The organism is Streptomyces sp. FXJ1.172, from assembly GCF_001636945.3.
Lineage (GTDB): Bacteria > Actinomycetota > Actinomycetes > Streptomycetales > Streptomycetaceae > Streptomyces.
Genome location: NZ_CP119133.2, coordinates 2,575,631 through 2,690,119 on the forward strand (window position 1 = coordinate 2,575,631; position 114,489 = coordinate 2,690,119).

Consider the following 114,489-nt stretch of genomic DNA (forward strand, 5'->3'; position numbering starts at 1 on the left):
TCCGCGACCGTCAGCCGAACGCCCAGGCCGCGGCCGGCATGGCCGTCGGCGGCGCCGGCAGCGTCGGTGCGGCGGGCGGGCGGCCGGGCAGGAAGCCGTGGGAGCGGCGGGCCAGGAACTCGGCCTTGTAGCGGTCGGCGCTGTGGTGCCAGTTCAGGATGCCGGCCAGCCAGTTCTTCAGGTCGAGGACGTAGGCGTCCATGGCGGCGCGGGCTTCGGCCGGCAACTCGAAGTCGTCGTACAGCACCGGCAGTTCGCTTGCGATGATGTGCTCGAACTGCCGCATCCGCTGGGTCGTCAGGTCGTGTACGACGCCGAGCGCGGCCGGGTAGTCCACGCCGAAGAAGTTCTGCACGACCAGGACGGCGTTGTGGATCTCGCCCTGGTACTCGATCTCCTTCTGGTACGAGAAGATGTCGTTGAGGAGGCAGGCGTAGTCCATGGCGGCGTTCTCGAGGGCCCTGACCGGGCCGCTGCGGTACACCTCGGGCGGGACCGCGGGGGCGTGCCTGCCGCGGCACAGGTTCAGGGTGAGGTCGCAGCCGAAGGTGGCGCGCCGCATCTCCAGGTAGTCGACCGGGTCGGGGATGCGGTTCTGGAGCTGGTTGGACAGCTCCCACAGCCAGCTCCCGGTCATCACGTCCACGCTGGCCTTGAGGGTCCGCCGCTGCTCGGCGTCCATCTGCGCGGTGGTGCGCTCCCACAGGTCGCTCAGCCCGCGCTCCATGGCGTTGCCCGGGACGATGGCGGGCTCACCCTCGAGGGGCATGCACTGCGACAGCCGGGCCGTGCTCAGCCGCGCGCCGGCCAGGTCGCGGCGGTGGCCGTGGAGCAGGGGGTAGTAGTCGTCGGCGTACGTCCCCCAGGCGAGCCACTGGGCAGTGCGGTCGAGTTGCCCGGGGGTGGCGTCCGGGGCCAGGCCGGCCGCGCAGAGCGCGAGGTCGCAGGCGGCGAGCCTGTCCTCGTCCCAGACGCCCTCCTCGAGGATGCCCATGCGGTGCGACCAGGCGAGGAGATTGCTCCGGGCGCCGTCCAGACAGGGGTTCAGGCTCAGGTCGTACGGCATGTGGAAGTCGGGCAGCACGGACGGGCCGACCTTCTGGTACGGCACGTGTGTGTAGGCGCGCAGGCGCTCCTGGGCGGCCGAGGCGAGCAGGGCGCCGACATCTGCCGCCGAGGTGCCGGGGCCGCTCGGGAGCTGCCAGGGCGAGCTGCTGCGCGCGCCCTTGTTCATGTAGCGGCTGGAGCGCAGGTGCCATTCATGGCCGCCGGACTGCCAGTCCTGAAGTCCCTTGGTGTAGGCGGCGACCGCGGCCACCTGGTCCGGGGTGAGGCCCCTGTCCAGGGCGAGGGCGGGGACCTCGGTGAGCGCGGTGTGCTCGAACTGGTGCAGGCGTGAGGTGAGGATGTCGTTGACGGTCTCGGCGGCCTGCTGGGTCGTACAGCCGAAGAACGTCTCCAGCACGAGCACGCCGTTGCTGTTCTCACCCTCGTCCTCGACCTCGCGCTGGTACGAGAACAGGTCGTTGCGCAGGTGGACAGCGTCGGCGAAGGTCTCCATGAGGACCCGCAGCGGCCGGGTGCCGGCGACGGCGGCGGGCACCTCGGCGTTCGCGTACTCCACGAGCCCGGCCGACCAGGGGGCACCGCCGACCTTGCGGCGCATCTCGATGTACTCGACGGGGTTGGCGATCCGCCCCTCGTTGATGTTCGACAGCTCCCACATCGACTCGTTGAGCAGGTGCTCGGTGGCGAGGGCGAACCGGCGGCGCCAGTCCACGGACATCGACGGCACCGTGCGCGCCCACAGGTCCTTCAGCCCGGCCTCGACCGGGTTCCGCGGCTCCGGTACCGAGGTGGCAAGGTCGAGCGGCATGAACAGCGGCAGGCGGTCCAGGTGGGCCTTGGCCGCGGCGCGGTCCTGGGTGCGCTTGTACATGTCCAGGAAGTGGTCGTCGAAGAAGAAGACCCACACGTACCAGTCGGTGATCAGTGAGAGCGCGGGGCCGTCGCAGTCGGGGTGGGTGTAGGAGCACAGGAGCCCGTAGTCGTGCGCCTCCAGGTCGGCCCGGTCCCAGATCCCGGAGCCTTCCAGCATGCCCATCTCGCGGGCCCACGCGGCCGAGTGGGCCCGCGCCTCCTCGAGGTGCGGGTTGAGCCGCGCGGGATACGGCATGTAGAAGTGCGGGAGTTCGAACGGCTGCGTCATGGCCGGGGCTCTACCCGGGGCCGCGGGCGCCCATCCGCCGTGCCGCAGATGATCACACCATCGCGTGAACCGCCCCCGAAACCATGATGCGGCGGCACCATCACGTCCCGCCTGTACGCCCCGGTCCGCACCCTTGCCGCGGCCTCGTGCGCGGGTCACGGTAGGCGCATGAGAGTTGGTGTGAGCGTCGGTGATCTGCCGCCGGTGCCCGATGTGTTCGACCCGCGCCGGTACGCCGTCGGGGTGCCCCACGACGACTACCGCGTGCTGCGCGACCACCACCCGGTCGCCTGGCAGGAGGAGCCGGGGGTGCTGGGCTGGCCGGCCGGGCCCGGGTTCTGGGCGGTGACGCGGCACGCGGACGTCGTACGCGTGCTCAAGGACGGGCGGGCGTACTCCTCATGCCTCGGAGCGACCCAGATCCGGGATCCCGATCCGGCGGATCTGCCGTTCATCCGCCGGATGATGCTCAATCAGGATCCGCCGGAACACGGGCGGTTGCGCCGGATCGTGAGCCGCGCGTTCACGCCCGGCCGGATCGAGCGGTTCGCGGCGGTCGCCCGGGAGCGGGCGCGCACGCTGCTCGCCGGGGCACTGCGGACGGCGCGGGAGGGAGACGGCACGGTCGATCTGGTGACCGCCGTGACCGACGAGTACGCGCTGCTGAACCTGGCGGACCTGCTGGGCGTGCCGGAGGGCGACCGCGGCCTGCTGCTGCACTGGACGCAGCGCGTCATCGGCTACCAGGACCCGGACGAGGCCGGTGCCGCGGTGCTGGACGAGGAGGGCAAGCCGGTCGATCCGCGCTCCCCGGCGATGCTGAAGGACATGTTCGACTACGCGCACCGCCTCGCGGCGCACAAACGGCGACACCCGGCCGACGACGTGCTGACCACGCTTGCGTGTGAGGCCGAACTGGCCCCGGGGGAGCTGGAGATGTTCTTCTTCCTGCTCACGATCGCGGGCAACGACACCGTGCGCAGCGCGGCCCCGGGCGGACTGCTGACGCTGGCCGAACACCCGGACGCCTACGAGACGTTGCGCGCGAGGAAGGCCGGACTGGACTTGGCGGTGGAGGAGTTGCTGCGCTGGCATCCGCCCGTGCTGACGTTCCGCCGGACCGCCGCACGGGACACCGAGCTGGCGGGCCGACGCGTCCGGGCCGGCGACAAGGTCGTCGTCTTCCACGCCTCGGCCAACCGGGACGAGCGCGCCTTCCCCGCCCCGGGCCGGCTCGATCTCGCCCGCTCCCCCAACCCGCACGTGTCCTTCGGGGACGGCCCGCACGTCTGCCTGGGCGCGCACTTCGCGCGGCTGCAGCTACGGCTCCTCCACGACGAGGTGCTGCGCACGCTCCCCGTGCTGCGGATCGCCGCGCCACCCGAACGCCTCGTGTCGAACTTCATCAACGGGATCAAGTCACTTCGAGTGCACGTCACTTGAGACCTGGATCAGCGCGTGCGTGCCGCTGGTGCGCCAGCGTTGCCCCTCCGCGGCGACGAGCGCGGACTCGGTCGCCGCGGACAGGCCGGTGACGACGTCGGACTTCAGGGTGCGCAGGGCGGCGACCAGGCCGGGGAAGTACCCGGTGGCCTCCGCGAAGGGGGTGGTCGGCGGCCACAGCCGGTCGCCCACCAGGCGACGGTAGTTGAGGTCTCCCTTGAAGACGGTCAGCGTGGCCTCGGCGAACTCGGCGCGCAGATCCGGCGGCATGTCCGCGTACGGCAGCGGGGCGCACGAGAAGGGGTGGGCGCGCAGGGTGAGGCGGCCGTCGGCCAGGGCCGACCAGAGCACGCGCCCGTACCCGGCGGCCGCGCCGGAGGCGGCGCGCAGCCGGTGCAGCGCGTCGACGACGTCGGCGGTCGTGGCGTCGGAGACGTAGTACGGGTGCGGCTTGACGTGCAGCACCGCCCGCGCGGCCCGGCCCTCGGCGAGGAGGTGGGCGATCAGCAGGAGATCCGGGACGAGTTCGCGGCCCGCGTTGTCGGCGACCAGGACCAGCGTGCCGGTCCCGGCGGTCGGCAGCAGCGACCACAGGGCCTCGCTGTCGTCGGCGACCAGCGCGGGGGCCGGGTCGCGCGGTTCGGCCCCTTCGGCGGAGAGCTGGAAGCCCAGGTCGGCTCGGTTGCCCCACAGCGAGCCGTGCAACAGGGCGCGTGCCCGTTCGTGCTCGGGCAGGTCGCGCAGTTCGTCCAGCGCGGCCAGTTCCTCGCCGGTCTGCGGGGCGTCCAGTTCGGCGCGCTTGAACGGGCGGAAGGGGTCGATGCCCTGCCAGGCGCCGGGGCCGAACCAGCCGACGGCATCGAGCAGTCGGCGGTAGAACCAGCTCTCGGACCACAGCCAGGGCACGTCGTACCAGGACCGCCCGGCATAGGCGGTCATCCCCCAGGCCTGCCACAGGTCCCGGTCCGGGGCGTCGGCGGGAAGCGGCTCGAGCGTCCCCTCGGTGCAGTTCTTCAGCAGCTCGTCCAGGGCCCGGTGCTGCTCGGGGCCGTACGGGAGGGCGCCTTGCACCTGGCGGACGATCGCGGGGTGCCGTTCGGCGAGCACGCTGTGCGGGAACGAGCCGGGTTCGTTGCCGAGGATCACGGGTGCGAACGGGGTGTCGGGCATGTCCGTCACGGTACCGCGCGGGTCAGGCGGTTCTGATCTCCCGCTCCAGCTGCGTGGCGAGGGTGACGTAGCGGGGGCGGCGGTGCACCGGGACCACGCCCCGGATCATCAGGTGCCACATCTCGGCGACCCGGCGCGGCAGCCGGGCCACCGGTTCGAGCGAGCGGCCGGCGACTCTGATGCCGACGTAGAAGGAGACGAGGGAGTGCGCTACGACGCCGACGTCGAGTTCGCTGTGCACATCGGCCTCCCTGACGGCCCCGTGGAACTTCCGGGTCGCGAATTCCAGCCACTCGGTGAACGGGTGCCTCAGCGGTGCCCGGACGGAGACGTCGGCGGTGGCCAGGCGGAGCGCGGCGCGCGGCACCGGGTCCTGCACGGCGAGCCGGGCGATCCCGAACGTGGTGCGCATCAGCGCCTCCAGCGACGAGTAGCCGCGGCACTCGACGTCGGCGACGAGCTTCTGCGCGGCCCTGGCGTTGAGTTCCAGGATGGCCTGGGCCAGGTCCTCCTTGGCGGCGAAGTGGAAGTACAGCGCACCTTTGGTGACCTTCGCATGTGCGACGATGTCGCTCAGGCTGGTGGACTCGTAGCCATGCCGGTCGAACAGGTCGGCGGCGGCCGTGATGATCGTCGCCCGGGTCTGCTCGGCGCGTAACTGCCTCGCCATGGTGGAAACTCTCCTCGCACTTAACGAACGGGACATGCGGTTTGTTTCTAACACCCTGCACACGATAACTCACCGAACGGCATCGAGAGCCGGGCGTGCAGGCCTGACGCGACGACACGTGTCACCCACGGCTCCGGCACCGGACAACCCTGCATTGACCCGTGATCAGGCGAGATCAGGGCAGATCCCCCCTTCCTGGCCCGAGCGCCGCCGGCAGCCGCGGGGCGACGGACGCCGCACCCATGATCGCCACGATACGAGGCCGACGACCGGCTCCTCAACGGGGGCTCGTAGCAGGCGCGAAACAGCCGATCCGGTCTGTGCTTTGCGCCCCCGATCACGAGTGCGCCGGTCAGGCCGGACGCACGGGGGGTGTCCGTCGCACCGCACACCGCAGACCCCGTACCCGCGTCCCGCGCTTCGGACGCCCCGGGCGGCAGGGACGACCTGTCGATGGCAGGGGTGAACGCGGACAGCGGCACCGAGGGTCCGAGCCGCTCGTGCTCGGACCCCTCGGTGCCGCTGATGACGGGCGGCGCCACCACGGTGCTGGTGCTCACCGGGGGGGCGCCGCCTCGCGCCACGTCTAGCGCAGCGCCGAACTCACTTGGTCATCCGCTCAGTTGACGTAGACCTGGGCGCCGCCGTCCGTCACGGGTGCGTACTTGGCCGTGAAGTACCCGTTGGCGAAGCACAGCGACGAACCGGAGGACTTGGTGAACTGCTGGCTGGTGAAGCTGATGCTGCCGTCGCTGTTGTCGGTCTTCCCGGTCAGGCTGGACGCCTGGTAGACGCAGGTGATGCTGCCCAGCAGGGTCTTCAGCTTGACCGTGGTCTGGATGGTGGAGCCGCTCGCCGGGGTGACGGTGAGGGTGCCGTCGGAGGCGACCGACGCCGTGTAGGGCAGGTTGTCGACGGTGATGCTGCTGACACCGGTGACACCCACGACGTTGCTGCTGCACGAGCTGGGATTGAAGGTCTGGCCGGTGACGGACTCGGTGGCCGTGCCGGGCGCGGAGGGGTTGGCCGTCACGCTCGCGGTGAACTGGGAGGACGTGCACGTGACGCCGCTGGTGCCGGTCGCGCTGGAGTAGAGCGTGGCAGAGGTGCCGGAGGCGAGCGGCGCGGTGAGGGTGTCACCGACGGCCACGGCGGTGCCGCCGGCGCCGCCGGTGGTCAGGACGGAGCCGTCGGCGGAGGCGGGGGTCGCCACCGCGAGGGCGAGGGCGAGCGAGGTGGCGGTACCTGCGAGGGCGAGGACGGATCGCGTACGCATGCGGGTGCCTCTTTCCTGAGTGGGGATCGGTCGAGGTGAGGTGGGGGGTGACGGGCTGGGCGGGTGATGCGTCACGCGGGTGGCGCGGGGCGCCGGTGGCGGCGACGCGAAGGGTGCGTGACGCGGGTGGTGCGCGGTGCCGCCGACGCGGTCCGTCGCGCCTTCTCCCTGCGCGACGGACCGGCGACGGCGGCGGACCGGACACCGGCCGGAGGCCTCGGGGGTGGGCCTCCGGCCGGGCCGGACGGGGCGGCCGGGCACACGGCCTGGGGGGAAGGGACCGTGCGCCGCGCCGGTGTGAGCGGTTGCCGTGAGCCGGCATGAGCGGCCGCCGGGAAAGGCCGGGAAACACGGCCGGTGCCACTCGGCGGATCCGGCGCCACGGATCCGTGAAGCAGGCCAAGTTGTAGACCTGATCAACCGTCAACGTCAAGGCGTTCCAAGGCAGTTGTAGACGGTGATCAAGGTGCGGACAGATCCGTCACCGTTTTTTCACATCTCCCTTGACCCTTCAAAGTAACCGGCAGTAACTTCCTCGGAGGCTACTGCCGCGTAACGAGAAAGCCCTTGCTCCGCCGGGAGCGCGAGGAGGCGTGCGCGGCGGTCGCTGTCCGCGCCAGGACACCGCGCCACCTGAAGCCCGACCCGCGTTGATCCATGCCCATGGGAGCAGACATGGCCACGTCCCCGGACATTCCGTCCGACGGCATCACCCCCGAGAACCCGGGAAGCGGTTCACCGTCCGGCACACCACAGGCAGCCGGGACCGCCGGCGGCGGCGAGAGACGAGGGCGGGTCCGTGCACGCCGGGCCGCGGTGATGGCGGTACCCGCCACCCTCGTCGCCGCCGGTCTCGCCGTCCTCACCGCGCAGGGCGCGCTCGGTGTGCAGTTCGCCATCTCCGGCATGCCGTTCACGGTCACCGCGACCAACCTCGACGGCACCGGATTCGAGCAGTTCGGCGGGCTCGACAACATGGCGGACGGCAGTCCGAACGCCGGCGACTCCGGCGGACAGGTGCTCGTCGTCACCTCCGCGATCAAGAACGCCACGCTCACCAAGCTGTGCCAGAGCGTGGACCTCGGCGGCACCAACCTGCTCATCACGGCGGGCGGTGGCGACACCCCGGTGACCGCGAGCGACCTGACCACCGACTCGACCCAGCTGTCGGGCGACGCGGCGTTCAACAACATCGAGATCGGCAACGACGCGAGCACACTGTCCAAGGCGAACGCCAAGGGCCCGAAGGGCGTCTTCAGCCAGCAGGCCGACACCGTGCACATCGGCCACCTGCGGCAGACCAACTACGCCACCACAGCGGGTGTGTTCAAGCTGCCGGGCCTCAAGCTCCGCTTCAGCGGCTCGGGTTGCTGATCGCCGTGCCGGAGCGTCCGCATCAGGGGCCGAGGGCGACATTCCGCGGCTGGCGTGCCCGCCGGCCGTTCTGGGGCGGGCTGCTGCTCGCCCTGGGCGGCGGCGAGATCCTGTTCACCGAGAAGGCCTCGCTGAAGGTCGTGATGCACATCGGCATGCAGGGCCTGGCCGGCTATCTGCTGCCGACGCTGATGGCGATCCTGGGCCTGCTGATCCTCTTCAACCCCTCCCAGCGGCTCTTCTACTCCATCACCGGCATCCTGCTGTCCCTGGGCACCTGGCTCACCTCCAACCTGGGCGGCTTCTTCATCGGTCTCCTCCTCGGCGCCACGGGCAGCTGCCTCGCCTTCGGCTGGCTGCCCGACCAGGAGCCGCGCGTCAGCCGCCGCAAGCGCCGCAAGCAGGCCCGGGCCGCGGCACACGCGCTTCCGGAAGGCGCGCAGGGGACGACGGCCTGACGGCCCCGGGGCCGGCCGGACACGGCCGGCCCTCCGGCGCGCGCGCACTTCTCCTTCGGCCCCCGTACGGGGAATCAGTTCAGCTCCGGCGGAACTTCCCGGCCGTCCCATGAGTTTCTACGGTGTTGTAGAAGTTGCCGCCGGTGTGCCGTGGGAGCGCCCGGCCGTTGACATGAGGAGTGCGCATGGCCCTGTGGGACCGCGTCAAGGAGTCGGCGTCGCAGATGCAGACCCAGCTGGTGGCGAAGAAGAACGACCTGAAGAGCGGGGCGTTCAGGGACGCGAGCATGGCCATGTGCGCGCTCGTGGCCGCCGCCGACGGGAGCGTCGACCCGTCGGAGCGGCAGCGGGTGGCCCAGCTCATCGCGACGAACGAGGTGTTGCAGAACTTCCCGGCGGACGACCTCAGGCGCCGCTTCGAGGAGAACCTGAACAAGCTGACGGCCGACTTCGCCTTCGGCAAGGTGAGCGTGCTTCAGGAGATCGCCAAGGCCAAGAAGAAGCCGGCCGAGGCGCGGGCCGTCATCCAGATCGGCATCGTGATCGGCGGCGCGGACGGCGACTTCGACAAGACCGAGCAGGCCGTGGTGCGCGAGGCGTGCTTCACGCTGGACCTGCCGCCGCACGAGTTCGACCTCTGAGCCTCGGCGTCCGTACCGGCCGGCCCGGCCCGGGGCAGGGCGGGGCGGACGGACCGGGGCACCCGCGTGCAGGGCGGGGGTGCCCCCGTGTCAGGGGGGCACCCGCGTGTCGCGGCACGGCAGGCGTCAGCCGAGGCCGGCCGACTTCAGCCAGGCCTTGGCGACGTCCAGCGGGTCCTTGCCCTGGACCTGCACCTGGGTGTCCAGATCCAGCAGGGTCGCGGTGTCGAGCTTGGCCGAGACCGCGTTGAGCGCGTCGGCGCCCTTTTGCGGCAGGGCCTTCTTCTGCACGAGCGGCTGGACGTTCTCGAAGCCGAACAGGTTCTGCGGGTCCTGCAGGACGACGAACTTCTCCTTGGAGATGGTCGCGTCCGTGGTGAAGATGTCCGCGACCTGCACCGCGTTCTTCTGCAGTGCCGCCTGGGTGAGCGGGCCGCCGGCGTCCAGCGCCCGGAAGGACTTGAACTGGAGGCCGTAGACGTCCTTGAGGCCCACCAGGCCCTGCTGCCGGGTCTGGAACTCCGGCGAGGCGCCCATGACCAGGTCCTTGTCGATGCCCTTCAGGTCGGCGATGGTGGACTTCGAGGTCAGGTGGTACTTCTGCGCGGTGGCCGCGTTGAGCGTGACCGAGTCCTTGGACTGCGCCGCGGCCGGCTGCAGCAGGGTCAGCTTGGAGTCCAGCTTGGCCTCGATGGCGGCCGTGGTGGCCTCGACCGTCTTGGGCTTCGCCTTCGGGTCGAGGTAGGCCAGCAGCGCGCCGTTGTACTCGGGCAGCACCTTGAGGGAGCCGTTCTTGAGCAGACCGTAAGTGGTCTCGCGGCTGCCGATGTTCGGCTTGTACGAGACCTTGATGCCCTTGGCCTTGAGCGCCTCGCCGTAGATGTCGGCGAGCAGGGTGCTCTCGGGGAAGTTGTTGGATCCGACGACGATGCCGTCGCCGCTCGACTTGCTGTCCGTCAGGGGATTGCCCGACTTGTCATCGCTGGAGGAACAGCCCGCCAGCAGAGCCGTCGCCGCCACGAGGGCGACGGCCGCCGCGCCTCGGTTCCTCCGGATGGACCTGCTGATGCGGTTGGTGGAAGTCACCCACCGATCCAATCCAGCCGGTTCTCGTTGAGTCAAGGGCAGCAGATCACCGATTGGCCTCGATCTGCGGTCAGTTGCGCATGCGGACCCCTGCGGCACGCCGCCCTCAGTGGCCGCGCCGCACCCCCGCCGACACCGTGATCCGGGACAGCGCCCAGAACACCACGAGGGTGGTGAGGGCGAGCCCGGCGACCAGGGTGGCGCCGCCGACGACCTTCTCGTAGTCCTTCTGGTAGAGGCCGTCGATGATGTAGCGGCCGAGACCGCCGAGGCTGACGTAGGCGGCGATGGTGGCGGTGGAGACGATCTGGATGGCCGCCGTGCGCAGGCCGCTCAGGATCAGCGGGAGCGCGACCGGCAACTCCACCTGGAACAGCACCCGTGCCTCGGGCATGCCCATGCCCCGGGCGGCGTCCACGGGCGAGGGGTCCACGGAGCGGATCGCCTCGTAGGTGGTGACCAGGATCGGCGGTACGGCGAGCACGACCAGCGGGATCATCACCGGCAGCAGTCCGAACCCGATCCAGATGAACATCAGCACCAGCAGACCGAAGCTGGGCAGGGCCCGGCCGGCGGTGGCGATCAGCGCGAGGGCGTTGCCGCCGCGGCCGTAGTGGCCGGTGACCAGGCCGACGGGCAGCCCGATGACGGCGGCGTACAGCAGTGCTTCCAGGGAGTACTTGACGTGTTCGGCGAGCCGGGTGGGGATGCCGTCGTAGCCGTGCCAGTGCGCGCCGTCGCTGAAGAAGGCGTGCGCGAAGTTCAGGACGTTCACCGGGCGGCACCCTTCGTCGGCATCCAGGGAGTCAGCAGGCGGCGGACGAGCACCAGCAGCGCGTCGGCGAGGACGCCCAGCACCGCCGTCGTCAGCACCGAGTTCACGGCGAGGGCGGGGCGGTGGTAGGTGGTGGCGGCGTAGAGCATGTTGCCGAGGGCTCCCTGGTTGCCGATGAGCATGCCGACGCTGACCAGGGAGAGACTGGAGACGGTCGCCACGCGCAGGCCCGCGATGATCGCCGGTACGGCGATGGGCAGTTGGACCTGGACGTAGCGGCGCACCGGGCCGAGGCCCATGGCCTGGGCCGCCGCGAGGGTCTCCGGCGGCACCGAGCGGACACCGTCCACGATCGCCGGGACGAGCACCACCAGACTGTAGATCGCGAGCGGGATCATCACCGTGGTCTCGCTCTGGCCGAAGTAGTCGATGAGGACGACGAAGAAGGCCAGCGACGGGATGGAGTAGAGCACGGTGGTGATGCCGAGGACGGGCGGATAGGCCCAGCGGAAACGGATGCACAGCTGGGCCACCGGCAGCGCGAGGAGCAGCCCGGCCAGCACCGGCAGCAGCCCCTCGCGCACATGCAGGCCGACGAGGCCGAGGTAGCTGTGCTCGAGGTCGCTCGGGAGGTCGAAGAAGCCGGTCATCGCGCGGCCTTGGCGTCGGCAGCGCCGGGCGCGTCCGCCGCGCCGGTCGCCTCCGCCGCGCCGTCGGCGGCCCGGCGGTGGGCGGCGCGGATGGCCTCGCCGATGACCTGCTGGGAGACCACGCCGACGGCGCGTCCCTCGCCGTCCACCGCGACGGCCCGGCCGGTGGGCGAGAGCACGGCGCCGTCGAGCGCGGTGCGCAGCGAGTCGGTGCCGGGCACGAACGGGCGCCCGCAGTCGAGGAGTCGGGCGGTGTCGAGCGCCCCGGGCGTGAGCCGGTCCGGCTCGCTCCAGCCGAGCGGCCTGCCGTCGGCGTCCGTGACGAGGAGGTAGGGGGCGTCGGCCCGGGCGGCGAGCTGCTCCGCGGCGGCGTCGACGCCCACGATCGGCGCGGGGTCCAGCTCCAGCTCCGTGGACGGGAAGAAGGACAGCCGGCGGATGCCGCGGTCGGCGCCGAGGAAGTCCTCGACGAAGGAGTCGGCGGGCGCGCTCAGCAGCTCGGCGGGCGGGGCGAACTGCGCGAGCCGGCCGCCGGTGCGCAGCACGGCGACCATCGTGCCCAGTTTGATCGCCTCGTCGATGTCGTGCGTGACGAAGACGATGGTCTTGCCCAGTTCGTCCTGGATGCGCAGCAGTTCGTCCTGGAGTCCCTTGCGCACCACCGGGTCCACGGCGGAGAACGGCTCGTCCATCAGCAGCACCGGCGGATCGGCGGCGAGCGCCCGGGCCACACCGACGCGCTGCTGCTGGCCGCCGGAGAGCTGGTACGGATACCGCTTGGCCAGCGCGGCGTCGAGGCCCACCCGTTCCATCAGCTCGGCGGCCCGGACCCGGGCCTGCTGCTTGGGCGTGCCGAGCAGGCGGGGCACGGTGGCGATGTTGTCGAGGATGGTGCGGTGCGGGAAGAGTCCGGCGTTCTGGATGACGTAACCCATCGAGCGGCGCAGGGTGTTGACCGGCTGTTGCCGGATGTCCGTGCCGTCGAGGAGGATGCTGCCCTCGGTGGGCTCCACCATCCGGTTGATCATCCGCAGGGTCGTCGTCTTGCCGCAGCCGGAGGGCCCGACGAGGACGGTGATCGCGCGGTTGGGTATCTCCAGTGACAGCCGGTCGACCGCGACCGTGCCGTCCGGGTACCGCTTCGTGACTGACTCTATCTGTATCAAAACGCCGAATGCCCTTCGGGTTTGGCAGATTTCCGCCCGCTTTCGGCCAAGGTCGTCGGTGCGCAGGCCGTTGCGGGGAGAGTCTAGACCGCGAGTGTTTCGGCGTTCCGGCAGGCGAATGGCTAGGTCGTGGCGAACCCCGGCGTACGGACGACGTTGCGGTCGGCGTCGACCGCGAACACCTCGCAGCCGGGGCGGGCGGCGGCCCAGGCCGGGCCGTCGGCGCCCAGCGCGAAGGCGGCCGTGGCGGTCGCGTCCGCCTCGGTCAGCGTCGGGGCCAGCACGGTGAGGCTGAGCAACCCGGTCGCCGGGCGTCCGGTGCGGCCGTCGAGGATGTGGTCGCCGCGCTCGTACCGCCCGGAGGTCGCCATCGCCGCGTCGGTGACCTCGAGGACGGCACAGACCTGGCCGGCCGCCTCCGGATGCCGTACCCCGACCCGCCACGGCCCGCCGGAGACGACCACGTCACCGCCGGCGTTGAGGCAGAACCGCCGCGCGCCGGCCGCCGTCAGCAGCCCGGCCGCCCGCTGCGCCGACCAGCCCTTGACCACCGCGCAGGGGTCGAACCCCCGGCCGGGCAGCCGTACGTCGAAGGCGCCGCCGGTCGCGACCCGGTACTCCTCGCACAGGCCGAGGACCTCCGTCAGGTCCACGCTCACCTCGCCGTCCGCCAACTCCCCGCGCCCGTAACGGGACACCTCGCTCGCCGGCACGAACGGGCTGAACCGGGCGTCGGCTTCGCGCAGCCAGGCGAACACGGCGTCCGCCGCCGCGGAGAAGTCGCCCTCGTCGTCGATGCGCAGCGAGACGGGAAAGCCCATGACGTGTTCGACACGCCGCACGTCAGGAGGCCTTGGCGTCGATCGCGGCCTGAAGGGACGCCTTGTATCCCTGGCTCGTGATCGTGGCCCCGGACACCGAGTCGATGTGGGCGCTCTGCGCCTTCAGCGTCTCCGTGATCAGCACCGGTACGGCCCACTTGGTCTGCGGGTGGTGCGGCGCCTTCAGCATCCGTACGGCGGCGATCCGGTCGCCCCGGAAGGTCACCTCCACCTGGAAGACACCCTTCACGGTGTCCACGGGGACGCCCGGGACGACCTTCGAGGGCGAAGAGGGCGAAGAGGACGACGACGAAGACGACGAGGACGACGAGGACGACGTGGAGGAGGACGGCACGGAAGCCGGCGTCGTCGCGGGCTGGGCGATGTCGCCGGTCCCGGTCGACGGCTGGTAGCGCCAGACCGGGATCAGACCCGCGACGGTCAGGAGGCAGACGGGAATGGCTCGCTTCACGGTGGGACGCCTCTCTCAGCCCGCGAGGCTGAAGCGCTCGAAGTGGATCTGCCGTTTGGGCACGCCCAGGGCGCCCAGGCTGCGCAGCACGGCGGTCATCATCCCGGGCGGCCCGCACAGGAAGACGTCCCGGTCGCCGATGTCCGGGACCAGCCGGGCCAGTTCGCGCGGGGCGAGCCGGTCGGGTACGACGGGCCCGGTCACCAGGTGCAGTTCGGCGCCCTTGGCGAGGGCGAGGTCGCGCAGCTCGTCGTAGAGGACGGCGTCCCGGTCGGCGGTCACCCGGTAGATGACCACCGCGTGCCCCGCGAGGTCCTCCAGCAGCGCCCGGATCGGCGTGACGCCGACGCCGCCGGCGATCAGCACGGACTCCGGGCGGGTGCGGTGCAGCGTGGTGAAGGCACCGTAGGGGCCCTCGGCGAAGACGCGGGTGCCCGGCTTGATGTGCCGCAGGCCGGCGCTGCCTGTGCCTGCCGCCTTGGCGGTCAGGCGCAGGCAGCGGCCGTCGGGGGCGGCCGACAGGGAGAACGGGTTGGCCTGCCACCAGCGGTCCTTGGTGAGGAACCGCCACAGGAAGAACTGACCGGCCTGGGCGGGCAGCCGGTCCAGGCCGCGGCCGGTGACGTAGACGGAGACGACGTCGTCGGACTCGGGGACGACCGCCGACACACGCAACCGGTGTCGCAGGTTGCGCCACAGCGGCAGCACCATCCGGCCCAGCACCACCGCGCCGAGGGCCGCGCCCCACACCGTGTACCAGTACGTCGTCGCGGCCGGCGACGAGGTGAAGGTCGTACCGGCCGCGACCTGGTGGGTGAAGGCGAGGACCACGGCGACGTAGGTGTACAGGTGGATGAAGTGCCAGGTCTCGTAGGCGAGTCGGCGCCGGGCCCAGCGGGCCGAGACGGCGCCGACCACGGCGATCAGCGTGAGCGCGACGATGGCGCGCAGCACGCCCTCGGTGGTCTCGGCGAGGTTCACGAGCTGGTTCACCGGGTCCATCGAGGACGCCTGGGCGTAGCCGAAGGTGATGAACACGGCGTGTGTGAGCAGGGTCCACAGCACGCCGAAGCCGGTCCAGCGGTGCCAGGAGGTCAGCCGGTCCATGCCGATCCGGCGGTCCAGCCAGGGCAGCCGGGCCACCAGCAGCAGCTGGAACGCCATGAGCAGGGCGCCGTACAGGCCGCAGAGCCGGCCCAGCACGATCAACGGGTTCGAGGCGAAGCCGGCCTGGACGAAGAACCGGGCGACCACCGCCGCGTTGGCGGCCAGCAGGGTGTACAGGCCGGCACGGGCCACGACCCGGGGGCGGATCGCCGTGGCGGGTGCGGGACGGGTCTGGAGGGTCGTCACGGGCGGCAGCTCCTTGATCGGGTCCTGGGCGATGAGCTTCGCCCGCGGATGCTGTCGATCTCCTGTCGGACGACTGTCACTTGAGTATCGATAGGGCCGGCGGGGCGGGCAGCCCGGACGGGGCCGAACGGGTGGCGCGGGATGGGCGGGCGGAGAAAGTACGCCTGCTGGTCGTGGACGCCGACCCGCCGATCGCCGGCCTCGTGGCCACGGTCACCCGGTACGAGGGCTGGGAGGCGGACACAAGCCCCTATGGCGAGCCGGCGTGCCGGCTGTACGGCCGCGCAGCCAGCGCGGCGACGTCGTCCTCCGCATGCCGTGCGTCCAGCCGCTCGAGGATGGTGTCCAGGACCTCGTCCAGCCCGTCCCCCGCGGGGAAGCGGACGGCGGACAGCCGGGCCAGGGAGGCGTCGATGTCCTCGCCACGGCGCTCCACCAGCCCGTCGGTGAACAGCACGAGGGTCTGCCCGGGCGCCAGTTTGTGCGTGGCCGACTCGTAGCCGCCGAGCCCGGTGCCCAGCGGCGGCCCCACGGGAACGGACAGCAGCGTGGCCTCGCCGTCGTCGGCGATGAGCACCGGCGGCAGATGGCCGGCGCTGGCCAGCGTCACCTGGCCCCGGCCGGGGTCGACGCCGGCCAGCAGGCAGGTCGCGGGCCGGCGGTCGGCCTCCCGGGAGGAGATCTCGTCCATCTGCCGCAGCACCCGGTGCGGGGGCAGGTCGGCGGAGGCGATGTAGCGCAGCGAGGAGCGGTAGGCGTTCATGTCGACGGCGGCCTCGAGGCCGTGCCCCATGACGTCGCCGACGACCAGCAGGGTGCGCCCGAAATGCAGCCGTACGGTCTCGCACCAGTCGCCGCCGACCAGGACACCGCCGCCGGACGGAAGGTAGCGGATGGCGATGTCGAGGTTGGGGTGCGGGCGGCCGGGCTCGGACAGCAGGGCACGCTGCAGATCGCCGGCGGTGCGGTTGACGCTTTCGTAGGCGCGGGCGTGCCGGATGTGGGAGGCGGCCCGCTCGGCGAGCAGGCTGAGCAATTCGGCCTCCCCGGGATGCAGCGGCTCACCGGAGCGCGCCCACACCAGGACGCCGTAGGTGTCGTCCCCGCTCTTCAGCGGCGCGCACAGCGCGGCCCGGGTGCGGGGGGCGCCCGCGTACTCCAGCCAGCGCTCGGGCGGTTCACCGAGCGCCGGTGCACCCCCCGCGCGGGCCACCGCGGTGGCCCAGCGCGCGTCGGGCAGCAGATCGGCGTCCCCGGTGATCTGCTCGTAGCCGGAGATGGTCTGCTCGGTCCGGCGCAGCACGGCGGCGGTTCCGCCGGCCAGTCCTACGGCGGCCCCGGTCAGCTCGGCACAGGTCGTGGACTCCTCGAGGGTGGTGCCGATCCTGGCCAGCGCCTCGCGCAGCGCGGCGAACCGCGCACCGGCCGTCAGGGCTTCGGCCTTCGCCGCCGCCGCGGCTCCCTGGGTCTTCGTGGACGTCAGGGCCTCCTCGTCTCCGCTGCCGGTGCGGCGATGGCCCCCGCCGGCAGGCAGCGACCTGCGACGAGACCGGATCCAGCGCGCCACACCCAACACCCTCACAGAATCTCAAACCGGGGCGAATAGGGCATTAACCCCATCCGCCACACCCGCCCCGTCGGACTCGCCGGCCCCGGCAGCCTCCCGCACGGGCCGTTCGCCCCGCGTCTTGGCCCAGGCGCCGCAGGTCCGGGCCGCCGGCCGGCATGGTGCGGTCGAGCAGGTCGCCGCTCGCCAGGGTGCCGAGGACAAGGACCGGTCCGCGCGCGGGGCTCGACAGCGGGAGGAGCGCGGCGGCGACCCGTCCGCCCCGTCCCGCGCCCGCCCCGAGGCGTGAGCGGGCGTCGTCCCTCCCGCTCCTACTCCCGCTCTCGTGTCCGGCATTGCTCATCTTCGACCGACCGAAGCCTTTCGGACACGCCTTTTGCAAGATTCGGCATGTTCGTTGATCCGCTTCATGCCATGGCTCCACGGGAACGCCGTGCACCGGGCGCCACCGTCGCCGGGGCGCCCGGGGGGAGCCCCGCGCTCTCAGTCCTCGGCGGGCGCCAGGCGCAGCGAGATGGAGTTGATGCAGTACCGCTGGTCGGTCGGGGTCGGGTAGCCCTCGCCCGCGAAGACGTGCCCGAGGTGCGAGCCGCACCGGGCGCAGCGCACCTCGGTGCGGACCATGCCGTGGGACCGGTCCTCGATCAACTCCACCGCGTCGGTGTCCTTCGGGTCGAAGAAGGACGGCCAGCCGCAGTGCGACTCGAACTTGGTGTCCGAGGTGAACAGGTCCGCGCCGCAGGCCCGGCAGGAGTAGACGCCCTTGGTCTTGGTGTCCGTGTACTCACCGGTGAAGGCCGGCTCGGTGGCGGCCTGGCGCAGCACGGCGTACTCGGCCGGCGTCAGCTCCTCGCGCCACTGCTCGTCCGGCTTCTCGACGTCGTACGACATGAGCCTCAGCCCCTTTACTGCTGCGACAGGCGGTCCAGGATCAGCGGGCCCAGGTCCGTCACGTCGCCCGCGCCCATGGTGAGAACCAGATCACCGGGCTTCGCCATTCCCGCGATCACGGACGGGATCCCGGCCTTGTCGTGCACGGCGGTGACGTCGGCGCCCGCGGCCCGCGCGGCCTCGATGATCAGCTCGCTGGTCACGCCCGGGACCGGGTCCTCGCGGGCCGGGTAGATGTCGAGGACCACGGAGGCGTCGGCGAGGGCGAGCGCCTGGCCCATCTCCTTGCCCAGCTCCTGGGTGCGCGAGAACAGGTGCGGCTGGAAGACGACGAGGATGCGGGAGTCGCCGGCGGCGGCGCGCATGGCCTCCAGGTCGGCGGTCATCTCGGTCGGGTGGTGGGCGTAGGAGTCGATCACCTGCACGCCGGCTGCCTCGCCCTTGAGCTGCAGGCGCCGCTTGACCCCGGTGTAGGCGGCGAGCGCGGGCGCCAGCTCCGCGGCCGGGATGCCGAGCGCGGCACCGGCGGTGAGCGCGGCGACGGCGTTGAGGGCGTAGTGCCGGCCGGGGACGGAGACGGCGAAGGTCAGCTCCTGCCCGTCGAGCAGGACGGTGACCCGGCTCTTCAGGCCCTGCGGTACGACGGCCGTCACCCGCACGTCGGCGTCCTCGGCCTCGCCGTACGTCACGGTCCTCACCGAGCCCGCGAGCCGCCGGGTCAGCTCGCGCGCGCCGTCCTGGTCGGCGGAGATCACCAGCGTCCCGCCGGGCACGATCCTCCCGGCGAAGGTCTCGAAGGACTCGTAGATCTCGTCCATCGAGGCGTAGTTGGCGTGGTGGTCCAGCTCGACGTTGAGGACGATGGCGACCTCGGGCGCGTACTTGTGGAAGCTGCGGTCCGACTCGTCCGCCTCGGCGACGAAGACGTCGCCCGTGCCGTGCAGCGCGTTGGAGCCGGGGGCGTCCAGGTCGCCGCCGATGGCGTACGACGGCTTCAGGCCCAGTTCGGTGAGCGAGACGGCCAGCATCGAGGTGGTCGTGGTCTTGCCGTGGGTACCGGCCACGGCGATCGGGCGCAGCCCCTCCATGAGCGCGGCGAGCGCGTCGGAGCGGTGCACCACCGGGATGCCCAGCTCGGCCGCGCGGGCCAGCTCGGGGTTGTCCTTGCGGATCGCCGAGGACACGACGACACAGCTCGCGTCGTCGGCGAGGTGCTCCGCAGCGTGCCCGATGTGCACGGTGGCACCGAGCGCCCTGAGCGCCTCGGCGGTCGCCGACTCCTTGGCGTCACTGCCGGCCACCGCGGCCCCGCGCTGGGCGAGGATCTTGGCGATCCCCGACATCCCGGCGCCGCCGATGCCGATGAAGTGCGGTCGGTCCATGGCGGTAGGAAGGCCGGGTGCCATGCGTTCTTCTCCCAAGTACGGTGCGGGCTGGAGCAGGCCTAGCCTATGCCGACCCGAAGGGGCGCGGGGAACGGCTCGAGCGGCAACCGCGACGCGCACCCGCCGGCGCCCGTCCACCCCCGCGGCGATCAGGTCTTGCTGTGCGAGAACAGCTTCAGCACAGGCACACCCACCTTGTGCCGGGCCCGGGACGCCCAGTCCCGGTGGAAGAACTCCTCCACGTAGTGCGGATCCGTCAGCACGATGACCTCGTCGGCGGACACCTCCGCGACAAGGGACTTCAGCGCGTCCAGCGGATGGTCCTCGACCATCCGGCCCTCGGCCGGGCTGCCGGCGGCCCGCAGCGCCTGCAACGAGACGTCCAGCGCCTGCTGCCCGATCCCCCGCGCCTCCTCGCCCTCCGGGGTCTCGTGCTCGCGCACCGCCTCGTCGAGTTCGCCGAGCGCGATGTCGTCGATGGCCCGCAGCAGGCGGTCCGCCTGGTCGCCGCGCGGCTGGAGGAGCACGTGAAAGGTGACCGGCTCGTCCCCGTGCAAGGTGGTGACGAACTCCACGTCGGCGGACGTCAAGGCCTTCTCGATCATCAGAACGCTTGTGAACACCGAACGCCTCTTCTCCTCCGGGGCCCTCACCAGACCGCTGCGGAAACCATCCTGCCCCGCGAACGCACGGGTTCTGCCGGACTAAGTCTGCCCTCCGGAAGCCAAGCGGAACGACACATTCCGATCTTTCCGCTCTTTCCGCTCTTCTCAGGATCGACGGTAACGACCGAACAGAAAACCGGCCTCCTCAAGGAGGGACACGAGTTCGAACCGGCGCGGCACGGTGACCTGCGGGCCCCCGGCGATGCGCTGCGCGCCCCCCGCGGTGAGCATCGGCGAGAGGGTCAGGCACAGCTCGTCCAGCACCTCGGCGGCGATCAGCTGACCGAGCAGCCGGGGCCCGCCCTCGGTGAGCAACCGGGTGTGGCCGAGGCCGGCGAGGGCGTGCACCGCGCGCGCGGGGTCGATGCCCATGCCCTCACCGGCGACCACCACGGTGGCGCCGGCCTTCTCGGCGGCGGCGACACGGTCCGGGGCGGCCGCGGCGCCGGTCAGGATCAGCGTGGGCACCAGGGGCGAGGTGAACAGCGGGAGCGAGAAGTCCAGGTCCAGGCTCGCGGTGACGACCGCGACCGCCGGTGCCGGACCCTGCCCGGCCGCCGCACGCGCGGCGGCGAACTCGGCACGCGCGCGTGCCGGGCGGTAGCCCTCCTGCCGTACCGTTTCCGCACCCACCACGACGACGTCCGCGAGCGCCCGCAGGGTGCCGAAGATGCGCATGTCGGCGGCGCAGGAGATGGGCTGCGAGCGACCGCCGTGCTGGGCGGCGCCGTCCAGGGTGGAGACCATGTTGCCGCGCAGCCACGGCTGCGGCTCCCCCGGGCCGGGCTCGGGGTAGGCGTAGGCGGCGGCCAGCTCGGCGAGACTCCACTCGCGGTCGGCGAACGCACCGGCTCCGGTCCCGCCGGCTCCGGCAGCTCCCGCGGCCCCGGCTCCGGCAGCTCCCGCGGCCCCGGCGGCAGCAGGAGCACCGCCCGCCCCGGCGTCGCCCCCACCCCCCGTGCCTCCGTCGCGGGCCCCGGAGGCCTGGGCTGCTGTTTCGTCGGTCACAGGGAACAGGCGTCGCATGTCGTGCAGTGTGACACGGCGCTTAGCATGGATAACCGTGTCGTCCTCCACCACAGCCCCCGGTTCCAGCCCCCTGACCCACGCGGGCCCCCTCTCCCTGTGCGCCCGTGAGCCGCACGTCCCCGCGGACCGGCTGGTCGCCGAGATGGTGCCGCCGCCACGTTTCGACTCGGTCCGCTTCTCGACGTACATACCGGACCCGAACCAGCCCAGCCAGACCGAGGCGGTGAAGGTGCTGGAGGGCTTCGCGGCCGGACTCGGCGGGGCGCACGCCTCCGGCGCCGGCAAGCGCGGCTTCTTCGGCTTCGGCAGGGCCAGGGCGCCCAAGACCCCGGCCGGCCCGCGCGGGGTCTACCTGGACGGCGGCTACGGCGTCGGCAAGACCCACCTGCTCGCCTCCCTGTGGCACGCCACGCCAGCCGAGCCCGCCCGCAAGGCGTTCGGCACCTTCGTGGAGCTGACGAACCTGGTCGGCGCCCTCGGCTTCCAGCAGACGGTGCGCACCCTCTCCGGCCACAGCCTGCTGTGCATCGACGAGTTCGAGCTGGACGACCCGGGCGACACGGTCCTGGTGTCGACCCTGCTCGGCAAGCTGGTCGAGGCGGGCGTCGCGCTCGCCGCCACCTCCAACACACTGCCGGGCAAGCTGGGCGAGGGCCGGTTCGCCGCCGCCGACTTCCTGCGTGAGATACAGGGCCTGTCGGCCCACTTCCGCACCCTGCGCATCGACGGCGAGGACTACCGGCACCGCGGCCTGCCCGAGGCACCGGCGCCGTTCACCGACGAACAGGTGACGAAGGCGGCGTACGCCACCGGGGGCGCCTCGCTGGACGACTTCCCGCATCTGCTGGAGCACCTGGCCAAGGTCCACCCGAGCCGGTACGGCGCACTGACCGACGGGCTCGGGGCCGTGTGCCTGACCGGCGTGGAGCCGGTGCCCGACCAGTCGACCGCGCTCAGGCTCGTGGTGCTCGCGGACCGGCTCTACGACCGCGAGGTCCCCGTGCTGGCCTCGGGGCTTCCCTTCGACAAGCTGTTCAGCGAGGAGATGCTGAACGGCGGCTACCGCAAGAAGTACTTCCGCGCGATCTCCCGGCTCACCGCCCTGGCCCGCGACGCCAAGGGGCTCGTCGGCTCGTAGTCAAGAGCCAGATCACGCCACGCCACCGACGCTTTTCACGCTCTCTTGCGCTCGTAACGCGCAGTTAACCCTGCAAAGGACTTTGCAGGGTTAATCTGTTTCTTGACCATCCATTGACCCATGTTTGGTGTGCGCAAGAGACGCGAAGCGGCGGAAGGAGGCACATGTTCCGAGGTACGACGGCCCGGAGCGTGCTCACCGCCTTTGCCGCCGCTCTGCTGGCCCTGCTCTTCTTCGCACCCTCGGGAACCTTCACACCCGCGCACACTCTCAGCGAAGCAACGGCCAAAGCCGAGACCGGAACCGCATCTTCCGAACAGCCGGTCAGCGACGAGGCGGGCATGACCCGCGCCTCCGGCTCGCGCTGCGCGCAGGAGCACCCGCTCATAGCCGGCCGGGCCACCGGTGCCGGCACGCCGGGCACCCCCGCCGCCGTCGACCGGCGCGCCCCGAGACCCTGCAGAGCCCACACCCCGGCGGCGCTACAGGTCTTCCGCTGCTGACAGCCCGTCAGAACCGGCCCGGTCACCGGGACTTCGTCCCTCACCATCCCCCCTCCCCCCATTCCCCATCCCCCACACCGTCGTTCAAGTCCGACGCGCCCGTGCAGGCGCGCCAGGAGGAACCCACACACATGCAGCCCCTCATCGACAACGCCCGTACCTTCGGACAGCGCCCTGAGGAGTTCGCCAAGCTCGCCGAAGGCCAGTCCCCGCAGGTGCTCTTCATCACCTGCTCCGATTCCCGGGTCGTGCCCGCCCTGATCACGGGCGCCCGCCCCGGCGAGCTGTTCGAGCTGCGCACCGCGGGCAACATCGTCCCGCCGCACACCTCGCAGCAGCCGACCAGCGAGGCCGCCACCATCGAGTACGCCGTGGAGGTGCTCGGTGTGCGCGACATCGTCGTCTGCGGCCACTCGCACTGCGGCGCCGTCGGCGCGCTCGTGCGCGGCGACGACCTGACCGCCGTACCGGCCGTGCGCGACTGGCTCGCACACGCCACCCCGCGCCCGGCCGGCGCGGCCGAGGACCCGGAGGTCGCCCAGGGCGTGCAGGCCCATGTCCTCACCCAGCTGCTGCGGCTGCGCTCGTACCCGTGCGTCGAGCGGAAGCTGGCGGAGGGCCGGCTGGGCCTGCACGCCTGGTACTACGAGGTGCACACCGGCGCCGTTCGGGCGCACCGCCCGCACACCGACACCTTCGAGTCCCTGTGAGCACGCCCATGACCGGCAAGAACACCCTCATATCCCGATTCCCGTACGTGCGGCAGGACTTCGCCGCCTCCCTCGTCGTCTTCCTGGTCGCGCTGCCGCTGTGCGTCGGCGTGGCCGTCGCCTCCGGCGTCCCGGCCGAACTCGGCCTGGTCACCGGCATCGTGGGCGGTCTCGTCACCGGGCTGATGCGCGGCAGCAGCCTGCAGGTGTCGGGGCCGGCCGCCGGCATGACCGTGCTCGTCTTCGAGGCGGTCAAGGAGTTCGGCCTGCCGGTGCTCGGCGTGATCGTGCTCGCCGCCGGAGCGATCCAGGTGGGCATGGGCCTGCTGAAGCTGGGGCGCTACTTCCGCGCCATCTCGGTCTCCGTGGTCGAGGGCATGCTGGCCGGAATCGGTCTGGTCCTCATCGCCGGGCAGCTGTATCCGGCGCTGGCGGCCAAGGCCCCCGACTCCGGCCTGGGCAAAGTGGCCGGGCTGCCGGGGGCCTTCCGGGACGCCCTCGGCGAGGGCCCGGCCCTGTCCTCGCTCGCCGTGGCCGTGGGCACGATCGCGGTGCTCCTCCTGTGGAAGCACGCTCCGGCGAAGGTGCGCACGCTGCCCGGCCCGCTGGCCGCGGTCGCACTGGCCACGCTCGCGGCGTTCGCGCTGGACCTGCCGGTGGCCACGGTCGAGGTGCAGGGCCTGCTGGGCTCGATCCAGCCGCCGCCGCCGAGCGCCTTCGGCGAGCTGGCGGGCGTCGGGGTGCTCGGCACGGTCGTCGCCTTCACCCTGATCGCGTCCGCCGAGTCGCTGTTCAGCGCGGCGGCCGTGGACCGGCTGCACTCGGGGCCGCGCACCGCGTACGACAAGGAGCTGATCGCCCAGGGCACCGGCAACGCGGTGTGCGGGCTGCTCGGCGCGCTGCCGATGACCGCGGTGATCGTGCGCAGCGCGGCCAACGTCCAGGCGGGCGCCCGCACGAAGGCCTCCCGGGTCCTGCACGGCATATGGCTGCTCCTGTTCGCGGCGCTGCTGCCCGACGTGCTCGCCCACATCCCGGTCCCGGCGCTCGCGGGCATCCTGATCCACTCCGGCGCCAAGCTGGTGCCGGTCCGGGCGCTGGCGGCGCTGTGGCGCGAGCAGCGCGGCGAGGCACTGATCCTGGCCGTGACGGCGGTCTCGATCGTGGCGGTCAGCATGTTCGAGGGCGTACTGACAGGCCTGGCGCTGGCGGTGGTCAAGACCGCCTGGGAGGCCTCGCACGTCAAGCTGGAGGTCATCGACAAGGGTGCGGGCCCGGTGGACGCGTATCTGTCGGGCAACGCGACCTTCCTGCGGCTGCCGAAGATCCTCGACAGCCTGGAGTCCCTCCCCCAGGACCGCCCGGTCCGCCTCGACCTGTCCGGCCTCCACCACCTGGACCACGCCTGCCGCACGGCCCTGGAGAACTGGGCCGCACGCCACAGCGCGGCCGGCACGGAACCGGTGGAGGTCACGGCGGCGCAGGCCGCCTGACGCCGCCGCACACGCCGTCCGACGGCCACGGTCCCCGGGCCGGGGTGCCGACGCCCCTCGGCATCCCGGCCCGGTCCGCCGGGACCCCTCGGCAGACCGGCCCAATCGGCATATGGTTACAGCAGCGGACAAAAGCGGACCTCTCCGTGAGGAGGTCACCATGCTCCAGGAGCTGCTGGGCGCCATCGCGGCGGCGGGTTCCGCCGGTGTGATCTATCTGGCGATGGCCGCACGAGTGGTCAAGCAGTACGAACGCGGCGTGCTCTTCCGGCTCGGCCGGGTCGCCGGGAGCGAACGCACACCCGGCCTGACCCTGGTGATCCCGTTCGTGGACCGGCTGCACAAGGTCAACATGCAGATCGTCACGATGCCGATCCCGGCCCAGGAGGGCATCACCCGCGACAACGTCACCGTCCGGGTCGACGCGGTCGTCTACTTCCGGGTGGTCGACGCGGCGAGCGCCCTGGTGAAGGTCGAGGACTACAAGTTCGCGGTGTCGCAGATGGCCCAGACGTCCCTCAGGTCGATCATCGGCAAGAGCGACCTGGACGACCTGCTGTCCAACCGCGAGAAACTCAATCAGGGCCTGGAGCTGATGATCGACAGCCCGGCCGTCGGCTGGGGCATCCAGGTCGACCGCGTCGAGATCAAGGACGTCTCGCTGCCGGACACGATGAAGCGGTCCATGGCCCGCCAGGCCGAGGCCGACCGGGAGCGCCGGGCCCGGATCATCAACGCCGACGCCGAACTGCAGGCCTCCAAGAAGCTCGCCGAGGCCGCCCAGCAGATGGCCGACACGCCGGCCGCCCTCCAGCTGCGGCTGCTGCAGACGGTGATGGCGGTGTCGGCCGAGAAGAACTCCACGCTGGTCCTGCCCATCCCGGTGGAGCTGCTGCACTTCCTGGAACGGGGTGCTCAGCAGCCCGCGCCGGACGGTGACGGAGAGGCACGTTCCGGCTAGCGTGCCGGCATGCGTAAGAGCGTGGCGGCCCTGGTGGCCGCGCTGGCCTGCGTATCCGGATGCGCAGGCGGAGGGGGCGAGGGCGACAGTGCCCCCTCCCCCACGACCGCGGCGCGTATGACGGTCACGAGCACCGCGTACGCCGGGGGAGGCACGATCCCGCGCCGCTTCACCTGCGACGGCGAGAACGTCTCACCCCCGCTCGCCTTCTCCGGCGTACCCGCGCACACCGCCTCCCTGGCCCTGCTCCTCCAGGACACCGACGCCCCGCACGGCGCGTTCACGCACTGGCTGGCATGGGACGTCGACGCACACACCGCACACCTCTCGGCGGGCGAACACCCGCACGGCGCGACGGAAGGCACCGACGACTTCGGGAAGCCGGGCTACAGCGGCCCCTGCCCACCCCGCGGGGACCGTCCGCATCACTACGTCCTCACGGTGTACGCCGCGGACGGCCGCCTCTCGCTCCCGGCGCACGCGAGCCCGGGCGACCTGCTTCGGGCCTTGTCGGGGCACACTCTGGCCACGGGAACGCTGACCGGCCGATACGGCCGCTAGCCGGGTGACCACGCCGTCGCGCTGTGCCGTATACCGGCATACAAACCAACAAGCAGCCTTACGTTCGTCCGGTGATCCCACCAGCACGCCGTATCACCGCCATCTGTGTCCTGGGCGTGGCGCTCGCCGCCTGCGGAAGTGCGGACGGTGCCCGGCAGGTCCGGGCCGAGGCCACCGCCGTTTCCGTCCTGCCGCCCGCCCCGCGCCCGCCCGTGCTCGCGCCGGGTCCAGGCGGTCTGACCCCGGTCTTCGAGCACGGCCCGCGCACCCTGGGCAAGAGCGTCGCGCTGACCTTCGACGCCGACATGACCGCCGACGAGGGCCCCCGCGCGGCGGCCGGCGAGCACTTCGACAACCCGGACCTCATCGCCACCCTGCGCGCGCTGAAGGTGCCGGCGACGGTCTTCATGACGGGCCGCTGGGCGGACGAGTACCCGACCGAGGCCCAAAGCCTCGGCCGCGACCCGCAGTTCGAGGTCGCCAACCACTCCTACAGCCACCACGCGTTCACCGACGACTGCCACGGTCTGCCGGCCGTGCCCGCCGCCGAGATGCGCTCGGAGGTGACACGGGCGTACGCCTCCCTGCGCAGGGCGGGAGTGCCGCACCCGATGCCGTACTTCCGTTTCCCCGGCGGCTGTTACGACCGGCAGGCGCTGCGCGCGCTGAACGGGGTCGGGGTCACCGCGGTGCAGTGGGACGTGGTGGGCGGCGACGCGTTCGCCACGGACGCCGGCGCGGTCACCCGGCAGGTGCTGACGCGGGTGCGGCCCGGCTCGGTGGTCGTCATGCACTGCAGCCGCAGCGCCGCCCCGGGCACCGAGCGGGTCGTCCAAAGCCTCGTACCGCAACTGCGCGGGCGCGGCTACCGGTTCGTCAAGGTCTCCGAGCTGATCGGGCAGAGCGGCGGGCGACGCTGAGCGTCCTCGTCCCCTCAGGGTGACCGGCGGGCGGCGAGGCCGCCCGCCGCGGCGAAGGCGGCGGCCGTGAGCAGGGCCGCCCCGGCCAGCGGCAGCAGCGGCACCGGCACCCGGCCGGTCTGCGAACCGGAGACCAGTCCGCTGACCGCGGCCTGCGCCGGGGAGCCCGTGAGCACCACCGCGAGCAGCGCGCCCAGCAGCATCGCGGGCACCGCCCGGCCGGTGGAGCGCAGCACCGGCCGGTTGGTGAGCGCTCCGACGGCCGCGCCGAGCAGCGCGCAGGCGAGCGTGGCGGGCAGCCCGGCCGCGCCGGCCTTCAGCGTGGGTACGTGGATCTGGTGGTCGTCGCTCGCGGGGGCGCTGATCAGCGCCACCACCGCGGTCGCGACCACTCCGAGGGCCACCGCCGCGGACAGCGCGGTCAGCAGGCAGGCGAGGTGTGCCCGGGCGGGGCCGCGCGCGGCGGCGACACAGGCGCGGGCCGCGTCCGGCTCACCGGTGACGCAGATCCGCACCAGCCAGGCGGCCACCGGGAGGAGTCCTGCGGCCGTGTAGCCGAGCGAGTTGAGAACGGGCTGGCCGCTCTGCACGCCGATCACCAGGAACGCGGCGTACAGGATCACCGGCGGCAGCCAGCGCTGGGAACGCACCAGCAGGTCGGCCTGGTAGCGCAGGAGTGCGGTCATGGGCGGCTTCCGGGGTCGGGAGACGGCGGGTCGTCGTCGGGGGGCGGGGTGACGCTCACGACGTGCCAGGGCGGGCGGGCCGTGAGCAGGGCGCGCAGCAGGACGTCCGAGTGGGAGGCGGGGACGGCGAGGCGGTAGCTGCCGGGGGCCCTCTCGTCGGCGGTGGTGACGGTACGGGCCGCGTCGGGCGGCAGGATCCCGCCGGCCGGACCCTGTGCGGTGACCAGGGCGAGCGGCCCGGCCGGTGAACTCCCGCCACCGGTACGGCGTTCGAGCCCGCCGTCGCGCACGGTGTACGTCGTGTCCGGCGCTCCGGCCAGCCGGCGCGGGTCGTGGTCGACGAACACCACGGCGCCCCCGGCGGCGGTCCGCTCGGCCACCGCGCGTTCCAGCTCGGCCCGTGCGGCCGCGTCCAGGCCGGTCCAGGCCTCGTCCAGCACCAGCAGCTCCGGCTCGCCGAGCAGGGCCTGGGCGACGGCGACCTTCTGGCTGCTGCCCTTGGACAGCCGCGCCATCGGGGTGCCCGCGTGGGCACTCGCGCCGAACCGCTCCAGCCAGGTGCCGGCGGCGCGCTGCGCGGTCCCGCGGCTCAGGCCGTGCACCGCGGCGAGGCGGGTGAGGTAGCCGAGGGCGGTGAAGGGCAGCGCCGAGGGGAAGCGTTCGGGGACGTATGCCGTGCGGGGGCGGCCGGTGACACGGCCCTCCGTCGGCGCGTCCAGGCGCGCGAGGAGACGGAGCAGGGTGGACTTTCCGGTGCCGTTCGCTCCTTCTATGCGGGTGAGGGTTGCGGGTGCGACGGTGAGGTCGATGCCTCGTAACACCCAGGGGCCGCGGATGCCGTAGCGGCGGCCTACGCCGATCAGTCGTAGGTCACGTTGCATGAGGTGATTTTGTCCGATCCCGCCGCGGCGGCCGGTCAAGGGTCCGGTCCACGAGACGTCTTCGGCCGGTCGGGCACTTCGCCGCGCCCCTTAGGGTTGGCTGACGTGAGCCCTGATTCCATGCCCCCGAGCGACCGCCGGGACGAAGCACCCCAGTTCGTCCTCCCCCTCGTCGTGCGGATCGAGCGCACCGCCCCGCCGGCCCGTACCGACGCGCTGGAGACGGCCGCCCGGGCCGTGCTCGTACTGCTCGGGGACGCGCGCGCGAACGGTGACGGCGAGTGGGCCGATGCGGTGCGGAACTGGGAGGACGCACGGATCCGCAAGGTTGTGCGGCGAGCCCGGGGCGCCGAGTGGCGGCGGGCCGAGACGCTGCCCGGGATCACGGTGACCGGCAAGGCCGCGCAGGTACGGGTCTTCCCGCCGATCCCGCTGGACGGCTGGCCCAAGGACCTGGCGAAGCTCCAGGTGTCCGGCACCGAGCTGGACGACCCGGAGCCGCCCGTCGCGGCGGATCCGGCGCAGCCGGTGCTGTGGCTGAATCCGGAGCTGGAGATGTCGGCCGGGAAGGCCATGGCCCAGGCGGGGCACGGCGCCCAGCTGGCCTGGTGGGCGCTGTCCGCGGCGGAGCGCACGGCCTGGCGGGACACGGGCTTCGCGCTCTGCGTCCGCACGGCCGACCCCGCCGACTGGGCCCGGCTGACCGGCAGCGGGCTGCCGCTCGTCCGGGATGCCGGTTTCACGGAGATCGCACCGGGCAGCTGCACGGTCGTCGCCGACCACCCGGCGCTGCGCTAGATGCTCCGGCCCGCTCAAGGCTGGGCTGAACCTCAAATGTTGCTCTGAACGCGACAAGAAGGGGATTCGGGTCCGCCCGCCGGGGCCATACCTCCGTCATTCGTACGAGGGGAGGGGCCATGCGGCGACTGGGCACGGGGATCGGGTGGCGGCCGGAGATCGCGGACGCCGTGGAACGCATGCCGGGGATCGGCTGGGTGGAGGTCGTGGCGGAGAACGTCTGCCCGGGTCACCTCCCGGAGTCGCTGCTGCGGCTGCGTGAGCGCGGCGTGACCGTGATCCCGCACGGGGTCTCCCTCGGCCTCGGCGGCGCCGACCGCCCGGACGAGGGCCGCCTGACGGCGCTGGCGGAGCGCGCGGAGGCCCTCGGTTCGCCCCTGGTCACCGAGCACATCGCGTTCGTCCGCGCGGGCGGCGCGCTCACCGTCTCCCCGCCGCTGGAGGCCGGGCACCTGCTGCCGGTGCCGCGCACCCGGGACGCCCTGGACGTGCTCTGCGAGAACGTCCGCATCGCCCAGGACGCCCTGCCCGTGCCGCTGGCCCTGGAGAACATCGCCGCGCTGCTCTCCTGGCCGGGCGAGGAGCTGACCGAGGGGCAGTTCCTGTCCGAGCTGGTCGAACGCACCGGCGTACGGCTGCTGATCGACGTGGCCAACCTGCACACCAACCACGTCAACCGGGGCGAGGACCCCGCCGAGGCACTGGCCGCGCTGCCGCTGGAGGCGATCGCCTACGTCCATGTGGCGGGCGGCTTCGAACGGGACGGCGTCTGGCACGACAGCCACGCCCACCCCGTACCGCGCCCCGTCCTCGACATCCTGACCGACCTCGCCTCCCGGACCGCCCCGCCCGGTGTCCTGCTGGAACGGGACGACAACTTCCCCGAACCGGCCGAACTGGAACGGGAGTTGACCCTGATCCGAGAGGCGGCGACACCCTGCGGCACCGGCTCGGCGGGCGGGGGTGCCGGCTCGGCGGTCGGGAGGGCCCGCTCGGTCGGCGGCGGTGTCGGTCTGCTCGCTCGGCCGGTGGCCGGCGCGCGGGAGCGGGTCGGTGTCGCCCAGGCCGCCGTGCTGTCCTCGCTGGTGGCCGGGACGCCGGTGCCCGAGGGATTCGACCGGGCGCGGATGCGGGTGCAGGCGCGGGCGCTCGCGGCGAAGCGGGCGGACGTGGTGGCGAAGGTGGCACCGGAGCTGCCGGTGATCCTCGGCACCGGGTACCGGGCGCTGTTCCTCGAGTACGCACGGGAGCGGCCGATGAGCGGGGGGTACCGGCGGGACGCGCTGGATTTCGCCGGGCATCTGCTGCGCGCCGGGCGGCCCGAGGAGGCGGGGGCCCGGCGGGAGCTGCGGGAGTGGTGGCTGGACCGGGCAGGAGCGGCACCGAGGCCGTCCGGCGGGCGGCTGGCCCGTACGGCCCGGAGGGTACTGCTGCGGCACCGGGGCTGAACCGGGCAAGGGGCCACGCACCGGCGCCGCCGGGTGCAAGCGCCCCGGAGGGTGCGGGGCCGTATCGGCATGCGGCTCCGCCGCCGCCGTGGGCGCTGCCAGGCACGATGCCCGGCCGCCGGCGCCGACGCACCGCATCGGGACGGCGGCCCTCGGCCCCTCGCCCCGCCCGCGGGCGGTCGCGGCGCCAGTAATATGCCAAGTCGCACGCACCCCCATGCACACTCGCGTGCGGTGCGCTACAGGAGGCGCCATGCGACCCCGCCCCCCGATCAAGGGCCGAGGCATATTCAACGGCACCGGACTCGTCATCGCGGCCCTCGCGACGACCGCGGCGGCACTGCTGTACCCGCTGTGGTCGTACGCCGACCGGCAGGAGACGGCCGGGGCCGGCGCCGACGTGCTGAGCGCACGGACCGTCACGACGCCCTACGGTCCGCTGTCGGCGCAGGACCAGGACTTCATCACCAAGGTCCGGCTCGCGGGGCTCTGGGAGCTGCCCGCCGGCCAGCTGGCGGAGCGCAAGGGGACCACGGCCGCCGTACGCACCGCGGGCCAGCACCTCGTCGACGGGCACACCTCGCTGGACGCGCACGTGCGCACCGTCGCCACCCAGCTCGGCGTACCGCTGCCCAACGAGCCGAACACCCAGCAGAAGCAGTGGCTCACCACCCTTGAGGCGGCACAGGGAGAGGACTTCGACCGCAAGTTCGCCGCCATCCTGCGCCTCGCGCACGGCCGGGTGTTCACGCTGGTCGCCCAGGTCCGGTCCGACACCCAGAACTCCCTCGTCCGCGACCTCGCCGACGACGCCAACGCGACCGTCCTGGATCACATCAAGGTCATGGAGGCGACGGGGTACGTGGACTTCACCGCGCTCGCGAAGGAACTGGCCGCCTCGCCCACCCCCGTGCCGACCCCGCCGGCCGTCGCCCCGAGCGCGGTCGTCCCGGTGACACCGTCGCCCGGCGAGTCGTACTCCCTGCCGCCCGCCGCCGCGAGCCCGCAGCCGAGCAGCCCCTGACGCCGGCGGACTCGGCGGACTCAGCGATCAGATCAGGAAACGGAACGTCACATACCGGCCACACTCCGTCCGAATGCTGAAAAGACATGGCGTCCACCCGGGCCTCTGGCATAGAAACGCGTCATGTTCTGGGTCCTCCTCCTGCTCCTGGCCTGGGCTTTCGCCGGTACGGCGTGCACCCGGCTGTGCCTGGCCGCCGTCCGCGCGGCAGCGTCGGACACGGATGACACGGCTGTGACGGCCGAGGCGGCTGTTCCGGCGGCGGACCGGGAGCACCGTCTGACGCTGTACGAGGCGGCCTTCCTCTCCGGCGGCCCCTCCCGGGTCGCCGATGTGACGATGGTCTCGATGGCCCGCCAGCGCCGCCTGCTGCTCGCACACACCGGCTGGGCCACGGTGGTGGACCCGCGGGGACGCGACGAGATGGAGCAGTCCGTCATAAGGGCCATAGGGCCACAGGGCCAGTCGCGGATCCAGCCCGTGCGGGCCCGTGCGGCCGGGACCGAAGCCGTACGGCGGCTCGCCGACCGGCTGGAGCGCGCCGGCCTCGCCGTCCCCGACGGTGCCGGTACGACCGTGGCGGCGGCCGTCCGCCAGGTACGTGCCGCCGCACTGGCCGTGGCCGCGCTCGGGGCGACCGCGCTGCTGCTGCCCCTCCAGACCGGCACCCCCCGGCTGCTGATCGGCCTGTGGTTCGCCCTGCCCCTCACGCTGTCCCTGAGCTGCCTGGTCATCGCCCGGTTCGAGGTGCATCCGTACTCCCGGTGGGCCTCCCCGGCCGGGCTGCGGCTGCTCGGCACACTCACCCGCAGGCCGGCCGGGGACGAGCGGTCGTTCCTCACCTCCGTCGCCGTCCGCGGGATCCGCGCGATCGGCGAGCCGGAGCTGCGCGCGGCGTTCACGCACCGCGACCAGCCCTGGCGGGAGTGAGGGTGGCCCGAGGCGCGCATCAGGGGCATTGCCGCCGACACCGGCCGGATGGTGCTTGCCTTCCCTGACCGCTGAACGAAATATCCCTTTTGTTGCCGCCGGGGCATGGCAGCCGTGCCAGCGCCGCCGCCGCACCGAAGGGATACGCGATGAGAGCTGCCGCCCTGTACTCGGCCGCCGGGTCCTTGCTCCTGACCACCCTGGCCGCCGCCCCGGCAGGAAGCGCCGGCGCCGCGCCCGCTGTGCCCGGTGCGCCGGGCTTCGCCGAGCTGCGCGGCACCGCGGTGGCCGCGGCCCGGGCCCGGGCGGCCGGCATCGGCTTCGGCGCGTGCTCCCCCGCCGACGTCCCGCGGGCGCCGAGCAGCCTGCGGTGCGGCACGGTGAGCGTCCCGCTGGACTACGCCCACCCGAACGGCACGCAGATCAAGCTGACCGTGAGCCGGACCCGGGCGACCCGGAAGGATCCGCGGGGCGGCAAGCAGCGGGTGCCCCGGCAGGGCGCCCTCGTCTACAACCCGGGCGGCCCCGGCGGCTCCGGCATGGCCTTCCCCCTCATCGGCAAGGTCCCGCAGTGGAAGCGGATCGCCGCCGCCTACGACCTCGTCGGCTACGCCCCGCGCGGGGTGGGCCGCTCGGCGCCGCTGTCCTGCGAGGACCCGAAGCGCTTCGGCACGGGGCCCACCGCGGCACCGGAGCACCCGTCGGAGGCGTACAAGCGGCAGCGGATCGCGCAGGCGAAGGCGTACGCGCGCGGCTGCGCCCAGCGCTCCGGGAGCAGGCTGCGGTTCTACACCTCCCTGAACAACGCCCGTGACCTGGACGTCCTGCGGGCCGCGCTGGGCGAGAACCGGCTGACGTTCGTGGGCGCGTCCTACGGCACCTACTTCGGGGCGCTGTACGCCTCGATGTTCCCCACGCACGTACGGCGCATGGTGCTGGACTCGGCGGTGAACCCGGCCCCGGAGAAGATCTGGTACCGGTCCAATCTGGAGCAGTCGGCCGCGTTCGAGGAGCGCTGGGCGGACTTCAAGGACTGGATCGCCCGCCACGACGACGTCTACAAGCTCGGGAACACCCCCGCGAAGGTGCAGCGCAGCTACGACACCGCGCGCAAGCGGCTGGCCGGGAAGGCGGCCGGCGGGAAGATCGGCCCCGGCCAGCTGCAGAACGCGTTCCTGACGGCCGGGTACTACGACGACTTCTGGCCGGGCCGGGCCGCCGCGCTCTCGGCCTATCTGAAGGGCGATCCGAAACCGCTGGTCCGGCTGGCCTCGCCGGTCACGGGCACGGCCGCGCAGGCGGAGAACGGCGATGCGGTGTACACGGCCGTGGAGTGCAACGACGCGCCCTGGCCGACGGACTGGAAGACCTGGGACCGGGACAACACCCGGCTCGCCCGGAGCGCGCCCTTCGAGACCTGGGACAACGCGTGGATGAACCTGCCGTGCGCCTACTGGCCGGCACCCCGGCAGCAGCCGCTGGACGTGCGGACCGGTCCGGGTGAGCTGCCGCCGGTGCTGATCCTGGCGGCAGAGCGGGACGCGGCGGCGCCGTACGCGGGCGCGCTGGAGATGAACCGGCGGCTGGCCGGCTCGGCGCTCGTGACCGAGCGGGACGCGGGCACGCACGGCATCGGGGGCGGCCCGAACAACTGCGTCAACGGCCACCTCGACGCGTACCTGCTGGAGGGCCGGGTGCCTGGGCGGCGCGCGTCGTGCGCGCCGCACCCGTTGCCCGCGGCGGCCCCGCCGGTCAAGAAGTCGCAGCGGGGCTCGGTCAAGGGCAGGGCCGAGGGCCGGTGAGCGCTGCGCCACGGGGCGCCGCTTTCCGCCTTCGGGCCGCTGCCCCCCGGGCCCACTGTCAGGCCAGGCCCGCCACCAGGTCCGCGATGTCCTTCCTGCGGCCCGTGTAGAACGGGATCTCCTCGCGGACGTGCCGGCGGGCCTCGGAGCCGCGCAGGTGGCGCATGAGGTCGACGATGCGGTGCAGCTCGTCGGCCTCGAAGGCGAGGACCCACTCGTAGTCGCCGAGGGAGAACGAGGCGACCGTGTTGGCGCGCACGTCGGGGTAGCCGCGGGCCATCTTGCCGTGGTCGGCGAGCATGCGGCGGCGGTCCTCGTCGGGCAGCAGGTACCAGTCGTAGGAGCGCACGAAGGGGTAGACGCTCACGTAGTTGCGGGGCGTCTCGTCGGCGAGGAACGCCGGGATGTGCGAGCGGTTGAACTCCGCCGGGCGGTGCAGCGCCATGTTGGACCACACGGGCTCCAGCGCGCGGCCGAGCTTCGTGCGCCGGAAGAGGTTGTACGCCTCCTGGAGCTGGTCGCTGGTCTCGGCGTGCCACCAGATCATGAGGTCGGCGTCGGCGCGCAGGCCGGAGACGTCGTACGTGCCGCGGATCGTCACGTCCTTGGCGGCGAGCTGGTCGAACAGCTCCTGGACCTCGTCGGCGTAACCCGCGCGGTCCTCGGGCAGCACGTCCTTCAGCTTGAAGACCGACCACAGGGTGTAACGGATGACCTCGTTGAGGTCCTTGGCCAGCTTGCCCTTGTTCGGGATCCTGCCGGGCTCGGTGGTGGGGGCGTCGTCGCTCATGGTTCCTATTCTCCCGCTCCGCCGTGGAGGCTTTGCACCGGGTTGGCCGTCAGCTCCCGGATTCCGCTCAGGTCGCCGTCGAGCTGGTCGGCGGCCGCGTAGGCGCTCGCGATGCACGCCGGGATGCCGACGCCGTCGTACTGGGCCCCGCACACCGCGAGGCCCGGCAGCTTGGCGACGTGCTCGCGGATGCGGGCCACGCGCGCGTGGTGCCCGACCGGGTACTGCGGCAGGCCGTCGGTCCAGCGGGTGACCCGCGTCCGCAGGGGGGCGGCGTCCAGGCCGGTGGCCTCGCGCAGGTCGTGCCGGGAGACCTCGACCAGGGCGGCGTCGTCGCGCTGGAGGATCTCCGTCTCGCCGTGCCGGCCGACGGAGGTGCGCAGCACGACCACGTCCGGGTCCTCCTCGGCGATCCAGCCCCACTTGCGGGAGGCGAACGTGGACGCCTTGATCGTGCGGCCGTCGACCGGCGGGACCAGGAAGCCGCTGCCCTCGGGCAGCGCCGCGTCCGCGCGGCGGTAGGCGAGGGTGACCAGGGCCATCGAGGCGTACTCGACCGCCCGCAGTTCGGCGGCGGCCTCCGGGGCCTCGGCGCGCAGCAGCCCGGCTGCGGCCGGGGCCGGTACGGCGACGATCACCGCGTCGGCGCCGAGCACCCGCTCCCCGGCGACCACCCGCCAGCCGCCGTCGGCCTCGCGCCGCAGCTCGCTCACGGGCGCCTCGGTGAGGATCTCGCCGCCCCGCGCGCGGATGGAATCGGCGACCGCGAGCGGCAGTGTGCCCACGCCGCCCTCGATGCCCATGAAGACCGGGCCGGTCTGCCCGCCGGCCGCCGCCCTGGCCTGGATCTCGCGGACGCCCTCGGTGAGGGAGGCGTGGGTGCGGGCGGCCCGGAAGAGCTGGGGGACGGCCGAGCGCATCGAGATGCGGTACGCGTCGCCCGCGTAGACCCCGCCGAGCAGGGGCTCGACCAGGCGGTCGACGACCTCGCGGCCGAGCCGGGCGGCCACGTACTCCCCCACGGCCACGTCGTCGCCGACCTCGGTTCGGGGCAGGCCGGCGTCGCGCTCGATGCGGGCGAGGCCCTCGTCGGACAGGACGCCCGAGAGCGCGGCGGCGGTGCCGGGCACGCCCATCACATGGCCCTTGGGCATGGGCCGCAGGGCGCCGCGGGTCCAGATCGAGGCGGTCGCGGTGGCCGGCGGCTGCAGCCGTCCGCCGAGGCCGGCCTCGCGCGCGAGGGCCACCGCTTCGGGGCGGCGGGCGAGCATCGACTCGGCGCCCAGGTCGACGCGCACGCCCGCGATCTCGCCGGGCAGCAGCTTGCCGCCGACCCGGTCCGCGGCCTCCAGCACGGTCACGCGCGCGCCACGCCCGAGCAGCCGGTGGGCGGCGGCCAGCCCGGCGATCCCGGCTCCGATGACGACGACATGCCCCGTACGCGTAACCGTTGCGCTCATGTCCTCCACTCTCTCAGACCCCACTGACACTCCCGCCGCGGCCCGGTGCTCGCGACGAGTCCGGACCGTGACCGCACCGGGAGCCCGCGCCCGCGATGAGCGCGCTGGGGCCGCTGCCGTCGGCGCGTCCGGCGCCGGACCCGGACGCGCCCGAGTCCGGCCGGGTCTGAAATGCCGTGGCCCCGTAGCGTGTTCCCATGACCATGAGCGGTGGGCGCGGCGGAACGGAACGGCTGGTCGTGATCGGCGGTGACGCCGCGGGCATGTCCGCGGCGTCGCAGGCACGCCGGATGAAGGGCCCGGGGGACCTGGAGATCGTCGCGTTCGAGCGGGGCCGCTTCACCTCGTTCTCGGCGTGCGGCATCCCGTACTGGGTGGGCGGCGACGTCCCCGGACGGGACGACCTGATCGCCCGCACGCCCGAGGAGCACCGCGCGCGGAACATCGATCTCAGGCTGCGCACGGAGGTCACCGGGATCGACGTGGCCGGACAGCGGGTACGCGCGCGTGACGTCGATTCCGGTGCCGAGTCCTGGACGTCGTACGACAAGCTCGTCATCGCCACCGGAGCCCGCCCGGTCCGCCCGGACCTGGCCGGTGCCGACGCCCCCGGGGTACACGGGGTGCAGACCCTGGAGGACGGTCAGGCACTGCTGGAAACACTGGCACGCGCGCGTGGCCGCCGGGCCGTGGTCGTGGGCGCCGGCTACATCGGCGTGGAGATGGCCGAGGCGCTGATCAACCGCGGCTTCGAGGTGACGGTCGTCAACCGCGGCAAGGAGCCCATGTCGACGCTCGATCCGGACATGGGCCGGCTGGTGCACCGGGCCATGGAGGGCCTCGGCATCACCATGGTGAACGACGCCGAGGTCACCAAGATCCTCACCGCGGCCGACGGCACGGTCCGCGCGGTGGCCACGGCGGACGCCGAGTACCCCGCGGACGTGGTGGTCCTCGGCATCGGCGTCCGCCCGCAGACCGCTCTGGCCCGGGCCGCGGGCCTCCCGCTGGGCGGCCACGGCGGCCTGCTCACCGACCTCGCGATGCGGGTGCGCGGCCACGAGAACATCTGGGCGGGCGGCGACTGCGTGGAGGTGCTGAACCTGGTCTCCGGTCAGGAGCAGTACGTGCCGCTCGGCACCCACGCCAACAAGCAGGGCCAGGTCATCGGCACCAACGCCGGCGGCGGCTACGCCACCTTCCCGGGTGTGGTCGGCACGGCGGTCAGCAAGGTCTGCGACCTGGAGATCGCCCGCACCGGACTGCGCGAGAAGGACGCGCGCCGGGTCGGGCTGCGCTACGAGACGGTCACGATCGAGTCCACCAGCCGGGCCGGCTACTACCCCGGCGCCTCCCCCATGACGGTCAAGATGCTCGCCGAACGCCGCACGGGCCGGCTGCTGGGCGTACAGATCGTCGGCAGGGAGGGCGCGGCGAAGCGCGTGGACGTCGCGGCGGTGGCGCTGACCGCGCGGATGACGGTGGAGGAGATGACGGCCCTGGACCTGGGCTACGCCCCGCCCTTCTCCCCGGTGTGGGACCCGGTGCTGGTGGCGGCGAGAAAGGCGACGGCGAAGCTGCGGGCCTCCTGACCGGCCTAGGCCGACCCGCTGATGGCGGTTCCGCTGATCCGCGGCAGTGAGGCCACGGACGCGCTGGACGACACCGCGGCCGGCTGCTCGCCCGCGGGCCTCGCGTGGGTGGCCGCGGGCCGGGCGGACCGCAGGCGGTGGCTGACCGCCTCGTCCAGCGTCACCGGCCGCCCCGTCTGCGCGGCCAGCCGTCCCGCCTCCTGGCCGAGCCGCGCCACGTCCTCCCAGGGCAGCCGCACCACCAGGGAGAGCTCCGCCTCACCGTCGGGCAGAGCATGCATCGGAGGAGAAACTCGTTCGCTCATCGCCTGTCCTCACGTCGGTTGAGGAGAGATACGCACACCCGCCCGCCACCGTTCACCGGTTCACCCGCCCCGTCCCGGGCAGTACTCCTGTGTGGTCATACCCGTCCATGACGTGAACCCGGTGCGCCGCACCCCATGGGTGACGTACGCGCTCATCGCGGCCAACGTCCTCGTGTTCCTCTCCACGCCCGGCATAGCGGGTTCCGTGGCCGGCGGCAGCGATCTTGCGCAACTGTGCCATCTCCAGGCCTTCATGGACCACTACGCGGCGGTGCCCAGAGAGCTGATCCACCATCGGATGCCCCGGGTGGTGCCGACCGGCGAGGTGGGCGTGGGCCCGCAGGGGCCGGGCTGTGTCGTGGGACCGCCGTCCTACGACAAGTCGCCGCCCCTGTCGGTCTTCACGGCGATGTTCCTGCACGGCAGCTGGCTGCACCTGCTGGGGAACATGCTCTTCCTGCTGATCTTCGGCAACAACGTCGAGGACCGGATGGGCCACGTCCGGTACTTCTTCTTCTACGTCGTCTGCGGTTACGCGGCGGGATACGGCTTCGCGCTGCTCAACACCGCCTCGGGTGAACCGCTGATCGGCGCCTCCGGAGCGATCGCCGGGGTCCTCGGCGCCTACATCGTGCTGTGGCCGGCCGCGCGGGTGTGGGTCCTCGTGCCGTTCCTGGTCTTCCTGCCGCTCAGGCTGCCGGCCTGGCTGGTGCTGGGCTTCTGGTTCGTGCTGCAGGCGGTGTACTCGTCCGGGCACGGTGTCTCCGGCGCCGGCACGGTGGCCTACGCGGCACACGTGGTCGGATTCGTGGCGGGCATGCTGCTCGCCTGGCCGCTCAAGCCCGGCACTCCGCCCCCGCCGGAGCCGCGCGGCCTGCTGTTCGGCAGACGTGCGCGGCCCCGCCACACCTGGTGAGTCAGCGCGCGGTGCGCGTGTGGACGTACTCCACGAGCCGGGTCAGCGCGTCCGGGTCGGTGTTCGGCATGACGCCGTGGCCGAGGTTGAAGACGTGCCCCTCCAGGCCGGCGGCGGCGTCGAGCACCTCCTGGGCCTTGGCCTCGACGGTGTTCTTGTCCGTGAACAGGACGGTCGGGTCGAGGTTGCCCTGCAGCGCCTTGCCGGGGCCGACGCGGCGGGCGGCCTCGTCCAGCGGGACGCGCCAGTCGACGCCCACGACGTCCGCACCGGCCTCGCCCATCAGCTTCAGCAGTTCGCCGGTGCCGACGCCGAAGTGGATGCGCGGGACGCCGTACCCGGCGACGGCGTCGAAGATCTTCGCCGAGGCGGGCATGGCCGAGCCCCGGTAGTCGGCGGGGGCGAGCGCGCCGGCCCAGGAGTCGAAGAGCTGGACCGCGCTCGCGCCGGCCTCGATCTGGACCTTCAGGAAGGTGGTCGTGATGTCGGCGAGCCGGTCGAGCAGATCGGCCCACAGCTCGGGGTCGCCGTACATCATCGCCTTGGCGTTCTCGAACGTGCGCGAGGGGCCGCCCTCGACCAGGTAGCTCGCGAGGGTGAAGGGCGCGCCCGCGAAACCGATCAGCGGGGTGGCGCCCAGCTCGCGGGTGAGCATGCCGACCGCCTCGGTGACATAGGGGACGTCCTCGGGCGTGAGGTCGCGCAGCCGGGCGAGATCGGCGCGGGTGCGGATCGGCTGCTCGACGACCGGGCCGACGCCGGGCTTGATGTCGAGGTCGAGACCGATGGCCTTGAGCGGGACGACGATGTCGCTGAAGTAGATCGCCGCGTCGACGTCGTGCCGGCGCACCGGCTGGAGCGTGATCTCGGTGACCAGCTCGGGCCGCGTGCAGGACTCGAGGATCGAAACGCCCTCGCGCACCTTGTGGTACTCGGGCAGGGAGCGGCCGGCCTGGCGCATGAACCACACAGGGGTGTGCGGCACGGGTTCGCGCCTGCACGCCTTGAGGAAGGCGCTGTCGTACGTCGCTGTCGGCTGCATGCTGTCGTTGGCGGTCACGGGGCAAGTTTCGCATGCCGTCGGATCGGGACTTGAGCGGAGGCCGCCTGCGGCTCCGTACTGTGTCTTGCCCTGCACAAGACCGCGCTTCCCCTTACTCTTCCCCGCATGGCTGCGGCTCACGGACAAATGTCGGACAGCGCTGACGGAATGGACGACGTGAAGGACACCGAGGGGGCGGACCGGCATTCCGGTACCGCGGGTCCGCCGGCCTTCCAGGCCGCGGTCGACGCTCTGCGCGCCAGCCGGCTGCGCCCGCAGGTCGAGGTGGAGCCGACGCCCGCGCCGCAGCGGCTCGCGCCGTACGCGTACGCGCTGGAGGCCGTGGTGGTCGACGGCGAGCAGGAACTGGCCGACGGGCGGCTGGTGCTGCTGCACGACCCGGCCGGGCACGAGGCCTGGCGCGGTACGTTCCGGCTGGTGACGCTCGTGCGCGCGGAGCTGGAGCCGGAGATGGCGGCCGATCCGCTGCTGCCGGAGGTGTGCTGGTCGTGGCTGACCGGGGCGCTGCAGGCGCGCGGGCTGGGTTACGGCGAGCCGAGCGGCACGATCACGCGCGCCAGCTCGCACTACTTCGGGGGGCTGGCGGAGCGGCCGGCCGCCTCGCAGATCGAGATCCGGGCCTCCTGGACGCCGCGCGAGGGCCTGGGCGGGGTCCCGGACACGGCCTCCCACCTGACCTCCTGGTGCGATCTGCTGGCCCAGGTCGCGGGGCTGCCGCCGGCCGGTCCGGGCGACGCCTCGGTGGTCACGCTGCCACAGCGCAGGGGTCCGCAGTCCCGGTGAGATGATCGCAAGGTTCCCGGGGGTCCCTCTCTTGGCCGCCTCATTGACCATCTCTTTGTCGATACGGCCACTTTCGGACCTCGAATCGCATCCGCTTGAACCGACTCGATCTTCGGATGATCGATCGCGTGTCCGAATTGCACAGATTGTTACTCACTAGATCGTGATCATTCTCTAAAGGCGGACGAGTTTGCTGCCGAAGACGACTGTGACCTTGAAAGCACAGTTCGTCCCGGCTAAATCCCCACAAGCCGGCCCCGTCCCCCCACCCCAGGAGGCCTGGTGTCCGTTCTCCTCGAGCAGCCCGCAAGCCTGGTCGCCTACCGCCCGAACAAGCCGACCGCCATGGTGGTCGTGGCCGACCCCCGCGTCCGTTCCACCGTCACCCGCCACCTGTGGGCGCTCGGCGTGCGCGATGTCATCGAGGCCTCGTCCATCGCGGAGGCTCGTCCCCGCATCGGCAACCCCCGCGACATCTGCGTCGCCGACGTCCACCTGCCCGACGGCTCCGGCCTGACGCTGCTGTCCGAGACCCGTGCCGCGGGCTGGCCCAACGGGCTGGCGCTCTCGGCCGCCGACGACATCGGCGCGGTCCGCAACGCCCTGGCCGGCGGGGTCAAGGGCTACGTGGTCACCGGCACCCGTACCAACATCGGCCTGCCCACCCGGCCCGGCGCCGCTCCCCTCGGCGCCGCCCGGATGCACCGCCGCCCCCCGGGTGCCCCGAGCCACCCGGGTGGCTACCGCGAGCTGTCCGGCCGCGAGGTCGAGGTGCTGCGCCTGGTCGCGGAGGGGCAGTCCAACAAGGCGATCGGCGTCTCCATGGGCCTGTCCGCCCTGACCGTCAAGAGCCACCTCGCCCGCATCGCCCGCAAGCTGGGCACGGGCGACCGGGCCGGCATGGTGGCCGTGGCCCTGCGCACCGGCATCATCCACTGAGCCGTCCGGAGCAGCCCCCGGTTCACCCGCCCGGCTTGCACGTGTCCCCGAGCTGACTGGTTTACGACCCTCCGGCGCCCGTCGACGGAACGTTCCGTCGACGGGCGCCGTCCACACACGGATACCCTTGACAGGTGACCGACGCCCAAGACACCGCAGCAGACAGCTCCCTGCGCATCACCGGAGGCACTCCTCCGGACGACGCCGGATCTTCTGTGACGGGGGCGCCGACACCGCTGCTCGAACCCCGCGAGGGCATTCCGCCCGTCATCGCCGACGAGGCCGCCCTCGCCGAGGTGATCTCCGCCTTCGCCGGCGGTTCCGGCCCCGTCGCCGTCGACGCCGAGCGCGCCTCCGGCTACCGCTACGGCCAGCGCGCCTACCTGGTGCAGCTGCGCCGCGAGGGTGCGGGGACCGCGCTGATCGACCCGGTGGCCGTCGGCGGCGGCCTGTCCGCACTCGGCGAGGCGCTCACCGGCGCCGAGTGGGTGCTGCACGCCGCCACCCAGGACCTGCCGTGTCTGCGCGAGATACACATGATCCCGTCCCGGCTCTTCGACACCGAGCTGGCCGGCCGGCTCGCCGGGTTCCCCCGGGTGGGCCTCGGGGCCATGGTCGAGAACGTCCTCGGCTTCGTCCTCGAGAAGGGCCACTCCGCCGTCGACTGGTCGACCCGCCCGCTGCCCGAGCCCTGGCTGCGGTACGCCGCCCTGGACGTGGAACTCCTCGTCGACCTGCGCGACGCCCTGGAGAAGGAGCTGGACCGGCAGGGCAAGCTCGAGTGGGCCAGGCAGGAGTTCGACGCGATCGCGACGGCGCCGCCCGCCGAGCCGAGGAAGGACCCCTGGCGGCGTACGTCGGGGATGCACAAGGTACGGCGGCGCAGGCAGCTGGGGGTCGTACGGGAGCTGTGGGAGACCCGGGACCGGATCGCGCAGCGGCGGGACGTGTCGCCGGGCAAGGTGCTCAGCGACGCGGCCATCGTGGAGGCCGCGCTGTCCCTGCCGGGCAATGTGCACGCGCTGGGCGCGCTGAACGGGTTCGGGCACCGGATGGGGCGGCGGCAGCTGGAGCAGTGGCAGGCCGCCGTGGACCGGGCCAGGGCGCTCCCGGACAGTGCGCTGCCGCAGCCCGGGCAGCCGGTGACCGGGCCTCCGCCGCCGCGGGCGTGGGCCGACAAGGACCCGGCCGCCGCGGCCCGGCTCTCCGCCGCCCGCGCCGGGGTGAGCGCTCTCGCCGAGCAGCTCAGCCTGCCGCAGGAGAACCTGGTGTCCCCGGACACCGTGCGGCGTATCTGCTGGGAGCCGCCGAAGGCTGTCGACGCCGACTCCGTGGAGGCCGCGCTGGCGGGATACGGCGCGCGGCCGTGGCAGGTGCGGCTGGTGACGCCGGTGCTGGTGAAGGCGCTGTCGGCGAAGGGGGCCTAGCCTCACCTGTCGCTCCCCGCACGACGATCGGCGTCGGCAGGACGGCCAGGACCGTTGCGGCCGAGATGATCTCCCAGTGGGCGCCGCAGGGGCCGCGGAAGCGGAACAGGGACGTCGAGATCACGCCAAGATCCTGGGACGGCGAACTGGATCCCGGACGACGTGTTCCCCTGCCGAGAAGGCCGACGGCACCTCAAAGTGTGTGACGTTCGCCGCTCCGACCGGGGGGACTGGGCAGCTACATTACTCACAAGTAGCATGCTGTTGAGCAAGCGCTCAGCGTCCCGCACCCTGGAGGAGAGCCATCGTGCCTCGTACCGTCAGGGACGTCGTCTTCGTCGACGGCGTCCGCACCCCGTTCGGCAAGGCGGGCCCGAAGGGCATCTACCACGAGACCCGCGCCGACGACCTCGTCGTGAAGGCGATCCGGGAGCTGCTGCGCCGCAACCCCGGCCTGGACCCGAAGAAGATCGACGAGGTCGCCATCGCCGCGACCACGCAGATCGGTGACCAGGGGCTCACGCTCGGCCGTACGGCCGGCATCCTCGCGGGCCTGCCGCAGTCCGTGCCGGGCTACTCGATCGACCGGATGTGCGCCGGTGCGCTGACGGCCGTCACCACCACCGCCGGTTCGATCGCGTTCGGCGCCTACGACGCCGTCATCGCCGGTGGCGTCGAGCACATGGGCCGCCACCCGATGGGCGAGGGCGTGGACCCGAACCCGCGGTTCGTCAGCGAGAAGCTCGTCGACGAGTCGGCCCTGTTCATGGGCATGACCGCGGAGAACCTGCACGACCGGTACCCGACGATCACCAAGCTGCGTGCCGACGAGTACGCGGTGCGTTCGCAGGAGAAGGCCGCCAAGGCGTACGCCAACGGCAAGATCCAGCAGGACCTGGTGCCGATCTCGGTGCGCCGCACCAACGCCGACGCCGGTGAGACGGGCTGGGGCCTGGTCACCGCCGACGAGCCGATGCGTCCGGGCACCACCCTGGAGAACCTGACGGGTCTCAAGACGCCGTTCCGTGTGCACGGCCGGGTCACCGCCGGCAACGCGGCCGGTCTGAACGACGGTGCCACCGCGTCGATCATCGCGAGCGAGGACTTCGCCCGCGAGAACGGCCTGCCGGTCAAGATGCGCCTCGTCTCGTACGCCTTCGCGGGCGTCGAGCCGGAGGTCATGGGCTACGGCCCGATCCCGGCCACGGAGAAGGCCCTCGCCAAGGCGGGCCTCACCATCTCCGACATCGGCCTGTTCGAGATCAACGAGGCCTTCGCCGTCCAGGTCCTCGCCTTCCTCGAGCACTACGGCATCGCGGACGACGACGCGCGCGTCAACCAGTACGGCGGCGCCATCGCCTTCGGTCACCCGCTGGCCTCCTCCGGCGTCCGCCTGATGACGCAGCTGGCCCGCCAGTTCGAGGAGCAGCCGCACGTCCGCTACGGCCTGACCACCATGTGCGTCGGCTTCGGCATGGGCGCGACGGTCATCTGGGAGAACCCGCACTTCGAGGGGGACAAGTGAGCACCACCGCCGAGCTTTTGAAGCAGGCCTCGCAGCAGTTCCCCGACGAGGTCGTCACCAGTGCGCACGTACGCCACTTCGACCTGCCGTTCGGCGCCGGCCGCTTCGCGCTGATCACGCTGGACAACGGCCTGGACCACACCAAGCCGACCACCTTCGGACCGGGCTCGCTGGCGAACCTCGACGCCGCGATCGACCAGGTCGAGAAGGAGGCGGCCGAGGGCACCGTCGTCGGTGTCGGTATCACCGGCAAGCCGTTCATCTTCGCGGTCGGCGCCGACCTCAAGGGCGTGGAGATCCTCAAGGAGCACGAGCACGCCCTCGCCATCGGCAAGGGCGGCCACGAGGTCTTCAAGCGCCTTGCGGCCCTCGCCGTCCCGACGTTCGCGTACTACAACGGCGCGGCGATGGGCGGCGGCGTCGAGGTCGGTCTGCACTGCACCTACCGGACCGTCTCCAAGGCGATCCCGGCGTTCTCGCTGCCCGAGGTCTTCCTCGGCCTGGTCCCCGGCTGGGGCGGCTGCGCGCTGCTGCCGAACCTGATCGGCGCCGACAAGGCCGTCTCGGTCATCATCGAGAACAGCCTCAACCAGAACAAGCAGCTCAAGGGCCAGCAGGTCTTCGACCTCGGCATCGCGGACGCGATCTTCGAGGGCGCCGACTTCCTGGAGCAGTCGCTGCTGTGGACCGCCCAGGTCCTCAAGGGCGACATCGAGGTCGAGCGCCCGGTGATCGACCGCGGCGAGGCCTGGGACCAGGCCGTCGCCAAGGGCCGCTTCATCGCGGACTCCAAGGTGCACGGCGCGGCCCCGGCCGCCTACCGCGCCCTCGACATCATCGCCGCCGCGAAGAACGGTGACCTGCAGGCCGGTTACGACGCCGAGGACCAGGCCCTCGCGGACCTGATCATGGGTGGCGAACTGCGCGCCGGCATCTACTCGTTCAACCTCGTCCAGAAGCGCGGCAAGCGGCCTGCCGGGGCGCCCGACAAGAACCTCGCGCGTCCCGTGACCAAGGTGGGCGTGGTCGGCGCGGGCCTGATGGCCTCGCAGCTCGCGCTGCTCTTCCTGCGCCGCCTGGAGGTGCCGGTCGTGCTGACCGACATCGACCAGGAGCGCGTCGACAAGGGTGTGGGTTACGTCCACGCCGAGATCGACAAGCTGCTCGGCAAGGGCCGTGTCAACCAGGACAAGGCCAACCGCCTCAAGGCGCTGGTGACCGGTGTCCTGGACAAGGCCGAGGGCTTCGCGGACGCGGACTTCATCATCGAGGCCGTCTTCGAGGAGATCGGCGTCAAGCAGCAGGTGTTCGCGGAGGTCGAGGCGGTCGCCCCGGCGCACGCGATCCTCGCGACCAACACCTCCTCGCTGTCGGTGACGGAGATGGCGTCGAAGCTCAAGCACCCCGAGCGGGTCGTCGGCTTCCACTTCTTCAACCCGGTCGCCGTGCTGCCGCTGCTGGAGATCGTCCGCGGCGAGAAGACGGACGACGCCTCGCTCGCGACCGCGTTCGCCGTCGCCAAGAAGCTGAAGAAGACCGCGGTTCTGGTCAAGGACGCCCCGGCGTTCGTCGTGAACCGCATCCTGACCCGCTTCATGGGCGAGATCCAGAACGTCATCGACGAGGGCACCCCGGTCGAGGTCGCCGAGAAGGCCGTCGAGCCGCTCGGTCTGCCGATGTCCCCGCTGGTGCTGCTGGAGCTGGTCGGCCCGGCGATCGGCCTGCACGTCTCCGAGACGCTGCACCGCGCGTTCCCGGAGCGCTTCACGGTCTCCCCGAACCTCGCCGCCGTCGTCAAGGCGGGCAAGCGCGGCTTCTACGTCTACGACAGCGGCAAGCCGGAGCTGGACCCGGAGGTCGCCGCGCTGCTCAAGCAGGGCGACAGCGTCCTGACCGAGGAGCAGGTCCGCGAGCGCGTCCTGGACGCCGTCGCCCAGGAGATCGGGCTCATGCTCGACGAGGGCGTCGTCGCCGAGGCCCAGGACATCGACCTGTGCCTGATCACCGGTGCCGGCTGGCCCTTCCACCTGGGCGGCATCACGCCGTACCTGGACCGCGAGGGTGTCTCGGAGCGCGTGAACGGCAAGAAGTTCCTGGCCCCGGGCGTGGCGAGCGTCCCCGCGTAACACCGGCAGCCATGTGAAGGGCCCCCGCGGCGGCGGGGGCCTTTCACATGCTCAGACCTGGACCGGCCGCCGGGTGTGCCGGGCCTGGGCCAAGTCCCGGTGACAGCGCCACCGGGCGCCGGCCCCGTGTCAGACTGTGTGCGTCACGAGCACGGCGGACAGAGGCTGATCACCCCATGACGGACACCGCGGACCCGGCCTCCGCGCTGGTCATCGTCGACGGCGCGAACGTCGTCGGATCGGTGCCCGACGGCTGGTGGCGGGACCGCCGTGGCGCCGCCGAGCGGCTGCGCGACCGGCTCGTGCCCCTCGCCGGGTCAGGCGTGGGCGGCATGGCCGGACCGCTGGAGCTGGTCCTGGTGGTGGAGGGCGGGGCCCGCGGTGTGGCCTCCGTGCCCGGGGTGCGTGTCGAGGAGGCGTCCGGCAGCGGCGACGACCGCATCGTGGAGCTGGCGGCCACGGCCGGCGAACGCCCCTGCCTGGTGGTCACGGCCGACCGCGAACTGCGCCGCCGGGTCGGGGAACTGGGCGCCCGGGTCGCCGGCCCCCGCGCCGTACGGAACTGACCTCACGGCCGTGTCCGCGCGGCCCCGCTACGCCGTCCGGGTGACGGACCCGGTGGCTACGGCGGCCCGTGCGGGGCCTTGTCGGCGGCGGCCTGCTCGCGCAGGGCCAGCCGGCTGTGCGTGCGGCCGTAGAGGAAGTAGACGACGAAGCCGATGACCATCCAGATGGCGAAGCGCAGCCAGGTCTCGGCGGGCAGGTTGAGCATCAGCCACAGCGAGGCGCACACGGACAGGACCGGGATGGCCGGGACCCATGGGGTGCGGAAGGCGCGGGGCAGGTCCGGGCGGGTGCGGCGCAGGATCACCACGCTGACGGCGACGACCACGAACGCGAAGAGCGTGCCGATGTTCACCAGCTCGGCCAGCTCGCTCAGGCTGGTGAATCCGGCGACGACCGCGATGACCACGCCGAGCAGGATGGTCGGCCGGTGCGGGGTCCTGAAGCGCGGGTGGACCCGGGAGAAGAAGCGCGGCAGCAGCCCGTCGCGGCTCATCGCGAAGAACACCCGGGTCTGGCCGAGGAGAAGGATCATGCACACCGTCGTCAGGCCGATGGCCGCGCCGAAGCTGATCACGCCCGCGTACCAGGGGTGCCCGATGGACTTGAAGGCGTCGGCGAGCGGGGCGTCCACGGACAGGTTGGAGTACTTCTCCATGCCAGTGACGACGATGGACACGGCCACGTAGAGCACCGTGCAGATCAGGAGTGAGCCCAGGATGCCGCGTGGCATGTCCCGTTGCGGATGGCGGGTCTCCTCGGCCGCCGTGGCCACGATGTCGAAGCCGATGAAGGCGAAGAACACCACGGAGGCGGCGGTGAAGATGCCCATCACCCCGAAGTTGGACGGCGCCCAGCCGAACATCAGCTGGATGAGCGGGGCCTTGAGGTCGCCGCCGGCCGGCACCGGCTGGGACGGCGGGATGAACGGCTTGTAGTTGGCGCCCGTGATGAAGAAGGAACCGGCGATGATCACGATGAGTACGACGGCCACCTTGATGGCGACGACGAGCGAGGTGATCCGGGCCGACAGTTTCATGCCGAGGACGAGGATGCAGGTGAGCACCAGCACCAGGGCGGCGGCGAGGATGTCGAAGCCGAAGCCGGAGGCGTTGTCCCGGCCGGACAGGTAGCCCGGCAGATGCCAGCCCACGTTGTCCAGCAGCGAGCGGATGTAGCCGGACCAGCCGACCGCCACCACCGCCGTGCCGAGGGCGAACTCCAGGACCAGGTCCCAGCCGATGATCCACGCGGGCAGCTCGCCCAGGGAGGAGTAGCTGAACGTGTACGCCGAGCCCGCCACGGGCACCGTGGACGCGAACTCGGCGTAGCACAGAGCGGCGAGCGCGCACACCACGCCGGCCACCACGAAGGCCAGGGACACCGCCGGCCCGGCGTTGTTCTTGGCGACCTGCCCGGTGAGGACGAAGATGCCCGTGCCGATGATGACCCCGACGCCGAAGACGGTCAGGTCGAGCGCGGAGAGCGACTTCTTGAGCGAGTGCTCCGGCTCCTCGGTGTCCTGGATGGACTGCTCGACGTTCTTCGTCCTGAACAGCGCGCTGCTCACGTGCCCACCTCCCACGCTTGTGGGTGCCGGGGAGCGTATGCCCCGGTACGGGCAGGTTCACGCAAACGGGCCGGTTCCGCCACCGCAGACAGTGGCGGAACCGGCCCGCGGGGGCGCGTCCGGCGTCAGTCGCGGGCGGGCTCCACCGAGTCCACCTCGGCGGCCGTACGGTCGAACCGGCCGTCCAGCTTGGAGACCAGTCCGGTGACCTGGCGGGCGATGTCCGGGGCGGTCAGGCCGATCTCGGTGAGCACCTCGCCGCGGGAGGCATGGTCGAGGAAACGGGGCGGGATGCCGAAGTCGCGCAGCGGCACATCGACGCCCGCGTCGCGCAGTGCCTGGGCGATCGCGGAGCCGACACCGCCGACGCGGCTGTTGTCCTCGACGGTGACGACGACCCGGTGCCGCTCGGCCAGCGGGGCCATGGCCTCGTCGACGGGCTTGACCCAGCGCGGGTCGACGACGGTGGTGGAGATGCCCTGCTTGTCGAGCAGGCCGGCGATCTCCAGGCACATCCGGGCGAGGGCGCCGACCGAGACCAGCAGCACGTCCGGCCGGTCGGTGCCGGGCTCGCGCAGCACGTCCATGCCGCCGATGCGGCCCACGGCGGGTACGGCGGGCCCGACGGCGCCCTTGGAGAAGCGCACCACGGTCGGCGCGTCGTCGACGGCGACGGCCTCCCTGAGCTGGGCGCGCACCTGTTCGGCGTCGCGCGGGGCGGCCAGCCTGAGGCCCGGCACGACCTGGAGGATCGACATGTCCCACATGCCGTTGTGGGAGGCGCCGTCCGTTCCGGTGACGCCGGCCCGGTCGAGCACGAAGGTCACACCGCACTTGTGCAGGGCCACGTCCATGAGGACCTGGTCGAAGGCGCGGTTGAGGAAGGTGGCGTACACGGCGAAGACGGGGTGCAGTCCGCCGTACGCGAGGCCGGCCGCGGAGACGGCGCCGTGCTGCTCGGCGATGCCGACGTCGTAGATCCGGTCCGGGAAGGTGTCCGCGAACTTCTTCAGGCCGACCGGCTGGAGCATGGCCGCCGTGATCGCCACGATGTCGTCGCGCTCCTTGCCCAGCTCGACCATCTCGTCACCGAAGACGGAGGTCCAGTCGGCGCCGGAGGCCTTGACCGGCAGGCCGGTGTCGGGGTGGATGGGGCCGATGCCGTGGAAGCGGTCGGCCTCGTCCTGCAGGGCGGGCTGGTAGCCGCGGCCCTTCTCGGTCAGGCAGTGCACGATCACCGGGCCGCCGAACCGCTTGGCGCGGGCCAGCGCCGACTCCAGCGCCTCGATGTCATGGCCGTCGATCGGGCCGACGTACTTCAGGCCCAGGTCCTCGAACATGCCCTGCGGGGCGATGAAGTCCTTCAGCCCCTTCTTGGCGCCGTGCAGGGTCTCGTACAGCGGCCTGCCGACGACGGGGGTCCGCTCCAGCAGGTCCTTCCCGCGGGCCAGGAACCGCTCATAGCCGTCCGTGGTGCGCAGCGTGGCCAGGTGGTTGGCGAGGCCTCCGATGGTCGGCGCGTACGAGCGCTCGTTGTCGTTGACAACGATGACCAGGGGGCGGTCCTTGGCGTCGGCGATGTTGTTCAGCGCCTCCCAGGCCATGCCGCCGGTGAGCGCACCGTCACCGATGACGGCCACGACATGGCTGTCCCGCTTGCTGAGCTGGTTGGCCTTGGCGATGCCGTCGGCCCAGCCGAGGACCGTGGAGGCGTGGCTGTTCTCGATGACGTCGTGCTCGGACTCGGCCTGCGAGGGGTAGCCCGACAGGCCGCCCTTCTTCTTCAGCTTGGAGAAGTCCTGCCGGCCGGTGAGCAGCTTGTGCACGTACGACTGGTGGCCCGTGTCCCACAGGACCTTGTCCTTCGGGGAGTCGAAGACACGATGCAGGGCGATGGTCAGCTCCACCACGCCCAGGTTGGGGCCGAGGTGGCCGCCGGTCTTGGAGACGGCGTCGACGAGGAAGGTCCGGATCTCCTCCGCCAGCCTGCCCAGCTCCTCAGTGCTGAGCCGGTCCAGATCGCGCGGTCCCCTGATGCGGGTCAGCAGCGGCACCCGTGCCTCCTTGCGTTGAGCTGATCGAGCTTTGCCGGGCTCGCCCGAGTCTAATGTTCATGCTTTGCACGACACGACAGCGCCCGGCACGTTTCGATGTGCCGGGCGCTGGTCGGCCTACGAGGGCCAGGTGTTACGCACGTCCTGCCGTCTTCTGCGTCTTCCGGGTGATGGAGTCGATCACGACCGTGGTCAGCAGGACCGCGGCGGTGATCATGTACTTCACCGGCTCCGCGATGGACTCCAGCTGCAGCCCGTACTGGATCGAGACGATCACCAGCACACCGAGCAGCGCGTTCCAGGTACGGCCCCGGCCGCCGAACAGCGACGTACCACCGATGACGGCCGCGGCGATCGCGTTCATCAGCAGGTCACCGGTGCCGGCGCTCTGGTTCGCCGACGCGATCTTCGACGCCAGGAACAGACCGCCGATGGCGGCGAAACCACCGGAGATGGCGAACACGGAGATCCGCACCGCGGTGACGTTGATGCCCGCACGACGGGACGCCTCGACGCTGCCGCCGAGCGCGAAGATCTTGCGGCCGTACGACGTGCGCCGCAGCACGAAGTCCGTGCCGATCAGGAAGGCGAGGAAGATCACCGTGGCCAGCGGCAGGCCCTTGTACTGGTTGTACATGTACGCCGCGGCGAAGGAGACCACGGCCAGCAGCACGGTCCGCAGGATCGTGTCGCTGAGCGGCCGGGACGGGATGCCCGCGGCCTCGCGGCGCCGGTTGCTCAGGAAGGAGGTGAGGAAGAACACGGCGACCACGACGACGGCGAGCCCGTAGGCGGCGGCCACGTCGGAGAAGAAGTACGTGGTCAGCTTGCCGACCAGGCCGTTCGAGTCCAGGTTGATCGTGCCGTCCGAGCCCAGCACCTTCAGCATGAAGCCCAGCCAGAACAGCAGGCCGGCCAGCGTCACGGCGAAGGCGGGGGCGCCGAGCACCGCGAAGAAGAAGCCGTGCAGCGCGCCGATGGCGATGCCGGCGACGATGGCGAGGAGCACGGCCGCCCACTCGGGCCAGCCCTGGTTGACCGCGAGGACGGCCGCGAGGGCGCTGGCCGCACCGCTGACGGAGCCGACCGACAGGTCGATCTCGCCGAGCAGCAGCACGAAGACGATGCCGACCGAGATCATGCCCGTGCCGACCATCGTGACGGTGATGTCGCTGATGTTCTGCGCGGAGAGGAACTCGGAGTTCAGCACCTGGAAGATGACGCAGATGATCGCGAGGCCCACGATGACCGGCAGGGAGCCCAGCTCACCGGCCTTCATCTTGCGCTTGAACTCGTGCCAGTAGCCGAGCAGGCCCTCTTCCTGCACCAGCAGGCGCGGGTCGACGGCGGTGACCGCGGCGGCGGCGGCCTCGGGGTTCTCGACGACGGGATCGTCCTGCGAGGGCGTCTCGTCGACGTTCGCGGAGGTCTTGTCGATGCTCACTTGGAAACCTCCCCGTTCGCGCCGGAGGTGCGGGCCGCACGGCGGGTCACTGCGTTGTCGGTGGCGCCGGTGATGGCGGAGATGATCTCCTCCTGCGAGGTCGTCTTGACCTCGAAGACGCCGTTGTTGCGGCCGAGGCGCAGTACGGCGACCTTGTCGGCCACCGCCTTCACGTCCGCCATGTTGTGGCTGATGAGGATGACGGCGTGGCCGCGCTCGCGCAGGCGCTCGACCAGGTCGAGGACCTGGGCGGTCTGCTCGACACCGAGGGCGGCGGTGGGCTCGTCGAGGATCACCAGCTTGGGCTCGCCGAGCATGGAACGGGCGATGGCCACGGTCTGGCGCTGACCGCCGGAGAGCGAGGCGATCGGGATACGGACGCTGGGGATGCGGATCGACAGCGTGGTCAGCAGCTCGCGGGAGCGGCGCTCCATCTCGACCTCGTCCAGGACTCCCCACTTCCTCAGCTCACGGCCGAGGAACAGGTTGCCGACGACGTCGATGTTGTCGCACAGCGCGAGGTCCTGGTAGACCGTCGCGATGCCCAGGGACTGGGCGTCGTGCGGCCTGTTGATGGTGACGGGCTTGCCGTCCCACTCGATGACACCCTCGTCGATCGGGTGCACGCCGGCGATCGTCTTGACCAGCGTGGACTTTCCGGCGCCGTTGTCGCCCACCAGGGCGACCACCTCACCGGCGTGGACCTCAAGCTCTACGTCGGTGAGCGCCTGAACGGCACCGAACCGCTTGGAGACCCCGCGCAACGCCAGCACGGGCGTAGCGGACACGTGAACCATCTCCTTCGCCGCCTGACCCGGCGGGAGGTTGTGCAGAAAGATTAAAAAGGGGGGGTGTTCCGTCCGGCGCCCCGCGCCGAGCTTGCGGGGCTGTATGAGTCGCGGGACGCCGGAGGAGCCGGGAGCGGTCAGTCGGCTTCCCTACGGGCATTCAAGGACGAACGCCCGCTTCCGGGAAGGGACTTGACGCTGCTTACTTGAGGCCGAGCTTGTCGCAGGCCGCCTTGTAGTCGGCGGTGCAGATGTCGGAGACGGTGTAGATGCCGTCCTTGATGACCGTGTCCTTGATGTTGTCCTTGGTCAGCGAGGTGACCGGGACGAGCACCGAGGGGACGTCCTTCTGCGAGCCGCTGGAGACCTTGTCCTTGGCGACGGAGTCCAGCGACTTGCCCTGGGCGAGCGCGACGGCCATCTCGGCGGCGGCGTCGGCCTCGGGGGCGTAGGGCTTGTAGACGCTCATGTACTGCGTACCGGCGACGATGCGCTGCACACCGGCCAGCTCGGCGTCCTGGCCGGTGACCGGGACCTTGATGCCGGCCGCGCTGAGGGCGGTGATGATACCGCCGGCCATGCCGTCGTTGGCGGAGTAGACGCCCGCGATGTTGTTCTTGCCGACCGCGGAGATCGCCGCCTCCATCTCGGAGTTGGCGTTGTCCGGCGACCACTCCTTGGTGTCGTACTCCTTGGCGACCGTGACCTTGTCGTTGAGGACCTTGTGCGCGCCCGCCTTGAACTGGGCGGCGTTCGGGTCGGTGACGGAGCCGTTGATCATGACGATCTTGGAGGACTTGTTCGCCTTGCTGCCCAGCGCCGTCAGCAGGGCCTGGCCCTGGGTCTCGCCGACCTTCTCGTTGTCGAAGGAGGTGTAGGCGCTGATCGGGCCCTCGGCGAGGCGGTCGTAGGCGACGACCTTGATCCCGGCTTCCACGGCCTTCTGGACGGAGTTCTGGATGGCCTTGGCGTCCACCGCGTCCACGATCAGGACGTCCACCTTGTTGGTGATCATGGTGTCGACCTGCTGGGCCTGCAGGTTCGCGTCCTGGTGGGCGTTGTTGTACGAGATGGTGGCCTTGCCGTTCGTCAGCTCCTTGATCTTCTTCTCGATCAGCGGCCGGTCGAACTTCTCATAACGCGCGGTCTTGTTCTCCGGAAGGAGAAGGCCGACCTTGATGTTGTCGCCCTTCTTGGCGGACGACGAGGAGGAAGAGCCCCCGCCCTTCGACTCCTTGGCGCTGCCACAGGCGGCCAGTGTGACGGCCATCGCACCGGCGGCAACGACAACGGCGGCACGACGCATACGTGCGTTCACTTCAGAAACCTCCCTGACGAGGCCGCGTCGTTGCGGCCGAGGTGGCTGGAAGTCAACTCGGCCCCAGGTGCGACGTCAAGAAGTAAATCCTTAACGAGATGGCAACGGTGCCATCCGTTCTCTAAGTGAAGGCAGGAGCCATCGAGGGCAGCGCGCCGTCCAAAAGGGTCGAATCCCCCATTTCGCTGAGGGCGAGGGCGAGCGCCCCTAGCACCTCCGCGCGGCCTCCAAGTGCCCCTGGAAGCACGGACAGTTGGCGTGCCGCGCTGGGGATGGCGTAGCGCCCCACGGACTCCCTGATCGGCCCGAGCACCAGCTCGCCGGCCTCGGCGAGATCACCGCCGAGGACCACCCGGCTCGGGTTCAGCAGATTGCAGAGATTGGCCACTCCACTGCCGATGTGGCGGCCGACGTCGGCGATCACCCGACGACAGCCCGGGTCGCCCTCCCTGGCCAGCCGCACGACGCCCTCGAGCGTGAGGTCGGGGCCGTGGCTGGGCTGGAGCAGCGGGAGCACATAGCGTGCGGCCGCGAAGGTCTCCAGGCAGCCCCGGTTGCCGCAGCGGCAGACAGGTCCGGACTCATCGAGTGTAATATGTCCGATTTCCCCCGCCGTGCCGCCCGGACCGCGGTAGATCTTCCCGTCGATCACCAGACCGGCGCCGACACCGCTCGCGACCTTGATGTACGCGAGGTCGCGCACGCCCTTTCCGCTGCCCCAGACCAGCTCGCCGAGGGCGCCGAGGTTGGCGTCGTTGTCCACGTGCACGGGCACGCCGAGGCGCTCGCGCAGTTCCTCGGCGGGTTTGGTGCCGCCCCAGCCCGGCAGGATCGAGGTCGACCCCAGCGTCCCCGACTCGACGTCGATCGGGCCCGGCACGCCAAGGCCCACGCCCGCCACCTTGGACCGGTTCACCCCGGTGGCCGCGATCAGGCGGCTGACCAGCTGCTCGGCCCGGTCGAAGCCCTGTGCGGCGGAGGCGTCGACGTCCAGCGGCTCGGACTCCTCGGCCAGCACCTGGTGGGCGAGGTTCCCGATCGCGACGCGCAGGTGGGTGTGCCCGAAGTCGACGCCGATCACGATGCCGGCGTCCCCGCTCAGGCTGACGCTGCGGGCCCGGCGCCCGCCCGCCGACGTGGGCGTGACCTCGACGGTTCCGCCGTCCTTCAGCTCCCGCACGATGTTGGAGACGGTCGCGGCGGACAGACCGGTCGTCCGCGCGATCTCCGCCTGTGTGAGGGACCCGGCCAGGCGCACGGCCCGTACAACCCGCTCCAGGTTGGCTCGGTGCAGCGACGACTGCGACCCTGGAGTCTCCACGACGACCTCCTGAGCGCGGGGCCGCTTCGGCGAGGCCCCGCGTATGTCCAACTAGTGAACTCTAAGCTGAGCCGTTCGGGGCGACTTACGTCAAGAGGTTGAACCGTTTCCGGGGCCTCGGAGACGCAGCGCACACAGCGGCGCACGCCGCCCCGGGAGCCGGGACGGCGTGCGCACGGACGGTCGCGGTCAGTGACCTTCGCAAAGGGTGCGGGCTATTTCAGCGCCCCCGCGGTCAGGCCCTGGACGACCTGGCGCTGGAAGACGATGTACGCCCCGAGCACCGGCAGCATGGCCATCACCAGGCCCGCGAACAGGCCGGACCAGTCGCCCTTGTAGCCCTGGCTGACCGCCAGCTGGACCAGGCCCTGGGTGAGGACCTTCTTGTCGGGGTCGGTGTTCAGGACCGTGGGCAGCATGTACTGGTTCCACTGGCCCAGGAAGTTGAAGATGCCGACGCTGATCAGACCCGGCTTGGCCATGGGCAGCATGATCTGGAAGAACGTGCGCGTGTGCGAAGCACCGTCCACGAAGGCCGCCTCCGCCACCGAGGTGGGCAGAGTGCGGAAGAACGCGGTGAGGAAGAAGACGGTGAACGGCAGCGAGTACGCGATGTAGACCAGGATCAGGCCGTGGATCGTGTTCAGCAGCCCCATGTTGTTCACGACGTAGAACAGCGGGACCAGCGCGAGCATGATCGGGAAGCTCATGCCGCCGATGAACAGGTAGTAGATGAAGCGGTTGCCCGGGAAGTCGAAGCGGGCGAGGACATAGGCGGCCATGGAGCCGAGGACCAGGGTGCCGATGAGCGAGCCGCCGACCACCAGGACGGTGTTGAGGAAGTAGTCGCTCATGTTGGCCTGGGTCCAGGCCCGCGACCAGTTGCCGAAGTGCAGCTTGTCCGGCAGCGCCCAGGGCGAGCTGAAGATGGAGCTGTCGCTCTTGAAGGACGTCATCACCGCCCACAGCAGCGGCATGACCACCATGATCGCCCAGATGATCAGCACGCCGTGCGAGAAGACGTTGAGGACACCGCCCTCCTTCTTCCTCCGGGCGGGCCTCGGCGCCGGTGCGTCGGTCTTGGAGACGGTCGCGCCGGACTCGGCCGGCAGCGGTGCGGGGGTCTCGGTCGTCTTCATCGGTTCTCAGTACTCCAGCCGCTCGCGACGGCCCAGCCGCATCACGATCGCCGCGAACGCGAGCGTGACGACGAGCAGGGCGACACCGATCGTGGTGGCGTAGGCGGCCTGACCGTCCCGGAACGCCTTCTGGTAGACGTACAGGACCAGCACGGTGGTCGAGTAGTCGGGCCCGCCCGGCCCGGTCGTCATGATCTGCACGACCGCGAACGACTCGGCGCCGAGCGCGAGGATGCCCATGTAGACCCAGCCGGACTGCACGGTGTCCCACAGCAGCGGCAGGGTGATCCGGAAGAAGGTGGCGGCCCGGCCGGCGCCGTCGAGCAGCGCCGACTCGTACAGCTCGGCCGGGATCGAGGCCATGCCCGCCGAGAACAGGACCACGAAGAAGCCGACCGTGGACCAGACGAGCACAGCCATCACGCACCACAGCGCGAGACTCGGGTCGCCCAGCCACAGCGGCTGGACGCTGTCGAGGCCGATGCCGCGCAGGATCGAGTTGATCGCGCCGCTGTCCGGGTTGTACGCGAACTGGAACAGCAGCGCGACGATCGCGATGGACAGCACCTGCGGGAAGAAATAGACGATCTTGTAGAAGGACGAGCCCCGCACACCCGAAATCGCGGGGCCGCCCCTTCTCCGGCGTCCGCCCACATTGATCATGAAGGCGAAGAACAGCGCCAGACTGATCGTCACCAGTGGCAGCACCAGGGCGAACAGCAGACTGTGCTCCAGCGACTTCCAGAAGATGTCGTCGTGGACCATCCTCGTGTAGTTGTCGAAGCCGACCATCTTGAATTCGGGGCTCAGGCCGGTCCAGTCCGTGAACGAGTAGTAGATGGACTGGATGAACGGCCATACCACGAAGAGCGCGTACAGTCCCAGGGGCAATGCCAGAAACCCCACAATGAACCGGTACTTGCCGTGCTGCATCGCCACTCCGGTGTGGTCAGGGGTGCTGTCTACTGGTGCTTGTAGTGCTTGATCGTGGTGTCCTTGGCCGCTTCGTCGGCGAATCCCTGGATCTTCTTGATGGCCTCGGCCGGGGAGAGCCGGCCGGCCATCATCTCACCGAGACCGGCCACCCCGATCTTCTCCTTCTGCAGCTGCACATACCAGTCCTGAAGCCGCGGATTCACCACGTTGGATCCGGCCAGCTGCAACGCCGCCACACCCGACTTCAGCCCCGGGGTGAGCGTGATGCCGGTGGTGCCGCCGTTGTAGGCGGTCAACGACTTCACCTTGCTGGTGAAGTTCTTCGAGGACGCCTCGGAGAGCATGATGCGCAGCTGCTCCATGCCGCCCTCGGGGTTCGCCGCCTTGGCCGGCACGACGAACGGCTCACCGCCGGAGGCCCAGATGGTGCCGAAGGGCAGCTTGTCGGACGCGTCGATGCCGGAGGGCGCGGAGACGGCGAGGTTGAAGTCCTTCGGGATGACGTTGGCCGACTCGTTCTCCACCCAGGAGCCGTTCGGGATGAACAGCGCCTCGCCCTTGGCCCAGGCGGTCTGGGACTGGATGTGGTCGAGGCCCGGGGTGCCCTTGAGGATGTAGCCCTTCTTGTACAGCTCGTAGTACGCCTCGAAACAGGCCTTGACGGCCGGGTGCTTCCAGGCGCTCGGCTCCAGGTTGTCGATGGCGTCGAGCACCTCGCGCCCGCCCACCTTGCCGATCATCGGATAGAGCGAGAAGGGGATGTAGTACGGGTACTTGCCCGCGTACGTCCAGCCCGCCATGCCCTTCTTCTTGGCCTTCTCGCAGACCGCGAGCATCTCGTCCCAGGTCTTCGGGTACTGGGCGTCGAGCGAGTCCAGGGCCTTCTGGGAGTACCACACGCCGTACACCGTGTAGGCGTAGTACATGATCCACACCGGCTTGCCGTCGAACTGGCCCATCTCCACGATGCCGGGACGCAGGGTGTCGCGGACCTTCTTGCCCGGGTCGTCGTACGACGGCGCGTCCAGCAGCGGGGTGAGGTCGGCGAGCTGCTGCTTGCCGACGAGCACGCCCATGTCCATCTGCTCGGCACCGGAGTTGTCGATGAGGTCCGGCGGGTTGCCCTGGTTGAAGCGGGGCTGGAGGGTGGACTGGATCTTCTGGGTGGCGGAGAACTTCACCGTGGCCTTGGGAAAGTCGTTCTGATAGATCTTCACCGCGTCCTGGGCGTACTCCTTGCCGAAGCCGCCGTCGAAGAGGACGAATTCCATCTTGGCGGTCTCGTTGACCCCGAGCGGGTTCTTGGCGGTCTTCTTCCCCGCCTTGTCCTTCTTCTGGCCGCCCCCGCCGCTGCTCGCACAGGCGGACAGCAGCCCCATGCCCGGGGCCGCGACCAGGCCGAGCGCGGCGGACCGCTTGATCAGATCACGACGGCCGACACCTTCGGCACTGTTGTTCGAGGTGGATCCCATGCTCAAGTCCTCGCCTTCTCCAGGACTCAGGCGGTGAACCGGATCCTCCCCGGCACCGCTGTCGGGTCAAGCTGGGTGGTGCAGGGTCGTGCTGGAAGTGCCGACAGGTATAGTCCACTTTCGGTCGGCTGAGCAAGATCGAATGCACGGTTCGCGATGGGTCTTTTCCGAGTTGAGACCTCGAGGAAATCTGCGCCCCCCAGGGACGGCCTGGCAGAAGAATTCGCGACATAAGTCCCTGAATGCCACACCCAACACCCTTGACATCACCGGCCACTTGACGACCTACTGGTTCCTGCGCCGAAGTTGACAACGTTGTCCGGAGCGGCGCAGGAGGGGAATCCGTAGATGCAGCGGAGAACTCGGCACAGATGGGGTCCGGCGGCCGTCCTCACGGCCGCCTTTGTCATGGCCGTGGGCGCGCAGGGCGCGGCGGTCGCCCTTCCCGCCAAGGCTCCGGCCGCCGACCGGGAGTTCGCATCCTCGTTCGAGACGGGCGACCCGGCGCCGGACTGGACCGACACCGTGGACACCGCACCCGACGGCACCAAGCGTGCCTCGGGCGTCGACGGCGGCTACAGCACCGGCATCCCGGGCAATGTCACCGACCATGTCACCGAGGTCCGCGCGAGCGGCGAGAACACGGGCGCCGGCGAGGTGAAGGAGAACCTGGTCGACGGCCAGCCCGGCACCAAGTGGCTGACCTTCGAGCCCACCGGCTGGGCGGAGTTCGACCTCGACAAGCCCGTCCGGCTGGTGACGTACGCGCTCACCTCCGCCAACGACTTCGCCGAGCGCGACCCGAGGGACTTCAGACTGCTCGGCTCCACCGACGGCAAGGACTGGAAGACCCTCGACACCCGCTCGGACGAGAGCTTCTCCGAGCGCTTCCAGACGAAGTCGTACGACCTCGCGCAGCCGGCCGAGTACCAGCACTTCCGGCTGGAGATCACGAAGAACAACGGCGCCTTTGGCATCCTCCAACTCGCCGATGTGCAGTTCTCCACCGGCAGCGGGGGCGGGCCGGTGCCGCAGGACATGCTGACGCTGGTCGACCGGGGCCCGGCCGGCTCACCGACCGCCAAGGCGCGGGCCGGGTTCACCGGAAGGAGGGCACTGCGCTACGCCGGACGGCACACGGCCGGCGGCCGGGCGTACTCGTACAACAAGGTCTTCCACGTGCACGTGAAGGTCGGCAGCGACACCCAGCTGTCGTACCGCATCTTTCCGCAGATGGCGGACGGCGACCGGGACTACGACGCCACGAACGTCTCCGTGGACCTGGCCTTCACCGACGGCACCTATCTGAGCGGCCTCGGCGCGCTGGACCAGCACGGGTTCCCGCTGTCGCCGCGCGGGCAGGGCGCGTCGAAGTCGCTGTACGTCAACCAGTGGAACAACGTGGCCTCGCGGATCGGCCCGGTGGCGGCCGGCAAGACGGTCGACCGGATCCTGGTGGCGTACGACTCCCCCGACGGGCCGGCGAAGTTCCGGGGCTGGATCGACGACGTGGCGATCAGGCCGGTGGCGCCCGGGAAACCGAAGGCGCATCTGTCGGACTACGCGCTGACCACCCGGGGCACCAACTCCAGCGGCAGCTTCTCGCGCGGCAACAACTTCCCCGCGACCGCGCTCCCGCACGGCTTCAACTTCTGGACCCCGGTCACCAACGCGTCCTCGCTGAGCTGGCTGTACGAGTACGCACGTGCGAACAACGACGACAACCTGCCCACGATCCAGGCGTTCAGCGCGAGCCATGAGCCGAGCCCGTGGATGGGCGACCGGCAGACCTTCCAGGTGATGCCGTCGGCCGCCGCCGGCACCCCGGACACCGGGCGCGAGGCGCGCGCGCTGCCGTTCCGGCACGAGAACGAGACCGCGCGGCCGTACTACTACGGGGTCCGGTTCGAGAACGGGCTCACGGCGGAGATGGCCCCGACCGACCACGCCGCGGTGCTGCGCTTCAGCTATCCCGGTGCCGACGCGAGCGTGCTCTTCGACAACGTCACCGAGCAGGCGGGCCTGACCCTCGACAAGGAGCACGGGACCGTCACCGGCTACTCGGACGTGAAGTCGGGGCTGTCCACGGGTGCGACGCGGCTGTTCGTGTACGGCACGTTCGACAAGCCGGTGACGGACGGATCGGCGAGCGGCGTCAAGGGCTACCTGCGGTTCGACGCGGGCGCGGACCGCACCGTCACCCTGCGCCTGGCGACCTCGCTGATCAGCATCGACCAGGCGAAGGACAACCTGCGCCAGGAGATCCCGGACGGCACGTCCTTCGACACGGTCAGGGAGCGGGCCCGGCAGGCCTGGGACCGGCTGCTCGGCAAGGTCGAGGTGCAAGGCGCGAGCGAGGACCAGCTGACCACGCTGTACTCCAGCATGTACCGGCTGTACCTGTACCCGAACTCCGGCTTCGAGAAGGTGGCCGGGAAGGACCAGTACGCCTCCCCCTTCTCCCCCATGCAGAGCCAGGACACCCCGACCCACACCGGTGCGAAGATCGTCGACGGCAAGGTGTACGTCAACAACGGCTTCTGGGACACCTACCGGACCACCTGGCCGGCGTACTCGTTCCTGACGCCGTCTCAGGCGGGCGAGATGATCGACGGGTTCGTGCAGCAGTACAAGGACGGCGGCTGGACCTCCCGCTGGTCCTCCCCCGGATACGCCGACCTGATGACCGGCACCTCCTCGGACGTGGCGTTCGCCGACGCGTACGTCAAGGGCGTGCAGTTCGACGCGAAGGCCGCGTACCAGGCGGCCCTGAAGAACGCGACCGTGGTCCCGCCGATGTCGGGCGTGGGCCGCAAGGGCATGACCACCTCCCCGTTCCTCGGCTACACCAGCACCGACACCGCCGAGGGCCTGTCGTGGGCGATGGAGGGGTACGTCAACGACTACGGCATCGCGCGGATGGGCGAGGAGCTGTACAGGAAGACCGGCGAGAAGCACTACAAGGAGGAGTCCGAGTACTTCCTCAACCGGGCCCGGGACTATGTGAACCTGTTCGACCACAGGGTCGGCTTCTTCCAGGGCCGTGACGGGGCCGGGAACTGGCGGCTGGACGCCTCCCAGTACGACCCGCGCGTGTGGGGCTACGACTACACGGAGACCAACGGCTGGGGCGACGCCTTCACGGTCCCGCAGGACAGCCGGGGCCTGGCCAGCCTGTACGGCGGCCGGCAGGGCCTCGCGGACAAGCTGGACACGTTCTTCTCCACCCCGGAGACGGCCTCGGCGAACTTCGTCGGCTCCTACGGCGGTGTCATCCACGAGATGACCGAGGCGCGCGACGTCCGCATGGGCATGCTCGGCCAGTCCAACCAGCCCGCGCACCACATCCCGTACATGTACGACGCGGCCGGCCGGCCGTGGAAGACCCAGGCGGCGGTCCGCGAGATCCTCTCCCGGCTCTACTCCGGCAGCGAGATCGGGCAGGGCTACCACGGCGACGAGGACAACGGTGAGCAGTCGGGCTGGTACCTCTTCTCCGCTCTCGGCTTCTACCCGCTGGTGCCGGGCAGCGGCGACTACTCCATCGGCTCCCCGCTGTTCAAGCAGGTCACCGTGCATCTGGAGAACGGCCGGGACCTGGTGGTCAAGGCGCCCGGAAACAGCGCCAAGAACGTGTACATCCAGGGCGTGACCTTCAACGGCCGCCCCTGGACGTCCACTTCGCTGCCCCACTCGCTGCTGTCCGGGGGCGGGGTGCTGCAGTTCGCCATGGGCGCCAAGCCGTCGGCATGGGGAACGGGCAAGGACGCGGCGCCCGTCTCTATCACCCAGGACGACAAGGTCCCCGCGCCCCGGGCGGACGTGCTGAAGGGGGACGGGCCGCTGTTCGACAACACCTCGGCGACGGAGGCCACGGTCACCTCGGTGGACCTCCCGGTCGACCACGCCGTCAAGCCCGTCCAGTACACGCTGACCTCCCCGGCCGACCACACCCGGGCACCGACCGGCTGGACCCTTGAGGGCTCCACGGACGGCACCACCTGGAAGACCCTTGACCACCGCACCGGCGAGACGTTCACCTGGGACCGCCAGACCCGGGCCTTCACCATCGCCGCGCCGGGCACCTGCACCAGGTACCGGCTGGTGCTGGACCGCGCCTCGACGCTGGCGGAGGTGGAGCTGCTGGCCTGACACGGTCGCGGAGCGGGGGGACGGCCGCTCTCCCCCGCCGCGGTTCAGTCCGTGGCCAGGGCGAACACGTGCAGGCCGGTGTCGCGGGGGAACCTGACGCTCTCGATCTGTTTGCCCGCCGGGGCCCGGTAGGGCTTGGTGGCGAAGACATAGGCCGCCACCGGGTCCCTGCCGGCGCCCGCGGCATTGCGGTACGCCGTCCTCGCCACGACCTCGTTGCCGTACCGGACGGTGCCGGCTGAGCCGCCGACGGTCCAGTCGGTGAAGGACAGGTCGACCGTGCCGGTGGTGCCATCGGTGTAGGTGACGGTCGCCGTGGACCGCCTGCTGCCGCCCACCGCACTGCCGATGAAGGACAACCGGCGTGCGGGAGTGGGCAGTTGGACGCTGTGGCCGGTGGCCGAGGCGTTGTCCGGGCGGCCGACGGGCGAGTCGGGCCAGGTGAAGGCCAGGCCGTCGACCGTGCCCCGCGCGCCCCCAAAGAGCCCGGCCGCGGCGAGGGCCTGGCGGGAGTAGCTCCGGCCGCCGCCGTCATAGTCGGCCTCGCCGTGCTCGCCGGTGTCGTCGCAGACACCGGTGTTGTCGTAGGCGGCGAGGAGGGTGCCCGGGGCGGCCACGGTGAGCGCGACCGGCTGCCGGTAGGAGGTACCGCCCGAGGTCACCGCGACCTGGACGTCGGCGAAGCCCTGCGCCGCGTCCTTCGCGGCGGTCAGGGTGATGGCCCGGGCGCCACCGGTCACCGTGCCCCCGGCCGGCGTGGCCGTGATCCCGGCCGGGACCCGCACGGTGAAACGCACCTCGGGCCCGGTGCCGCCGGTCATCGACAGCGCGCGGACGACGGTCCTCGTGCTGCCACCGGGTGCGAGCGTGGCCGTGGTGGGGCCGACACCGATCTGGTACGGCTGCTCGCCCTCGCGGAAGGACGGCGGCGGGCTGTCCGCGCCCCAGCTGCGGTCGGGGGCGGACGACAGGACGTAGTCGAGGCGGCCGCCCTCGCGCACGAAGGATGCGGGGAGCCAAGGACGGCCGTGGTCCCGGCCGTTGAGCTTCAGGGAGCGGACGTACGGCGCGCCGGCCGCGGCTCCGGCCGCGCGGACAAAGATGTCGTTGCCCCGCGGACGGTGGATCTCGATCCGCTCGAACAGCGGTGAGGCCAGCACCAGTTCGGCCCGGGAGGGCACCTGCGGGTACATGCCGAGGGCGGCGAAGACGTACCACGACGACATCGCGCCGAGGTCGTCGTTGCCGGGGATGCCGCCGGGTCCGGCCGACCACAGCTGCCGCATCGCGGCCCGCACCGTCTCCTGTGTCCGGTACGGGGCGCCCGCGTAGTCGTACAGGTAGGGCACGTTGATCGACGGCTCGTTGGCCAGCTCGGACTTGGTGCCGCCGGCGCCGGTGAAGGCCCAGCCGCCGCCGGCCGTGTGGAAGAAGTCGTCCAGCCTGGCCAGGGCCCGCTCCCGGCCGCCGAGCGCGGCGAAGAGCCCGGCGGGATCGTGCGGCACCATCCAGGTGTACTGGGCGGCCGTACCCTCCACGAAGCCGTTGTCGGTGTCGGGGGTGAAGCCGGGGACCCAGCTGCCGTCGGCCCTGCGGTTCGCGATGTAGCCGTCCCGGTCCTCCCCCAGGTCGGGTGAAGCCGGATCCGGGGGAGGTCCGGCGGCCGCGTCGAAGGTGTTCTGCCACCACTGGGCGCGGCGGGCGAAGGCGGCCCGTACGTCCCTCTCCCCTGCCGCCGCGGCGAGCCGGGACAGGGAGAAGTCGGCCGTGGACATCTCCAGGGTCTCGGCGGCGCCGCCCCAGGCGTTGGAGACGCTCGGCATGTAGTGCAGCTTCAGGTACTTGTCGAGCGAGGGCCGCTGGCCGGCGGACAGCACCGGCCTGCCCGCCGGGGAGAGGTCCTGCCCGGTCGGCACGGTGGCCGCCTTGACCAGCGAGTCCAGCGCGCCGCGCAGGTCGAAGCCGGTGCCGCCGAAGGCGTGGATGCCGGCCAGCGCGGTCGGCGCGGGGTCACCGTTCATGACGTGCGTACCGCTCGCGCCGTGCAGCCAGCGGTCCCAGACCCCGCCGTTCTGCCGGGCCAGCTCGTACAGCGACTGGGCGATGTCGGATCCGGTGCGCGGGTCGAGGAGGGTGAGCAGCTGCACCTGGTCGCGGTAGACGTCCCAGCCGGAGAAGGTGCCGTACTGGGCGCGGCGGCCGGGACCGGCCCGGTGCACCCGGCCGTCGCCGCCCCGGTACCTCCCGTCGGCATCGCTGATCACGTTCGGATGCAGCAGCGCGTGGTAGAGCGCGGTGTAGAAGGTGGTGCGGTCGGTGTCCGTGCCGCCGCCGACACGGACGGCGCCGAGCCGTTCGCGCCAGGCCAGGCGGGCGGCGGACTCGGTCGCGGCGAAGGAGCGGCCCGGTGGGTTCTCGGCGGCGAGGTTGGCCTCGGCGGAGCGCCGGCTGACGTAGGAGATGCCGACCTTGACGCCGACCGGCCCGGTGCCGGGCGCGAACGCGACGTAGCCGCCGACGCCCTTGCCCACGACGGGCCACCCGCCGTGCGTGAAGCCGCCGGTGCCGCCGGACGCGGTCAGGGACCCGGGGTGCAGCCTGTCGTCCTGCCAGGTGCCCACGCTCCTGAAGGCACGGTCGAAGTGGGCGGTGAAGTACAGGGTGTAGTAGGCGCGCCGGCCCTCGGGGTCGAGGTAGCCGCAGAAGTCGCCCGAGGTGACCGAGCCGGAGACGGTGCGGGTCCTCGGGTCGATCGTGACGGCCGAATCCTCGGACCCCGCCTCGGAGCTGGCGGTGCGCACCAGCAGCGCGGCGGGCCTGCCGGCCGGGAAGGTGAAGCGGGCCGAGCCGGTGCGTGCGGTGGCGGTGAGGTCGGCGGTGACTCCGGAGGCCATGGCGACCTTGTAGTGCCCGGGTCCGGCGGTCTCGTCGGTGTGGGCGAAGTCCGAGGCGTAGACGGCGTCCTTGGTGTCGCTCGCCGGCGAGGAGGTGACCTCACCGGCGTACGGGAAGAAGGGGACGTCGCCGCTGCCGCCGGCGCAGCCGGTGCCGGACATGTGGGTGAGGCTGAAGCCCCGGATGCGGGTGGCGTCGTACTGGTAGCCGCCCGGCGCGGCGGTCCTGGTGGCGTCGCCGCGGGTGTTCTCCGGGCTCCAGGAGAGCATCCCGAAGGGCACGACGGCGCCCGGGAAGACATCGCCGCCGTTCCTGGTGCCGATCAGCGGATCGACATACGGCGCCGGGTCCTCGACCAGGCCCGGGGGTGCCGGGTCCGCCGCGAGGGCGGGGGCGGCAAGACCGCCGGTCGCAAGGAGCGCGGCCAGCAGCAGGGACATGGGGCTCAGACGCATGACGCGGCCCTTCCTCCGTACGGTCGGGTCGCGCACCACCGGTCGCACAAGCCGCAGGGACAACAACGTGCGCCACCCGTACCACGGGAGGCCGCGTGCGCCCCGGCGGACACCCCCTGGATCACCCGGTCGGGCTACCTCAAGTGGGTTGACGGCGTTGCCGGTTGGGCCGGTAGAGTCATGGGCAGGCCATAGACAACGTTGTCGCGCGATCTCCGTCGATCTCCGTCGCCCCCTGTCGATCTCCGTCGATCTCCGTCGCCCCCTGTCGATCTCCGCCGATCCCCGACGGCCTCCGTCGATCTCCACGGATACCCGTCGGTGCCACAAGCCAGCACCACCCGGGCGGGTACACCCACCCCCCTCACCCGCCCGGCTCGCGGACCCGGTGCACCGACCACCGGGTCCGCCCAGAGCGGTTCACCTCGGCCGAAGCCGCAGTTGTACGCACCGGGCGAGGCCCGCCCGGCGGGGTCTGCACACCGGAAGAAGCGTTCGGTGTACGGACCGGCCATAGCCACCTGGTGAACATGAGTGCTACAAATGCCGCATGAGTCGTATAAAGGCCGCATGTCGGACATGAGTGACCGCTTCCGGCGTCTCTCCTGGCGCTCTGTGATCGGCAAGAGCCCACGGAGCGTCGCCGGGCAGGTCTTGGTCCTGCAGGTGGCGCTGGTCGTGGTGCTCGTCCTCTGCGGTGTCCTCGCCCTGTTCCTGCAGTCGCAACGGGACACCAGCACCGAGGCCAGGCGCCGGTCCATCGCCGTCGCCCAGACCTTCGCCCACTCCCCCGGCATCCTGCAGGCGCTGCGGGCACCCGACCCGTCCAAGATCCTCCAGCCGCTCACCGAGGCGGCGCGCAAGTCCGCGGGCGTCGACTTCATCGTCGTCATGGACACCCACGGCATCCGCTACACACACCCGATCCCCAGCAAGATCGGGCACCGGTTCGTGGGCCAGATCGGGCCGTCACTGGCCGGCAAGGTCTACACGGAGAGCGTCCACGGCCCGCTGGGCCACGAGGAGCAGGCGACCGTCCCGGTCGACGACACCCATGGCAAGGTGGTCGCCCTCGTCTCCGCCGGGCTGAAGGTCAAGAACATCACCAACGCGGTGGACCGGCAGCTGCCGATCATCCTGACGGCGGGGGCCGCGGCGCTCGTGGTGTCGACCGGGGGCACGGCACTTGTGGGCAGGCGGCTGCGGCGGCAGACCCACAGCCTGGCCCCGGACGAGATGACCCGCATGTACGAGCACCACGACACGGTGCTGCACTCCGTACGGGAAGGAGTGCTCATCGTGGGTGCCGACGGGCGGCTGCTGCTGGTCAACGACGAGGCGCGGCGGCTGCTGGACCTGCCCGCCGAGGCCGAGGGGCAGCACGCGCCCCGGCTGGCGGACCTCGATCCGGACTTCGCGGAGCTGCTCGTCTCCCGGCGCGAGGCCACGGACGAGGTGCTGTTCGCCGGGGAACGGCTGCTGGCGGTCAACCAGCGGCCCACGGACGAGGCCGGAGGCCCCGGGGGAACCGTGGTGACCCTGCGTGACACCACCGAGCTGCAGGCGGTGTCCGGCCGGGCGGAGGTCGCCCGTGAGCGGCTCAAGCTGCTGTACGACGCGGGTCTGGGCATCGGCACCACCCTCGACGTGAGGAGCACCGCGGACGAGCTGGCGCGGGTCGCCGTGCCGCGCTTCGCCGACTTCGTCACCGTGGACCTGGCCGACGCCGTACTGCACGGCGAGGAGCCGGCCGCCACCGCGACGGACCTGCGGCGCATCGCCATGCAGGGGATAAGGGACGACCATCCGCTCTACGAGAAGGACCGGCTGATCGACTTCCTGCCGTCCACGCCGCAGGCCCGGGGGTACGGCAGCGGCCGTTCCGAGCTGGTGACCGACCTCTCCGCCGCACCGGACTGGCAGGCCCAGGATCCCGAGCGCACCCGCGAGATCCTCGAGTACGGCATCCAGTCGCTGATCGTCGCCCCGATCCGGGCCCGCGGTGTGGTGCTGGGCATGGCGAACTTCTACCGGGCCAAGCGGGACCCCTTCGACGAGGAGGACGTGTCGCTGGCCGAGGAGCTGGTGGCCCGCGCCGCGATCAGCATCGACAACGCCCGGCGCTACACCCGTGAGCACGCGCTGGCGGTCACCCTGCAGCGCAGCCTGCTGCCGCGCGCCCTGCCCGAGCAGAGCGCCCTCGACGTCGGGTACAGGTACATCCCCGCGCAGTCGGGGGTGAGCGGGGACTGGTTCGACGTGATCCCCCTGCCGGGGAGCCGGGTGGCGCTGGTCGTCGGCGACGTGGTCGGCCACGGTCTGCACGCGGCCGCCACCATGGGACGGCTGCGCACCGCGGTGCACAACTTCTCCACCCTCGACCTGCCGCCCGACGAGCTGCTGGGTCATCTGGACGACCTCGTCGGCCGGATCGACCAGGACGAGGCCTGTGCGGAGGCGGCCGGGGAGATCACCGGCGCCACCTGTCTGTACGCGATCTACGACCCGGTGACGCGCCGCTGCACCATGGCGCGGGCGGGGCATCTGGCACCGGCGCTGGTCCACCCGGACGGCAGCGTCACCTTCGCCGATCTGCCGGCCGGGCCGCCGCTCGGCATCGGCGGCATGCCGTTCCAGACGGCGGAGCTGGAGCTGGCCGAGGGTACCCAGCTCGTGCTGTACACCGACGGCCTCATCGAGGACCGCACCCGCGACCTGGACGTGGGCATGGAGATGCTGCGGCAGGCGCTGGCGGGCCATCCCGGCCGGCCTCCGGACGACAGCTGTCAGGCGGTGCTGCAGGAGCTGCTGCCCGGCCGGCCCACGGACGACGTCGCGCTGCTCGTCGCGCGCGTCCGGGCGCTGGCACCCGAGCGGATCGCCGAGTGGGACGTGCCGCGCGATCCGGCCGCCGTGTCGGAGATGCGGCTGGCCGTGACCGGGAAGATGGCCGAGTGGGGCCTCGCCGAGCTGGGCTTCGCCACGGAACTCGTACTGAGCGAGCTGGTCACCAACGCCATCCGCTACGGGTCCGATCCGATCCGTCTGCGGCTGATCCGCGACCGCGCGCTGATCTGCGAGGTGGCCGACGGGAGCAACACCTCGCCGCACCTGCGGTACGCCGCGACGACCGACGAGGGCGGCCGCGGGTTGTTCCTGGTGTCGCAGATGACCGAGCGCTGGGGAGTGCGCTACAGCCCTCAGGGCAAGGTGATCTGGGCGGAGCAGGCACTGCCGTAGCGCACCGCCGGGCAGGTCAGGCAGGGCTGCGCAGCGGCCCGGACAGACGTGCCGAGGACGGTTTCTTCTGCGTGAACGACCGTTGCGCGACGGGGAGTTCGATGCGGAACTCGGCGCGGCCCGGCTCGCTGCGAACCGCGGCCCCGGACCCCTCGCCGCCGACCTCGCCTGGCGCCGGATCGGCGCGGAGTCGGCCCGGATGACCGGCCTGGTCGAGAACCTGCTGCTGCTCGCCCGCCTCGCCGAGGCGCGGCCTGCGCAGACCGAGCAGCCCGTCCGGGTGGCTGCCGGTGCCGAGGAAGGCGAGGTCGGCGGGGCGTGCGCGGTGGCGTGCGGCGCCGGTCACGCCGTGGGCGGCGGCCTTCACGCGGTCGTCCAACGCGCCCATGAGGAAGGCGCGTTGGGCGAGGACGGTGGTGAGGACGAGGACGGCACACACGCCGGCGAGGGTGGCGCTGACGAGGAGCGGCAGGCGGGTGCGCAGCGGCCGTGTCCGGGAGCGGGGGCTGCGCGTACGTCGGGCGTGGGGCCCGGGGGTGCCTGGCATGTACCGATTCTGTGCCGGTTGCCCGGGGAAAGCCTGTGCTCCGCCTGGGGAAGGGCGATGGGAAGGACGAAGGGTACGGCGCGGGTGCGTGCCCCCGGGTACGGCGCAGGGCCGCACCCCCGGCTGCGGGGATGCGGCCCTGTGTCGCCGGTGCCTGCCGCTTACTTGCGGATCAGGTTGCGCAGCACGTACTGCATGATGCCGCCGTTGCGGTAGTAGTCGGCCTCACCGGGGGTGTCGATGCGGACGACCGCGTCGAACTCGACACCGGTGTCGGTGCTGACCTTGACCGTGCGCGGCGTGGTGCCGTCGTTCAGCTCGGTCACGCCGGCGAAGGAGAAGGTCTCCTCACCGGTCAGGCCGAGGGACTCGGCGGAGGCACCCTCCGGGAACTGCAGCGGCAGGACGCCCATGCCGATGAGGTTGGAGCGGTGGATGCGCTCGTACGACTCGGCGATGACGGCCTTGACGCCGAGGAGCGCGGTGCCCTTGGCGGCCCAGTCGCGGGACGAGCCGGAGCCGTACTCCTTGCCGGCCAGGACGACCAGCGGGATGCCGGCGGCCTGGTAGTTCTGCGAGGCGTCGTAGATGAAGGAGACCGGGCCGCCGTCCCGCGTGAAGTCGCGGGTGTAGCCGCCCTCGGTGCCCGGTGCGATCTGGTTGCGCAGGCGGATGTTGGCGAACGTACCGCGGATCATGACCTCGTGGTTGCCTCGGCGGGAGCCGTAGGAGTTGAAGTCACGACGCTCCACACCGTGCTCGGTGAGGTACTTGCCGGCCGGGGTGTCGGCCTTGATGGCACCGGCCGGGGAGATGTGGTCGGTGGTGACCGAGTCGCCGAGCTTGGCGAGGACGCGGGCGCCGGAGATGTCGGCGACCGGGGCCGGCTCCATGCCCATGCCCTCGAAGTACGGGGGCTTGCGGACGTAGGTGGACTCGGCGTCCCACTCGAAGGTGTTGCCGGTCGGCACCGGGAGCGACTGCCACTGGGCGTCGCCGGCGAAGACGTCGGCGTAGGACTTGTTGAACATGTCCTCGCCGATCGCGTTCGCGACCACCTCGTTGACCTCGGCCTCGGTCGGCCAGATGTCCTTCAGGTAGACCGGGTTGCCCTCGGTGTCGGTGCCGAGCGCCTCGCGGGTGATGTCCACCTTCATGGAGCCCGCGATGGCGTACGCGACGACCAGCGGCGGGGACGCCAGGTAGTTCATCTTGACGTCGGGGTTGATCCGGCCCTCGAAGTTGCGGTTGCCGGACAGGACCGAGGTGACGGCGAGGTCGTGGTCGTTGACGGCCTTGGAGACCTCCTCCGGCAGCGGGCCGGAGTTGCCGATGCAGGTGGTGCAGCCGTAGCCGACGAGGTTGAAGCCCAGCTTGTCCAGGTACGGGGTGAGGCCGGCCTTCTCGAAGTAGTCGGTGACGACCTTCGAACCCGGGGCGAGAGTGGACTTGACCCACGGCTTGCGGGTCAGGCCCTTCTCGACCGCCTTCTTGGCGACCAGGGCGGCGCCGATCATGACGTACGGGTTGGAGGTGTTGGTGCACGAGGTGATCGCGGCGACGGTGACGGCGCCGTGGTCGATCTCGTACGTCGTGCCGTCGGGGGCGGTCACGGTGACCGGGTTGGACGGGACGCCGTCGACGGAGGCCGGGGCGTCGGACGCCGGGAAGGACTCCTTGCCGGCCTCGTCGGCGGTGTCGACGTAGTTGCGGACGTCGAGCGCGAACTGCTGGGCGGCGTTCGCGAGGACGATGCGGTCCTGCGGGCGCTTCGGGCCGGCGATGGACGGCACGACCGTGGACAGGTCCAGCTCGAGCTTCTCGGAGAAGTCCGGCTCGGCCTTCGGGTCCAGCCACAGGCCCTGCTCCTTGGCGTAGGCCTCGACGAGCGCGACCTGCTGGGCGGAGCGGCCGGTCAGGCGCAGGTAGTTCAGGGTCTCGTCGTCGATCGGGAAGATCGCGGCGGTGGAGCCGAACTCCGGCGACATGTTGCCGATGGTGGCGCGGTTGGCGAGCGAGGTGGCGGCCACGCCCTCGCCGTAGAACTCGACGAACTTGCCGACCACACCGTGCTTGCGGAGCATCTCGGTGATGGTGAGCACGAGGTCGGTGGCGGTGGTGCCGGGCTGCAGCTCACCGGTGAGCTTGAAGCCGACGACGCGCGGGATGAGCATGGAGACCGGCTGGCCGAGCATGGCGGCCTCGGCCTCGATGCCGCCGACGCCCCAGCCGAGCACGCCGAGGCCGTTGACCATCGTGGTGTGCGAGTCGGTGCCGACCAGGGTGTCCGGGTAGGCCTTGCCGTCGCGGACCATCACGACACGGGCCAGGTGCTCGATGTTCACCTGGTGGACGATGCCGGTGCCCGGCGGGACGACCTTGAACTCGTCGAAGGCGGTCTGGCCCCAGCGCAGGAACTGGTAGCGCTCCTTGTTGCGGCCGTACTCCAGCTCGACGTTCTGCTTGAAGGCGTCGTTGGTGCCGAACTTGTCGGCGATGACGGAGTGGTCGATGACCAGCTCGGCCGGCGCCAGCGGGTTGATCTTGGCGGGGTCGCCGCCCAGCTCCTTCACGGCCTCACGCATGGTCGCGAGGTCCACGACACAGGGCACGCCGGTGAAGTCCTGCATGATCACGCGGGCCGGCGTGAACTGGATCTCCTGGCTGGGCTGGGCCTGGGAGTCCCAGCCGCCGAGGGCGCGGATGTGGTCGGCGGTGATGTTCGCGCCGTCCTCCGTGCGGAGCAGGTTCTCCAGCAGGACCTTGAGGCTGTACGGCAGGCGGGCCGAGCCCTCCACCTTGTCCAGCCGGAAGATCTCGTACGACTCGTCGCCCACCTGCAGCGTGCTGCGGGCGTCGAAGCTGTTCGCCGACACGACAGTCTCCTTCATTGATGTGCGCGTACCACCGTCAATCGTGCCGCCACCCGGTCCGACCGATCCGCTGAGGTAAGGCTAAGTTAGGTAACCCTTAGCCGGTGGCGGCCGCGGTGCGCCTGGCAGATATCTCGATGTCGAGATAACTCTAGTACATCGCCGCTGGATGGTCATGCCCGGCCGGGCCGGGCCCTGCCGCTTTTCGGCGGCACGAATGACACCTTCCCCGCTTTCGGAATCATCCGCGATTAAGGGGCGAATCACCCATACGCCCGGCATCCCCCGTAAACCCGCTGGTCATTGATGCGCTGTCACTCGAATGGACCCCCCTGGCGAGCACCATCTCATATCTGAGATAGCCTCAGCCTCATGGCAGACGACTACCTCGTACGCATCGGCAAGCTCATCCGTGACGCCCGGCAGCACCGTGGCTGGACACAGACGCAGCTCGCGGAGGCGCTCGGCACCAGCCAGAGTGCGGTCAACCGCATCGAGCGGGGCAACCAGAACATCAGCCTTGAGATGATTGCCCGGATCGGCGAGGCGCTGGACAGCGAGATCGTGTCGCTGGGGTACGCGGGGCCGATGCATCTGCGCGTGGTCGGCGGTCGCAGGCTGTCCGGCGCCATCGACGTGAAGACGAGCAAGAACGCCTGCGTGGCGCTGCTGTGCGCCTCGCTGCTCAACAAGGGGCGCACGGTGCTGCGCCGGGTCGCGCGGATCGAGGAGGTCTACCGCCTGCTCGAGGTGCTGAACTCCATCGGCGTGCGCACCCGCTGGATCAACGGCGGTGTCGACCTGGAACTGGTGCCGCCGGCTCAGCTGGAGATGGCGGCGATCGACGCGGAGGCCGCCGTGCGCACCCGCTCGATCATCATGTTCTTCGGCCCGCTGCTGCACCGCATGGACCACTTCAAGCTGCCGTACGCCGGCGGCTGCGACCTCGGCACCCGGACCATCGAACCGCACATGATCGCGCTGCGCCGGTTCGGCCTGGACATCGCGGCCACCGAGGGCCAGTACCACGCGCAGGTCGACCGCACGGTCCGCCCCGGCCGCCCGATCGTGCTGACCGAGCGCGGCGACACCGTGACCGAGAACGCGCTGCTGGCCGCCGCCCGGCACGACGGCGTCACGGTCATCCGCAACGCCTCCTCCAACTACATGGTCCAGGACCTGTGCTTCTTCCTGGAGGCCCTCGGCGTCCGCGTCGAGGGCATCGGCACCACCACGCTCACCGTGCACGGCGTGCCGAACATCGACGTCGACGTGGACTACTCCCCCTCCGAGGACCCGGTCGAGGCGATGAGCCTGCTGGCCGCCGCCGTGGTGACCGAGTCCGAACTGACCGTGCGCCGCGTGCCCATCGAGTTCCTGGAGATCGAGCTGGCGGTCCTGGAGGAGATGGGCCTCGACCACGACCGCAGCCCCGAGTACTGCGCGGACAACGGCCGCACCCGCCTGGTGGACCTCACGGTCCGCCCCTCCAAGCTCGAAGCCCCCATCGACAAGATCCACCCCATGCCCTTCCCGGGCCTGAACATCGACAACGTCCCGTTCTTCGCGGCGATCGCGGCGGTCGCGCAGGGCCAGACCCTCATCCACGACTGGGTCTACGACAACCGCGCGATCTACCTCACCGACCTCAACCGCCTCGGCGGCCGGCTCCAGCTCCTCGACCCGCACCGGGTGCTGGTCGAGGGCCCGACCCGCTGGCGCGCCGCCGAGATGATGTGCCCGCCCGCCCTGCGCCCCGCCGTGGTCGTCCTGCTGGCGATGATGGCGGCCGAGGGCACGTCGGTGCTGCGCAACGTGTATGTCATCAACCGGGGTTACGAGGATCTCGCCGAGCGGCTGAACTCGATCGGGGCGCAGATCGAGATCTTCCGGGACATTTGATACGCGGATGTCGCCGCCCCCCGTCTGACCTGCGGTGAAGCGGGTCAGAAAGGGGTACGGCGGCATCCGTGGGACTTCTCTGGGACTTTGCGCCCGCGGCCGAGCTCTCATGGGCCGGCCGCGCTGCACGAGTTCTGCCGCCCGGCTGCGGTTATGCGAAAATCGCGTCGATGGCGGCGCTGCCTCGTGCGCCGGCGCGGGGCAGGAAGTGGGAGTACTTCCGCAGTGTGAACCCGGGGTCGGAGTGCCCCAGCCAGCGTGCCAGCGAGACGATCGATTCGCCAGCCTCCAGTTCCTCGGAGGCGTAGAAGTGGCGCAGAGCATGGAAGCCGTGCTCGCGGGACGGTTCCCACACGCGAGCACCGCCGGTGCTGCCCTCGTCCAACGGGGCGATCACACCCGCCGTGGCCAGAGCCGGCTTCCACACGTAGGAATTGAAGTAGTTCCTGTTGATGGCCTTCCGCTCACGTCCCGTCACCAGGAGGTTGTAGGTCCTCGGCCGTCGGTGTTTGGCCTCCACCGGCGTCTCGGCCGGAGTCGGGTCGTCCCAGGGAAGCGTGACCGGCACCGGCGCGAACTGTTCCATGTGCTGCCGGATGGCCCGGGCCACGCTGGACGGCAGCGGCACGTCCCGGACCTTGCGCCCCTTGGGGAGCGCGAAACACAATTTCGTCCGCACCATCTTGACCTGCCGCCGGACGTGCACAACTCCCTTCTCGAAGTCGATGTCGTCCGCTGAGAGACCAAGCGCTTCCCCCTGGCGGAGCCCGAGACCTGCTCCGATCACAAGGAGGAGCCGGTAGCGATCCGGCAGGGCCTCCCGCACCGCGAGGACTCGTTCGGGCGGCCACGCCTCGACTCTGCCGGGTGCGGCGGCCGGAGGGCCGACCGTGTTGGACCGGCATGGGTTGCGTCCGAGGCGACGGTCCTCGACCGCAGCCTGGAGGACGCTGGAGAGCGTCGCCCAAACCAGACGAATGGAGGTTGGACCGAGATCCTTCTCCAGCCGTTTCTTCCAGTGACGCAGGGCTTCCGTCCCGATGGCGTTGAGCGGCTGAGCACCCAGGTGGGGGACGATGTGCCGACGTACCCTCTGCTCGATCCGCTCCATCGTGGACGGGTCACCGCTCTGGGTGGGCCACCAGTGGGTTGCGATGTAGTCCTTGAGGGAGATGGCCCCATCGCGCGGATCGACGAACTCGCCTCGGCGGGCATCGGTCTGAGCCTGTGCGAGCCAGGTCTTGGCGTCCTGGAGCGCGTCGAAGGAGCGGTCCTTGACACCGGGGATGCCCTTGACGCGGTAGCGGGTGCACTTGCCGTACATGGCAGTACGCTCGCGCTTGCCGGTCTGCGGGTTGGAACGCTTCTTCAGCCATCGGTCTTCTATATAGCCGGCCAGGTGGAACTCCTCGTCGAAGGTGGATGGTTACGGCGTCCTGCGACGCCTGCGGCGTCAGGCGCTGGGGAAGCGGGCGGACCGCTCCTGGGGGCCGGCGTTCAGCGGGTTCAGGGCCGGATTGGATCGCGAGTCGGCCTGTTCCTGCTCACGGACCCAGGCATCCAGGGTTTCCAGCCGGTACATAACGCGGCCGCGTGGCCCCATGCGGAAACTCGGCGGCCCTTGTCGCCGGTGACGCCAGACGTACAAGGTGTGCGGCGAGAGACCGAGATACTCGGCGGCGTCCTTCACAGTCAGGAACGCCATACCTCCGGCCCCCTGGGAGGCAGGGGCAGCGGATGGTGCAAGCAGCCTTTGTGCGGGCATAGAAGGCTCTCTGTGAGGTGAGGGCAGGCGGAGAACCGCCCGTTAACGTGAAGACCCGCAGGGTCAAGTCGCTGAACGATGTCCGCGCTCCGGTTTCAGCCGGGGCGCGGGACGCTTTCAGCGCTTGAGCTCCACATGGGCCATGGCTTCCTCCAGCCGACCCCAGTCGATGTCGGCTTCCTCCCTGCGGAAGCAGTACGGGTAGCGAAGCGCCAGCCACGCCGGGGTCACGCCAGCCAACTCGGCAACCGCAAGGGGCGAGATGCCAATCCTCAGCCACTCCACCAGACAGGACTCGCGGAGGATGGATATGGACTCCCCCAGTCGCCACGAGTACAACTCGTCTCGGGGCAGGACAGCCTCCTGGGCCTGCTCCCATACCCGCTGGCAGACGGAAGCCGGGAGCGGCTCACCGCGCCGACCGGGAAACAGCGGATCGCCTTCCCGTAGACCGGCCTCATCGATCCAAGCACGCAGAAATTCAACGAACTGAGGGTGGAGCGGTATCTGCCGCGAGACTCCTCGATGGCGGGTCGTCAACTCACCCCATTCGCCCTCCGGGAGCACCACGTCGCGAACTCGCAGAGCGCCCACCTCACCCGGCCGCAGCGCCTGCTCGGCCACGGTGCGCATGAGTGGATACACCGAGCGGCTGGCACCTGCGTTCCCACGTATCCACTCGAGCAGCGATCGGACCTGCTCCACGGAAAACAACCATTCTTCGTCCATGACGTCGACGGACACGGCTCTGAACTCCTCACGAGGGATGACTGGATGTGCCACACGGGGGAATCCGCGCGACAGGTTTAATCCTCCGCGGAATCGCACTTTTGGCCAACCGCCAATCTCGGTGTACATTCCGTCCCTTCCCAGGGGGCCGAGAACCAGAAGCACGTCACCGCGCTTCCTCAGGACCGCTCTAGGTTCACTTGCTTCGCCGCGCCATTCCAGTCCGTTGCGGCCCCAATGTGTCTGCTGTCGGCGAACCGGCACGGCGCCCCCAGACCCAAAGGGTCAACCACCAGCTCGGCTCGCTTGAGGGTCGACCGACACAACAGAGCAGGCGTCTTCTAAGCGCTTGGCCGCAGGTTCGAGTCCTGCCGGGGGCGCTCACCTCCAGCCCTCCCTCGGGAGGGCTTTTTGCTGGTCAGGGGCGGTTTCGCGCGACACAGGCCAGCCCCGGACGTCCCCTTGGTGATCAAGGGCGGGCTCCGGGGCTGTCCGGCTGTCACCGGGTTTTCGCGGGTGGCCGTGTCGAATACGTGTCGAAGTTCTCGACCGGTGGAAGATCAGCCAGCGCCCGGCACCTCCGCCTCTGGGAGGTCTCCCGCGGCTTCCAGCCGCCGTTTCAGATCCGGCAGCTGCCCGTCGATGCAGCGGGCGTAGGTCGCCAGGAGCACGGCGACACTGTTCCCGGCCCACTCCGCGACCTGGGCGGGCGGGATGCCGTCGTTGAGCCACTTCGTCAGGCGCGTGTTCCGGTTGTCGTAGACGCGGCGCCCGGTGGGCGAGTCGTAGACGTGCGGAAGCAGTACGGCCTTACGTGCGCTGCGCCAGGCCCGGCGGATGACGGAGCCGGCGAGGATCCCACCGGTCTCCCCCTGGAAGAGCAGATCACCCGGCTGGAGCTGCTCGTCCTCGATGTGCTGCCGCAGGATGCGCGTCAGAGCCGGATGCCCCGGCACGGTGCGTGTTTCACCCTCCGCACGGCCTTTCAGGTCGCGTTGCTCGTGGATCTCCCCCGTGTCGGTCCACTGCTTTCCGACCTCCGGGGTGGCCGTGTGGATCAGCAGCTCGCACCACTGGTCGTCGGCGTCGGGCTCGGGCAGGGTCACGTCCTCCACCCGCATGGCTACGGCTTCCTCGGGCCGGGGGCCGCAGTAGTACAGCGTGGCGAAGAAGGCGTGGAGCCGCTTGCCGCCGCGCGGCCGGCGCCGGATCCAGTCGAGGATCGCCGCCGCCTGCTCGGGGTTCAGCAAAGATCGCTTGTCGACGGCATTCGTGGTCTTCGTGGCCGCCGTCGAATCCTTGCCCTTGGGAAGGGGGTTGGTCCGCAGGATGCGCCGTCGGATCGCGTACTTCATGGCGACGTTGAGGATCCGACGGTTGCGCTTACGGGACCAGGCCGCCGCCTGCTTGCCGTCGAGGCGGGTGTCGATGGCTTGCAGGACCTGGTCGACCTTCTCCGGGTCCTCCCAGGCCGAGACAGGCAGGGAGTTCCGCTCGACCCATTTGAGGATGGCCACCACGTCTCGGGGCGCGTCCGAGCGCCGACTCGTGTTGAACGCCCACTCACGCAGCGCCGTGCGTACGGCTGCAGGGGCGAACTGGGTGGGCTTGGCCCGCAGCAGCTCGATGGTGGTCGCCATCATGGTCTTGGCGATGTTCTTGCGGCTGTTGCCGCCGAGTTGAGACCAGCGCGCATCCACGTACTCGACGGCGAACTTGTACCAGCTCATGGCAGCCGACTTGGAGCGATGGGACACCGGGAGACCCGTGGCGACGACGAAGGCCTCGCCCTTGCCTGTGGCCCGGATGAGTTCGGAACGGAAGCCCTCGGCGAGCGCGACGGTGTTGAAGGGCTCGCGCCAGCGCTTGTCCGCGACAGTCCAGCGCACGGTGTACGTGGTCTTCCGGGCGCCCTTGTAGGTGAGGATCTTGTAGATCTTCACGTCGTACGTGATCTCCATCAGGCGGCGTCCTCGCAGTCGTCGAGCCAATGGTCGAGGTCGCTCCGCCGGATCCGGAGATCGCCGTTCGGGAGCTTGATACAGCGCGGCGCGCGGCGCTTTGCCCGCCAGTCGTAGAAAGTCGAGCGGGAGATGGCCAGTTCCTCGCAGACCTCCGCGAGGGTGAGCATGGTGCGTCGTGACCGGACGGCCGTGGTCATTCCGTGCTCCCTTCGCTCAGGAGGGCGTCGCGGGCGGTCTCGCGGTTGGCCTGGAGGTCACGGGCGATGGTCGCGGCGAGGGCGGCCTCACCCGGCGTGTGGCCGTGGCCGGCGTACTGCCAGTCGGCCAGGACGAGGACGGTGTCCGGCTCGCGGTCGTCGAGGCCGAGGACGGATGCCTCCTGGGCCGCGCGGTAGTCGGCGCGTTCCTGGCGGAGGGCGCCCAGGGTGGTGGAGTAGGTGCGCGACTTGGACGAGAAGTGCCCGCGGAAGCCGAGCATGTGGGCCCAGGCCCAGAGGCGCCGATCCGGGTACAGGCTGTCCAGCTCGCGGCACGCGGTGATAAGTCGGCGCGTGTGGTCGGGGACCTGGTGGCGGTCGAGTTCGGCGAGTTCGCCGATGCGGCGGTCCAGGGTGCCGGTGTTCTCGGCGGCCTTCGTGGCGTACTTGGCCACGTACGAGGCGACGGCCTGTTCGGTGATGTCGGAGCCGTCGCCGAAGGCCTTGACCGGGCGGACGTCGAGCTGTCGTCCCCAGCGGAAGGTACGGGCGGGCTCGTCACCGGCAGCCGGGACCGAGACGGACGTGTACGAGTGCACTGCGGCCGCGTGGAGCGCGTCCGTGAGGAGGTCGACCGTGGCCCAGGCGGGCGGCGGCGTTCCGGGCCCCTCCGGGCCGTCGAGGCGTACGACGGCGTGGAAGTGCAGGGCTCCGCGCTTCTGGAACTCGGCGACCTTGCCGTACGAGACGCGAAGGTGTTCGGCGAGTTCCCTGCGAGGCAGGCCGGCGCGGGCGGCGAGTTCGCGGCGGAGTCGTGTGGTGAAACGCTGCCAGAGCTGTCCGGCGTGGTTGTTGAACAGCACGGCGCCCGCGTAGTCGTAGGTGTCCGGGTCGAGGGCGGTGCCCAGCTCCGGGGCGTCGGGCGCGTGCGGGGTGCCGCAGCGGCAGGAGCCGTGGTCGGGGCGGTTGTGGACCGGGCCGAACGAGGGGGCTGTGAGGGTGGCGAAGACGCGCGGGTGATCGCGGACCGTGGCGGGGACGTCGCGGCGATCGTCTCCGGCCAGGCCCGCTCGGATCAGGTGGTACGTGTCGCCCGCGTAGGTCCAGGCGCAGGACGGGCAGCGGGAGGCGCGGCGGTTGCCGCAGGCGAGGCGAAGGCGTCCGCCCGGCTCCTTCTCGGTGGAGTAGTGATGCAGGGTCTCGCCGCTGGTCTTGTCCTTGTGGAGGACCCAGCCGGTGAGGTGGATCGGGTCGGAGCAGCCGCCGGTGCGACGGATCTGGTCTTCCCAGCGTGCGTAGTCGGAGGCCGAAGCCACCCGGAGTACGTCCCCGAGGGTGATCGGGTCGAGCAATGTGTCGGGCATGGGCGCACTCGGTGTCGCGGGTGAGGCGCGGTGGGCCATGCTTGGGGTTCCTTCCGGCTGCGAGATCGGACAGGGACGGCGCCCGGGCGGCGGATGCTTGGCGGTATCGAGGCCGCCCGGGTGCCGGTCAGCGACGCTTGGCGTCGGAGGCGAGCAGGGAGCGCAGGACGACCGCGCAGACGGCGACCGAGGCGCCGGTGATGGCGACCGCCAGGAGCAGCGAGAGCAGGACGGCACCGAGGACCAGGACGACGGCCGTGCCGCCGCCGACGAGGGCGAACGCGGTGCCGGGGGTGAGCTGGACCGTGGGCCGGGACGGCGTCGGAGTCGGCGGGGAGGCCGGCAGGGTCTCTGCGTGCTGGGAGACGGTGGTCGGCTCGATGACGGCGGGCGGGGTGGTGAGGCCCGTCGGCATGGGCATGGTGGGGATCTTCGGGCGGAACATGGGTGACCTCCTCTCGTGGGCGGGCTACTTGACGAGGGCGTTGATGGCCGGGGCGAGGACGCTGTCGGCGAGGAGGAAGCCGCCCAGCAGGAGTACGCCGATGAGCCAGGCGGGCGGGCGGACGAGCTTGACGCCGAGGTAGCCGACGACGAGCAGGGCGAACCAGAGCGGAACCTGCATGGCGGTGGGTCTCCTAGCGGACGCGGCAGCGGTGGGTGCGGGCGGCGAGTTGGGCCGCGGACTGGCTGGAGTAGTCGGAGGACCAGCCGCAGCCGTCGGCGGTGCAGACGGCTGCGTGAGTGGTCCGGCCGTTGCGGTCGCGGTGGGTGCCGATCTGCACGGGGCCGATGCGCATCAGGGAGTGGAAGTGGTCGCGGGCGGGCATCGCGGGTGTCTCCTTCCTGTTCAGGTGAGGTGGGCGGCGATGGCATCGGCGAGGTGGGACGGGACGCCGAGCCGGGAGCGCAGAGTGTCTGTGTCGATCGGGGTTCCGGTGCGGGTGCGGTACTCGTCGGCGACCTTGCGGGCGTGGTCGATCAGTACGGCGGGGACCGGAGGAGCCGGGGCCTGGGCGGGAGCCGGGGCCGGAGAGTCGGGGGCGGGGGCGGGCTCGGGCACGGCTTCCGTGACCGAAGCGGGTTCGTCGTCCGGGACCGGCTGCTCGGCCGGAACCGCGGCGTCCGTTGTGTCCGCACCGAGCGCCGGCGGAACCGGCCCCGACGCCACAGCCGACGAGTGCGCGAGGAGCGTTCCGCCGAGGAAGGCGAGCGCAGGCCATCCGGCGATGCCGAGGCGGAGCAGGGCGGGCGGGTCGGCCAGGTCCAGGAACCCGGCCGTGGCGACGTTGGCGCCGAGCGAGGCGAACAGCGCGACGACGAACCAGCACCAGGCCAGCCGGGACGGGCCTTCACTGCGCAGGCGCCGCCAGGCGGCGACCATGAGCAGGTCGACACTGACCGGGTAGGCCCAGGCCTTCCAGCCGTTCTGCCCGGCAGCGGAGGCGAGATCGTGCAGGTGGGCGAAGGACAGAGCACCGGCGATGACGGCCTGAACCAGGACCGCGTCGACGCGGAGGCCGTGACGGGCACCCATCAGGAGTCACCGGGGTAGGCGGGGCCGCCGTCGGGGTCGTAGCCGGGCGGGAACGTGCCGGGCGGCGGCTCGGGCAGCGAGACGGCGAGGGACGCGCTGACGGCTTCCACGAAGTCGAGGTCAGCGCCGGCCATGTCGGCGTACAAGGCGAGTTGACCGAGCAGGAGCACGGTCCGGGCGAAGTCCTCGCAGTTCGGGCACACGGCGGGATCTCCCTTCTTTGGGCATGGCGGGGTAGGGACCTGGCACGAAGGCGGTCGCGCCGACCGGTGGGGATCCGAGAGAGATCAGACGGCGGCCGAGGAAGCCTTGGCCAGCGACACGGGAGCGGCAGCGGAGGCGGCGAGGACGGGCCGGAACGGAGCCAACTCAGGCAGGTCCGGGGTCCGGTCGGCGTGCCGGTTGCAGATGTTCACGGCCTGGCGGAGCGAGGTGTGCGGGGCACGGATGCGGTGCCATCCTCCGGAGGAGTCGCCCGAGATGGCGAGCCCCCGCATCTCGGCCGGGATCTGGATGGCGGCGAGTACGGCGTCCGGGGCGATGTCGCCGAAGGCCATGTTGGCGGATGTCTCGTCGTTGACGCGGTGGGCGGTGCGGCCGGTGAGCTGGGCGCGGAGCATGGTGATGCCTTTGCCGAGTTCGGAGCCGAAGCGCTGTCCGCAGATTTCGAGGTAGATGCCGGCCGCGCGGCCGAGCTGGGCGAGGCGGACCAGGGCGGTGATGATGCGGTCTCGGCGCTTTTCCTCCTCCTTGTTGGCGTACAGGGCGAGTTCGGCGACCTCGTCGACCAGGACCACGACCGGGACCGGGCGCAGGTGATCGGGCAGGTCCCAGATGTCGGCGGCGATCTCGGCGTCTGGCACGTCGGCGGTGATCCGTTGCTGAGCCCGGATGATCCGATAGGTGCGCTGCATCCGGACCACGAGCGCGTCGAGCACTTCGGCGGCGGTGTCGGGATCGTCGGCCAGCGCGGAGAACCGGCGGGCCATCGGGAACAGTTCAACCCCTTGCTTGCAGTCGATGCCGACGAGGGCGACGTCCATCGGCGCGAGCCCGGCGACCAGGTTGCGCTGGTAGACGGATTTGCCGGACTCGGTGGCGCCGAGGGTGAGGGCGTGGGGTATCGCCCGGTAGTCGCGGTAGTGCACCGAGCCGTCCTGCCGCAGAGCGACCGGTACCCGCATCGGCCGGGTGTCGGTCTTGGCCGGCATCTGCACCCGCTTGAGCACGTCGTAGCCGGTCATCCGCACCTCTACGACGCCGGAGCGCAGCTCCCGCGAGGTCACGCCGTACATCGCGAACGAGTGCCGGAGCCGGTCCGAGGAGGCGGCGACGTCGAAGGCGTCCTGCCCCGGACGGAGCTTGAGCCGCAGGACCAGGCCCGTACGAGTGGGCCGCAGCCGCAGGATGCGCGGGGCGCGGGGCCCCGGTATCGGCCGGTTGGTGGCACGGGCGAGAGCGAGGCGCCACCGCGCGGGCGGAACGGTTAACCCGCACGCGTCCATGACCGAGCCGTACCGGACCAGGATCCTCACCACGGCCAGCGTGACCCCGAAGGTCAACCAGTACCAGGCGGGGCGCCGCCACCGCAGAAGACCCGCGGCGGCGACGACCAGCACCAGGGCGACCGTGAAGTCGGTCATGATCAGGCCGCCTTGGGGCTTGCGGCGGCGTCGGCGAGCGAGGTGACCGCGACCGCGCGGAACGCGATGCCGTGCCGCTTCTGGCCGTTGAAGTCGTTCTCCCAGGGCCGGGCGATCAGGCCGGTGAGCGCGACCGGCGTGCCCATGGCCAGCTCGCCGGTGATGCCGGGCTCCGGGACGGTGATGGAGAGGATCTCCACCTCCTCGTTCGCCGCGAACATTACGTCGACCGTCATCAGCTTCGCCCCGGTCTCGGTGTCGGTGGCGATCTCGCCGGTACGGCGGTCACGGACCTTGACCTGCGGGGACTTGGCGACCATCACGACGGCGCCGGCGGTGTCGACGGGAATCTGACGCACAGAGATCACTCCTCTATAGATGCTGAACTCCGTCACTCATGTACATGAGTGACATGAAGAAGAGTGCCCCACTCCTGTACATGAGTCAACCCGCGACGAAGAAGAACTCGCGACGGGTTGCAGGAAGTTGAGCGGGCGTCAGTCGGCCGCAGGGATCCTGTACTCGAAAACGAACTGGTCAGCGGCCATGAGCGTGTCGCACACCTCGACCACGAGACCCTCGGTCGTATGGGCCTCACGGACCAGATGAACCACAGGGGCACCCGGGCTCAGTGCCAGCTCCGAGGCTTCCGCCTTGGCGGCCGGCCGCGCTTGCAGCATTTCGACGAACTCCGCGAACTCATGCCCATGGTCTTCGAGTCGGGCGTAGATGCCACCGCCACCGGGGTTCTCGGCGAACAGCTCCGGGATGTCCTTCACGACGTCCCAGGGCAGGTACGACGTCGCGGTCTCGACCGGGGTGCCGTTACGGAAGTAGAGACGCCGGCGAGCCAGCACCTGCGTACCGACCGGGACGCCCAGGCGCTGGGCCGCATCCTCGGGCGCCTCCATGGGCCCGATGTAGAGAACGCTGACCTTCGCAGCCGCACCAGACTGCGCGGACTCCGCGAGGTAGGCCGCCTGCCCACCCTGCCGGAGCGAACGCCGGAAGCGATCGGAGGAGCGGTGCCGCACCGGAGGCCGGTTCTTCACGATCGAGCCCTTGCCGTGCCGGGTCTCGACCAGCCCACTCGCCCGCACCTCGACCATGGCCTTACGGATCGTCCCGCCGGAGACGCCATAGCGGTCCACCAGCTCGGACTCGCTCGGCACCATGTCACCAGGCTTCAGGATCCCCGCCCGGATCTGCTGCATGATCTCGTCCGCGATCTGCACGTACCGAGGCCCGGACACGCCCCCTCCAGCCGCAGTTCCCATAGTCCTTCCCTGCCTCCTATGCTCCTCTACATGAGTCAACCACAGGAAGCGACACCCTCCCCCCTGCACTCCGTGTCCGTGGCCGGAGTAGTGGTGCGCGAGGATGGCCGCCTCCTGGCGATTCGCCGAGCCGACAACGGCACCTGGGAACTCCCTGGCGGCATCCTCGAACTCAACGAGACTCCCGAAGCCGGCGTAGCCCGTGAGGTCCTGGAGGAGACAGGCATCCACGTCGAGGTCGACGAACTGACCGGCGTCTACAAGAACCTCACCCGCGGCATCGTGGCCCTGGTCTTCCGCTGCAAGCCCTCCGGCGGCACCGAGCGCACGTCTAGCGAGTCCACAGCTGTTTCCTGGCTCACGCCCGACGAGGTCAGCGGGCGCATGGCCGAGGTCTTCGCAGTCAGGCTCCTGGACGCCCTGGACGGCAACGGCCCCCACGTACGCAGCCACGACGGCAAGCGCCTCATCCCAGCGGGATAAAACCTTCTCTCCTTCATCAAGCCCCGGCTGCGCTCCGCTCCGCCGGGCGCGCTTCCCGGCTCCGCTGCGGGCGACGCTCCTGCCTTCGGCCCGCTCCGCCCGCGCTGCGCCGACGCGCGCCCACGTGTGGATAGGGCCGGTGGCCATGAGTCGATCACCGCATTCACGGCCACGGTCAGAACAGTGCCTCCGGCGGGAGATCGGCCGGCACCGGGATGGAGGGGGCGCCGTCGCCGCCCGCGGGTCCGTCGTGGCGGATGTCGGGGGCTCCCATCCCGCACACCATCGACCCAGGCAGAGCCGAGCAGACGCGGCCCCTGGCGTCCAGGTCGTTCGTACAGTGGCGCGCTCCACCTGGACGCCAGGAACCACGCCCGCTCCACGGTGTGTGGGTCGACGGCGTACGGGATGGGAGCTGGGGTGAGTGGTGAGTGAGTGGGTGATGAGTAACGATCGTTAACAGCCGCGGACAGCGTTCAGGCCAGCCCATCTGCCATCTCTTCCGCCTGCTTCAGCACCCGCTCGATCGCCGCGGGCTGCTTGCCCGGCGGATAGCCGTGCTTGCGCAGCAGACGCAGCACTCGGGCCATGATCCGATCCCGGGCTTGCTCCTTCACCTTCCAGTCGACCGTGACGTCCTTCCGGATCTGCTCATACAACTCGTGAGCGATCTTGGCGAGGACACTGTCCTCCATCTCCTCCAGCACCGAAGGGTCGGCGGCGAGCGCGTCGTAGAAGGCGAGTTCGTCCTCCGTCAGGCCGAGTTTCTTTGCCCTGCCTCGGTCGGCCGACACCTCCCGCGCCAGATCCACCAGGAACTTCATGAACTCGGCAGCCGTGAGAAGGCCGTTGGCGTACCGGTTCATGGCGCGCTGCATCTTCTCGGTGAAGGTGTGCTGACGGGTGATGTTGTTCGGGTGGGCGTCCTTGATCTCCTTCATCAGTGCGCGCCGCAGTGCCGCGATAACGAGATTGGGATGCTTGCTGGCCTGGAGGTCACGCAACACCCGGTCGTCTAGGTGGGACAGGTCGGGCTTGGTCAGGCCGGCCGCGTCGTAGATGTCCACCACGCCGTCGGCGGCGACGACGGACTCGTTGAACTGGGCGATCAGCAGGCGTACGTCGGCGGCCGTGGCGAGGCCCTGTTCCTCCCTCTCGTCCATGGCGTACTTCTCGCGCGAGGTGCGCACGACCTCGAAGAAGCGGATGTCGGGGAGCAGATCCTGCACGCGCCGGTCGGTCGGGCAGAGGGAGAACGCCTGCTGCAGCAGGTTGGCATGGTGCATGAACCGTTGCCTGCGGGTCGCCTTGCCTGGCTCCAGCCCTGCTTCCGGCGTGATCAGGAATTCCAGCGCTTCCGTGAGGGCCTCCCGGTAGGCAGAGGGCCCACCCGCGTCGCGGATGCTCCTCCAGGCGCAGTCGGCAAGGAGGGCGTCGATGTGCTGGTGGCTCTCTCGTACGAGTTTGACGGCCCCATCGAGGTCCGCACCGAGCATTGGGTGCTTCTGGTCCTGCTCGGAGTACTCGGCCAGGGCCTCCTTAATTTCGCGGATCACGCCCTGGAAGTCGACAACCAGACCGGACGGCTTGCCGGGCCAGGTGCGGTTGACGCGTGCAATGGCCTGCATGAGAGCCGCGCCTCGCATGCGCTTGTCGAGGTACAGGGTATGCAGCGGCGGAGCGTCGAAGCCGGTCAACCATAGGGACTGAACGATGACGAGTTCTAGTTCGTCGTCCGCGTCGGTCACCCGCTGCTGGATCTTTTTGAGCTGGGTGGGGGTGCGGACGTAGTCGGCGACCTCCTCGTCGTCCTTGGCTGGATTGCCAGTGAAGACAACCCTGATGCGGCCGGTGTCGTCCGTCAGCAACTGGGACTTCGGGTCTCGCTCACCCTCCCAGTCATGCCGCTGGCGGATGATTTCCTCGAATAGCCGTGCCGCGATGGCCCGGGATGCGCAGACGATCATTCCCTTGCCCCGATAACCGGTGAGCTTGACCATCTCGCTGCTGCGCGCGTCCCAGTGGGCGAGCAGCTTTCCGGCGAGTTCCCTGATCCGCTCCGAAGCGCCGATCAAGTTCTCGTATTCCCCGAACTGCCGACGAGCCTTGCGCTTCTCCTCCTCCGACAGCCCCTCTATCAAACCCTCGGCGCGGGCGTCGAGGTCGTCGAGGTCGACGTCGTCGGGCAGGCGCACGCGGACCAGGTGCGGCTCGTAGAAAACGGGGACAGTCGCTCCGTCGTCCACGGCCTGGGTGAGGTCGTAGGTGTGGATGTCCTCGCCGAAGACACCTCGGGTACTGCCGACGCGGTTCTCAATGGGCGTGCCGGTGAAGGCGATAAAGGTGGCGTTGGGGAGGGCGTCACGCAGGTTGCGGGCGTAGCCATCAATGAAGTCGTAGTGGCTGCGGTGGGCCTCGTCGACGACCACGATCACGTCGCGGCGCGGGGAGACGAGTGGATGCCGGACCCCGGCTGCTCGCTCCTCCTCAGTGAGGCGGAATTTCTGCAGCGTAGTGAAGATGACCCCGCCGGCCTGTCGTTGGAGGAGTTGCCGCAGTTGCCCGGCGTCGTCCGCCTTCTCTGGCGGTTCGCCTATGACCTTCTCCAGAGTGCGGCTGGTGGTGAAGGTCTTGCGGAGCTGGGTGTCCAGGTCGATGCGGTCGGTGAGGAGGACGAACGTCGGTTTGGCCAGCTCAGGGCTCCGGGTCGCCTTGACGACGTAGAACAGCATCTCCTCACTCTTACCGGCGCCCTGCGTATGCCAGACAACGCCTGCACGACCGTCGGTCGCCACAGCGGACTCGGTGGCCCGCACGGCGGCATTTACGGCGATGTATTGGTGGGCCTTGGCGAGCTTGACCGTGTCAATGGCGCCGGACTCCGGGGCGGAGTAGGACAGAAAGTTTGCGATCAGGTCGAGGAAGCGGGTGGGCTCGAACGCACCGTAGATCATCCGCTCCAGCGCACGGCCGTCCTGGCGCTCGTCCTTGCGGAGCATCAGGTCGTGCTCGTCGGCGTGCCAGGGGGCCATGTGCTGCCAAGGCGTGAAGGGGGTGCCCAGGCGGGCGGTGATGCCGTCGGAGACAAGGGTGACGAGGAGCGTGGCGAAGGTACCAGTCTCCTTCAGCTCACGCCGGTAGCCCTGGAGCTGGTCGTACGCAGTACGGGCGCTGTCATTGCTGTCGGCCTTCTTCAGCTCTACGACGGCGAGGGGCAGGCCGTTTACGTACAGGACGATGTCGAAGACGAAAGTCCGGTTCTTGGTACTGCGTACCCGTACCTGGGAGGCGGCCACGAGATCGTTGCCGTGCGGGTCGGCGAAGTCGACGGGGCGGATGGTGGCGTGGCGCTTCTCGCCGGTCGCGGGGTCGTCGTAGGGGATACGGACGCCGCCGGTCAGGCGCTCGTAGAATCGGTGGTTCTCACGGAGGTCGTTCCGGGTGTGCCAGCGCAGCAGCTCGTTGACGGCGTCGTCGGCGACGTGGTCGGGCAGGCGCGGGTAGCGGTTGCGAACCGCCTTGAGCAGGCGCGGGCGGAGGACCAGGTCGTCCCAGTCCGCCCGCCCGCCGTAGGCGGGGCCGAGCTCCGGCCCCGGAATGTGCTGCCACCCGTACTCGGCGAGCAGTTCGAGCGTGTGCGACTCCAACTCCTTCTCGGTGAGCCGGTCTATCGGGGGCTCACCGAGCGACGGCTCGGCACCTGCGGTCATACGACCTCCTCGACGGTACTGACGGCGTCCCTGACGCGTAGCTTTCCGGAAAGCAGTTGAGGCAGGAGGGTGTCGCGGAGGTCGGCTAGGGTGCGGTTCTCCTTCGCGGTGTGTGTCACCGAGGCGTGTAGTACGTCGAGCTTCGCAGACAGTCGCTCTCGCTCTCCTGGAGCGGGCAGCGAAATGCGCCAACCAGGCATCTCCTTGAGTGGGAGTCGGTCGACCGTCGCGCCGTGAACGGTCCTCCGCTTGATCTCCTCCTGGAACGCAGGACTGAGGTATGCGTGCAGTAGCAGGGAGCCGCTGATGGCAGAAGACTTGCTGCGCAGCAACGCCATCCGACGCCCGAGGCTGCTACGAATTCCGGACGGCATGAGCGCTGCATCACCGAGCCGCGTTTCGTAGGAGAAGAGAACATCCTCGGCTTGCGGTTGCACGCGCCGCGTCCAACGGGGGAAGTCCTCCTCGGAGAGATGCGCAGACTCGGAGAGGTCGAGATAGCCGCTCTTGAGACTGCTGATACTGAGGAACCACGGGCCAGTCTGTGTCTTTTGTGGAGTGGCATGCGGACCGTCGAAGAGATCGGCAAAGTCGCCGATAAGCTCCGGCTCACTGCTCGTACCGGCGGCTTCGTAACAGGCACTGGCAAGGTTCAGGGCCGTCTCGCGAATCCGCTCGTTGTGGGCAATCTTGTCGTCCAGGGCGCCAAGCAACTCGACGATAGAACGTTGATCCTGTACTTGAGGTAGCTCAACCAAAAGCTGGCGTTGCTGCGTAAGTGAAACATAGGCCGCCATATCGGTTTCGTTCTCTCGCGCACGAAGCTGGCTAACGAAGCTCGGACTCTTCAGGTAGTAATAGATATAGCGAGGCTCTAGGATCGAATGGTCGAGGCTGCGCCAAAATGTCGTCTGCGGAGAGCAAACAAATGCGGGCGAACCTACCGGAACAAAGGCAACTTTACCCACGGTTCCCTTATGCGAAATGATCACATCTAGATCAGCACCGATTCCTTTCCTAATGCGGGCAGTCGCCACATTGTCGATCTTCTGGGTCTCACCAAAAGAAATGCGACCTGCAGTGATGTCCGTTGCTCGCACCAAGGAGGTGCCAGAGCGGACGAACTCTTCCGCTCGAGGACGGTATTCTCCGTGGTTACCATCCTCTACCAGAAGGATTCCACTCCTCTGCAGCTCCTCCACTGTGTAGGTGCCGCTCAGCATCACACCCTCCCCAACTGCTCATCCACAACCTTCGCCAACCGTTCCGACTCCGCGAACTGCTCCCGAAGCAGCGCGGTCAAACGGGCGATCTTCTCCTCCACAGGCTCCGCGTCCGGGTCCACCTCCGCCTCGGCGACGCCCACGTACCGCCCCGGCGTCAGAACGAAGTCATGCTCGGCGATGAAATCCAGCGAAGCGCTCACGCAAAAGCCCGGCACGTCCTCGTAGTGACCGGCGCCTTCCACGCCCCGCCACGCCCGCACCGTGTCACCGATCCGGTGGACGATCTCCGTCTTCGTCAGCTTCCTCAGCGTGCGGTTCTCCACCTCACCGAACTCGCGCGCGTCGATAAACAGCACCTCGCCCTTGCGCCCTGGCGCCCACGCGGAGTGCCGCCCCTTGCCCTCCGCCAGGAACCACAGGCACGCCGGGATCTGAGTGGAGCGGAACAACTGGCCCGGCAGAGCGATCATGCAGGCCACGAGATCGGCCTCGACGATCGCGCGGCGGATGTCGCCCTCACCCGACTGCTTGCTGCTCATCGAACCGTTCGCCAGGACGACACCGGCCCGCCCACCCGGAGCCAACTTGCTGATCATGTGCTGAAGCCAGGCGTAGTTCGCGTTACCGACCGGCGGGGTGCCGTACACCCACCGCTTGTCCATGCCGAGCAGCTCCCCGCCCCAGTCGGAGATGTTGAAGGGCGGGTTGGCCATGACCACGTCCGCCTTCAGCTCCGGATGCTGGTCGTTGCGGAACGTGTCGGCCGGCTCGTCGCCCAGCTTGGCCTCGACCCCGTGGATCGCGAGGTTCATGTGGGCCAGCTGCCAGGTCGTCTGGTTGAGTTCCTGGCCATAGACGGCGACGTTAAGCGGGTTGCCGCCGTGCGTCTCGATGAACTTCTCCGCCTGGACGAACATGCCGCCCGAGCCGCACGCCGGGTCGTAGACCCGCTCACCCTGCTTCGGCTCCAAGACCTCGACCAGAAGCTTCACCACGCTTTCCGGGGTGAAGTACTCGCCGCCCTTGCGTCCCTCCTTCAGAGCGAACTCGGCGAGGAAGTACTCGTAGGCCTCGCCCATGATGTCCCGCGCGCCCTTGCGCCTGCCGTCCTCGCCCAGCTGTTCCTGGAAGACCAACCGGTCCAACAGCTTCACCAGGCCGGCGAGGCGTTCCTCGTCCACTTGGCCACTGTTGTAGATCTTCGGCAGGGTCCGGTTCAGCGCCGGGTTGAACTTCTCGATGGCGCGCATGGCCGCGTCGATGGTCTCGCCGACGCTGTCGCCCTCGACCGTGCCCTTGGCCCGCTCCAGCACGCTCTCCCAGCGGGCGGCAGGCGGAACGTAGAAGATGCCGGAACCGGTGTACTCGCGGCGCTCTTCCAGGGTGGCGAGGATGTCCTCCTCGCTCCAGCCGCCCTCCTCGCGCAGCTCGGCCTCAAGCTGGGTCCGCTTCTCGGCCATGGCGGCGGAGACGTACTTGAGGAAGACTAGACCCAGGACGAAGTGCTTGTACCCGGCGGCGTCCAGGCTGCCGCGCAGCTTGTCCGCCGACGCCCAGAGCACCTTCTTCATGTCCTGAGGTTCAGCAGTCTTCTTCTTCCGTGGCGGCACGGGTGCCTCACTTCTTTCCTGATTGTGGTGTTCTTCGTCGTACGCCGTAGTACACGGCACTGTTGCGTTTTCCGTCGACACGTCCGACCGCACCTCAAGCGATGCCGGGTCTACGGCGCAGCGCTAGGTCCCCGTCGGCGACTCCGGCAGCCAGCCTCTCGGCGAGGTTGTCCAGCGCCGCGAGTTGCCGCCGTACGTCAGCGCGCTGCCGTTCCGTCTCAGTCAGAATGGCCTCCAACTCCGCGACCTCCTCAGGCGGCAGCTCGGGCAGATCCATGTCCCGCAGACTCACCCTGCGGACCAGCGAGCCGCTGCCGCGGTGCTGGTTGCGCGGGGCGGCGAGTAGTTGGGCGAGCGGGTGCGGGCGCATCCACACCTCCTCGGGTCGCGCCTTCTCGGCGAGGAACTTCCGGTACGCCGGGATCCGCAGCCCCTGAACGGGTGCGAGCAGCACACAGCCGCCCGCGTCGTCCACCCGCGTGCGTATCCCATGCTCGGTGAGCAGGAAGACGTCGCCGCGCTCGGTGGTCTGGGCCTGCGGGTACTCAGCCATGTCTTCCAGCGCGATCCGCCGCTGCCCGAGCGGCAGGGCACCGAGCATCTCCTCACGACCGACGACCATCAGACCGGCGTCCCCTATGTCTGACTCGCGGATTCGGTGCCCGGCCAGCAACCTGAGCTGGCCAGCCCGCAGGTGTTCGCCGACCTTGCGGTGTGCCACCTCGCGGCCGGGGACCCGCCTGGCGACACCGAGATCACCGATCCACTCCTTGAGCTGGGGCAGAGCCGTCGCGGCCTCGCGTCGTGCGTCGAGGGTGGCCGAGAAGTGGTCGACGCCCTGTTCCTTCGCGACGAGCCGGTGCGCCGGCAGGATGGAACGGCCGTCGAGGAGGGTTTTGCCTCTCGGTTCGGTGACCGACACGGGAAAGGCTCCAGCCTCTTCCGCCACCGGTGACTTTCCATGTTCCAGCACCTGCGCCACATACGCCGGCCACGCACCGCCGACCCGGCGGGCAATCCGGTCGGCGTCGACCAGTAGCGCCCGGCCCCGATTCTCCGGTGTCGCTTCGTTCCGCAGCACAAGCAGCGCGTGCTCCGCGCCCGTGCGGTAGGGGTGGATGCGGCGCGGCAACTGGATGATCGCCGCCACCGCGTCCCGGCTCAACAGTTCCTCACGCATCCGCACATTCGGTTTCGGTGTCGCGCCGCGCGGTCGACTAAGAGCCCAGGACGGTACGACGACCAGGCCGCGACCGCCGGGGTTCAGGCGGTGCACGGCTTCCAGAGCCCAGCTCAGCGGCCCCTCCTCATCGAACTCCCGCTCGCCCGCGGCATAAGGCGGGTCGGCGAGGACGACATCGCCGGACGCAATGCCCCATGGGCGTTCCCGGTTCAGGTCGAACTCCCGCTGTTCCCACGGCCGCAGGGTGTCCAGTTCCTCAGGGCGCGCACAGATGTCCACGGCGGTGCAGTGATACGCGAAGAGCCGGTAGAGGATGATCTTGCGGCGCAGCGGATCGGGCTCCACCGCGACGATGCCACCACGCCCCTTGATGCCGTCGATGGCGAACAACAGCTCCCCGGTGCCGGCGCACAGGTTGATCACCGTCGGATGGTCCGGACCTGACGACACCACCCCCACAGAACTGGCCAGCCTGCTGACCAACTCCGCGAGCACGGGCGGTGTCGTATCCATGACCAGGTCCGACTCCAGCCGCTCGGCCAGTCCCAGCACGGTGTCAGCCGCGGCACCCGGCGAACCCAGCTCCTCGATCAGCTGCCGCACCGCACGGACGACGCGTGGATCGGCGGCCTCCATGTCGGCCGTCAGTTCTGCGGGGAGAGCCTCCGGGTCCCGGTCGCCGCCTTCCCCTGCTATGGCGCATACGGCAAGTGCGTCGACGATGAGCCGCTCTGCCGAGCCCAGTTCGTGACGCAGTGCCACGAGTCCGCGCAGCCTAAGGCCGCGCCGGAACCGGTCGCCGTAGGTCGGGACGGTGCCGTCCTCCTTAGGCTCCGTGTCCGGGATCGGTCGCAGGTCCAGCCAGGCCGCTACGTCATCCGCGTCGAAGAGAGGCCTGCTGTCGCTGCCTCCTACAGGATGAGGGAAAGGCCGGCGCCTGCCGCTGCCCGCCTGAGTGGCCTCCTTGGAGAACCTGCGCCGCCAGTTGCTGACGGTGGGCCGACCAACCTCGGCAAGTTCCTTGATCTCACCCAGCGAAACCAGCGTGCTCGCCGCCCGCGCACCGTTCGCCCTCGTCACTCCGGTCTCCATCTCACAACCTCACCGGTTCACGGCCGGACAGGACACCAGTTCTGCGGGCCAGCACCCGGGGCACTTGGCTGTGCTTCTCGTGCCGCTCGGCCATGGGCGGAGACAGATAGCGCAACAAAGCGACCGCCGTGCGGAAGTCCTCGTCGAGGCGCCGTTGGAAGATGCGCTCCTGGTGCGCGATGCGGTTGCGCAGGGTGCGCATGCGGTCGAACCTGCCGTGCAGCGCTTCTCGACCACCGCGGTGCTCACGGAAGAGATGCCTGAGTGAAGGGTTCCAGTACTTCATCTCGTAGTTGCCGCCCCGGCCACCTTTACCGAGCAAACTGATCCAGAACCCAAACGACAACTGAGCTACTACGTCACATGCCTGGTAGGTACCTCGGCGCCTGGCCAGCTTCTCCTCCGCGGCCTGGATCTCCTGCCGCCCGTACCAGTTGGGCTCAGCGCGGCGCTCGTTCCACCAGTCCGGCTGGCCGTATCGGCCTCCGAGCTGTCGGTGCACCCGGTTTCGCAGAGCCACTTCGAGGTCACGGAGCGGACTCTGCAGGGCACGAGCCACTTCCGAGTCCCAGGCATACAGGCGCAGGGCGCGCTCCTGGTCGCCTCCGCTGTTGTACAGAAAGGGCTGGAATCTTTCAGCGGAGATGGCCTCGATTAGGCGTGTGTGCTCCCCCTGGGTCATCATCGCTCTCTTTCGCGCCACGACACCGCGTGGTAGTGTTGGCGCGTACGCCTTGGAGTCCTGTCACCGCATCGCACACAGCCCGAGGCAGAGCCTGGTTGTCGCCCCCGAGTCTGCCCGCTCAGTTCAGGCGGACTCGGGGGCGCAACTGTCTCTAGACCAGAGAATGTCTGTCGACTACTAGTAAGTCTAGTAGACCTCTCCCCTTCTGTGTCAACCTGATGCCTGAGAAGTGGCCTTCTCACTCCCAACACCGGATCGGCGTGACGAATCGGAGCCGCATGACCTGCTGAACCCGTCACTAGGCCAGCGCTCTCCGGAGCCATGTTGGTTGCCGAGGCCGTCGAGCACTGTGCCGCGGCGTGAGCTGAGGGTCTTCGCTATCGGCAGGCATGAGCGCCGGAACCGCCATTTCTCCTCCTTCCCGCAAGGCAGGATGGGGTCATGGCGCCCACCGACTTGTCACACCTGGAGTTGCCCACCGCGTGCCGCGAGGCTCTTGCCAAGCCCCGGTCGGAGCGGATCGTCGGCCACACCATCCCCATAGCCACCGCTTGGTGGAACGCCGAGATAGTCGCCGCTCACCTTCCCGGTGCGCCCGTGGCCGGACCAGGAGTCACGCAGCTGAGTCGCGGCGATTTGTTCGCAGATGCTGCCAACCTTGATGTGAACTCCGACGAGGAGCTGCTGCGGTTTCTGTGGCGTGTCCTCGCTTGGGGCAGCGGCATGAAACTCCGCCTCAATCGCAAGCGCATGCGAGCTGTGGCGGTTGACCGGTCCTCAGCCATGGCGGCTCTGCGCCATGCCCTGAAGGCCGCCCGAGAGGATCCGGCGCAGGCGTACGAAGCCCTGCGCCCCAGAGACCACAACGCCATCGCCTTTCTGGGCCCGGCGTTCTCGACCAAGGTCCTGTATTTCGCCGGCAGTGGCGCTCTCGATCACCCATGCGCGATCCTCGACTCCCAGGTGGCCGCGACGCTCAGGGACACCTGCAAGTGGGACTCGCTCGGTGACAATGAATGGCCCACCAGCACCTACGTCCGGTACTGCGCACTCTTGGACCGTTGGGCCCACGAGGAGAGCAGGAGGCTCGGGCGCCGCATAGGCATCGATGAGATCGAACGCTGGCTGTTCAGGCCCTGATCGGCGAACGAGCTGTCGGCTGGCCCAGCCCCCTCAGGAGCTATCAGTGTCGCTCACCGCTAGGAGGTGGCCGCGGCTGGTCGCGACGCGGAGCACGTCCCGCAACGCCCGGGTCAGTTCCTTCGCCAACCGTCGCAGGTCCTCCGGGCTCTGGCCCTGGGCGTCGAGCGTGTCGGATGCATGTTCCAGCAGCTCGGCTGCCGTTCCCAGTTGCACCGCTTCGATGTTGTCCGCTAGGCGGGACATGCACCCAGCCTTGTCGTCCGTGTTCAGGTAGCAGGGTTTGCCCTCCGGCCCCGACCACGGGAGGAGGCGCAGTTCATTCGGTGCCGTCATCCTTGCGTCTGCCTCTCATCGGTCACGTGATGGGTGGTGAAGACCGCGTCGACGCGATCCCCGGGGAACGCCAGAAGGGCGGCCTCGACGACTCGCCCGGCGGTGTCGGTCGCAAGGCGTGTGATCGCGAGGACTGTCTTGGAGGAGCCGGTCCGGAGGGCCGATGCTTCGTCCGGTGTTGGTGGTCGGGCGCATACCGTCTCTCGGACGGTTGCCGGCGGCGATCCCAGAACGGCGAGTCGTCGGGCGGACTCCTGCCAGGAGGGTTCGTCATCCAGCACTTCGGCGGGGACCAGGTCACGCGGGATGTAGATGCGGGCCAGTCCGCGCGGTGACTCTTCCTCGTGGCTGACACAGAAGAACTCAGCGAGTGGACTGCCCGTCGGCACCTTGAGCAACGCCGTCAAGTGGCTGTCGGCTGGAACCGTGGTAGTGCGCACGGTGACACGCAGGGCCGCTTCAGCAGCGGTCCACGGGTCGAGCGTCCCCCATCCGCCGACGTACACGATCTTGCGGGGTGGGCGACGAACGAAGTTGCCCTTGCCGTGGATCTTCTCGACCAGGCCTTCGCCCTGGAGGACCGCAAGGGCGCTGCGCAATGTCACCGTACTGACCTTGTATCGGTCGGCTAGGCCGGCCTCGGACGGTAGGCGTTCGCCGGGTTTGATGCGGCCGGTTGTGATCTGGTGCCGGAGATCGTCGGCGATGTCGTCATGGCGTGAAGGCACGGAGCGAGTCACCGCCTTCTCAGCACGCGAACGGCTGTGAGCCGGGTTCGCGTGTGTATGGTCAGCAGCTCACCCGACTCGAAGAGGAGTTGCTTGGCACCTTGAGGGAGTTGGAAGAGGTCTGTCACCCGGCAGGCTCGGCCACCGAGTTGGATGACGTCGCCACGCTGCACGGTGGTCGCGGTGACCTCGATGGTGGATACCAGCGCACCGCCGGGCGCCCGGCCGCTCACCGCTCCACCTCCACGGGCGTGGACCGGTCGGGCGCCGAGTGACAGAGGCAGGCGCACGTCTCGTAGACAACGGGTAGGTCAATCGGTGCGGAGACAGGCGAGGATTCCGCACAAGCAAGGTGCGTGCCGATGCGACAGGCGGTCGACCGGTACGGGACATCCGAGGCGCCGGTGATGTGAAGCTGTCGGCGAGGAGGCATCAGCAGACCCCCGCCAGAGCCGACCACGCTTCAGCCGGCAGATGGGAAGCGACGAGCACCGGGCGCGGCCGTACTCGTTTCTCCCAAGCCAGCACGTACGGGCGGACGAGTGCGTTGTCCTCCCCCGCGAGCGGGTGTCGGTGGTTCGCGGTTTCGGAAGCCCGGCTCAGGATGAGCGTCGACGCGTCAGCAGACGCCGCAGAAAAGACAGGGGTGACTGTCGGCCGGGAGGGCGTTAAGGGACGGCGGTGCCTGCCCTTGGGGAAGTACCGCGCTCTGGTGAGTGAGACGGCACGGCGGATACGGTTGAGCACGCTGCTCAGCTCCTATCGCTGATGGCTCGGTCCCCCGACATCGCCCGTCGTGGGGACCGCTTTGCGTACGACCGCCCAGAGGGTGCGGCCGCTCAGGCTGGTGGCGAGGAGCCCGAACCGATCGGCCTCAGCCACCACTTCCAGGACCTCCCGCCATGACTCGACGGAGAGCGATTCCGGTAACTCCGCCTCGACCGAGGTGTATTCGGCGTGCTCCTCCAGACGCGCAGAGAGCCCGACGGCGGACAGCCGGGCAGCGATGCCTGCCGCGCGAACTCCCGAAGCGGGCACAGGGCATCCTCCGTCACCGATGATCACTTTCAGTGAAGCTAGTTAACTAGATTAGAGCTAGTGGACTAGATTTTCCATATGCCTGAGCAGCCGCCTTATCTCCGCATCGCCGACGAACTCCGGCGGCGGATCGCGGAGCGCGTATGGGAGCCGGGGGATCGCCTGCCCTCCCGCGCCCAGATCGGACAGGAGTGCGGGGTGGGCGAGAACGTGGTCCGCCGAGCTCAGGAGCTGCTGATTTCCCAGGGTGTGCTGGAGGGCCGCGCCGGTTCGGGCACGTACGTCGCCGAACCCCGGCAGCGGGTGCGGGTGGTCCGGTCGTCCGCGCGTGAGCGGCCCGACGGGTCGCCGTTCCGGGCAGATATGAAGGCCGTGGGCAGGCAAGGGGATTGGGAAAGCCGGACCGAGGCCAAGGTGCCGGCTCCGGCGGACATCGCGACGCGGCTCGGCATCGCCGAAGGTGACCTGTGCGTCCGGACGACGTACGAGTTCCTGGCCGACGGCAGGCCCGTGCAGCTGTCCACGAGCTGGGAGCCGTACGACCTCACCGCCGGCACTCTCGTCGTCCTCCCCGAGGGAGGGCCCCACGCCGGTGCGGGTGTCGTCAACCGCATGGCCGCAATCGGCGTCACTGTCAGCCACGCTGTGGAGCAGCCCGAGCCGAGGCAGGCGACCGCCGAGGAAGCGTCACTCCTGGGCATCCAGAAGGCCGCACTCGTCACCCACATCCGGCGGACGTACTACAGCGACGAGGGGCGGCCCGTGGAGACGGCGGACATCGTGGTGCCCGCCGCTCACTGCGAGATCGTCTACGAGATTCCGATCAACCGTCACTAGCACTGCCCCTGCGGCCAGTCGAATGCGTGTCGAAGCACGGTCGACGGGATGCCGAGCATGGGAAGACAAGCAGGTCAGCAGCGGTGCGCCACCCGTCCCACCAAGCGCCTTCTAAGCGCTTGGCCGCAGGTTCGAGTCCTGCCGGGGGCGCCACTGACGTCCTGTCAGGTTGGCGACGTTTTCGCAGGTCAGACTGCATCTGTCTGGTCTTTCAGATGAATCGGACTCCCACCCTCCGCCAGGGCCGGAGTCCGGCTGACACCGGCAAAAACCGCCTCGTCCTCGAAACAAACGAAGGCGCCGAGCGCGGCCTGTGCCCTTATCGCAGGCCACGTTGTTTCCTTCCAGGCGGCGATGGCGAGCTCGTCGCGCTGGGCGGCCCGTCGCGCCGGCATCTGCGGGGTGAAGCCGAGCCGACGGATCAACCGGGCCGCTGCGTCGGCGCTGTAGGAGACATGGAACTTGCGGCCGATCAGCTTGGCGACCCGAGCCCTCGTCCACACCCGGTCCTCATCCCAACCGAACGCCGCCGGACCCTCATCAAGCATCCGGGCCAGCTTGGCCTGCGACTTCGTACTGAGCTTGCACCGCTGCCCCAGCGGGCCCCGGCTTGCCAGCACCGCAGCCCCGCCGCGCTCGAAATCCGCCCTCCACCGGTACACCGACCGCACCGTCACCCGCAGCCGCTCGGCGATCTCCGAAGACGTGACGTTCTCGACGAACATCGCGGCCGCCTGCATCCGCAACGCCTCGCGGCGCGCCCGCCCTGCGGCGTCCAGACACGCCGCCTTGCGCGTATCTCACACCAACGACATAGCGCCGTCAGGGCCGTCCGTCAGCGGATCTCGGCGAGACGACATCAAAGCGCCGTCGTCAGTAAGTTATGAGTGGTGTCGACTCGGTTCGCGAGCTCGTCGAGCTGATCAGGGACAACCCGGACGAGTGCAACTTCACCGGTGGGCTGAGCGAGCAGGACATCGCCCGCGCCGAGGCCGAACTCGCGACGACCTTCCCGCCGTCCTACCGATTCTTCCTGGCAGAGTTGGGCAGTTGCGAGGCCGGCGGTGTGGAACTGCTCGGTATCTACCGGCCCCCGGCCCGGGGCGACCAACTGCTCGATACCGTGTCGGAAACCCTCGACGCGCGCAATGACGAGCGCTTCCCGCCGGACCTACTGGTCATCGAGTACGACGGGATGGGCGGCATCATCTCGCTGGACAGCGCGCAGCGGAACGAAAACGGCGAGTACCCGGTGGTCGCCTGGGACCCGGGTGCCGACGCCCGGCGCGGCCCGGAACGACTGGCCGACGACTTCGGCACCTACGCGCTGCACCGCTGCCAGATCGGCCTGCGCTGAGCCACCGCCGACCCGGTCACTGTTTGGGCAGGCTCACGCGGTAGGCGAGCTGGTACCTGTCGTTACCGGGCCGGGTGTGCCGCTGCCGCTGGCAAAGGTCGTGATCGAGTAGCCGTAACGGCCGGCCGCGTCCCGCAACCGGCAGGTGTAGCCGTTCTTGTCCGGCACCGTGCACACCGCGGTCACCGTCGTGTTCTCGGCCTGGCCCACGCCCGACTCCACATCCTGCTGCGCCTGCTGCTGGTCGGGGTAGGAGTTGGTCCACTGCCAGAACCCGATGATCAGCCCGATGACCGCCAGGAACACGGCCAGGCGCAACCACCAGCCGAACCGCCGCCACCGCGGTCTGCCGCCTTCGTCGAGGGTCTCGTCGGTCACGCCACATCCTGACAGGACGAGGGGCATCGCCGATCTGCCCGTTACTGGTTCGTGTCCAGAAAGGCACCGCATTATCCCGCACAGCACTTTCCGGTTGTCCAAGGGCTTGCGACCGGCGTGGTCGGTGCATCGCGGGACGACTGGCAACAGCGGCTCGATCCGTGCCCATAGCTCGCCGGACACGGTCCACCGAGGCTGCTGACCCTTCCTCACGCGCTGATCAACAACCTCCTTGATCAACCTATTCCATGATCCATTTTGTTAGGAGTTGTAAGGGCCCGCCGGAAAATAAGTTGGGTGGTGGAGCTCTTGACACCGCAGCTCACGAAGGGTGTTCGAACTCGACTTACTTCTCGGCGGGCCCTAAGTGCGCTTCGCCAAGAGTGCGGTGTACCCGGCCAGCGCAAACGTTCCGATCGACACGCCCAGGTCAGTCCACGTCTTGGGTTCCACGACCGAACCATAGCGGCGCGCTACGGCACCGAGTCTCCCCGCCAAGGCAGTTCCCATCAGGCTTCCAGCTCACGCTGGAGCTGGAGGGCAGCTTCCTGACCAGCGGCTGCGAGTCGATCGAGCATGTTCTGGACGTTGGGCTTGTAACTGCCTGCCGCCTGGGGTTGGTTCTTGAGTACGAGGCGTAGCCAGGCAACGACCATGGTCGGGCGCCGGATGATCTGCGGTATGTCGGTACCAAGCACGATGAGCACTGCAGCGGTTGCCTGCGGCGACGGAAGCCATCCAAGGCGGAGAAGAACCTTGATGAGGTGGCCGGCCAGGCGGGGCGACCCTGGGTAAGCCCGCACCCACCTCCCTACGAGGTCGGAGGTCTGGCTGGTGGGCCATGGGGCGCCGTCGGGTGGCAGTGGGAGGAGGGCTTCGTCAAGGTGTTCCACCCACAGGTCATCGGCTTGTTCGCCATTGACGGGCTGGAGGGTGCGGTGATCTGGGAGCAGTGTGTCCAGGATTGGTAGCCACAGTTGGTGGAGTGCGATGGTGCGGCTCGGTGTTGTAGCCAGGTCCGCCATCGTGGACAGGATGCCGCGCAGTTCTTCCGGGACGATGGCGAACGCCTCGAGGTAGCGGTGGAGCAGCGTAGGGTCACCGTCCAGGGCACGTTCGGCGGCGACTCGGTCCAGTGCGCTGCGCCACTGGTCGACGTTCGCATAGTTGTGGCGGGCGAATTCGGTCGGCCAGTGGCTGAGGTCGTAGTTGATGATCGCTTCGAAGAGGCGCGCGGCGGCCTGGCCATGCGAGCATGGCGAGGCCGCTGCGGCTGCGAGTCCGGGGATCGCGGGGGCCGCGAGTTCCGAGTCCAGGCGGAACTGGTCGTCGGCGATGGTGTCCTCAAGGGGTTCGACGAGCCGCAGGTGGGGCCGCCCGTTCGGGCCCCGGGGGCCGAAGCCGGCGGTCGCGATTAGCTCCCGCAGTGCGGCGGCAGCCGCTTCGTGGGCGCGCGGAGCGTTGGCGCAGTCCTGTTCCCAGATCGGCTTCATGGCTGTGACCAGGCGAGATCGCACTTCAGTGAAAAGGCTTCCCGCAAGGGTCTTGATCGCGTCTTCGACGGCGGTCAGGTCCGCGCCGGTCCGCTGTCGCAGCACCGTATCGGCCAGCAGTGCCGGCACAGTCATGGCGACGGAGCGGTCCTCGCCCAAGTGCCACTGCTGGCTCGGGGTGTCCCACCAGGTCCGGGGCGCGTCGGCTTGGCGCCGCGCGGCCTCCAGCAGTTGTCCGGCGGCCCAGGCCAGGTCGGCGTCCGGCACCTCGGTCCCCCGGGAGGGACCGAGGATCAAGGCGGCGGCGACGGCGCCGACGGCGTCCGTCTCGTGCCGGTCGCCGGGTACGCCACCGGCCGCTGCCAGTTCCTGCCGGGTCTGGACCAGGTCGGCGTAGAGCCGGGGAAGATCGCCTTGATCCATTCCGTCTCGGATACGTGCAGCACGGTGCGCGAGGGTGCCCATGTTCAATGCGGCGCGTGCTCGGTTGCCGCCCGCGTTGGCCAGGCCGCTAGAGACGCCGGCCGGATAGGCGACGGTAATCGCCAGCGTAGTGTCGCTGACCTGCTCTGCCTGGTAGTGGCCGATGTCAAGCTCGGTTGCCCACCGTCTGGCCTGGAGCTGGGCCACCTCGGGCAGGTCTTCTTGCACGGGTTGCGAGAGGAGGCCGACGAGCGGGCGGGCCCTGGTGTTGATCAGCTCCTCGAACCGGCCGGCGAGTTCCTCACCGATGCGCCGCAGCGCTCCCTGTCGTTCATCGCTGGAGTGTACGACTAGGTGCATGGCCGCTTGGCTCATCGTCCAGTCCGCACGCGGGGAGTCCACGCCGGGAGTGCTGGGGCGGGTCCGCAGACCGGTGGCGCGCCCGTTCTCCAGGTGCCAGACCAGCGGATGGGCGAGGAACGGGTCAAGTTCTTCGCTGACGTGATCGATGTCGTGCACCAGGAGTGCCACCGCGACGGCAACGAACGCCAGGCTGCCTCCCGCGTGAAGGACGCTGTCAACGATCTCGCGCAGCGGAGCGCCGGCTCGCTGCCGGTCGGCGGCCCAGGCCCGCAGCGCCATCAACGCCGACATGGCGGGGAAGGCTCCGGTGCCCAGCCGCTGATACCAGCCCCACGCGGCTGGTGTTCCGTGGTAGGTCCGGGACTGTGGCCAGTGCGAGAGCCGCACTTCGAGGAAGAGTTCGCGCTGGCCGTAGGCTGCGTCGGTGGCGGTGCGGGCCCTGGTTGCGGCGTCCACGACCGCGCCCACCAGGCGCAGCCCATATTGCGGATCTGCTTCAAGCAGCGCGGCGAACGGGCCGCGAGAGGGGTGGGCCAGGTCATCGATACCCACAGGGGCGCGTTTCCGCCGGGGCGCGTGGGCGCGGACGCCGTCGCGGTCGACCGCGCCACCGAAGCCACGCCTGGCGACCCTCGGGGAGACGGCGGGCGCGTTGGCTGGGCTGGAGTCGGGATCACGGCCCAGGAAGTAGAGGAACGCGAGCCGCAACAGCAGCCGCGGCCGGAACTGGGCCAGGGCCCGGGCGGCGCGAGACTCCTCGAATGCCTGGCCGATGCGCTGCGCGTCCTGGTGCACGCATGAGAGCAGGAAGTCTTCAGCCGCATCGTCGAGGTAGGCGGCCAGGATGGCGAGCGCTTCGATAGCGTCCCGTGCCTCACGGCGCAGCTGGAGATTCCGTGCCCAAGCCATCACCGCGGGGGGAAGCTCTGCGGCACCAGGGACAAGCTCGCTCGCTTCGCCCTGAGGCGGGGCGGACAGCGACCGCAGGTGCGAGCAGGTCAGACGCGCCGCCGCAGCGCACAGTACCGGAGGAACCCGGTCGCCGAGGTCGGCGAGCAGGCCCACGACGGGTGCGGACAAGGTGACGTCCAGCTCGGGGCCGGTGTCGTCTTCATCGTCGCGCCGGGGCCGCGCGTGCCGCTGCGTGACATCGACCAGCCGCGCCAGGCCAGCGCCGTCCCCAGACGCCAGAGAGCGCGAGAGCTGGCGCAGCGCTTCGTCGACCGGGCCCATGTTCAGCAGCGCCTCGTACGGGACGTCCCGCCACCGGGGCCCGTCGGAAGCAGCCAGACCATCAGCCACTTCGCGCAGGCCCGCCCAAACGTTGGGAAGATCATCTCCGGCTTCGCTCAGGGTGGCATCGGCCAGTTCGCGTTGCATCCACAGCCGAATGCCGCGTAGCAGCCGCCGAGGCTCGGTGAGCGTGCTGATGAGCTCGGCGCCCCCAGGTTCAAGGAGCCGGGTAGACACCGCGTAGTCGGCCAGCACGTCGTGGCTGAACCGGAAGCTGGCCCTCACTCGGTCAAGGATGTTGTCGCTGACCAGCCCGGACCGCGCCTGGGCATCCCTTCCGTCCAGCCGTGCGAAGGTGCCGCCAGCGATGACCGTATCGGCCATCGCCAGATAGACATCGGAGCGGGCCTCCGGTTCGCCCTGGCCGGGCAGCTCGCCCCCGGCGCGGCGGATCAGCCGCTCGAACGCGAGTTGGACGACGTCCTCCTCAGCCAACATGCCTTCAGGCAGGCCCAGTTCGGCGCTGCCGCGTACCAGGAGGTCGACCAGGTAGGGGCGACGCAGCAGTAGTCGACGGGGGCGCTCATGCCGGTCCAGTGGCCGCAGCCCGCCGAAGGCCGCGAGCACCTCGCCCACCTCGCTATCGGTCAGGTCGCCGACCCTCATACGGTGCAGTGCGGTCCCGGAACCCTCGCCGAGCGTGCGTGCGACCGCGTCGGCTGCTTCATCCCGTGCCGTGACGAGTACGTGCCACGGCACGGCGTCCGGCCCGCGGGGGACTGCCTGCAGGACACTTTTGAGTAGAGCGCCGGCGTCAGTGAGGCTCTGTTCCGCACCATCGATGAGCAGCAGCCTGGGACTGGTGGTAGCCGCTCCCGGGAGGGTGGTGTCCAAGCGGGCGTGGACGTCCGCTTCCAACTCTGCGAGTGTCCGCCAGGAACGCTCCGTCAAGGAGAACGCGACCACGGTCGCCCCGCCCCCGCGCATCTCCCGCGCGACCAGCCGGGCCAGGGCGCTCTTGCCCGAGCCTGCCCGGCCGCTTACGAGTACCCGCTCATGGTCGACGACGGCATTGGCGAGTTGGCCGAACAGCTCGGTCCGGGGCAGGTGCAGCTGGTCCGCCACTGAGGCGCGAGTGGCCTCGAGGAAGGCGCCGGTCCAGTGGTCCAACTCTGCGAGGTCGGCCCGCTGCCGGGGATCTGCGGCCAGGAGCACATGCCGGCGTTCTAGTTCGGCCCGAAGAGCCGCGGCGCTGACCCCGCCCGCCCGGGGGCCTCGGGCCTCTGCGATGGCGGCCAGGTTCAGAAAGGCGTCCTGCGCGGCATTCGGCTGGGAGAGCGGCAGCAGGTCACCGAGCCGGTTCAGCGTGTCCCGGTGGTCGCGTTCACCCTCCTCAGCCTCCGCCACCCACACCCGCAGGGCCGCAGCGATTCGGAAAGCCGACTCCTCGATGTCTGCCTTCGGCGGGCCGGAAGCCCGCTGAGCGCCGAGGAGATCCTCCACGGTGGTCAGCAAGTGCTGCCATCGGCCGCAGACCTGCGCATTGGGGCCACCGCTTTCGGCCTCTATCACCGTTTTGAAAGAGTCAACATCGTCGTGCTCCCGCGCCCAACGGGTCAAGTCCGCCAACTCGCTCAAGTGCGCGGCGTGCCCGCGGGCTGCCAGGCCAAGCAGATGATGCTGGTCTCGAACGCGCTCCGGATCGGCCCGAAGAGTCTCGATGCACTGGCCGACCACCGACTGCCACTCTTTGTCGCTGGGCACGGGGTCAACCCGTCGTTTGACCTGAAAATCCACCTGCAACGGCGTCGCATCATCGTGCTCGGCGACCGCGATTACGTCGTCCAGGTAGTGGTCGGCTATCCGCTGCTGGAGCCGGACCTCGGTGAGCGGAACTTCCAGCCCGGTGACCCGGTCCCGGCGCAGCAGCGCCGCAAGCACGAGAGCGGCCACGCGGTACTCGTAAATCGTCCCGGCGCCACCCGTCGACAATGGCGAGGCCACAGACCCAGAACCCACCTGTCCCCCATAAGAAACCCGGTCGCCCGGCGGCTCCCGGGCGAGAGCTTAGCCCAGGGGGGATGACTGCCGCGTGCCCCCAATACCTCCCCCGCTGGGGGGATTTGGGAGGTACGCCATGACCAACTCCACCCTCGACACCACCGCCGGCGCACCCCGCACGGCCGTCCTGGACGACGCCCACATCGGCGACATCCAGGGCGCCCTCGGCACCATCCGCCTCGACGACACCGCACCCCGCACCGGGCTGTCGGCCAAGCTCAAGACACTCCTGGCGATCGTCGGGCCCGGCCTGATCGTCATGGTCGGCGACAACGACGCCGGCGCCTTCGCCACCTACGGCCAGGCCGGCCAGAACTACGGCACCCACCTGCTGTGGACCCTGCTGCTCCTGGTCCCCGTCCTGTACGTCAACCAGGAAATGGTGCTGCGCCTGGGCGCCGTCACCGGCGTCGGCCACGCCCGCCTCATCCTGGAGCGCTTCGGGAAGTTCTGGGGCGCGTTCTCCGTCATCGACCTGTTCCTGCTCAACGCGCTGACCCTGGTGACCGAGTTCATCGGCATCACCCTGGCCACCGGCTACCTGGGCCTGCCCAAGGCCGCCTCCGTCGTGCTCGCCGCCGCAGTCATCATCGCCTCGGCTTTCACCGGCTCCTTCCGTCGCTTCGAGCGGGTCGCCATCACCCTGTGCGCGGCCTCGCTGCTGCTGGTGCCGATCTACTTCATGGTCCACCCGCACACCTCGCAGATGGCCCGCGACTTCGTCGTCCCGAACATGCCCGGCGGCACCGGGCAGTTGTCCACCGTGATGCTGCTGATCATCGGCATCGTCGGCACCACGGTCGCCCCCTGGCAGCTGTTCTTCCAGCAGTCGTACGTGATCGACAAGCGGATCACCCCGCGCTTCATGAAGTACGAGAAGGCCGACCTGTGGATCGGCATCGCCGTGGTCGTCATCGGCGCGGCGGCCATGACGGGCTTCACCGCCGCCGCCTTCGCCGGCACCCACGGCTTCGGCAACTTCACGGACGCCGGGGGCATCGCCACCGGTCTTCAGGCCAAGGCCGGCAAGCTCGCCGGCGTGCTGTTCGCCATCGCGCTGCTGGACGCCTCCATCATCGGCGCCTTCGCCGTCTCCCTGTCCACCGCCTACGCGATCGGGGACGTCTTCGGCATCCGGCACTCGCTCCACCGCGGCGTCAAGGGCGCCAAGGGCTTCTACGCCGTCTACGCCGGCCTGGTCGCCGCGGCCGCCGCCATCGTGCTCATCCCCGGCTCCCCGCTGGGCCTGCTAACCGAAGGTGTCCAGACCCTCGCCGGCGTGCTGCTGCCCTCCGCCAGCGTGTTCCTGCTCCTTCTCTGCAACGACAAGCACGTCCTCGGCCCCTGGGTCAATGGCCCCAAGACCAACGCCTTCACCGCCGCCGTCGTCGGCGTCCTGGTCGCCCTGTCGATCATCCTGACCGCCTCGGTGCTCTTCCCGGACATCTCCGCGACCGCGATCCTCGACATCATGGCCGCCTGCGGCATCGTCGGGGTACTGGCCGCGGGCTACGCCCTCACCCGCCGCCGTACCGGCACCAAGGAGGACCCGATCGACCGCACCGGCCGGGACACCTGGCGCATGCCCGCACTGGCCACACTGACCCGGCCGACCATGTCCACCGCCCGCAAGCTCGGCATGGGCGCCCTGCGCACCTACCTCCTCATCGCCATGGTCCTGGTCGTCGTCAAGATCGTCCAGGTCGCACTCGGTCACTGACCGTCATCCGGTGTCCGGGGCGGAGCACGCCCTGCCCCGGACCATGGGCCAATGGCTCCAGCCCCTTTTCGAAGCAGCCGAAGCAGAGGTGTGTTGGTGATGCTCGCCGCACTCGACTACGTGCAGCTGGCCGCCCCGGTCGGCTCCGAGGACACGCTGCGCGGTTTCTATCTCACCGCGCTGGGGATGACCGAGATTCCACAGCCTGCGGGGCCGGCTCGGCTCGGCGGTTGCTGGTTCGCAGCCGCCGACGGCGGTCGCCTGGAGATCCACATCGGCATCGAGGACGGGTTCCGCCCGCCGCGCAGGGCTTATCCGGCGGTACGGGTGACCGGTCTCGACCAGCTCGCCGCCCGCCTCCAAGCCCACGGCGCGCCTGTTGTGTGGAACGTCAGCCTGCCGACGCACCGCCGGTTCTACACCCAGGACCCGGTCGGCAACCGCCTGGAATTCCTCGAACCCCTGCCGTAACCGGGCACCCCGACGGACCGCGCCCGGGCCGTGCGCAACTGAGAGATCGAGGCCCGCCACCGTAGCCGTGCGCTCATGCGCCCTTCCCGCACATGGGAGGCTTTCCATGAACCCCTCCACACTCACCGTGCTGTATCTGTCCCTGGCCGACGGGACCGAACGCCCCTACCTGATCGAGGACCCGGCTCCCGAGGCACTGGCCGCCGGGGCGGTGTACGACCCGTGGGTCCATTTGACCCATGTGCTCGCCCAGCAGGGCCGCGACCCCGACTGGCTCGCCCGCTTCACGGGGCTGCCACCCGCAGCCGTCCACCGGATCACCGAGGCCGCCCGGCAGTCCCAGCCTGCTCTTTCTCACCAGCCCTGCTGACGTGCAGAAGCGCGTACGCGCCCGTGTCTGGAGGTGACTTCCATGTCCGCACTGACCCACCACGGCGTCCGGCACACCACGTCCGTCCGGCCCGTCGGTGCCCTGCTGTCCTTCTTCACCCGCGTCGTCCGGCGCCTGGCCGACAGCCCGCTCGACCACACCGTGCTGCACGCGGCTCCAGCCCGCACCCCGACACCGCTGCGGGCGGCCGGCTTCGGTCCGGGACGGCCGCACGCCCACTGGCACACCGTCAGCGGTCCTGACGGCCACCGTCGGCTCGAAGCCCGCTGGCATGGCGGCGCGTAAGAGCCCGACCCCCTTGTTCAACGCTGCTTTGGAGGAGTCCTGGCCATGCTGGCGACCCTTGATCACGTACGGCTGACCGCCCCGGAAGGGTGCGAGCCGCTGCTGCGCACCTTCTACGCCGACCTGCTCGGTATTCAGGAGGTCACCGGACCTCCGGTGCTGGCGGTACGAAGCGCCTGCTGGTTCACCGGCGAACACGGCGGCGCCCAACTCCACCTCGGCACCAAGACCCCGTTCCTGCCCGGCACCCGAACTGAGGTGTCCCCCGGAGTGTGGACACGGGGGTTCATGCTGCGAGTGTGAGTGTACGTGCTCTCTGCTGTTGCTGTTCGAATTCGGCTGGTGAGAGGTAGTTGAGGGCGCTGTGGCGTCTGCGGGCGTTGTAATAGGTGAGCCACTGGAAGATCTCCAGCCGCGCCTGGCGTATCGTCGAGAACAGCCGTTGGTGCATTGTCTCCCTCTTCAGCCCCTGCCAGAAGCTCTCAGCGAGGGCATTGTCGTAGCTCGAGCCGACGCCCATCGACCAGCCGAGCACTCGGCGTGAGCAGATGTCGATGACGCAAGCGAGATACAGCCACGAGCCACCGACCTGCACGTATGTGATGTCGCCGCACCACTTCTCGTCCAACCGCGCGGCGGTGAAGTCGCGTTGGACGAGGTCCGGGGCGGGCGGTGCGAGCCTGTCGGGGACCGTGGTGCGCTTGCGGCGCCGCAGATGGCGGCCTTCGAGCCGGTTGACGCGCATCAGGCGCTCGACGCGCTTGCGGTTGACCGTGTGCCCGAAACCGCGCAACTCGGCATGGACGCGCCGGACTCCGTAGGTGCCCTTGTGCTCGGTGTGGATCTCACGGATCTCCACGAGCAGGGCGTCGTCGGCGGCCTGCCGCTCCTGGCGGATCTTCGCGCCGGCGATCCACCGGTAGTAGCCCGAGCGCGAGACCCGAAGGACCCGGCATATCCGCTGGACACCGAAAGCCTCGGCGTGGGCGGAGACGAAGTCCCAGCGGCGGGTCTTCACTTCATCTCCTTGGCGAAATACGCCGCTGCCCGGCGCAGGATCTCCCGCTCGAGCTCCCACTCCTTCTCCGCCTTGCGCAGCCGGCCGTTCTCCACGCGCAGCCGGGCCAGTTCCTCATCCCGGCTCTCCGCGCTCTGCTCGCCGTGGCTATGAGCGCGGCCCGCGTGCTCGTCGGCCTGGCGCACCCAGCTCCGCAGCGTCTCGCCGGTCACCCCGACATCCTCCGCGACCGCAGCGTACGTGCGCTTCCCGCCCGCCGCGCGGTACAGCGCGACAGCATCGTTCCTGAACTCCGCCGGATACGGAGACTTGCGTCCCACCAGGACACCTTCCCTTGGATCTGCAAGATCCATTGTCAGAGTGTCCACGCCACGGGGGTCGCCTCAGGCGCCTGGTCCACCCAAGTCCTCACCGAGTGCGAGCGCCAGCGCCTGCGGCCCCTCGACTGGTCGGTGGATCCCCGCCACTGGTCCCGGACCGGTGTCTCCCACATCACCCGGACCATCCTGTCCACCACCCGCACCGGGTCGATCATCCTTGAGCACGACGGAGGCGGCGACCGCTCCCAGACCGTCGCCGCTCTCCGCGTCGTGCTGCCCCGCCTGATAGACGCCGGCTACCACTTCGCAACGCCCTGACGCGTCCTACCGACGGGGACGGCGGCGCCCCACTCCATGCGGCATGGGCAAGCGATACCACGCTGATCAGGCAGAAGGCTCTGCTCCATGGTTGCAGTTCCGGTTGCATTCACCGCCGTCCGGCACCATTCAGCAGCCTCACCCGCTTCTGCTCCATCGCAGGTCAGAACGCCCCTGACCGCTCCCGAACCCCCAGACGAACATTTGGAAAGCGTGTTGGGGGCAACCCCTCACGAGTTCGAATCTCGTATCCTCCGCCACGGCTGACCAGCCGAAACGAAGGTCCCAACCGCTGAGCGGTCGGGACCTTCGTCGTTGTGTGGTTGCAGTTTTGGTTACATTCCCCGGCTGACGGGCGTCTGGTCGGTACCGGCCGCACCGGGTGACGGCCGACGACCGCACACGGCGGCTGTTGCGGGCGGCCCGCCTCGTTGCCCGCCCTCCCGCAGCCACCCGCGGGCACAGCTCACGGCCGGCTGGCGGAGAAAGTCGCGATGGGCTCCTACGGACAGCGCTTGCTGGTTTTAGTACCTGCGCTTCCATCGAGGCCCAGCCCCGATTTCCAGGTGACGCCCGAGATGTCCGGCAGGTGACGCCTAGACTGGTGACCGCGCGCCCTGCGGACGACCTTGGTGGACCGGTGGCGAAAGGGAGGGAACTGTGGCGCAGATCGCCGGCGGCATCGAGGATCCGTCCACCGAAGTACTCGCGGAGGCGGCCGCCGCCTTCGGGCTGCTGGCCGCGGCGCCGAGGCTGCACCTCCTGTGGGCGCTGGCCCAGGGTGAGAGCGACGTGAGCGCGCTCGCGGACCGGATCGGCGGGGCGCTGCCCGCCGTCAGCCAGCACCTGTCCAAGCTCAGACTCGCCGGTCTCGTCCGCTCCCGCCGGGAGGGCCGGCGGCAGATCTACTACGTCGACGACCCCGATGTCGTCGCGGTCGTCCGGATGATGGTCGGCCAGCTGTCCCGGCGCGCCGCGGAACCGGCCGCTGTCTCGGGCGGGTTGCAGGGGACCGGTGCCTAGGAGCGCCCCGGCCTGGGGAGAGGACGCCGCCGCGCAAGAGTCCGGGGTCGTGCCGGGCACGCGCGCGCCGGGCGGCACCGCTGCGCGGACGGCCGCCGGAACGTCGGACGCGGGCACGGCACTGCAGGTGCTGCGGCGGCTGGACACCGGGCCGCGCGGGCTGACGGAGGACGAGGCCGCGCTGCGCTTGGCTCGCTTCGGGGTCAACACGCTGCCCGCCCGCAAGGACGCCTCCTGGCCGCTCCTGCTGCTGCGCAGCCTGCGCGACCCCTTCACCGCGGTACTGCTCTGCCTCGCCGTGGTTTCCGCGGCCGTGTCCGCTTGGTCCACCGCCTGTGTGATCCTCGTGCTGGTCGTGACCAGCACCGTGCTGCGAGCCTCCGGCGAGCACCGCGCCGACCGGTCCATGGCCCACCTGCGCGACCTGGTCGCCACCACTTCCACCGTGCTGCGTCGGGCCGACGAGGGCGCGGCACCCGTCGCCCGGGAGATCCCGGTGGAGGACCTGGTCCCCGGCGACATCGTCCAGCTCGGCCCGG

100 protein-coding genes, 1 tRNA gene and 4 pseudogenes (1 of these 105 running past the window's edge) are annotated in these 114,489 nt (G+C 70.2%); 44 read left to right on the plus strand and 61 right to left on the minus strand.

Features of this window, described 5'->3' with window-relative positions:
* Positions 1–10: 10 nt before the first annotated feature.
* Complete coding sequence (cyc2, locus tag A6P39_RS11420; protein ID WP_067047520.1) at positions 11–2,209, minus strand: germacradienol/geosmin synthase Cyc2; 2,199 nt, start codon at positions 2,207–2,209, stop codon at positions 11–13.
* Positions 2,210–2,377: 168 nt separating this feature from the next.
* Here cyc2 and A6P39_RS11425 point away from each other — a divergent pair, with 168 nt between their 5' ends.
* Positions 2,378–3,652 (plus strand): cytochrome P450, encoded by a 1,275-nt coding sequence (locus A6P39_RS11425; protein WP_067047523.1) that lies wholly within the window; start codon positions 2,378–2,380, stop codon positions 3,650–3,652.
* Here A6P39_RS11425 and A6P39_RS11430 read toward each other — a convergent pair.
* The 3 genes from A6P39_RS11430 to A6P39_RS11440 all read right to left on the minus strand — a co-directional run bounded on the left by A6P39_RS11430 (position 3,629) and on the right by A6P39_RS11440 (position 6,768).
* Positions 3,629–4,822, minus strand: a complete 1,194-nt coding sequence (locus tag A6P39_RS11430) for a damage-control phosphatase ARMT1 family protein (protein ID WP_067047966.1) — start codon at positions 4,820–4,822, stop codon at positions 3,629–3,631. The genes A6P39_RS11425 and A6P39_RS11430 overlap by 24 nt on opposite strands.
* 22 nt (positions 4,823–4,844) lie before the next feature.
* A complete protein-coding gene (locus tag A6P39_RS11435) occupies positions 4,845–5,492 on the minus strand; it encodes a ScbR family autoregulator-binding transcription factor (protein WP_067047526.1) in 648 nt (215 codons plus the stop codon).
* A 619-nt stretch (positions 5,493–6,111) separates the two neighbouring features.
* Positions 6,112–6,768, minus strand: coding sequence for a Tat pathway signal sequence domain protein (locus A6P39_RS11440; protein ID WP_067047529.1), 657 nt, complete (start codon positions 6,766–6,768; stop codon positions 6,112–6,114).
* A gap of 675 nt (positions 6,769–7,443) precedes the next feature.
* Between A6P39_RS11440 and A6P39_RS11445 the strand changes: the two genes are divergently transcribed.
* The 3 genes from A6P39_RS11445 to A6P39_RS11455 all read left to right on the plus strand — a co-directional run bounded on the left by A6P39_RS11445 (position 7,444) and on the right by A6P39_RS11455 (position 9,241).
* Complete coding sequence (locus A6P39_RS11445; protein WP_067047532.1) at positions 7,444–8,142, plus strand: DUF6230 family protein; 699 nt, start codon at positions 7,444–7,446, stop codon at positions 8,140–8,142.
* A 5-nt stretch (positions 8,143–8,147) separates the two neighbouring features.
* Positions 8,148–8,600 (plus strand): DUF6114 domain-containing protein, encoded by a 453-nt coding sequence (locus A6P39_RS11450; RefSeq protein WP_234378956.1) that lies wholly within the window; start codon positions 8,148–8,150, stop codon positions 8,598–8,600.
* A gap of 185 nt (positions 8,601–8,785) precedes the next feature.
* Entirely contained in the window at positions 8,786–9,241 is a 456-nt protein-coding gene (locus tag A6P39_RS11455; RefSeq protein WP_067047539.1) for a tellurite resistance TerB family protein, read from the plus strand.
* Positions 9,242–9,367: 126 nt separating this feature from the next.
* Here the strand turns inward: A6P39_RS11455 and A6P39_RS11460 are convergent, their stop codons facing one another.
* The 6 genes from A6P39_RS11460 to A6P39_RS11485 all read right to left on the minus strand — a co-directional run bounded on the left by A6P39_RS11460 (position 9,368) and on the right by A6P39_RS11485 (position 13,998).
* On the minus strand, positions 9,368–10,327 hold the full coding sequence (locus tag A6P39_RS11460) for an ABC transporter substrate-binding protein (protein ID WP_067047542.1): 960 nt from the start codon (positions 10,325–10,327) through the stop codon (positions 9,368–9,370).
* A gap of 106 nt (positions 10,328–10,433) precedes the next feature.
* Positions 10,434–11,102 carry an ABC transporter permease gene (locus A6P39_RS11465; RefSeq protein ID WP_067047545.1) on the minus strand — a complete coding sequence of 223 codons (669 nt, stop codon included), beginning with the start codon at positions 11,100–11,102 and terminating at the stop codon, positions 10,434–10,436.
* The gene (locus tag A6P39_RS11470; RefSeq protein WP_067047549.1) at positions 11,099–11,752 is read right to left on the minus strand and encodes an ABC transporter permease; all 654 of its coding nucleotides are present in this window, start codon (positions 11,750–11,752) and stop codon (positions 11,099–11,101) included. Before A6P39_RS11470 ends, A6P39_RS11465 begins: the two co-directional genes overlap by 4 nt.
* The gene (locus A6P39_RS11475) at positions 11,749–12,918 is read right to left on the minus strand and encodes an ABC transporter ATP-binding protein (RefSeq protein ID WP_067047552.1); all 1,170 of its coding nucleotides are present in this window, start codon (positions 12,916–12,918) and stop codon (positions 11,749–11,751) included. Before A6P39_RS11475 ends, A6P39_RS11470 begins: the two co-directional genes overlap by 4 nt.
* A gap of 122 nt (positions 12,919–13,040) precedes the next feature.
* Positions 13,041–13,760 (minus strand): FAD:protein FMN transferase, encoded by a 720-nt coding sequence (locus tag A6P39_RS11480; RefSeq protein ID WP_067047555.1) that lies wholly within the window; start codon positions 13,758–13,760, stop codon positions 13,041–13,043.
* A 1-nt stretch (position 13,761) separates the two neighbouring features.
* On the minus strand, positions 13,762–13,998 hold the full coding sequence (locus A6P39_RS11485; RefSeq protein ID WP_331454116.1) for an FMN-binding protein: 237 nt from the start codon (positions 13,996–13,998) through the stop codon (positions 13,762–13,764).
* Between A6P39_RS11485 and A6P39_RS11490 the strand changes: the two genes are divergently transcribed.
* On the plus strand, positions 13,991–14,152 hold the full coding sequence (locus tag A6P39_RS11490; protein WP_331454117.1) for a hypothetical protein: 162 nt from the start codon (positions 13,991–13,993) through the stop codon (positions 14,150–14,152). The genes A6P39_RS11485 and A6P39_RS11490 overlap by 8 nt on opposite strands.
* A gap of 74 nt (positions 14,153–14,226) precedes the next feature.
* Here A6P39_RS11490 and A6P39_RS11495 read toward each other — a convergent pair whose 3' ends face one another.
* Entirely contained in the window at positions 14,227–15,564 is a 1,338-nt protein-coding gene (locus A6P39_RS11495; protein ID WP_067047560.1) for a ferredoxin reductase family protein, read from the minus strand.
* A 131-nt stretch (positions 15,565–15,695) separates the two neighbouring features.
* Between A6P39_RS11495 and A6P39_RS11500 the strand changes: the two are divergent.
* Positions 15,696–15,839: pseudogene (locus A6P39_RS11500) on the plus strand (DNA-binding response regulator); the annotation flags it as partial.
* Here A6P39_RS11500 and A6P39_RS11505 read toward each other — a convergent pair.
* On the minus strand, positions 15,815–17,131 hold the full coding sequence (locus A6P39_RS11505; RefSeq protein ID WP_234378957.1) for a PP2C family protein-serine/threonine phosphatase: 1,317 nt from the start codon (positions 17,129–17,131) through the stop codon (positions 15,815–15,817). The pseudogene A6P39_RS11500 and the gene A6P39_RS11505 overlap by 25 nt on opposite strands.
* Before the next feature lie 121 nt (positions 17,132–17,252).
* Between A6P39_RS11505 and A6P39_RS11510 the strand changes: the two genes are divergently transcribed.
* Positions 17,253–17,420, plus strand: coding sequence for a hypothetical protein (locus A6P39_RS11510; protein ID WP_159396097.1), 168 nt, complete (start codon positions 17,253–17,255; stop codon positions 17,418–17,420).
* 194 nt (positions 17,421–17,614) lie between these two features.
* Here the strand turns inward: A6P39_RS11510 and msrB are convergent, their stop codons facing one another.
* The 4 genes from msrB to A6P39_RS11530 form a co-directional block, all read right to left on the minus strand.
* Positions 17,615–18,022, minus strand: coding sequence for a peptide-methionine (R)-S-oxide reductase MsrB (msrB, locus tag A6P39_RS11515; protein ID WP_067047567.1), 408 nt, complete (start codon positions 18,020–18,022; stop codon positions 17,615–17,617).
* 14 nt (positions 18,023–18,036) lie between these two features.
* On the minus strand, positions 18,037–19,428 hold the full coding sequence (gene murC, locus A6P39_RS11520) for a UDP-N-acetylmuramate--L-alanine ligase (RefSeq protein ID WP_067047570.1): 1,392 nt from the start codon (positions 19,426–19,428) through the stop codon (positions 18,037–18,039).
* Positions 19,429–19,556: 128 nt separating this feature from the next.
* Positions 19,557–20,030: an indole-3-glycerol phosphate synthase gene (locus A6P39_RS11525; RefSeq protein WP_199840830.1), complete on the minus strand. Its 474-nt coding sequence runs from the start codon at positions 20,028–20,030 to the stop codon at positions 19,557–19,559.
* 147 nt (positions 20,031–20,177) lie between these two features.
* Positions 20,178–21,098 (minus strand): pyrimidine reductase family protein, encoded by a 921-nt coding sequence (locus tag A6P39_RS11530; protein WP_079133473.1) that lies wholly within the window; start codon positions 21,096–21,098, stop codon positions 20,178–20,180.
* A gap of 37 nt (positions 21,099–21,135) precedes the next feature.
* Here A6P39_RS11530 and zapE point away from each other — a divergent pair, with 37 nt between their 5' ends.
* The 7 genes from zapE to A6P39_RS11565 all read left to right on the plus strand — a co-directional run bounded on the left by zapE (position 21,136) and on the right by A6P39_RS11565 (position 27,387).
* Complete coding sequence (gene zapE, locus A6P39_RS11535) at positions 21,136–22,239, plus strand: cell division protein ZapE (RefSeq protein ID WP_067047579.1); 1,104 nt, start codon at positions 21,136–21,138, stop codon at positions 22,237–22,239.
* A gap of 164 nt (positions 22,240–22,403) precedes the next feature.
* Positions 22,404–22,742 (plus strand): hypothetical protein, encoded by a 339-nt coding sequence (locus A6P39_RS11540; protein ID WP_067047582.1) that lies wholly within the window; start codon positions 22,404–22,406, stop codon positions 22,740–22,742.
* A 131-nt stretch (positions 22,743–22,873) separates the two neighbouring features.
* Entirely contained in the window at positions 22,874–23,452 is a 579-nt protein-coding gene (locus A6P39_RS11545; RefSeq protein WP_067047585.1) for a carbonic anhydrase, read from the plus strand.
* Between the two features lie 8 nt (positions 23,453–23,460).
* Complete coding sequence (locus A6P39_RS11550; RefSeq protein ID WP_067047587.1) at positions 23,461–24,945, plus strand: SulP family inorganic anion transporter; 1,485 nt, start codon at positions 23,461–23,463, stop codon at positions 24,943–24,945.
* 160 nt (positions 24,946–25,105) lie between these two features.
* Positions 25,106–25,906 carry a slipin family protein gene (locus A6P39_RS11555; protein WP_067047590.1) on the plus strand — a complete coding sequence of 267 codons (801 nt, stop codon included), beginning with the start codon at positions 25,106–25,108 and terminating at the stop codon, positions 25,904–25,906.
* 9 nt (positions 25,907–25,915) lie between these two features.
* Positions 25,916–26,467 (plus strand): YbhB/YbcL family Raf kinase inhibitor-like protein, encoded by a 552-nt coding sequence (locus A6P39_RS11560; protein WP_199840831.1) that lies wholly within the window; start codon positions 25,916–25,918, stop codon positions 26,465–26,467.
* Between the two features lie 71 nt (positions 26,468–26,538).
* A complete protein-coding gene (locus A6P39_RS11565; protein WP_067047595.1) occupies positions 26,539–27,387 on the plus strand; it encodes a polysaccharide deacetylase family protein in 849 nt (282 codons plus the stop codon).
* 14 nt (positions 27,388–27,401) lie between these two features.
* On the opposite strand, the gene A6P39_RS11570 is transcribed toward A6P39_RS11565, so the two are convergent.
* Both A6P39_RS11570 and A6P39_RS11575 read right to left on the minus strand, forming a co-directional pair.
* Positions 27,402–28,073, minus strand: a complete 672-nt coding sequence (locus A6P39_RS11570) for an ABC transporter (RefSeq protein WP_067047599.1) — start codon at positions 28,071–28,073, stop codon at positions 27,402–27,404.
* Positions 28,070–28,954: an ABC transporter ATP-binding protein gene (locus A6P39_RS11575; RefSeq protein ID WP_067047602.1), complete on the minus strand. Its 885-nt coding sequence runs from the start codon at positions 28,952–28,954 to the stop codon at positions 28,070–28,072. Before A6P39_RS11575 ends, A6P39_RS11570 begins: the two co-directional genes overlap by 4 nt.
* Positions 28,955–29,074: 120 nt before the next feature.
* Here A6P39_RS11575 and A6P39_RS11580 point away from each other — a divergent pair, with 120 nt between their 5' ends.
* From A6P39_RS11580 to A6P39_RS11600, 5 genes are all read left to right on the plus strand, one after another.
* Positions 29,075–29,752, plus strand: a complete 678-nt coding sequence (locus A6P39_RS11580; protein ID WP_067047605.1) for an aminoacyl-tRNA hydrolase — start codon at positions 29,075–29,077, stop codon at positions 29,750–29,752.
* Positions 29,753–29,871: 119 nt separating this feature from the next.
* Positions 29,872–31,200: a DUF692 domain-containing protein gene (locus A6P39_RS11585; RefSeq protein ID WP_067047608.1), complete on the plus strand. Its 1,329-nt coding sequence runs from the start codon at positions 29,872–29,874 to the stop codon at positions 31,198–31,200.
* Positions 31,201–31,453: 253 nt separating this feature from the next.
* On the plus strand, positions 31,454–32,224 hold the full coding sequence (locus A6P39_RS11590) for a DUF4142 domain-containing protein (RefSeq protein WP_067047611.1): 771 nt from the start codon (positions 31,454–31,456) through the stop codon (positions 32,222–32,224).
* Positions 32,225–32,347: 123 nt separating this feature from the next.
* Positions 32,348–33,154, plus strand: a complete 807-nt coding sequence (locus A6P39_RS11595; RefSeq protein ID WP_067047614.1) for a TIGR04222 domain-containing membrane protein — start codon at positions 32,348–32,350, stop codon at positions 33,152–33,154.
* Between the two features lie 149 nt (positions 33,155–33,303).
* Positions 33,304–34,956 carry an alpha/beta hydrolase gene (locus tag A6P39_RS11600; RefSeq protein WP_067047617.1) on the plus strand — a complete coding sequence of 551 codons (1,653 nt, stop codon included), beginning with the start codon at positions 33,304–33,306 and terminating at the stop codon, positions 34,954–34,956.
* 58 nt (positions 34,957–35,014) lie between these two features.
* On the opposite strand, the gene hemQ is transcribed toward A6P39_RS11600, so the two are convergent.
* Both hemQ and hemG read right to left on the minus strand, forming a co-directional pair.
* On the minus strand, positions 35,015–35,746 hold the full coding sequence (gene hemQ, locus A6P39_RS11605) for a hydrogen peroxide-dependent heme synthase (protein WP_067047620.1): 732 nt from the start codon (positions 35,744–35,746) through the stop codon (positions 35,015–35,017).
* Between the two features lie 5 nt (positions 35,747–35,751).
* Complete coding sequence (gene hemG, locus A6P39_RS11610) at positions 35,752–37,206, minus strand: protoporphyrinogen oxidase (protein WP_067047968.1); 1,455 nt, start codon at positions 37,204–37,206, stop codon at positions 35,752–35,754.
* Positions 37,207–37,403: 197 nt separating this feature from the next.
* Here hemG and A6P39_RS11615 point away from each other — a divergent pair, with 197 nt between their 5' ends.
* Complete coding sequence (locus tag A6P39_RS11615) at positions 37,404–38,798, plus strand: FAD-dependent oxidoreductase (protein WP_067047631.1); 1,395 nt, start codon at positions 37,404–37,406, stop codon at positions 38,796–38,798.
* Between the two features lie 5 nt (positions 38,799–38,803).
* On the opposite strand, the gene A6P39_RS11620 is transcribed toward A6P39_RS11615, so the two are convergent.
* The gene (locus A6P39_RS11620; RefSeq protein WP_079133474.1) at positions 38,804–39,103 is read right to left on the minus strand and encodes a hypothetical protein; all 300 of its coding nucleotides are present in this window, start codon (positions 39,101–39,103) and stop codon (positions 38,804–38,806) included.
* A gap of 91 nt (positions 39,104–39,194) precedes the next feature.
* Here A6P39_RS11620 and A6P39_RS11625 point away from each other — a divergent pair, with 91 nt between their 5' ends.
* Complete coding sequence (locus A6P39_RS11625) at positions 39,195–40,019, plus strand: rhomboid family intramembrane serine protease (protein ID WP_067047637.1); 825 nt, start codon at positions 39,195–39,197, stop codon at positions 40,017–40,019.
* 1 nt (position 40,020) lies between these two features.
* Here the strand turns inward: A6P39_RS11625 and hemE are convergent, their stop codons facing one another.
* Entirely contained in the window at positions 40,021–41,061 is a 1,041-nt protein-coding gene (gene hemE / locus A6P39_RS11630; protein ID WP_443053062.1) for a uroporphyrinogen decarboxylase, read from the minus strand.
* 126 nt (positions 41,062–41,187) lie between these two features.
* Between hemE and A6P39_RS11635 the strand changes: the two genes are divergently transcribed.
* From A6P39_RS11635 to A6P39_RS11645, 3 genes are all read left to right on the plus strand, one after another.
* The gene (locus tag A6P39_RS11635) at positions 41,188–41,865 is read left to right on the plus strand and encodes a DUF3000 domain-containing protein (protein ID WP_079133475.1); all 678 of its coding nucleotides are present in this window, start codon (positions 41,188–41,190) and stop codon (positions 41,863–41,865) included.
* A gap of 282 nt (positions 41,866–42,147) precedes the next feature.
* On the plus strand, positions 42,148–42,804 hold the full coding sequence (locus A6P39_RS11640; protein WP_023545949.1) for a response regulator transcription factor: 657 nt from the start codon (positions 42,148–42,150) through the stop codon (positions 42,802–42,804).
* A 134-nt stretch (positions 42,805–42,938) separates the two neighbouring features.
* Positions 42,939–44,231: a ribonuclease D gene (locus tag A6P39_RS11645; protein WP_079133476.1), complete on the plus strand. Its 1,293-nt coding sequence runs from the start codon at positions 42,939–42,941 to the stop codon at positions 44,229–44,231.
* A gap of 22 nt (positions 44,232–44,253) precedes the next feature.
* Here A6P39_RS11645 and A6P39_RS11650 read toward each other — a convergent pair.
* Positions 44,254–44,373: pseudogene (locus A6P39_RS11650) on the minus strand (carbohydrate ABC transporter permease); the annotation flags it as partial.
* Between the two features lie 165 nt (positions 44,374–44,538).
* On the opposite strand from A6P39_RS11650, the gene A6P39_RS11655 reads away from it, so the two are divergent.
* The 3 genes from A6P39_RS11655 (at position 44,539) to A6P39_RS11665 (ending at position 48,448) form a co-directional block, all read left to right on the plus strand.
* Positions 44,539–45,756 (plus strand): thiolase family protein, encoded by a 1,218-nt coding sequence (locus tag A6P39_RS11655; protein ID WP_067047646.1) that lies wholly within the window; start codon positions 44,539–44,541, stop codon positions 45,754–45,756.
* Positions 45,753–47,882: a 3-hydroxyacyl-CoA dehydrogenase NAD-binding domain-containing protein gene (locus A6P39_RS11660; protein ID WP_067047649.1), complete on the plus strand. Its 2,130-nt coding sequence runs from the start codon at positions 45,753–45,755 to the stop codon at positions 47,880–47,882. Before A6P39_RS11655 ends, A6P39_RS11660 begins: the two co-directional genes overlap by 4 nt.
* A gap of 176 nt (positions 47,883–48,058) precedes the next feature.
* Positions 48,059–48,448 carry an NTP pyrophosphohydrolase gene (locus A6P39_RS11665; protein ID WP_067047651.1) on the plus strand — a complete coding sequence of 130 codons (390 nt, stop codon included), beginning with the start codon at positions 48,059–48,061 and terminating at the stop codon, positions 48,446–48,448.
* A gap of 56 nt (positions 48,449–48,504) precedes the next feature.
* Here the strand turns inward: A6P39_RS11665 and A6P39_RS11670 are convergent, their stop codons facing one another.
* The 9 genes from A6P39_RS11670 to ngcE form a co-directional block, all read right to left on the minus strand.
* Positions 48,505–50,016 carry an amino acid permease gene (locus A6P39_RS11670; RefSeq protein WP_067047654.1) on the minus strand — a complete coding sequence of 504 codons (1,512 nt, stop codon included), beginning with the start codon at positions 50,014–50,016 and terminating at the stop codon, positions 48,505–48,507.
* A gap of 125 nt (positions 50,017–50,141) precedes the next feature.
* A complete protein-coding gene (gene dxs, locus A6P39_RS11675; RefSeq protein ID WP_067047657.1) occupies positions 50,142–52,070 on the minus strand; it encodes a 1-deoxy-D-xylulose-5-phosphate synthase in 1,929 nt (642 codons plus the stop codon).
* 133 nt (positions 52,071–52,203) lie between these two features.
* Positions 52,204–53,514, minus strand: coding sequence for a sugar ABC transporter permease (locus A6P39_RS11680; protein WP_067047661.1), 1,311 nt, complete (start codon positions 53,512–53,514; stop codon positions 52,204–52,206).
* Positions 53,511–54,311, minus strand: coding sequence for an ATP-binding cassette domain-containing protein (locus A6P39_RS11685; RefSeq protein ID WP_067047664.1), 801 nt, complete (start codon positions 54,309–54,311; stop codon positions 53,511–53,513). The genes A6P39_RS11680 and A6P39_RS11685 overlap by 4 nt, the downstream gene beginning before the upstream one ends.
* 193 nt (positions 54,312–54,504) lie before the next feature.
* Positions 54,505–55,608: a sugar ABC transporter substrate-binding protein gene (locus A6P39_RS11690; protein ID WP_067047668.1), complete on the minus strand. Its 1,104-nt coding sequence runs from the start codon at positions 55,606–55,608 to the stop codon at positions 54,505–54,507.
* A gap of 133 nt (positions 55,609–55,741) precedes the next feature.
* Positions 55,742–56,941 (minus strand): ROK family transcriptional regulator, encoded by a 1,200-nt coding sequence (locus tag A6P39_RS11695; RefSeq protein ID WP_067047671.1) that lies wholly within the window; start codon positions 56,939–56,941, stop codon positions 55,742–55,744.
* Between the two features lie 215 nt (positions 56,942–57,156).
* Positions 57,157–58,080, minus strand: a complete 924-nt coding sequence (locus tag A6P39_RS11700; protein WP_067047674.1) for a carbohydrate ABC transporter permease — start codon at positions 58,078–58,080, stop codon at positions 57,157–57,159.
* Positions 58,081–58,086: 6 nt separating this feature from the next.
* Positions 58,087–59,013, minus strand: coding sequence for a carbohydrate ABC transporter permease (locus tag A6P39_RS11705; RefSeq protein WP_067047677.1), 927 nt, complete (start codon positions 59,011–59,013; stop codon positions 58,087–58,089).
* Between the two features lie 29 nt (positions 59,014–59,042).
* Positions 59,043–60,488 (minus strand): N-acetylglucosamine/diacetylchitobiose ABC transporter substrate-binding protein, encoded by a 1,446-nt coding sequence (gene ngcE / locus A6P39_RS11710; RefSeq protein WP_067047679.1) that lies wholly within the window; start codon positions 60,486–60,488, stop codon positions 59,043–59,045.
* Between the two features lie 348 nt (positions 60,489–60,836).
* Between ngcE and A6P39_RS11715 the strand changes: the two genes are divergently transcribed.
* On the plus strand, positions 60,837–64,640 hold the full coding sequence (locus tag A6P39_RS11715; protein ID WP_234378958.1) for a GH92 family glycosyl hydrolase: 3,804 nt from the start codon (positions 60,837–60,839) through the stop codon (positions 64,638–64,640).
* A 44-nt stretch (positions 64,641–64,684) separates the two neighbouring features.
* On the opposite strand, the gene A6P39_RS11720 is transcribed toward A6P39_RS11715, so the two are convergent.
* A complete protein-coding gene (locus tag A6P39_RS11720) occupies positions 64,685–67,990 on the minus strand; it encodes a GH92 family glycosyl hydrolase (RefSeq protein ID WP_067047684.1) in 3,306 nt (1,101 codons plus the stop codon).
* A 570-nt stretch (positions 67,991–68,560) separates the two neighbouring features.
* Between A6P39_RS11720 and A6P39_RS11725 the strand changes: the two genes are divergently transcribed.
* Positions 68,561–71,230, plus strand: a complete 2,670-nt coding sequence (locus A6P39_RS11725) for a SpoIIE family protein phosphatase (RefSeq protein ID WP_079133477.1) — start codon at positions 68,561–68,563, stop codon at positions 71,228–71,230.
* 16 nt (positions 71,231–71,246) lie between these two features.
* Here the strand turns inward: A6P39_RS11725 and A6P39_RS11730 are convergent, their stop codons facing one another.
* Together A6P39_RS11730 and acnA are read right to left on the minus strand one after the other, a co-directional pair.
* On the minus strand, positions 71,247–71,777 hold the full coding sequence (locus A6P39_RS11730; RefSeq protein WP_067047693.1) for a hypothetical protein: 531 nt from the start codon (positions 71,775–71,777) through the stop codon (positions 71,247–71,249).
* A gap of 161 nt (positions 71,778–71,938) precedes the next feature.
* Positions 71,939–74,653, minus strand: coding sequence for an aconitate hydratase AcnA (gene acnA, locus A6P39_RS11735; RefSeq protein ID WP_067047697.1), 2,715 nt, complete (start codon positions 74,651–74,653; stop codon positions 71,939–71,941).
* A 369-nt stretch (positions 74,654–75,022) separates the two neighbouring features.
* Between acnA and A6P39_RS11740 the strand changes: the two genes are divergently transcribed.
* Positions 75,023–76,552, plus strand: a complete 1,530-nt coding sequence (locus tag A6P39_RS11740; protein ID WP_067047701.1) for a helix-turn-helix domain-containing protein — start codon at positions 75,023–75,025, stop codon at positions 76,550–76,552.
* Positions 76,553–76,703: 151 nt separating this feature from the next.
* Here the strand turns inward: A6P39_RS11740 and A6P39_RS11745 are convergent, their stop codons facing one another.
* The 3 genes from A6P39_RS11745 to A6P39_RS11755 form a co-directional block, all read right to left on the minus strand.
* Positions 76,704–77,924, minus strand: a complete 1,221-nt coding sequence (locus A6P39_RS11745; protein ID WP_067047705.1) for a tyrosine-type recombinase/integrase — start codon at positions 77,922–77,924, stop codon at positions 76,704–76,706.
* An 81-nt stretch (positions 77,925–78,005) separates the two neighbouring features.
* Positions 78,006–78,257, minus strand: a complete 252-nt coding sequence (locus A6P39_RS11750) for a helix-turn-helix transcriptional regulator (protein WP_234378960.1) — start codon at positions 78,255–78,257, stop codon at positions 78,006–78,008.
* Positions 78,258–78,434: 177 nt separating this feature from the next.
* Positions 78,435–79,061 (minus strand): tyrosine-type recombinase/integrase, encoded by a 627-nt coding sequence (locus A6P39_RS11755; protein WP_067047723.1) that lies wholly within the window; start codon positions 79,059–79,061, stop codon positions 78,435–78,437.
* A 284-nt stretch (positions 79,062–79,345) separates the two neighbouring features.
* Between A6P39_RS11755 and A6P39_RS11760 the strand changes: the two genes are divergently transcribed.
* Positions 79,346–79,423 (plus strand) — tRNA-Arg (locus tag A6P39_RS11760).
* A gap of 183 nt (positions 79,424–79,606) precedes the next feature.
* Here the strand turns inward: A6P39_RS11760 and A6P39_RS11765 are convergent.
* The 11 genes from A6P39_RS11765 to A6P39_RS11815 form a co-directional block, all read right to left on the minus strand.
* Positions 79,607–81,007, minus strand: a complete 1,401-nt coding sequence (locus A6P39_RS11765; protein ID WP_067047725.1) for a tyrosine-type recombinase/integrase — start codon at positions 81,005–81,007, stop codon at positions 79,607–79,609.
* Positions 81,007–81,207 (minus strand): helix-turn-helix transcriptional regulator, encoded by a 201-nt coding sequence (locus tag A6P39_RS11770; RefSeq protein WP_067047728.1) that lies wholly within the window; start codon positions 81,205–81,207, stop codon positions 81,007–81,009. The genes A6P39_RS11765 and A6P39_RS11770 overlap by 1 nt, the downstream gene beginning before the upstream one ends.
* Positions 81,204–82,571 (minus strand): replication initiator protein RepSA, encoded by a 1,368-nt coding sequence (repSA, locus tag A6P39_RS11775; RefSeq protein ID WP_199840833.1) that lies wholly within the window; start codon positions 82,569–82,571, stop codon positions 81,204–81,206. The genes A6P39_RS11770 and repSA overlap by 4 nt, the downstream gene beginning before the upstream one ends.
* Positions 82,572–82,698: 127 nt before the next feature.
* Positions 82,699–83,016, minus strand: a complete 318-nt coding sequence (locus tag A6P39_RS11780) for a SpdD-like protein (protein ID WP_067047732.1) — start codon at positions 83,014–83,016, stop codon at positions 82,699–82,701.
* Positions 83,017–83,040: 24 nt separating this feature from the next.
* Complete coding sequence (locus A6P39_RS11785; protein ID WP_107304382.1) at positions 83,041–83,196, minus strand: hypothetical protein; 156 nt, start codon at positions 83,194–83,196, stop codon at positions 83,041–83,043.
* Between the two features lie 13 nt (positions 83,197–83,209).
* A complete protein-coding gene (locus A6P39_RS11790) occupies positions 83,210–83,401 on the minus strand; it encodes a mobile element transfer protein (protein ID WP_067047734.1) in 192 nt (63 codons plus the stop codon).
* 20 nt (positions 83,402–83,421) lie between these two features.
* Positions 83,422–84,108: a DUF2637 domain-containing protein gene (locus tag A6P39_RS11795; RefSeq protein ID WP_067047736.1), complete on the minus strand. Its 687-nt coding sequence runs from the start codon at positions 84,106–84,108 to the stop codon at positions 83,422–83,424.
* The gene (locus A6P39_RS11800) at positions 84,108–84,311 is read right to left on the minus strand and encodes a hypothetical protein (RefSeq protein ID WP_067047738.1); all 204 of its coding nucleotides are present in this window, start codon (positions 84,309–84,311) and stop codon (positions 84,108–84,110) included. The genes A6P39_RS11795 and A6P39_RS11800 overlap by 1 nt, the downstream gene beginning before the upstream one ends.
* An 84-nt stretch (positions 84,312–84,395) precedes the next feature.
* Positions 84,396–85,751 carry an FtsK/SpoIIIE domain-containing protein gene (locus A6P39_RS11805; RefSeq protein WP_067047741.1) on the minus strand — a complete coding sequence of 452 codons (1,356 nt, stop codon included), beginning with the start codon at positions 85,749–85,751 and terminating at the stop codon, positions 84,396–84,398.
* Positions 85,752–85,753: 2 nt separating this feature from the next.
* Positions 85,754–86,110 carry an SCO3933 family regulatory protein gene (locus A6P39_RS11810; protein WP_067047743.1) on the minus strand — a complete coding sequence of 119 codons (357 nt, stop codon included), beginning with the start codon at positions 86,108–86,110 and terminating at the stop codon, positions 85,754–85,756.
* Between the two features lie 138 nt (positions 86,111–86,248).
* The gene (locus tag A6P39_RS11815) at positions 86,249–87,028 is read right to left on the minus strand and encodes a GntR family transcriptional regulator (RefSeq protein WP_067047745.1); all 780 of its coding nucleotides are present in this window, start codon (positions 87,026–87,028) and stop codon (positions 86,249–86,251) included.
* A gap of 18 nt (positions 87,029–87,046) precedes the next feature.
* On the opposite strand from A6P39_RS11815, the gene A6P39_RS11820 reads away from it, so the two are divergent.
* Positions 87,047–87,511, plus strand: coding sequence for an NUDIX hydrolase (locus A6P39_RS11820; protein ID WP_067047747.1), 465 nt, complete (start codon positions 87,047–87,049; stop codon positions 87,509–87,511).
* A 476-nt stretch (positions 87,512–87,987) separates the two neighbouring features.
* On the opposite strand, the gene A6P39_RS11825 is transcribed toward A6P39_RS11820, so the two are convergent.
* From A6P39_RS11825 to A6P39_RS11845, 5 genes are all read right to left on the minus strand, one after another.
* The gene (locus A6P39_RS11825; RefSeq protein WP_067047750.1) at positions 87,988–91,221 is read right to left on the minus strand and encodes a type I restriction endonuclease subunit R; all 3,234 of its coding nucleotides are present in this window, start codon (positions 91,219–91,221) and stop codon (positions 87,988–87,990) included.
* A complete protein-coding gene (locus tag A6P39_RS11830; protein WP_079133480.1) occupies positions 91,218–92,444 on the minus strand; it encodes a restriction endonuclease subunit S in 1,227 nt (408 codons plus the stop codon). The genes A6P39_RS11825 and A6P39_RS11830 overlap by 4 nt, the downstream gene beginning before the upstream one ends.
* The gene (locus A6P39_RS11835; RefSeq protein WP_067047756.1) at positions 92,444–94,057 is read right to left on the minus strand and encodes an HsdM family class I SAM-dependent methyltransferase; all 1,614 of its coding nucleotides are present in this window, start codon (positions 94,055–94,057) and stop codon (positions 92,444–92,446) included. Before A6P39_RS11835 ends, A6P39_RS11830 begins: the two co-directional genes overlap by 1 nt.
* Before the next feature lie 94 nt (positions 94,058–94,151).
* Positions 94,152–96,320 carry an N-6 DNA methylase gene (locus A6P39_RS11840; RefSeq protein WP_159396098.1) on the minus strand — a complete coding sequence of 723 codons (2,169 nt, stop codon included), beginning with the start codon at positions 96,318–96,320 and terminating at the stop codon, positions 94,152–94,154.
* Positions 96,321–96,333: 13 nt separating this feature from the next.
* The gene (locus tag A6P39_RS11845) at positions 96,334–96,852 is read right to left on the minus strand and encodes a hypothetical protein (RefSeq protein WP_331454118.1); all 519 of its coding nucleotides are present in this window, start codon (positions 96,850–96,852) and stop codon (positions 96,334–96,336) included.
* A gap of 606 nt (positions 96,853–97,458) precedes the next feature.
* On the opposite strand from A6P39_RS11845, the gene A6P39_RS11850 reads away from it, so the two are divergent.
* A complete protein-coding gene (locus A6P39_RS11850; protein ID WP_067047759.1) occupies positions 97,459–98,157 on the plus strand; it encodes an 8-oxoguanine DNA glycosylase OGG fold protein in 699 nt (232 codons plus the stop codon).
* A gap of 33 nt (positions 98,158–98,190) precedes the next feature.
* Here A6P39_RS11850 and A6P39_RS11855 read toward each other — a convergent pair whose 3' ends face one another.
* Both A6P39_RS11855 and A6P39_RS11860 read right to left on the minus strand, forming a co-directional pair.
* Positions 98,191–98,493, minus strand: a complete 303-nt coding sequence (locus tag A6P39_RS11855) for a hypothetical protein (protein ID WP_067047761.1) — start codon at positions 98,491–98,493, stop codon at positions 98,191–98,193.
* A complete protein-coding gene (locus tag A6P39_RS11860) occupies positions 98,490–99,233 on the minus strand; it encodes a GntR family transcriptional regulator (protein ID WP_067047763.1) in 744 nt (247 codons plus the stop codon). Before A6P39_RS11860 ends, A6P39_RS11855 begins: the two co-directional genes overlap by 4 nt.
* Positions 99,234–99,322: 89 nt before the next feature.
* Here A6P39_RS11860 and A6P39_RS11865 point away from each other — a divergent pair, with 89 nt between their 5' ends.
* Positions 99,323–99,496, plus strand: a complete 174-nt coding sequence (locus A6P39_RS11865) for a hypothetical protein (RefSeq protein ID WP_199840834.1) — start codon at positions 99,323–99,325, stop codon at positions 99,494–99,496.
* A 484-nt stretch (positions 99,497–99,980) separates the two neighbouring features.
* Here the strand turns inward: A6P39_RS11865 and A6P39_RS11870 are convergent, their stop codons facing one another.
* The gene (locus A6P39_RS11870) at positions 99,981–100,259 is read right to left on the minus strand and encodes a hypothetical protein (protein ID WP_067047767.1); all 279 of its coding nucleotides are present in this window, start codon (positions 100,257–100,259) and stop codon (positions 99,981–99,983) included.
* 78 nt (positions 100,260–100,337) lie between these two features.
* On the opposite strand from A6P39_RS11870, the gene A6P39_RS11875 reads away from it, so the two are divergent.
* Positions 100,338–101,096, plus strand: coding sequence for a GntR family transcriptional regulator (locus A6P39_RS11875; protein WP_067047770.1), 759 nt, complete (start codon positions 100,338–100,340; stop codon positions 101,094–101,096).
* A gap of 272 nt (positions 101,097–101,368) precedes the next feature.
* Here the strand turns inward: A6P39_RS11875 and A6P39_RS11880 are convergent.
* Positions 101,369–101,900: pseudogene (locus A6P39_RS11880) on the minus strand (winged helix-turn-helix domain-containing protein); the annotation flags it as partial.
* A gap of 79 nt (positions 101,901–101,979) precedes the next feature.
* Here A6P39_RS11880 and A6P39_RS11885 point away from each other — a divergent pair.
* Entirely contained in the window at positions 101,980–102,453 is a 474-nt protein-coding gene (locus tag A6P39_RS11885; RefSeq protein WP_067047774.1) for an SMI1/KNR4 family protein, read from the plus strand.
* 33 nt (positions 102,454–102,486) lie between these two features.
* Here the strand turns inward: A6P39_RS11885 and A6P39_RS11890 are convergent, their stop codons facing one another.
* Positions 102,487–102,831: a hypothetical protein gene (locus A6P39_RS11890; protein ID WP_067047778.1), complete on the minus strand. Its 345-nt coding sequence runs from the start codon at positions 102,829–102,831 to the stop codon at positions 102,487–102,489.
* Positions 102,832–103,340: 509 nt separating this feature from the next.
* On the minus strand, positions 103,341–108,296 hold the full coding sequence (locus A6P39_RS11895; RefSeq protein WP_159396099.1) for a hypothetical protein: 4,956 nt from the start codon (positions 108,294–108,296) through the stop codon (positions 103,341–103,343).
* 184 nt (positions 108,297–108,480) lie between these two features.
* Between A6P39_RS11895 and A6P39_RS11900 the strand changes: the two genes are divergently transcribed.
* The 5 genes from A6P39_RS11900 (at position 108,481) to A6P39_RS11920 (ending at position 111,574) form a co-directional block, all read left to right on the plus strand.
* Positions 108,481–110,124 (plus strand): NRAMP family divalent metal transporter, encoded by a 1,644-nt coding sequence (locus tag A6P39_RS11900; RefSeq protein ID WP_067047783.1) that lies wholly within the window; start codon positions 108,481–108,483, stop codon positions 110,122–110,124.
* A gap of 99 nt (positions 110,125–110,223) precedes the next feature.
* On the plus strand, positions 110,224–110,595 hold the full coding sequence (locus A6P39_RS11905) for a VOC family protein (RefSeq protein ID WP_067047786.1): 372 nt from the start codon (positions 110,224–110,226) through the stop codon (positions 110,593–110,595).
* Between the two features lie 106 nt (positions 110,596–110,701).
* Positions 110,702–110,965, plus strand: coding sequence for a hypothetical protein (locus A6P39_RS11910; RefSeq protein WP_067047794.1), 264 nt, complete (start codon positions 110,702–110,704; stop codon positions 110,963–110,965).
* 42 nt (positions 110,966–111,007) lie between these two features.
* Positions 111,008–111,271, plus strand: a complete 264-nt coding sequence (locus tag A6P39_RS11915; protein WP_067047797.1) for a hypothetical protein — start codon at positions 111,008–111,010, stop codon at positions 111,269–111,271.
* A 45-nt stretch (positions 111,272–111,316) separates the two neighbouring features.
* Positions 111,317–111,574: a hypothetical protein gene (locus A6P39_RS11920; protein ID WP_067047799.1), complete on the plus strand. Its 258-nt coding sequence runs from the start codon at positions 111,317–111,319 to the stop codon at positions 111,572–111,574.
* On the opposite strand, the pseudogene A6P39_RS11925 reads toward A6P39_RS11920, so the two are convergent.
* A pseudogene (locus tag A6P39_RS11925) lies at positions 111,558–112,609 on the minus strand (IS3 family transposase). The gene A6P39_RS11920 and the pseudogene A6P39_RS11925 overlap by 17 nt on opposite strands.
* A 132-nt stretch (positions 112,610–112,741) precedes the next feature.
* Here A6P39_RS11925 and A6P39_RS11930 point away from each other — a divergent pair.
* The 3 genes from A6P39_RS11930 to mgtA all read left to right on the plus strand — a co-directional run.
* Positions 112,742–112,927: a hypothetical protein gene (locus A6P39_RS11930; protein ID WP_067047805.1), complete on the plus strand. Its 186-nt coding sequence runs from the start codon at positions 112,742–112,744 to the stop codon at positions 112,925–112,927.
* Positions 112,928–113,587: 660 nt separating this feature from the next.
* On the plus strand, positions 113,588–113,950 hold the full coding sequence (locus tag A6P39_RS11935) for an ArsR/SmtB family transcription factor (RefSeq protein WP_067047807.1): 363 nt from the start codon (positions 113,588–113,590) through the stop codon (positions 113,948–113,950).
* 49 nt (positions 113,951–113,999) lie between these two features.
* A protein-coding gene (gene mgtA / locus A6P39_RS11940; protein ID WP_067047809.1) for a magnesium-translocating P-type ATPase crosses the window boundary here: on the plus strand, positions 114,000–114,489 show its start. 2,138 nt of this gene lie beyond the right edge of the window; 490 of the gene's 2,628 nt are visible here — the first part of the coding sequence; its start codon is at positions 114,000–114,002; its stop codon lies off the right edge, out of view.

Coding starts and splice junctions, on each gene's coding strand:
- A6P39_RS11795 (WP_067047736.1), bottom strand. CDS start 84,108: ATGGGTGCCCGTCACGGCCTCCGCGTCGACGCGGTCCTGGTTCAGGCC.
- A6P39_RS11715 (WP_234378958.1), top strand. CDS start 60,837: ATGCAGCGGAGAACTCGGCACAGATGGGGTCCGGCGGCCGTCCTCACG.
- A6P39_RS11805 (WP_067047741.1), bottom strand. CDS start 85,751: ATGACCGACTTCACGGTCGCCCTGGTGCTGGTCGTCGCCGCCGCGGGT.
- A6P39_RS11785 (WP_107304382.1), bottom strand. CDS start 83,196: ATGCAGGTTCCGCTCTGGTTCGCCCTGCTCGTCGTCGGCTACCTCGGC.
- msrB (WP_067047567.1), bottom strand. CDS start 18,022: ATGTCGTACGACGTCGAGAAGCCGGACGAGCAGTGGCGCGAGGAGCTG.
- A6P39_RS11740 (WP_067047701.1), top strand. CDS start 75,023: ATGGCAGACGACTACCTCGTACGCATCGGCAAGCTCATCCGTGACGCC.
- A6P39_RS11600 (WP_067047617.1), top strand. CDS start 33,304: ATGAGAGCTGCCGCCCTGTACTCGGCCGCCGGGTCCTTGCTCCTGACC.
- A6P39_RS11850 (WP_067047759.1), top strand. CDS start 97,459: ATGGCGCCCACCGACTTGTCACACCTGGAGTTGCCCACCGCGTGCCGC.
- A6P39_RS11615 (WP_067047631.1), top strand. CDS start 37,404: ATGACCATGAGCGGTGGGCGCGGCGGAACGGAACGGCTGGTCGTGATC.
- A6P39_RS11780 (WP_067047732.1), bottom strand. CDS start 83,016: ATGTTCCGCCCGAAGATCCCCACCATGCCCATGCCGACGGGCCTCACC.
- A6P39_RS11440 (WP_067047529.1), bottom strand. CDS start 6,768: ATGCGTACGCGATCCGTCCTCGCCCTCGCAGGTACCGCCACCTCGCTC.
- A6P39_RS11915 (WP_067047797.1), top strand. CDS start 111,008: ATGTCCGCACTGACCCACCACGGCGTCCGGCACACCACGTCCGTCCGG.
- A6P39_RS11595 (WP_067047614.1), top strand. CDS start 32,348: ATGTTCTGGGTCCTCCTCCTGCTCCTGGCCTGGGCTTTCGCCGGTACG.
- A6P39_RS11855 (WP_067047761.1), bottom strand. CDS start 98,493: ATGACGGCACCGAATGAACTGCGCCTCCTCCCGTGGTCGGGGCCGGAG.
- A6P39_RS11530 (WP_079133473.1), bottom strand. CDS start 21,098: ATGCGACGCCTGTTCCCTGTGACCGACGAAACAGCAGCCCAGGCCTCC.
- A6P39_RS11875 (WP_067047770.1), top strand. CDS start 100,338: ATGCCTGAGCAGCCGCCTTATCTCCGCATCGCCGACGAACTCCGGCGG.
- A6P39_RS11725 (WP_079133477.1), top strand. CDS start 68,561: ATGTCGGACATGAGTGACCGCTTCCGGCGTCTCTCCTGGCGCTCTGTG.
- A6P39_RS11905 (WP_067047786.1), top strand. CDS start 110,224: ATGCTCGCCGCACTCGACTACGTGCAGCTGGCCGCCCCGGTCGGCTCC.
- A6P39_RS11590 (WP_067047611.1), top strand. CDS start 31,454: ATGCGACCCCGCCCCCCGATCAAGGGCCGAGGCATATTCAACGGCACC.
- ngcE (WP_067047679.1), bottom strand. CDS start 60,488: ATGGGATCCACCTCGAACAACAGTGCCGAAGGTGTCGGCCGTCGTGAT.
- cyc2 (WP_067047520.1), bottom strand. CDS start 2,209: ATGACGCAGCCGTTCGAACTCCCGCACTTCTACATGCCGTATCCCGCG.
- A6P39_RS11545 (WP_067047585.1), top strand. CDS start 22,874: ATGCAGCCCCTCATCGACAACGCCCGTACCTTCGGACAGCGCCCTGAG.
- A6P39_RS11430 (WP_067047966.1), bottom strand. CDS start 4,822: ATGCCCGACACCCCGTTCGCACCCGTGATCCTCGGCAACGAACCCGGC.
- A6P39_RS11470 (WP_067047549.1), bottom strand. CDS start 11,752: ATGACCGGCTTCTTCGACCTCCCGAGCGACCTCGAGCACAGCTACCTC.
- A6P39_RS11705 (WP_067047677.1), bottom strand. CDS start 59,013: ATGCAGCACGGCAAGTACCGGTTCATTGTGGGGTTTCTGGCATTGCCC.
- A6P39_RS11910 (WP_067047794.1), top strand. CDS start 110,702: ATGAACCCCTCCACACTCACCGTGCTGTATCTGTCCCTGGCCGACGGG.
- hemQ (WP_067047620.1), bottom strand. CDS start 35,746: ATGAGCGACGACGCCCCCACCACCGAGCCCGGCAGGATCCCGAACAAG.
- murC (WP_067047570.1), bottom strand. CDS start 19,428: ATGGCACCCGGCCTTCCTACCGCCATGGACCGACCGCACTTCATCGGC.
- A6P39_RS11720 (WP_067047684.1), bottom strand. CDS start 67,990: ATGCGTCTGAGCCCCATGTCCCTGCTGCTGGCCGCGCTCCTTGCGACC.
- A6P39_RS11765 (WP_067047725.1), bottom strand. CDS start 81,007: ATGGAGATCACGTACGACGTGAAGATCTACAAGATCCTCACCTACAAG.
- A6P39_RS11700 (WP_067047674.1), bottom strand. CDS start 58,080: ATGAAGACGACCGAGACCCCCGCACCGCTGCCGGCCGAGTCCGGCGCG.
- A6P39_RS11900 (WP_067047783.1), top strand. CDS start 108,481: ATGACCAACTCCACCCTCGACACCACCGCCGGCGCACCCCGCACGGCC.
- A6P39_RS11665 (WP_067047651.1), top strand. CDS start 48,059: ATGACGGACACCGCGGACCCGGCCTCCGCGCTGGTCATCGTCGACGGC.
- A6P39_RS11750 (WP_234378960.1), bottom strand. CDS start 78,257: ATGGCGTTCCTGACTGTGAAGGACGCCGCCGAGTATCTCGGTCTCTCG.
- A6P39_RS11455 (WP_067047539.1), top strand. CDS start 8,786: ATGGCCCTGTGGGACCGCGTCAAGGAGTCGGCGTCGCAGATGCAGACC.
- A6P39_RS11885 (WP_067047774.1), top strand. CDS start 101,980: ATGAGTGGTGTCGACTCGGTTCGCGAGCTCGTCGAGCTGATCAGGGAC.
- A6P39_RS11435 (WP_067047526.1), bottom strand. CDS start 5,492: ATGGCGAGGCAGTTACGCGCCGAGCAGACCCGGGCGACGATCATCACG.
- A6P39_RS11620 (WP_079133474.1), bottom strand. CDS start 39,103: ATGAGCGAACGAGTTTCTCCTCCGATGCATGCTCTGCCCGACGGTGAG.
- A6P39_RS11570 (WP_067047599.1), bottom strand. CDS start 28,073: ATGACCGCACTCCTGCGCTACCAGGCCGACCTGCTGGTGCGTTCCCAG.
- A6P39_RS11690 (WP_067047668.1), bottom strand. CDS start 55,608: ATGCGTCGTGCCGCCGTTGTCGTTGCCGCCGGTGCGATGGCCGTCACA.
- repSA (WP_199840833.1), bottom strand. CDS start 82,571: ATGCCCGACACATTGCTCGACCCGATCACCCTCGGGGACGTACTCCGG.
- A6P39_RS11635 (WP_079133475.1), top strand. CDS start 41,188: ATGGCTGCGGCTCACGGACAAATGTCGGACAGCGCTGACGGAATGGAC.
- A6P39_RS11770 (WP_067047728.1), bottom strand. CDS start 81,207: ATGACCACGGCCGTCCGGTCACGACGCACCATGCTCACCCTCGCGGAG.
- A6P39_RS11920 (WP_067047799.1), top strand. CDS start 111,317: ATGCTGGCGACCCTTGATCACGTACGGCTGACCGCCCCGGAAGGGTGC.
- A6P39_RS11820 (WP_067047747.1), top strand. CDS start 87,047: ATGCTCCTCTACATGAGTCAACCACAGGAAGCGACACCCTCCCCCCTG.
- A6P39_RS11815 (WP_067047745.1), bottom strand. CDS start 87,028: ATGGGAACTGCGGCTGGAGGGGGCGTGTCCGGGCCTCGGTACGTGCAG.
- A6P39_RS11830 (WP_079133480.1), bottom strand. CDS start 92,444: ATGCTGAGCGGCACCTACACAGTGGAGGAGCTGCAGAGGAGTGGAATC.
- hemE (WP_443053062.1), bottom strand. CDS start 41,061: ATGCAGCCGACAGCGACGTACGACAGCGCCTTCCTCAAGGCGTGCAGG.
- A6P39_RS11550 (WP_067047587.1), top strand. CDS start 23,461: ATGACCGGCAAGAACACCCTCATATCCCGATTCCCGTACGTGCGGCAG.
- A6P39_RS11825 (WP_067047750.1), bottom strand. CDS start 91,221: ATGACCGCAGGTGCCGAGCCGTCGCTCGGTGAGCCCCCGATAGACCGG.
- A6P39_RS11445 (WP_067047532.1), top strand. CDS start 7,444: ATGGCCACGTCCCCGGACATTCCGTCCGACGGCATCACCCCCGAGAAC.
- A6P39_RS11560 (WP_199840831.1), top strand. CDS start 25,916: ATGCGTAAGAGCGTGGCGGCCCTGGTGGCCGCGCTGGCCTGCGTATCC.
- A6P39_RS11540 (WP_067047582.1), top strand. CDS start 22,404: ATGTTCCGAGGTACGACGGCCCGGAGCGTGCTCACCGCCTTTGCCGCC.
- A6P39_RS11685 (WP_067047664.1), bottom strand. CDS start 54,311: ATGGTTCACGTGTCCGCTACGCCCGTGCTGGCGTTGCGCGGGGTCTCC.
- A6P39_RS11730 (WP_067047693.1), bottom strand. CDS start 71,777: ATGCCAGGCACCCCCGGGCCCCACGCCCGACGTACGCGCAGCCCCCGC.
- A6P39_RS11575 (WP_067047602.1), bottom strand. CDS start 28,954: ATGCAACGTGACCTACGACTGATCGGCGTAGGCCGCCGCTACGGCATC.
- A6P39_RS11580 (WP_067047605.1), top strand. CDS start 29,075: ATGCCCCCGAGCGACCGCCGGGACGAAGCACCCCAGTTCGTCCTCCCC.
- hemG (WP_067047968.1), bottom strand. CDS start 37,206: ATGAGCGCAACGGTTACGCGTACGGGGCATGTCGTCGTCATCGGAGCC.
- A6P39_RS11790 (WP_067047734.1), bottom strand. CDS start 83,401: ATGCCCGCCCGCGACCACTTCCACTCCCTGATGCGCATCGGCCCCGTG.
- A6P39_RS11425 (WP_067047523.1), top strand. CDS start 2,378: ATGAGAGTTGGTGTGAGCGTCGGTGATCTGCCGCCGGTGCCCGATGTG.
- A6P39_RS11585 (WP_067047608.1), top strand. CDS start 29,872: ATGCGGCGACTGGGCACGGGGATCGGGTGGCGGCCGGAGATCGCGGAC.
- A6P39_RS11555 (WP_067047590.1), top strand. CDS start 25,106: ATGCTCCAGGAGCTGCTGGGCGCCATCGCGGCGGCGGGTTCCGCCGGT.